This is a genomic window from Sorangium sp. So ce836 (genome assembly GCF_028553905.1).
Classification (GTDB): Bacteria; Myxococcota_A; Polyangia; order Polyangiales; family Polyangiaceae; genus Sorangium; species Sorangium cellulosum_D.
This window is the reverse complement of record NZ_CP102233.1, coordinates 9,888,215-10,003,557: the sequence shown is the minus strand read 5'-3', so window position 1 is coordinate 10,003,557 and position 115,343 is coordinate 9,888,215. Positions and strand designations below refer to the sequence as shown.

Annotated in this window: 84 protein-coding genes, 1 other RNA gene and 1 riboswitch (2 of these 86 running past the window's edge); of the genes, 41 read left to right on the top strand and 44 right to left on the bottom strand. The window is 73.7% G+C overall.

Annotation, left to right across the window (positions count from 1 at the left end; all coding sequences use genetic code 11):
* On the bottom strand, window positions 1-1,058 hold the 5' portion of the coding sequence (gene allB, locus NQZ70_RS36245; protein WP_129578311.1) for an allantoinase AllB. Its footprint begins 298 nt before the window's first position; only the first 1,058 of its 1,356 coding nucleotides appear in the window; its start codon is at window positions 1,056-1,058; its stop codon lies off the left edge, out of view.
* Window positions 1,059-1,228: 170 nt separating this feature from the next.
* Here allB and NQZ70_RS36240 point away from each other — a divergent pair, with 170 nt between their 5' ends.
* The 4 genes from NQZ70_RS36240 (at window position 1,229) to NQZ70_RS36225 (ending at window position 4,814) form a co-directional block, all read left to right on the top strand.
* On the top strand, window positions 1,229-2,050 hold the full coding sequence (locus NQZ70_RS36240; RefSeq protein WP_129578310.1) for a DUF3025 domain-containing protein: 822 nt from the start codon (window positions 1,229-1,231) through the stop codon (window positions 2,048-2,050).
* A gap of 407 nt (window positions 2,051-2,457) precedes the next feature.
* The gene (locus NQZ70_RS36235; RefSeq protein WP_129578309.1) at window positions 2,458-2,886 is read left to right on the top strand and encodes a hypothetical protein; all 429 of its coding nucleotides are present in this window, start codon (window positions 2,458-2,460) and stop codon (window positions 2,884-2,886) included.
* Between the two features lie 246 nt (window positions 2,887-3,132).
* Window positions 3,133-4,110 (top strand): LysR family transcriptional regulator, encoded by a 978-nt coding sequence (locus NQZ70_RS36230; RefSeq protein WP_129578308.1) that lies wholly within the window; start codon window positions 3,133-3,135, stop codon window positions 4,108-4,110.
* Window positions 4,107-4,814, top strand: coding sequence for a glutathione S-transferase family protein (locus tag NQZ70_RS36225; protein WP_129578307.1), 708 nt, complete (start codon window positions 4,107-4,109; stop codon window positions 4,812-4,814). The genes NQZ70_RS36230 and NQZ70_RS36225 overlap by 4 nt, the downstream gene beginning before the upstream one ends.
* 191 nt (window positions 4,815-5,005) lie before the next feature.
* Here NQZ70_RS36225 and NQZ70_RS36220 read toward each other — a convergent pair whose 3' ends face one another.
* The 13 genes from NQZ70_RS36220 to NQZ70_RS36160 form a co-directional block, all read right to left on the bottom strand.
* Window positions 5,006-5,995, bottom strand: a complete 990-nt coding sequence (locus NQZ70_RS36220; RefSeq protein ID WP_129578306.1) for an AAA family ATPase — start codon at window positions 5,993-5,995, stop codon at window positions 5,006-5,008.
* A 6-nt stretch (window positions 5,996-6,001) separates the two neighbouring features.
* Window positions 6,002-7,918 (bottom strand): type VI secretion system Vgr family protein, encoded by a 1,917-nt coding sequence (locus tag NQZ70_RS36215; protein WP_129578305.1) that lies wholly within the window; start codon window positions 7,916-7,918, stop codon window positions 6,002-6,004.
* A 47-nt stretch (window positions 7,919-7,965) separates the two neighbouring features.
* The gene (locus tag NQZ70_RS36210; protein WP_129578304.1) at window positions 7,966-8,451 is read right to left on the bottom strand and encodes a hypothetical protein; all 486 of its coding nucleotides are present in this window, start codon (window positions 8,449-8,451) and stop codon (window positions 7,966-7,968) included.
* 10 nt (window positions 8,452-8,461) lie between these two features.
* Window positions 8,462-8,956: a hypothetical protein gene (locus NQZ70_RS36205; RefSeq protein ID WP_129578303.1), complete on the bottom strand. Its 495-nt coding sequence runs from the start codon at window positions 8,954-8,956 to the stop codon at window positions 8,462-8,464.
* Window positions 8,956-9,738, bottom strand: coding sequence for a hypothetical protein (locus NQZ70_RS36200; RefSeq protein WP_129578302.1), 783 nt, complete (start codon window positions 9,736-9,738; stop codon window positions 8,956-8,958). Before NQZ70_RS36200 ends, NQZ70_RS36205 begins: the two co-directional genes overlap by 1 nt.
* A 123-nt stretch (window positions 9,739-9,861) precedes the next feature.
* Window positions 9,862-10,668 (bottom strand): class I SAM-dependent methyltransferase, encoded by an 807-nt coding sequence (locus NQZ70_RS36195; protein ID WP_129578301.1) that lies wholly within the window; start codon window positions 10,666-10,668, stop codon window positions 9,862-9,864.
* A 47-nt stretch (window positions 10,669-10,715) separates the two neighbouring features.
* Window positions 10,716-11,825, bottom strand: a complete 1,110-nt coding sequence (locus NQZ70_RS36190) for a DUF2330 domain-containing protein (RefSeq protein WP_129578300.1) — start codon at window positions 11,823-11,825, stop codon at window positions 10,716-10,718.
* A complete protein-coding gene (locus NQZ70_RS36185) occupies window positions 11,800-12,396 on the bottom strand; it encodes a hypothetical protein (protein WP_207217581.1) in 597 nt (198 codons plus the stop codon). The genes NQZ70_RS36190 and NQZ70_RS36185 overlap by 26 nt, the downstream gene beginning before the upstream one ends.
* A gap of 24 nt (window positions 12,397-12,420) precedes the next feature.
* Entirely contained in the window at window positions 12,421-12,945 is a 525-nt protein-coding gene (locus NQZ70_RS36180; RefSeq protein ID WP_129578299.1) for a hypothetical protein, read from the bottom strand.
* Window positions 12,942-13,502, bottom strand: coding sequence for a hypothetical protein (locus NQZ70_RS36175; protein WP_129578298.1), 561 nt, complete (start codon window positions 13,500-13,502; stop codon window positions 12,942-12,944). Before NQZ70_RS36175 ends, NQZ70_RS36180 begins: the two co-directional genes overlap by 4 nt.
* Window positions 13,503-13,590: 88 nt before the next feature.
* Entirely contained in the window at window positions 13,591-14,466 is an 876-nt protein-coding gene (locus NQZ70_RS36170; protein WP_165374342.1) for a PAAR domain-containing protein, read from the bottom strand.
* Between the two features lie 272 nt (window positions 14,467-14,738).
* Window positions 14,739-18,482 (bottom strand): methionine synthase, encoded by a 3,744-nt coding sequence (gene metH, locus NQZ70_RS36165; protein ID WP_129578297.1) that lies wholly within the window; start codon window positions 18,480-18,482, stop codon window positions 14,739-14,741.
* Window positions 18,479-19,546: a metalloregulator ArsR/SmtB family transcription factor gene (locus tag NQZ70_RS36160; RefSeq protein ID WP_129578296.1), complete on the bottom strand. Its 1,068-nt coding sequence runs from the start codon at window positions 19,544-19,546 to the stop codon at window positions 18,479-18,481. The genes metH and NQZ70_RS36160 overlap by 4 nt, the downstream gene beginning before the upstream one ends.
* Window positions 19,547-19,916: 370 nt before the next feature.
* Between NQZ70_RS36160 and erpA the strand changes: the two genes are divergently transcribed.
* Together erpA and NQZ70_RS36150 are read left to right on the top strand one after the other, a co-directional pair.
* A complete protein-coding gene (gene erpA / locus NQZ70_RS36155) occupies window positions 19,917-20,240 on the top strand; it encodes an iron-sulfur cluster insertion protein ErpA (RefSeq protein ID WP_012238498.1) in 324 nt (107 codons plus the stop codon).
* A gap of 478 nt (window positions 20,241-20,718) precedes the next feature.
* Complete coding sequence (locus NQZ70_RS36150) at window positions 20,719-21,570, top strand: RNA polymerase sigma factor RpoD/SigA (RefSeq protein ID WP_012238497.1); 852 nt, start codon at window positions 20,719-20,721, stop codon at window positions 21,568-21,570.
* Between the two features lie 66 nt (window positions 21,571-21,636).
* On the opposite strand, the gene rnpB is transcribed toward NQZ70_RS36150, so the two are convergent.
* Window positions 21,637-22,101, bottom strand: an RNA gene (gene rnpB, locus NQZ70_RS36145) — RNase P RNA component class A.
* A gap of 182 nt (window positions 22,102-22,283) precedes the next feature.
* A complete protein-coding gene (gene proC / locus NQZ70_RS36140) occupies window positions 22,284-23,141 on the bottom strand; it encodes a pyrroline-5-carboxylate reductase (protein WP_129578295.1) in 858 nt (285 codons plus the stop codon).
* A 257-nt stretch (window positions 23,142-23,398) separates the two neighbouring features.
* Between proC and NQZ70_RS36135 the strand changes: the two genes are divergently transcribed.
* Window positions 23,399-24,886: a Do family serine endopeptidase gene (locus NQZ70_RS36135; RefSeq protein ID WP_129578294.1), complete on the top strand. Its 1,488-nt coding sequence runs from the start codon at window positions 23,399-23,401 to the stop codon at window positions 24,884-24,886.
* Between the two features lie 48 nt (window positions 24,887-24,934).
* Here the strand turns inward: NQZ70_RS36135 and NQZ70_RS36130 are convergent, their stop codons facing one another.
* A complete protein-coding gene (locus NQZ70_RS36130; protein WP_129578293.1) occupies window positions 24,935-26,203 on the bottom strand; it encodes a lysylphosphatidylglycerol synthase transmembrane domain-containing protein in 1,269 nt (422 codons plus the stop codon).
* Between the two features lie 308 nt (window positions 26,204-26,511).
* Here NQZ70_RS36130 and NQZ70_RS36125 point away from each other — a divergent pair, with 308 nt between their 5' ends.
* Both NQZ70_RS36125 and NQZ70_RS36120 read left to right on the top strand, forming a co-directional pair.
* The gene (locus NQZ70_RS36125; RefSeq protein WP_237244351.1) at window positions 26,512-27,636 is read left to right on the top strand and encodes a 6-phosphofructokinase; all 1,125 of its coding nucleotides are present in this window, start codon (window positions 26,512-26,514) and stop codon (window positions 27,634-27,636) included.
* Between the two features lie 203 nt (window positions 27,637-27,839).
* A complete protein-coding gene (locus tag NQZ70_RS36120) occupies window positions 27,840-31,157 on the top strand; it encodes a response regulator (RefSeq protein WP_129578291.1) in 3,318 nt (1,105 codons plus the stop codon).
* Between the two features lie 39 nt (window positions 31,158-31,196).
* Here the strand turns inward: NQZ70_RS36120 and NQZ70_RS36115 are convergent, their stop codons facing one another.
* The gene (locus NQZ70_RS36115; protein ID WP_237244350.1) at window positions 31,197-31,658 is read right to left on the bottom strand and encodes a cytidine deaminase; all 462 of its coding nucleotides are present in this window, start codon (window positions 31,656-31,658) and stop codon (window positions 31,197-31,199) included.
* On the bottom strand, window positions 31,655-32,506 hold the full coding sequence (locus NQZ70_RS36110; protein WP_129578289.1) for a purine-nucleoside phosphorylase: 852 nt from the start codon (window positions 32,504-32,506) through the stop codon (window positions 31,655-31,657). The genes NQZ70_RS36115 and NQZ70_RS36110 overlap by 4 nt, the downstream gene beginning before the upstream one ends.
* A gap of 115 nt (window positions 32,507-32,621) precedes the next feature.
* Here NQZ70_RS36110 and NQZ70_RS36105 point away from each other — a divergent pair, with 115 nt between their 5' ends.
* The 3 genes from NQZ70_RS36105 to NQZ70_RS36095 all read left to right on the top strand — a co-directional run bounded on the left by NQZ70_RS36105 (window position 32,622) and on the right by NQZ70_RS36095 (window position 35,673).
* Window positions 32,622-33,008 (top strand): hypothetical protein, encoded by a 387-nt coding sequence (locus NQZ70_RS36105; protein WP_272826359.1) that lies wholly within the window; start codon window positions 32,622-32,624, stop codon window positions 33,006-33,008.
* A 347-nt stretch (window positions 33,009-33,355) separates the two neighbouring features.
* Window positions 33,356-34,294 carry an RNA polymerase sigma factor gene (locus NQZ70_RS36100; RefSeq protein ID WP_129578287.1) on the top strand — a complete coding sequence of 313 codons (939 nt, stop codon included), beginning with the start codon at window positions 33,356-33,358 and terminating at the stop codon, window positions 34,292-34,294.
* On the top strand, window positions 34,291-35,673 hold the full coding sequence (locus tag NQZ70_RS36095; protein WP_129578286.1) for a FecR domain-containing protein: 1,383 nt from the start codon (window positions 34,291-34,293) through the stop codon (window positions 35,671-35,673). The genes NQZ70_RS36100 and NQZ70_RS36095 overlap by 4 nt, the downstream gene beginning before the upstream one ends.
* A gap of 44 nt (window positions 35,674-35,717) precedes the next feature.
* On the opposite strand, the gene NQZ70_RS36090 is transcribed toward NQZ70_RS36095, so the two are convergent.
* Window positions 35,718-36,023 carry a PilZ domain-containing protein gene (locus NQZ70_RS36090; RefSeq protein WP_020738867.1) on the bottom strand — a complete coding sequence of 102 codons (306 nt, stop codon included), beginning with the start codon at window positions 36,021-36,023 and terminating at the stop codon, window positions 35,718-35,720.
* Window positions 36,024-36,249: 226 nt separating this feature from the next.
* Between NQZ70_RS36090 and NQZ70_RS36085 the strand changes: the two genes are divergently transcribed.
* Window positions 36,250-37,266: a hypothetical protein gene (locus NQZ70_RS36085; RefSeq protein WP_237244349.1), complete on the top strand. Its 1,017-nt coding sequence runs from the start codon at window positions 36,250-36,252 to the stop codon at window positions 37,264-37,266.
* Between the two features lie 64 nt (window positions 37,267-37,330).
* Here the strand turns inward: NQZ70_RS36085 and NQZ70_RS36080 are convergent, their stop codons facing one another.
* The 3 genes from NQZ70_RS36080 to NQZ70_RS36070 all read right to left on the bottom strand — a co-directional run bounded on the left by NQZ70_RS36080 (window position 37,331) and on the right by NQZ70_RS36070 (window position 40,768).
* Window positions 37,331-37,894: a hemerythrin domain-containing protein gene (locus NQZ70_RS36080; RefSeq protein WP_237244348.1), complete on the bottom strand. Its 564-nt coding sequence runs from the start codon at window positions 37,892-37,894 to the stop codon at window positions 37,331-37,333.
* A 166-nt stretch (window positions 37,895-38,060) separates the two neighbouring features.
* On the bottom strand, window positions 38,061-40,304 hold the full coding sequence (locus tag NQZ70_RS36075; RefSeq protein WP_129578283.1) for a hypothetical protein: 2,244 nt from the start codon (window positions 40,302-40,304) through the stop codon (window positions 38,061-38,063).
* 59 nt (window positions 40,305-40,363) lie between these two features.
* Window positions 40,364-40,768 carry a TIGR02266 family protein gene (locus NQZ70_RS36070; RefSeq protein WP_129578282.1) on the bottom strand — a complete coding sequence of 135 codons (405 nt, stop codon included), beginning with the start codon at window positions 40,766-40,768 and terminating at the stop codon, window positions 40,364-40,366.
* Between the two features lie 48 nt (window positions 40,769-40,816).
* On the opposite strand from NQZ70_RS36070, the gene NQZ70_RS36065 reads away from it, so the two are divergent.
* The 5 genes from NQZ70_RS36065 (at window position 40,817) to NQZ70_RS36045 (ending at window position 47,616) form a co-directional block, all read left to right on the top strand.
* Window positions 40,817-42,532 carry a class I adenylate-forming enzyme family protein gene (locus tag NQZ70_RS36065; protein WP_129578281.1) on the top strand — a complete coding sequence of 572 codons (1,716 nt, stop codon included), beginning with the start codon at window positions 40,817-40,819 and terminating at the stop codon, window positions 42,530-42,532.
* A 76-nt stretch (window positions 42,533-42,608) separates the two neighbouring features.
* Window positions 42,609-43,709 carry a molecular chaperone DnaJ gene (dnaJ, locus tag NQZ70_RS36060; protein ID WP_129578280.1) on the top strand — a complete coding sequence of 367 codons (1,101 nt, stop codon included), beginning with the start codon at window positions 42,609-42,611 and terminating at the stop codon, window positions 43,707-43,709.
* A gap of 101 nt (window positions 43,710-43,810) precedes the next feature.
* Window positions 43,811-44,656 (top strand): pyruvate, water dikinase regulatory protein, encoded by an 846-nt coding sequence (locus tag NQZ70_RS36055; RefSeq protein WP_129578279.1) that lies wholly within the window; start codon window positions 43,811-43,813, stop codon window positions 44,654-44,656.
* 417 nt (window positions 44,657-45,073) lie between these two features.
* Window positions 45,074-46,429 carry an AAA family ATPase gene (locus NQZ70_RS36050; protein WP_129578278.1) on the top strand — a complete coding sequence of 452 codons (1,356 nt, stop codon included), beginning with the start codon at window positions 45,074-45,076 and terminating at the stop codon, window positions 46,427-46,429.
* 128 nt (window positions 46,430-46,557) lie between these two features.
* Window positions 46,558-47,616 carry an HNH endonuclease gene (locus NQZ70_RS36045; RefSeq protein WP_129578277.1) on the top strand — a complete coding sequence of 353 codons (1,059 nt, stop codon included), beginning with the start codon at window positions 46,558-46,560 and terminating at the stop codon, window positions 47,614-47,616.
* Between the two features lie 166 nt (window positions 47,617-47,782).
* On the opposite strand, the gene NQZ70_RS36040 is transcribed toward NQZ70_RS36045, so the two are convergent.
* The 6 genes from NQZ70_RS36040 to larE form a co-directional block, all read right to left on the bottom strand.
* Window positions 47,783-49,021 carry a TIGR02679 family protein gene (locus tag NQZ70_RS36040; RefSeq protein WP_165374341.1) on the bottom strand — a complete coding sequence of 413 codons (1,239 nt, stop codon included), beginning with the start codon at window positions 49,019-49,021 and terminating at the stop codon, window positions 47,783-47,785.
* Window positions 49,018-53,148, bottom strand: coding sequence for a TIGR02680 family protein (locus NQZ70_RS36035; RefSeq protein ID WP_165374340.1), 4,131 nt, complete (start codon window positions 53,146-53,148; stop codon window positions 49,018-49,020). Before NQZ70_RS36035 ends, NQZ70_RS36040 begins: the two co-directional genes overlap by 4 nt.
* The gene (locus tag NQZ70_RS36030; protein WP_207217580.1) at window positions 53,145-54,416 is read right to left on the bottom strand and encodes a TIGR02678 family protein; all 1,272 of its coding nucleotides are present in this window, start codon (window positions 54,414-54,416) and stop codon (window positions 53,145-53,147) included. The genes NQZ70_RS36035 and NQZ70_RS36030 overlap by 4 nt, the downstream gene beginning before the upstream one ends.
* Window positions 54,413-55,891, bottom strand: coding sequence for a TIGR02677 family protein (locus NQZ70_RS36025; RefSeq protein WP_129578274.1), 1,479 nt, complete (start codon window positions 55,889-55,891; stop codon window positions 54,413-54,415). Before NQZ70_RS36025 ends, NQZ70_RS36030 begins: the two co-directional genes overlap by 4 nt.
* 355 nt (window positions 55,892-56,246) lie before the next feature.
* Window positions 56,247-57,167, bottom strand: coding sequence for an MBL fold metallo-hydrolase (locus NQZ70_RS36020; RefSeq protein WP_129578273.1), 921 nt, complete (start codon window positions 57,165-57,167; stop codon window positions 56,247-56,249).
* A 28-nt stretch (window positions 57,168-57,195) separates the two neighbouring features.
* Window positions 57,196-58,056, bottom strand: coding sequence for an ATP-dependent sacrificial sulfur transferase LarE (larE, locus tag NQZ70_RS36015; protein ID WP_129578272.1), 861 nt, complete (start codon window positions 58,054-58,056; stop codon window positions 57,196-57,198).
* A 125-nt stretch (window positions 58,057-58,181) separates the two neighbouring features.
* Here larE and NQZ70_RS36010 point away from each other — a divergent pair, with 125 nt between their 5' ends.
* A complete protein-coding gene (locus tag NQZ70_RS36010; RefSeq protein ID WP_129578271.1) occupies window positions 58,182-58,994 on the top strand; it encodes an OmpA family protein in 813 nt (270 codons plus the stop codon).
* Between the two features lie 112 nt (window positions 58,995-59,106).
* Here the strand turns inward: NQZ70_RS36010 and NQZ70_RS36005 are convergent, their stop codons facing one another.
* Window positions 59,107-61,512, bottom strand: coding sequence for a fused MFS/spermidine synthase (locus tag NQZ70_RS36005; protein WP_129578270.1), 2,406 nt, complete (start codon window positions 61,510-61,512; stop codon window positions 59,107-59,109).
* A 226-nt stretch (window positions 61,513-61,738) separates the two neighbouring features.
* On the opposite strand from NQZ70_RS36005, the gene NQZ70_RS36000 reads away from it, so the two are divergent.
* Genes NQZ70_RS36000 through NQZ70_RS35990 form a run of 3 tightly spaced genes read left to right on the top strand, consistent with a single transcriptional unit; the run spans window position 61,739 to window position 65,333 of the window.
* Window positions 61,739-63,355, top strand: a complete 1,617-nt coding sequence (locus NQZ70_RS36000; protein ID WP_129578269.1) for an ABC transporter ATP-binding protein — start codon at window positions 61,739-61,741, stop codon at window positions 63,353-63,355.
* Window positions 63,352-64,434, top strand: coding sequence for an ABC transporter permease (locus NQZ70_RS35995; RefSeq protein ID WP_165374339.1), 1,083 nt, complete (start codon window positions 63,352-63,354; stop codon window positions 64,432-64,434). Before NQZ70_RS36000 ends, NQZ70_RS35995 begins: the two co-directional genes overlap by 4 nt.
* Window positions 64,431-65,333 (top strand): ABC transporter permease, encoded by a 903-nt coding sequence (locus NQZ70_RS35990; protein ID WP_129578268.1) that lies wholly within the window; start codon window positions 64,431-64,433, stop codon window positions 65,331-65,333. Before NQZ70_RS35995 ends, NQZ70_RS35990 begins: the two co-directional genes overlap by 4 nt.
* A 78-nt stretch (window positions 65,334-65,411) precedes the next feature.
* Here the strand turns inward: NQZ70_RS35990 and NQZ70_RS35985 are convergent, their stop codons facing one another.
* Both NQZ70_RS35985 and NQZ70_RS35980 read right to left on the bottom strand, forming a co-directional pair.
* Window positions 65,412-66,008, bottom strand: a complete 597-nt coding sequence (locus tag NQZ70_RS35985) for a Uma2 family endonuclease (RefSeq protein ID WP_129578267.1) — start codon at window positions 66,006-66,008, stop codon at window positions 65,412-65,414.
* 73 nt (window positions 66,009-66,081) lie between these two features.
* Complete coding sequence (locus NQZ70_RS35980) at window positions 66,082-66,639, bottom strand: hypothetical protein (protein ID WP_237244346.1); 558 nt, start codon at window positions 66,637-66,639, stop codon at window positions 66,082-66,084.
* Between the two features lie 80 nt (window positions 66,640-66,719).
* On the opposite strand from NQZ70_RS35980, the gene NQZ70_RS35975 reads away from it, so the two are divergent.
* Complete coding sequence (locus NQZ70_RS35975; RefSeq protein WP_129578265.1) at window positions 66,720-67,955, top strand: M14 family metallopeptidase; 1,236 nt, start codon at window positions 66,720-66,722, stop codon at window positions 67,953-67,955.
* 43 nt (window positions 67,956-67,998) lie between these two features.
* On the opposite strand, the gene NQZ70_RS35970 is transcribed toward NQZ70_RS35975, so the two are convergent.
* From NQZ70_RS35970 to NQZ70_RS35960, 3 genes are all read right to left on the bottom strand, one after another.
* Window positions 67,999-69,201: an MFS transporter gene (locus NQZ70_RS35970; RefSeq protein ID WP_129578264.1), complete on the bottom strand. Its 1,203-nt coding sequence runs from the start codon at window positions 69,199-69,201 to the stop codon at window positions 67,999-68,001.
* Between the two features lie 189 nt (window positions 69,202-69,390).
* Window positions 69,391-69,993 carry a GNAT family N-acetyltransferase gene (locus NQZ70_RS35965; protein WP_129578263.1) on the bottom strand — a complete coding sequence of 201 codons (603 nt, stop codon included), beginning with the start codon at window positions 69,991-69,993 and terminating at the stop codon, window positions 69,391-69,393.
* Window positions 69,994-70,249: 256 nt separating this feature from the next.
* On the bottom strand, window positions 70,250-75,211 hold the full coding sequence (locus NQZ70_RS35960; RefSeq protein ID WP_129578262.1) for a hypothetical protein: 4,962 nt from the start codon (window positions 75,209-75,211) through the stop codon (window positions 70,250-70,252).
* A gap of 559 nt (window positions 75,212-75,770) precedes the next feature.
* On the opposite strand from NQZ70_RS35960, the gene NQZ70_RS35955 reads away from it, so the two are divergent.
* Entirely contained in the window at window positions 75,771-77,789 is a 2,019-nt protein-coding gene (locus tag NQZ70_RS35955; RefSeq protein ID WP_129578261.1) for a serine/threonine-protein kinase, read from the top strand.
* Window positions 77,790-77,855: 66 nt separating this feature from the next.
* On the opposite strand, the gene NQZ70_RS35950 is transcribed toward NQZ70_RS35955, so the two are convergent.
* Complete coding sequence (locus NQZ70_RS35950; RefSeq protein WP_237244345.1) at window positions 77,856-79,007, bottom strand: class I SAM-dependent RNA methyltransferase; 1,152 nt, start codon at window positions 79,005-79,007, stop codon at window positions 77,856-77,858.
* A gap of 319 nt (window positions 79,008-79,326) precedes the next feature.
* On the opposite strand from NQZ70_RS35950, the gene NQZ70_RS35945 reads away from it, so the two are divergent.
* From NQZ70_RS35945 to NQZ70_RS35910, 8 genes are all read left to right on the top strand, one after another.
* Window positions 79,327-79,668, top strand: coding sequence for an SPW repeat protein (locus NQZ70_RS35945; RefSeq protein WP_237244344.1), 342 nt, complete (start codon window positions 79,327-79,329; stop codon window positions 79,666-79,668).
* 163 nt (window positions 79,669-79,831) lie between these two features.
* Window positions 79,832-80,569 carry a pyridoxine 5'-phosphate synthase gene (locus NQZ70_RS35940; RefSeq protein WP_129578259.1) on the top strand — a complete coding sequence of 246 codons (738 nt, stop codon included), beginning with the start codon at window positions 79,832-79,834 and terminating at the stop codon, window positions 80,567-80,569.
* Between the two features lie 1,041 nt (window positions 80,570-81,610).
* On the top strand, window positions 81,611-82,621 hold the full coding sequence (locus tag NQZ70_RS35935) for a pectate lyase precursor (RefSeq protein ID WP_237244343.1): 1,011 nt from the start codon (window positions 81,611-81,613) through the stop codon (window positions 82,619-82,621).
* 149 nt (window positions 82,622-82,770) lie between these two features.
* Window positions 82,771-82,836, top strand: a riboswitch (guanidine-III (ykkC-III) riboswitch).
* A gap of 21 nt (window positions 82,837-82,857) precedes the next feature.
* Entirely contained in the window at window positions 82,858-83,175 is a 318-nt protein-coding gene (sugE, locus tag NQZ70_RS35930; RefSeq protein ID WP_129578258.1) for a quaternary ammonium compound efflux SMR transporter SugE, read from the top strand.
* A gap of 54 nt (window positions 83,176-83,229) precedes the next feature.
* Window positions 83,230-84,255, top strand: a complete 1,026-nt coding sequence (locus NQZ70_RS35925; protein ID WP_129578257.1) for a dipeptidase — start codon at window positions 83,230-83,232, stop codon at window positions 84,253-84,255.
* Window positions 84,256-84,333: 78 nt separating this feature from the next.
* Window positions 84,334-85,098 carry a class I SAM-dependent methyltransferase gene (locus NQZ70_RS35920; RefSeq protein ID WP_129578256.1) on the top strand — a complete coding sequence of 255 codons (765 nt, stop codon included), beginning with the start codon at window positions 84,334-84,336 and terminating at the stop codon, window positions 85,096-85,098.
* Between the two features lie 146 nt (window positions 85,099-85,244).
* A complete protein-coding gene (locus NQZ70_RS35915; protein WP_129578255.1) occupies window positions 85,245-86,471 on the top strand; it encodes an NAD(P)/FAD-dependent oxidoreductase in 1,227 nt (408 codons plus the stop codon).
* A 191-nt stretch (window positions 86,472-86,662) separates the two neighbouring features.
* Window positions 86,663-88,426 (top strand): serine/threonine-protein kinase, encoded by a 1,764-nt coding sequence (locus NQZ70_RS35910; protein ID WP_165374338.1) that lies wholly within the window; start codon window positions 86,663-86,665, stop codon window positions 88,424-88,426.
* Between the two features lie 18 nt (window positions 88,427-88,444).
* Here the strand turns inward: NQZ70_RS35910 and NQZ70_RS35905 are convergent, their stop codons facing one another.
* Genes NQZ70_RS35905 through NQZ70_RS35895 form a run of 3 tightly spaced genes read right to left on the bottom strand, consistent with a single transcriptional unit; the run spans window position 88,445 to window position 92,351 of the window.
* Window positions 88,445-89,308, bottom strand: coding sequence for a hypothetical protein (locus NQZ70_RS35905; protein ID WP_237244342.1), 864 nt, complete (start codon window positions 89,306-89,308; stop codon window positions 88,445-88,447).
* Entirely contained in the window at window positions 89,305-90,183 is an 879-nt protein-coding gene (locus tag NQZ70_RS35900; RefSeq protein WP_129578253.1) for a hypothetical protein, read from the bottom strand. The genes NQZ70_RS35905 and NQZ70_RS35900 overlap by 4 nt, the downstream gene beginning before the upstream one ends.
* Before the next feature lie 8 nt (window positions 90,184-90,191).
* On the bottom strand, window positions 90,192-92,351 hold the full coding sequence (locus NQZ70_RS35895; protein ID WP_129578252.1) for a TonB-dependent receptor: 2,160 nt from the start codon (window positions 92,349-92,351) through the stop codon (window positions 90,192-90,194).
* Between the two features lie 299 nt (window positions 92,352-92,650).
* Here NQZ70_RS35895 and NQZ70_RS35890 point away from each other — a divergent pair, with 299 nt between their 5' ends.
* Genes NQZ70_RS35890 through NQZ70_RS35880 form a run of 3 tightly spaced genes read left to right on the top strand, consistent with a single transcriptional unit; the run spans window position 92,651 to window position 95,576 of the window.
* A complete protein-coding gene (locus tag NQZ70_RS35890; RefSeq protein ID WP_237244341.1) occupies window positions 92,651-93,634 on the top strand; it encodes an MbnP family copper-binding protein in 984 nt (327 codons plus the stop codon).
* A gap of 5 nt (window positions 93,635-93,639) precedes the next feature.
* Window positions 93,640-94,902, top strand: a complete 1,263-nt coding sequence (locus NQZ70_RS35885) for a methanobactin export MATE transporter MbnM (protein WP_272826340.1) — start codon at window positions 93,640-93,642, stop codon at window positions 94,900-94,902.
* Window positions 94,899-95,576 (top strand): hypothetical protein, encoded by a 678-nt coding sequence (locus NQZ70_RS35880; RefSeq protein ID WP_237244340.1) that lies wholly within the window; start codon window positions 94,899-94,901, stop codon window positions 95,574-95,576. The genes NQZ70_RS35885 and NQZ70_RS35880 overlap by 4 nt, the downstream gene beginning before the upstream one ends.
* A gap of 174 nt (window positions 95,577-95,750) precedes the next feature.
* Here the strand turns inward: NQZ70_RS35880 and NQZ70_RS35875 are convergent, their stop codons facing one another.
* Window positions 95,751-98,546: a kelch repeat-containing protein gene (locus tag NQZ70_RS35875; protein WP_129578250.1), complete on the bottom strand. Its 2,796-nt coding sequence runs from the start codon at window positions 98,544-98,546 to the stop codon at window positions 95,751-95,753.
* A 194-nt stretch (window positions 98,547-98,740) separates the two neighbouring features.
* Window positions 98,741-99,709 carry a hypothetical protein gene (locus tag NQZ70_RS35870; RefSeq protein WP_237244339.1) on the bottom strand — a complete coding sequence of 323 codons (969 nt, stop codon included), beginning with the start codon at window positions 99,707-99,709 and terminating at the stop codon, window positions 98,741-98,743.
* 316 nt (window positions 99,710-100,025) lie between these two features.
* Here NQZ70_RS35870 and NQZ70_RS35865 point away from each other — a divergent pair, with 316 nt between their 5' ends.
* Genes NQZ70_RS35865 through NQZ70_RS35845 form a run of 5 tightly spaced genes read left to right on the top strand, consistent with a single transcriptional unit; the run spans window position 100,026 to window position 104,888 of the window.
* Window positions 100,026-100,616 carry a hypothetical protein gene (locus NQZ70_RS35865; protein ID WP_129578249.1) on the top strand — a complete coding sequence of 197 codons (591 nt, stop codon included), beginning with the start codon at window positions 100,026-100,028 and terminating at the stop codon, window positions 100,614-100,616.
* A gap of 54 nt (window positions 100,617-100,670) precedes the next feature.
* Window positions 100,671-102,455: an OmpA family protein gene (locus NQZ70_RS35860; protein ID WP_129578248.1), complete on the top strand. Its 1,785-nt coding sequence runs from the start codon at window positions 100,671-100,673 to the stop codon at window positions 102,453-102,455.
* A 3-nt stretch (window positions 102,456-102,458) separates the two neighbouring features.
* Window positions 102,459-102,980, top strand: coding sequence for a Rab family GTPase (locus NQZ70_RS35855; protein ID WP_129578247.1), 522 nt, complete (start codon window positions 102,459-102,461; stop codon window positions 102,978-102,980).
* On the top strand, window positions 102,968-104,116 hold the full coding sequence (locus tag NQZ70_RS35850; protein WP_129578246.1) for a sensor histidine kinase KdpD: 1,149 nt from the start codon (window positions 102,968-102,970) through the stop codon (window positions 104,114-104,116). The genes NQZ70_RS35855 and NQZ70_RS35850 overlap by 13 nt, the downstream gene beginning before the upstream one ends.
* A 13-nt stretch (window positions 104,117-104,129) precedes the next feature.
* On the top strand, window positions 104,130-104,888 hold the full coding sequence (locus NQZ70_RS35845; RefSeq protein WP_129578245.1) for a response regulator: 759 nt from the start codon (window positions 104,130-104,132) through the stop codon (window positions 104,886-104,888).
* A gap of 214 nt (window positions 104,889-105,102) precedes the next feature.
* On the opposite strand, the gene NQZ70_RS35840 is transcribed toward NQZ70_RS35845, so the two are convergent.
* The 3 genes from NQZ70_RS35840 to NQZ70_RS35830 all read right to left on the bottom strand — a co-directional run bounded on the left by NQZ70_RS35840 (window position 105,103) and on the right by NQZ70_RS35830 (window position 109,316).
* Window positions 105,103-105,837 (bottom strand): high-affinity nickel-transport family protein, encoded by a 735-nt coding sequence (locus tag NQZ70_RS35840; protein WP_129578244.1) that lies wholly within the window; start codon window positions 105,835-105,837, stop codon window positions 105,103-105,105.
* Between the two features lie 368 nt (window positions 105,838-106,205).
* Complete coding sequence (locus NQZ70_RS35835) at window positions 106,206-106,541, bottom strand: hypothetical protein (protein WP_129578243.1); 336 nt, start codon at window positions 106,539-106,541, stop codon at window positions 106,206-106,208.
* 63 nt (window positions 106,542-106,604) lie between these two features.
* The gene (locus tag NQZ70_RS35830; protein ID WP_129578242.1) at window positions 106,605-109,316 is read right to left on the bottom strand and encodes a VWA domain-containing protein; all 2,712 of its coding nucleotides are present in this window, start codon (window positions 109,314-109,316) and stop codon (window positions 106,605-106,607) included.
* An 820-nt stretch (window positions 109,317-110,136) separates the two neighbouring features.
* Between NQZ70_RS35830 and NQZ70_RS35825 the strand changes: the two genes are divergently transcribed.
* Window positions 110,137-115,343, top strand: the 5' portion of a protein-coding gene (locus NQZ70_RS35825) for an FG-GAP-like repeat-containing protein (RefSeq protein ID WP_129578241.1). Its footprint extends 1,174 nt past the window's final position; 5,207 of the gene's 6,381 nt are visible here — the first part of the coding sequence; it begins with the start codon at window positions 110,137-110,139; its stop codon lies off the right edge, out of view.

Below are 115,343 nucleotides of genomic sequence, written 5' to 3'. Positions count from 1 at the left end.
CGCGTTCGGGCGTCGGTCCACACGATCGACAGCCCGAGCTGCAGGCTCGAGATCCCGCCCCAGGCCGCGTCGAAGTCGCCGGCCTCGAGCCGCTTGAGCTCGGGCGTGCACGGGGAGTGGTCGGAGACCACGAGATCGATGAGCCCGCCCTGCAGCGCGGCCCAGAGCTCCTCGCGGTTCTCCCGCTCCCGGATCGGCGGAGCGCACTTGAAGGGCGTCGCGCCGTCCGGGATCTCCTCGGCGGCGAAGTGCAGGTAGTGCGGCGTCGTCTCGGCGGACAGCGCGGCGCCGCCGTCGCGCGCCCGCCGCAGGATGCCGAGCGCCGTCGCCGACGAGAGGTGGACCACGTGCGCCGCCGCGCCGGTCGCCTGGCAGAGCGACGCGAGCAGGGCGATCGCGTCGTCCTCGGCCTCGCGCGGTCGCGAGCGCAGGTAGGCGGCGTACGTCCGCGGATCCAGGCCGGCGATCGCCGCGCGCGCCGCGTCGATGGGGCCGGGGAGCTCGGCGTGGACGAGCAGCGGCGCCCCCGTGCCCGCGAGCACCTCGAGCGCCGCCCGCAGATCCGCCTCGGCGACGTGGCCGAACTCCGCGACGCCGGAGTCGACCATGAAGCACTTGAATCCCAGCGCGCCGGCCTCGAGCAGCGGAACCAGCTCTCCCGCGTTGCCCGGGACGGCGCCGCCCCAGAAGCCCACGTCGACGAGGCAGCGGCCCTCGGCCGCGCGCGCCTTTTCCTCGAGGTGCGCGACCGTGGTCGTCGGCGGGATGCTGTTGAGGGGCATGTCGACGAGCGAGGTCACGCCGCCGGCGGCCGCGGCGCGCGTCGCCGTCTCGAACCCTTCCCACTCGGTGCGTCCGGGCTCGTTGATGTGCACGTGCGCGTCGACCAGCCCGGGCATCACCACCGCGCCTCGCGCGTCCACGACGGGGCAGCCCTCCGGCACCTCGTCGTGCCCGGCGACGGCGGCGATCGTGCCGCCCTGGATGTGAACCGAGGCCGGCCGCACCGCGCCCCCGGTGACCACCCGCAACCCGCGAACGATGAGGTCCGGCGTCATCAGGGGCGCCAGGATATCACGGCGCCGAGCGGGCCGCCGGGGCGGCGCTCCGTCGCGGCTCGAGCGCACGCGCTCCGTCGCGGCTCGAGCGCTCGCGGTCCGTGGCGGTTCGAGCGCACGCGCTCCGTCGCGGCTTGAGCTCTCGCGGTCCTGCTCCTACGCTGCCCGGCGTGAGCGCCGACGGCCGAGCTGCGCCGCAACAGGGCGGCGCACCGGGGCGCAGCCCCGTCCCCTGGGAGCCGCTCTTCTACGAGAAGAGCCGCCTCTACTGGCCCATCCGTCCGCGGGCCGAGGTGTTCTCCGGGTGCGTCGACTGGCCGCCGGTCGAGGAGTATGGCCGCGCGCTCGGCGAGGGCTTCCCCGTCCGCTTCGTGGAGCAGCCGCCGAGGCCGCGGCGCCGCGGGCGGCGCGGCCCGGTCGACCCCTCGTCGCTCTACGACGCGCGCATCCACGTCGAGGGCTGCGTGCCCACGCGCCCGAGGAACTGGCACGACTTCCTCAACATGCTCGTGTGGGCCGCGTTCCCGCGCGCGAAGGCGGAGCTCCACGCGCGCCAGCACCGGGCGATCGCCGCGCGCCTCGACCCGTCCGCCGCGGCGCTCCCGCCGGCGCGCACGCGCGAGCTCGACGGGCTCGCGCTCCTCGACGAGGGCGGGCTCTTGCTGCTCCACGACGCGCGCCGGGCGCCCCTGCTCGAAGACGCCGCCGATCTCGGGCGCTGCGCCGGCGAGGCGCGGGGCGCCGTTCAGCGGGGCGAGGCCGCGGCGCTCGTCTTCGGCCACGCGCTTTACGAGAGCCTCCTCCGGCCCGGTCCGACGGTCCACGCGCTGGTGCACCTCGTCCCGTGCGAGGGCCCGCTGCCCGCCGCGCCGGGCGCGCTCGTCGCGCTGGCCGACGCGGGCCTCTGCGACGCGCTGCGATCGCCCGGCACATTCGCGCACCCCGAGCGCAGCGCGCGGCTCCCGGTCGACGAGCGCGTCCTGTGCGCGTGAGCGGCGCTCCGCGCCGCGACGCTCGCTGTCGCACAGGCGCTGTGCCGAGCGGGGCGCCGCGGCGCACGCGGCGTGAATGGAGCGTCGCGGCGGCGTGGCGCGCCAGGGGCTACCGCGGGGTGAGCGGCCGTGAGGCGGAATGCCTCCGTCCGCGTTCGAGGGCTCCTCGCGTGGCAGACTCATCAGCCCGCCGCGCGAACTTCGCAAGAGAGAAGCAATCTCTCAACTCAAGTGTTGCGGGACGTGGCCTGACGGAATGAATTCCCTTGACGGGAACATGTGTTCCGGGTTACCAGTTTGGTGCGTTTTCTGGGGGACGAACGCGATGCGACGATTCGTCGATGTCAGCAGCGCTCGAGCGCTGGACGGCGCGCGTTCGGTTGCCGGAACAAGGAGGAGGACGTCTCATGAAATTCAGTCACTGCAGCATCCTCGCGGTGGTGGTGAGCCTGTGCGGCTGCATTGTCGACCCTGCGGCCGATGACGGAGCTGTTGGCGAGGCGGCGCAGGCGTTGATCCCCGCCGTCGATATCTCGCACCGCGCCGGCTCCGATTTCGTGCCTGCGTCGCCTGAGGGCGGCCACTGTGAGGGCGCGCGGTCGATGGACGCCCTCGCGCGCGGCGGGAGCGATGCTGAGCTTGCCACGTCGAGCTTGGCAGCGTGCACGGATGGCTTCTCGACGTGCTCTGGCAACCGGTGTTTCGCTTGCTGTAACGGCGTCTGGCATGACATCAACGCCTGCTTGTGGGGTGTCAACTTCTACTGCAACGGGATCCACTACAACGCTTACAGCTGCTGGCCCAACTCGTTCGCGCAAGACGCCGCCGAGGAGTGATCGGCCTTCCCACGGGCTACCGATGTCTGAGGGGGAGAACGGAAAAATGACGTGAGGCCCCCAGGGAGGGAGGAGGTCGCGCGGCAGCCCTCCCGCATCACCAGAAGAGCCGCCCAAACGGGGAGCGCACTCGCGCACACCCCTACTGTGCATTTTTGCACATACGGCGCGCACATTTGCCGGCTCCCCGGTACGCTGCCGCGAGCGCATGCTCGGGCGTGACGTGGCCGGGAGAGTCGCATCGTGATGAGCTGGGACGACCTGCGGTATCTCCTCGCCCTCTCCCGGGCGGGCTCCCTCGCCGGCGCCGGCCGCGCGCTCGGCGTCGATCACACGACCGTGGGCCGCCGGGTCGAGGCGCTCGAGGCGGCGCTCGGCGTGCGGCTCTTCGTGCGATCGCCCTCCGGATACGCGCTCACGAACGACGGCCTCGGCCTGATCCCCGACGTCGCGCGCGTCGAGGAGGCGATCCTCGCCATCGAGCGCGGGAGCCTCGGCCGCGACCAGCGCCTCACGGGCACCGTGCGCGTGACGGCCGCCGAGGCGTTCGGCAGCCGCTTCATCGCCCCCCGGCTCGGCGCGCTCCACGCGGCGCACCCGGGGATCTCGGTCGAGCTCGTGACCGCGATCCGAGCGCTCGATCTCTCCCGGCGGGAAGCGGACATCGCGGTCCGGTTCTTCCGCTCGACCGAGGGCGGCCTCGTGGTCCGGAAAGCGGGGGTCGTCGGCTGGGCGGTGTACGGCGCGCGCGCCTACATCGAGCGCCGCGGCGCGCCCACCGCGGCCGATCTCCCGGCGCACGCGCGCATCGGCATCGAGGCGCCCGGCGCGATGCCGCCGGAGCACGTCTGGTTCGAGCGCATGGCCGCAGGGGGCCCGTGCGTCCTCCGGAGCAACAGCACGGCGTGCATGCTCGGCGCCGCGCGCGCCGGGATCGGCGTCGCGCTCCTGCCGTGCTTCATCGGCGACCACGAGCCGGACCTCGCGCGCATCCCCCTGCCGGACGAGCCCCGCCGCGCCGTCTGGCTCACCGTCCACCGCGACCTCCAGCACGCGCCCCGCGTCCGCGCGGTGCTGGACGCCCTCGCGGGCATGCTGACCGAGGAGCGCGCCGTCCTTTGCGGCGACCCTCCCCCTCCGCAGCCCGCGAGCGGCCCGGGCGACGACCGGAGCCCCCGCGCCGCGCCCCGCAAGGCCCGACGAAACAAGGAGACGAAACGATGAGCACCCCTGCGCTTCACCTGTACATCGGCAGCAAGAACCTCTCGTCCTGGTCGCTCAGGCCGTGGCTCGCGATGTCCCACGCGGGCGTCCCGTTCGAGGAGCACGTCATCCCGTACGAGCTCCCCGACTGGGTCGATCGGGTGGCGCAGCATTCGCCGACGCGCAAGGTGCCCGCCCTGCGCCACGGCGAGCTCGTCGTGTGGGAGTCGCTCGCCATCTGCGAGTACGTGGCCGAGGCGTTCCCCGGCGCGCGGCTGTGGCCCGAGGGGCGCGAGGCCCGCGCGATCGCGCGCGCGGTCAGCAGCGAGATGCACGCCGGCTTCGCCGACCTGCGCCGGGAGCTGCCGATGGACGTCGCGCGGCGGTACCCGCGGCGCGCGATCTCGGGCGGCGCCGCCCGCGACGTCGCGCGCGTCCTCGAGATCTTCCGCGACTGCCGCTCTCGGTTCGGCAAGGGCGGACCGTTCCTGTTCGGCGCCTTCTCGATCGCCGACGCGATGTTCGCGCCCGTGGTGACGCGCCTGCTCTCGTACGACGTCGAGATCGATGAGGTCGCGCGGGCCTATGCGGGCACCATCACGTCGCTCCCGGCGATGGCGCGCTGGTCCGCGGCGGCCGCGGAGGAGGTCGAGAGAAACCCGCACCTCACGGCGCCGGCGGGCAGCTCGTACGCCAAGGCGGCCGGCGGCGCGGCGGCGCCGTGAGCGTGCGCGAGGCTTGCGGCGGCGGGCGGCTCGCCTGGAAGACGGCGACCCATGACAGCGATCCGACTCTACGACCTCCAGGTGCGCGACGACCGCGCGCGCCGCAGGACGCGTGAGCATGCCGGAGGCTGCCTGATCCTCGACGTCGCGGCGCTCGACGCGCCTCGGCATAGGTCACCTCGCGCTGCCGTTCAGCCGTGCTTCGATCTGCAAAGGAGCGTCTGATGGCGGGGTACGCTCCCGAGCAGCTCGCTCGATCCTGTCGCGGCGATGATCTGGTGGTCCTCCCCGAGGCCCGCGAGCGCATGGAGCAGCCGGCTCTGCTCGCTCGGGTGGATATGCGCCTCCGGCGCGTCGATGAGGACGAGCGCGCGGCGCAGCCCGAGGAACACGTGGACCAGGGCGAACAGGACGGCCTGCTGCTCGCCGTGCGATAGGCTGTACAGCTCGACCCGCGCGCCGTTGTCCCGCTCGAACCATAGCGCCGCTGCGCCGCCCCGCGGCTCGACGCCGGACAGGCGCAGCCATGGGCACAGCGCCGCGACAGCGGCCTTGTAGGGCGCGAGCGAGTCGCGCTGATCGCCGCGGAGCAGGATCCCGCTCTCCTTGACGTGTGCCATGGCCTGAAGGCCGTCCTCGACGGCGTGCTGCATCAGAACCTGCTCCAGGCCGGCATACTTGTCCGGCCGACGGGTGAGCCGCAGGCGGCCGCCGTCCGCTTCGCCGGGCGGGGCGAGCCCCACCCGCGGCACGAGCCGCCGATCACATGGAAAGTATTCGGCTTTCCAGGCTGCGGGGTCGCGGCTGTACGCGCTGAACAGCGCCTCCAGCGCCGGCTCCGGGGCGCGCACCTCGCCGCCGCCGAGCTCGAGCGCCGCCGTGAAGGTGGGCTCGGACAATCCCGCCTTCGCCATCTCTTCTGGGCTCAAGAGCCACCGCCCCCGGACCTGCCCCGACCGCTTCCCGGACCGGAGCAGGCGCGACGGCTCGGGCAGGACATGATAGCTCCCGACGCTCTCCTTCAGCGCGATGATCGCTTCGAGCAGCGATGTCTTGCCCGAGGAGGGGCCGCCCCCGACGAGCACGAGCGGCAGCGGCGCGCCCGTGGTCGGGTGCGTGAACGCGTACCGGCCGTCCGGGAGCCCCAGGAAATTCTCGACCTCAAGATCCAGTAGCTTCATAGGCGCTCAGGAGTTCAGCTTGATGGGCGTGCCCTTGACGTCCACGATCGCGCCGTTGATCTCGATCGTCCCGCCGCTCGTGATCTTGATTCCGCCGCTCGAGATCTCGATCTTCGACCCGCCCGCGTCGAGCACGATGTCCCCGGAGAAGACCACGAAGCGCGGCGTCACCACCTGCATGACGGATTTGGCGTCGATCCAGAAGCCATGGGTGTCGACGAAGTGGTTGAGGCTGCCGTCGCGCCGGATGTTGACGGCGACGCTCTCGATGTCGGTCCGCGATTTCATGTCGATGGACCTCGCCGTCAGCCGGTAGGGCCCCGTGGAGATGCTGGTGCTGCCCGCGCCGATCGACTGGGCCCCGGAGACGGTCGTCGACGAGTTGCCGCTGATCCGGCTCGTCTGGTTGTTCCCGACGAGCGTGACGGCGTCCCGGCCCGTCTCCGACTTGAAATCGAGCTGCGCGTGCAGCTCGAGCCGCTCGGCCCCCGCCTTGTCGTCGAGGAGGATCTGGTTGAAGCCCCCGCCGCCCGGCGACGATTTCGAGCGCCACACCGAGATGGTCCTCTCCGCGGGGGAGCTGAACGGCCGCACGTTCACCGCGTTGTGGACGCGACCGACGATGATCGGCTGATCGGGGTCGCCGTCGAGGAAGTCGACGACCACCTCGTCGCCCACGCGCGGCAGGCAGATGAAGCCATAATCCATGCCGGCCCACGCCTGCGAGACGCGGACGTAGCGCGAGGTGTTTGCGCGGAGGCCGCGCCGGTCCCAGCGAAACTCGATCTTGACCTGGCCGAGCGCGTCGGCGTCGATCTCGTCGCCGGCGTGGGTCGGCACGACGAACGCCGTCTGCGTGCCGATGATGCGCGGCCGCGGCAGGCGCCGCGGCCGGAAGGGCACGGCGGCGTCGATGCACTCCATGTGATGGCTCGCGCCGCGCTCCTGCCCGACGACGACCGTGCGGGTCACGAGCAGCGGGACGTTCACGTCGGCGCGCGCGTGCCCCGCGAGGCGTACCCGGGTGCCCGGCGCGATGGCCACGTTGGCCGTGATCTCGAGCCTCCGCCCCGGCACGCGCGTCGCCTCGAGCAGCCGCTGAGCGCGGGCCTTCGCCTGCTCCTCGTCCTGCGCCTCGCCGACCTCGAACGTGTACGCCTCGAGCTCGTTCTCCTCGACGAAGAGCTCGGCCCCCTCGGCCGAGGAGCGCGCCTGGATGGTGAACGACGGGTTCAGGTGATCATAGTCGCGCACGGCGACAGCCGAGGTCTTGATCTTGGCCGTCACCACGACCGCGCTCACGGACGGCACGGGCGGCTCGTTGCCGAGCGCGGGCTCGACATAGGGGATCGGCGCGTCGCGCTTGGGCGTCAGGCTGTCGGTCTGATCGACGAGCACCCACTGGCTGCCGGCGGTGTGATCGAAGCAGGTCGCGATCCCCTCGTCCGCCAGGAGGCGAAAGATGAAGTCGTGATCGCTCTCCCCGTACTGGGCGCAATAGGAGCGCTTGCGGTAGCTCCCCCCGAGCCGCTTGATCAGGGCCGGTACGCGGCCGCCGTAGTCGGCGAGCACGTCGTCCACGATCTCCACCGCGGTCCGGTCCTGGAAGATCCGGTGATTGGTCCTGCGCGTGGTCAGCCAGAGCGGGGGAACGATGTAGAGGAAATAGCGGGAGACGCCGCTCGTCTCCGTGGAGACCACCTTGACCTCGCGCAGGATCCCGGTCACGCGCGGCAGCTGGATCCCCGGGCCGAGATCGAGCGCGACCCGCCGGCCGACGAGGGACGCCATCTCGAGGGCCGCGTCCGTCGACTCGACCAGGAGATCGAGGCTGAACAGCCGGCTCATGTCGTCGCGGAGCTCGTACGACAGAAGGTGAAAACCGGGGTCCGGAGCATCAAGGAACGACAGCGTGACAGCCATAAGCCTCGTTGAGGTTCGTCGCACGACCCGAGGAGCGCGCTATCAGGTCACAGCACCGGCTTGAGCTCGATGGGGGGAGTGACGGTGAGGTTGCCGCTGAAAACGCCCTTGTCCGTGGCGAGGACCGGCGCAGGGCCCAGCGAGCCCACGGCGTCGCCGGCGTTCACCTTCCCGTCACCGTTGCTATCGTACCAGCCTGTCAAGTTGACGTAAACGCTCCGCTTGCGAAACTTGAGCTCGACGTCGAAGCCCGAGGCGGCGGGCGTGACCTCCACCTCGGCGAGGAGCCGCTGCTCCGGCGGCTCGATCCCAGGCGGAGGCGCGGCGAGCGGGCCTGCGGCGGTGGATGCCGCGAAGGTGACGTGCAGCTTTTGCCGATCCGGGCTGCCGACCGATGCCGGCAGATCCAGCCGCGAGCGGACGCGGGCGAGGGGAGAGCAGGAAACGAGGAGCACGGAGAGGAACGCGAGGCCGACGGCGGCGGTCGTGGCCTCGCTCCTCCGGCTCGCTGGCTCAGGTCGCATCGCCGTCATGCACGCCTCGTCAGATGAACCAGAGCAGGCTGCGGATATCGTCCCGGATGTAGCGGTAGAGCGGATCGTCCGTGCGCTCTCCTCGCACGAACCAGTCCTCGACGATGCTGGCCTGCTGCTCGGCGTTGTAGCTCGACCAGCTCTGCCCGGGCGCGTAGCGGTAAGGGTCCGTGCCCGTCATCCAGCCGATCGCCTGGTGCGCGATCGATTCCCACATGTATTGAGACGCGATGAGCCGGTGCGCGCCTTGCCAGACGTGCGTGAGCTCGTGGACGAGCGTCGCTGGCTGCGCCGTGTCCATGCCGTGGATGAAGCCGTTCCACCCCACGTTGATCGTGTAGGCCGCCGGCACGATCCCGATGACGAGCGGCGGGATGGTCGACGTGAACGGCCGGGATTGCATGCCGATGACCGGTGTGATGAAGATCTTGTGATACGGCAGCGTGGCCTTGAAGACGCGGGTCGCGATCTCCAGCTCCGCCGGAAAGAGCGGTCTGCCGGGCATCAGCGCTTCCTCTCCTCGCCCGCGGCCGGCGCGACGTCGACCCAGACCGGGTACGGCAGCGGCTGCCCGGTCTGCGGGTCGAAGCGCATCAGCCGCTTGCGCGGGGGCGCGCCCGGCGCGGGCGCGGCGCCATCGAGGTGCTCCGGCGCGGCGGGCTGCGGCGGGATCGCGATCTCCGCCGCGGGGCGCGGCTGGAACGGCAGCCCCGCGAGCGGGGAGCGCGGGCCCGGAGGCGGCGGGCTCGCCCGCGGCGCCTCCGGGGAGATGAAGGGCAGGACCGGCGCGCTCGGCTCGGGCGAGAAGACGGGGAGCGTCGATGTCTCCCACTGCCCGCCCGCGCTGCTCGCGGCGGCGTTCGCCGGCCCGGCTTCGTCGGTCGCGGTGCTCGCGGCGACGGCTCGTTGCGCCGGCGCCGCGGGAGGCTCCGGGGGCGACGGCGCGCTGGAGGGAACGAGCGCGACCTGCGCCGCTTCGGCGCGCCACGGCTGGGCGTCGCGGCTCAAGAACCGCGCGTCCTCCGCGCGCGGCGCGCCGTCCTCGCCCCCGGCGCGCGCGCGGCGCGCCGTCTGGGCTTGCCGGTAAGCGATGGCGAAGCGTCGGCCGAGCTCGCGGCCGGCGTCGCCCTCGAGGGCGAGCCGCGCGCGCCACGCGCCGGTGAGCTCCGCGTACGACCGCTCGTCGAGCCCCGCGCCGGCGAGGCACGCCGTCGGGTCTCCGAAGGGATCATCCATCGACGCGCGCAGCGCCGCGAAGTCCTCCACCGAAGCGTGATAATCCGGCATGAGCCCCCTCCCGCAGCTGGGTCGCCTCGCCTTCGGGGGCGCGCCAAGCAGGGTGCCCTCCAGGCCCGCCCGGCGGAAAGCCTAGCATCGAGGCGATACGGCTTACAAGCCGCCCAGCTCCGCTCAGCGCCCCTGTCGCGCCGCGAGCGCGTAGACGAGCGGGAGGCGGCGCCCGAACTTCTTCATGCGGAACTGTCCGGGCGGCCCTTCCTCCATGTCCGGGAAGATATCGTAGGGCGACCAGTCGAGCTCCCGGAGCCGCTCCAGCGTGAGGCCTGCCTCGAGCAGCGCTGTCACCACCGTCCCGATCCCATGATTGAAGCCGACCTCCCGGAGCTTCACGGGCGCGTTGCGATCGGCGTACGTGCCCGTCTGTTCCGTGATGATCGGCTCTCCGTGCCCGTCGTATGCGTAATCGATGCGCTCGAACGCGTCGTCGAACATCCAGACGGCGGGGTGGAACTCGATGACGTGGAGGACGCCTCCCGGCTTGAGGCACGCGGCGGCCGCGCGCGCCCAGCGCCCTATGTCCGGGAGCCAGCCGAGGACGCCGTACGACGTGAAGACGATATCGAACGTCTCGCCCCCGAGGGCGGTGGGAGCGTCGTAGACGTTGGCCTCGACGAAGCGCGCATCCAGCGAGAGATCCTGGGCCAGCGCGCGTGCGGCCCTGACGGCCTCGTCCGAGAGATCCAGCCCGGTGGCGCGGGCGCCCCGGCGCGCCCACGAGAGCGTGTCCTGGCCGAAATGGCACTGCAGGTGGAGGAGCGTCTTGTCGCGCACGTCCCCCACCTGCTCGAGCTCGATCGGCTTCAGGGAGCTCGCGCCGGCTCGAAACGCGTCCACGTCATAGAACTTCGAGGCCAGGTGCACGCGGGTGCGCGCGTTCCAGGCGGTGCGATTGAGCGCGAACCACTCGGCTTCGGACATGCAGCGACGGTAGCACGGCCCGTGCAGCGCGGGCGAACAGGCCCTCGTCACCTGCGCTGTGCGCGCGGGGATCGCAGCGCGAGCCACAGCGCGAGGCCGGCGGCCAGCACGAACGGCTCGAGCGGCAGCCGGAGCGTGCGCCCGCGGACCAAGCGGATCGGCTCGGGGTGGAGCGGCGCCGCGTCGCCGGACGGGTTGAAATAGACATCGGAGGTGCCTGGCCGCGGGCTCGAGCGATCCTCGAACGCCGTGAGCCATGGCTGCGCGATGCCGCCGGCCAGCGCGCCGAGCAGCGCCGCCGCCTCGTCGCGGGGCCATGCGTCGGCCCACACCGCCTCGCCGGGCCACCTCTCGTGCCCCTCGCCGAGGACGCCCTGGACCTTCCCGCCGCCGACGAAGAAGATGCGCAGCAGGCGCGCGGGCGGCTGCGCGTCCGCCGCTCCGGCGGGCACCTCGCGCTGGTCGGCGGGCTCGCGGTACGGGAAGAACGGGCGTTCGGTGGCGAACGACATGCGGACGGCGGAGCTCGCGACGGCGCCGCCGCCGGGCCCCGGCGCGTACTTGAACGCGGTGATCTTCCAGCGGGCGCTCACGTACGGCGCGAGCCACGCGTCGAGCGACGGCCGGAGGGCATAGCCGTGCTCCTTCAGCCACTGCGCCAGCGCGACCGCGCTGCTCGCCTCCAGGACCGCGACGTCGTATCCCGCGAGCCGCCGCGTCTCGAGCACCTGCACCGGCGGCGCGGCGGCGATCGAGGAGCTGGCCGTGTCGCTGTCGCGCCCCAGCAAGGCGCACCCGACGCTGACGTCGTCGACGTCCTCCTGCGTGATCACCCGCGGCGCCACGCGCTCGTCCAGGGCTTGAAAGAGGGTGTCGGGGATTTCCCCGAGCTCGGGGCGGCTCGGGGTCGGCACGATGAACCCGAAATCCGCGGCCGTCGTGGTGAACGTGGCGCGGCGGATGAAGTGCTCCACCTTCGCGCGCTCGTCCCACACGATGACCGCCGACTCGTTGGCGATACGGACCCACTTGTCCGGCGGGTAAGCCGAGGCGCACGCCGCCGCGGGCCTCGCCGCGGCGGCGACCGCGGCGCACGCCGCGGCGAGGCAGAGCGCGGCGCGGCGGACGATGTCAGGGGGCGTGGCCGTAGGATTCATAGGCTGCGACCTGGATGAGCCTGTCGATGTCGTTCCCCACGATCTGCCGGAGCTCGTCCGCCTGCCAGGCTTCCTCGGACTCGAGCGTCGCGTCCCGATGGATGTCCCAGGCCACGGCGCGCGCGGCGTAGCTCGACGCCTCTCTCGCCGCGTCGAGCGCGTCGTTCCGCGCCGCGCGGGCTGTGGCCGTCATCGCGCACGCGAGCGCGGCCGTCCAGCCCGGGCGGGCTGCGGCCTGCTCGGCGGCGTCCTGCGCAGCGCGAAAGGCCCGCCGGAGCTCCTCGATTCCCACCTGCGCGTTCGCGTGCCGCTCGGCGACGTCGATGGCCTGCGCGCTGCGCGGATCGGCGAGGAGAACCAGGTTCCGCCGCGCGCAGCGCGCCGCGAAGCGGTGGAGCCGCCGGCTGCCCTGATAACCCAGCTGGGCCATCGCCCAGAGCATCCACTCCGGGCGCGGGCAGCGTAACCAGAGCTCCTCCAGGCTCGACCCTTGCCTCGACCAGAACACCGCCTCGGGGCAGGCGCCGCGGTGCTGCAGGAAATTCGACAGGCGCGTGGGTGGGCGAGTCATCTCTACCTCACGAACGCTGAGCGTTCACGTCGCGGCCGCGGCCAGCCATCGGAAGAACGACTGGCCGAGCTCCGCGTAAACTGGAAGGAGCGGCTGCTCCGCCATCTGCCGGAACAGGGGCTCGAACTCGGCGGCGACCCGCGCCGCGCCGGGGGGCAGGTGCGTCCTGCCAGCCGCGAACTCGGGCATGAGCACGTCGTAGCCGGCGAGCAGGTGCGCCCGCCGCGCGCGCGACTCGGCTGCGCCTGACGGTGCGGCCACGGCCTGTGAGGGGAGCTCGTCCGCCGTGCCTCCCGGGAGCAGCCGGACCTCCTTGACGGCGCCGGCCTCGGCGTCGACGAGCGCGATGTACCGCGGCGCCTGGATCAGCAGCCCGCCGTCGAGCTGCGGAGTCGACCTCCCGTAGACGAACGCGACCCGTAGACCGCCCGGCCCGGGTACGGGGACCGGCAGGGATTGGTAATTGCAGAGGGGCAGCGCGCCCAGGGCGGCCAGCGATGCCTTCCTTTGCAGCAGCTCGATCGGCTGAAGCCTGGGCAGCGCCTTCACGGCCGCCCAGGCGCCGCGGCCGACGTGGCCGCGCGAATCCAGGCGAAGAAGTCCGGCGACGCCTGCAGGTAGAACGGCGCCACCTCGCGCTTCGTGATCTGCGAGAACAGCGACCAGTACTCGCTCGCGAGCGGCCGCACCGCCGGATCGGTCGGGGCGGCCCCGCGCGCATAGGCGGCCCACACGTCCGGCGAGATCGCGAGAAGGCGCTCCCGCTTCTGAAAGAAATCGTCGGAGCTCATCCCCGGCGGGATCCCCACTCCCTCGACCGCGGCGCTTGGATCGTTGATCCCGAGGTCCTCGGGCACGACGGCCCAGAACTTCAGGACCCGCCCTGTCCGGCCGTCGAGGTGCATCGCGTAATGGGGCGGCGCCACGACGCGCTGACCAGGCCGGCCTCGCTCCCGGTAATACATGATGAGGATGACGACCGCCCCATCCACCTTGACCGGGATGGGCAGCGTGTCGGCGTCCTCGTCCGGGAGCACCGCGCCGGAGGTCTTTCCTGCAATCTGCCGCAGCTCGTGCGCTGACTGGAACGGTCCCGTCGAGCTCATGGGTTCCCCTCGTGGATTCCGGCAGCCGATCGAGACGGCCAGGCACAGCGCGAGCGCCAGCAGCCACGAGCGCCTCCCCGGCCTCGTCCTACCAGATCGGGTTGGTGGTGACATTGATATCTCGCCCGGGCCGCAGGGAGTTTCGGAATTGCGCGGCGGGAACTCTGTTCTGGCAGTTTCCGCTCGACCTGCCCGTGTCATTGATGACGACGTTGATGAGGTTGCCGTTCTGATCGTATTCGAGCCCGGTGACGACCACGGCGTGGCCTCCGCTGTTGCCTGGTCCCCAGAGCACGGACACGTCGTGCGACGTGATCACGCCCCGGCGTTCGGCGACGGCCTGAGTGATGTTGTCCATCGTATTGGGTTGCAGGGTAGACGGAACCCCGTTGCGCGCCAGGATCGACTGGCGCTGCGCCGGGCTCGTGCCCCCGCTGTCGAAGCGCCGCCGCTCCTGGTCCGCGTCGCCATTGCGCATGGCCTCGTCGAGCAGCGCGTCCTCGCGGACGCTCGAGCCGTTCGCTTGATTGATGAGCTGCCGCGAGGATTCGACCCCACAGTTGTTGTAAGACTGCTGCGTACGCCCCGAGCTGCGCCCGGACGCCGCCGCCTGGCACGTCGTGTTGCCGCCGGCGGGGTTGCCGAGGGTCGCCCCGACGGTCGGGCCTCCGATGAGGACGTCAGGCGAGCCGATCATGATCTGCCCCGGTGGAGCATGCATCGTCCGGTCCGTCTTGCGCGCCGCAGGGAGCCCGTCGACGAGCACGCTCCCTGCGCCGGTCACGATGAAGTCCGGCGCCGGGACGGCGCACGTGAGCCGATCGGTCGCGCGCGCCTGCGCAACGCTGTTGGTGATGACCGTCGGCGAGCCCGGCGGATTGACCGGCCCGCCCACGTGCGGCGTCCCGCTCGGATCCACCATGTTGCAGGTGTGGTTGTCACCCACGCGTGCGGCCTCGGGCATGGCGCGCCTCCACGAAAGCGGGCTGGAAGTCCATCGCTGACCAAAGCGGTTGGAGCTCCAACGCTACCAGGCGGGACTGGTCCAGAAGAGATGGCTTTAGGACGGTCTCATGGATCCGGTTTGTCGTCCACCAGAAATGCTCGACGCGCGGCTATCCTCAAGATCGCTGCCGAGAACAGCCGCTGATCTCTACGCAAAATTGTACAATGGGCGGACGAGCTTGATGTGCTCGGCTTCGGCCGCGAGGGCTCACATGCCTTATCGCGTGGATCTCACGCGCCGCCGCTCGCTCCCGGATCGTATCCGAGGTTCGGCGACAGCCACCGCTCCGCCTCTTCGAGCGTCATCCCCTTGCGCTTCGCGTAGTCCGCGACCTGATCCCTGCCGAGGCGCCCCACCATGAAATACCGCGCCTCGGGGTGCGCCAGGTAGATGCCGCTCACGCTCGCCGCCGGCGTCATCGCGCAGGTGTCGGTCAGCTCGATGCCGACCGAGGGCGCGTCGAGCAGCGCGAACAGCTTGCGCTTCTCGGTGTGATCCGGGCACGCCGGATACCCGAACGCCGGCCGGATCCCCCGGTATCGCTCGGCGACGAGCTCCTCGTTGCTCAGCGCCTCTGCCGCGCCGTATCCCCACGCCTTCCGCGCCCGCTCGTGGAGCAGCTCGGCGAACGCCTCCGCGAGCCGGTCCGCGAGCGCCTTCGCGATGATCGCGCTGTAGTCGTCCTTGTCCTTCTCGTAGGCGCGCACGATCTCATCCAGCCCGATCCCCGCCGTCACCGCGAACGCGCCGACGTGATCGGCGAGCCCGCTCTCCCTCGGCGCCACGAAGTCGGCGAGCGACAGGTACGGCTTCACCCCGCCCACGGCCTTCTCGCCGTCCTCCTCGGCGCCGCCCGCGGCCTTCACCTGCTGCTGCCGGAGCATGTTGAGCCGGAGGAGCTCGCGCGAGCGCGCCTCGTCGCCGTAGAGCACGATGTCCCGCTGCTCGCCGCTCGCTGGCCAGAACCCGTAGACGCCCCGCGCTTTGATCAACGCGCCGTCGATGATCCGCTGCAGCACCTTCTGCGCGTGCTCGAACAGCTCGCGCGCCGCCTCGCCGTACTGCGGGTGCTCCAGGATCTGCGGGAACGGGCCCCTGAGCTCCCACGCCGTGAAGAAGAACGTCCAGTCGATGTACCGCGCGATCTCGGAGAGCGGGACGTCGTCCACCACGCGCCGCCCCGTGAACGACGGCGCCGCGATGTCCTCGGGCCGCCACGCGATCTTGAGCCGCCCCTCGTCCGCCGCGGCGAGCGTCACGAGCGGCTTCGCCCGCTTCCTGGCGAAGAGCTCGCGCAGCTTGGCCTGCTCCTGCCGGTTCTGCGCGTCGAACGCCTGCCGGTTCGTCTGGTCGAGCAGGCTCGACACCACGCCCACGGCCCGCGACGCGTCGAGCACGTGCACCACGGTCCCGCCGTACTCCGGCGCGATCTTCACCGCCGTGTGCTGCCGGCTCGTCGTCGCCCCGCCGATGAGCAGCGGCAGCCGGATGCCACGCCGCTCCATCTCGCGCGCCACGCTGACCATCTCGTCGAGCGACGGCGTGATCAGCCCGCTCAGCCCGATCATGTCGGCCTTCTCGCTCAGCGCGGTCTCGAGGATCCTGTCCTGGGGCACCATCACGCCGAGGTCGATCACCTCGTAGTTGTTGCACCCGAGCACCACGCCCACGATGTTCTTGCCGATGTCGTGCACGTCGCCCTTCACGGTCGCCATCACGACCTTCCCCTGGAACGACGTCCCGCCCCCGGCGGCCTTCTCGGCCTCCATCAACGGCAGGAGGTACGCGACGGCCCGCTTCATCACGCGGGCGCTCTTCACCACCTGCGGGAGGAACATCTTCCCGGCGCCGAACAGCTCGCCGACGATCTTCATCCCGTCCATCAGCGGCCCCTCGATGATGGAGAGGGGCCTCTCGTACTTCTTCCGCGCCTCCTCCACGTCCGCCTCGATGAAGTCGACGAGCCCCTTCACGAGCGCGTGCGACAGCCGCTCCTCGACCGGGCCCTCGCGCCAGGCGAGGTCGAGCTCCTTCTTCTTCCCCTTGCCCTTCACCTGCTCGGCGAACTCGACGAGCCGCTCGGTCGCGTCCGGGCGCCGGTTGAAGATGACGTCCTCCACCCGCTCGAGCAGGTCCTTCGGGATGTCCTCGTAGACCGCGAGCTGCCCCGCGTTCACGATGCCCATGTCCATGCCCGCCCGGATGGCGTGGTACAGGAAGGCCGAGTGCATCGCCTCGCGGACGACGTTGTTCCCGCGGAACGAGAACGACAGGTTCGACACGCCGCCGCTCACGCGCGCCCCCGGGCAGGTCGCCTTGATGAGCCGCGTCGCCTCGATGAAGTTCTTGGCGAAGTCGTTGTGCTCCTCGATGCCGGTCGCGATCGCGAGGATGTTCGGGTCGAAGATGATGTCCTGCGGATCGAAGCCGGCCTCCTCGGTGAGCAGCCTGTACGCGCGCTGGCAGATCGCGACCTTCCGCTCCACCGTCTCGGCCTGGCCGATCTCGTCGAAGGCCATCACCACGACCCCCGCCCCGTAGCGGTGGATGACGCGCGCCTTCTTGAGGAAGTCCTCCGGCCCCTCCTTGAGGCTGATCGAGTTGACGATCCCCTTGCCCTGGATGCACTTGAGCCCCGCCTCGATGACCGACCACTTCGAGCTGTCGATCATGACCGGGATGCGGGCGATCTCGGGCTCGGTGGCGATGAGGTTCAAGAACGTCGTCATCGCCTGCTCGGAGTCGAGCATGCCCTCGTCCATGTTGACGTCGAGGATGTTCGCCCCGCCGCGCACCTGGTCGAGCGCCACCTCCAGCGCGGTCGTGAAGTCGCCCTTCTTGATGAGCTCCATGAACCGGGCCGAGCCGGTCACGTTGGTCCGCTCGCCGATCATCAGGAAGTTCGTGTCGGGCCGGATGACGAGCGTCTCCAGGCCGCTGAAGCGCCCGAAGCCGTCGCGCGCCGTGGGCAGCGGCCGCGGCCTCCGCTCCGCCACCGCCCGGACGATCGCGCGGATGTGGTCCGGCGTCGTCCCGCAGCAGCCGCCGACGACGTTCACGAGGCCGCTCTCCGCGAACTCCGCGAGCAGCCGCGACGTCGTCTCCGGCTGCTCGTCGTACTCGCCGAACGCGTTGGGCAGGCCCGCGTTCGGGTAGCAGCTCACCCGCGCCCGGGCGAGCTTCGCGAGATCCACGAGGTACGGCCGCATGTCGCTGGCGCCGAGGGCGCAGTTGAGGCCGACGCTGAGCGGGCGCGCGTGCTCGATGCTCGTCCAGAACGCGTCGATCGTCTGGCCGGCGAGCGTCCTGCCGCTCCGGTCGGTGATCGTCACGCTGAGCATGATCGGCAGGCGCCGCCCCTTCTCGGCGAAGATCTCCTCCATCGCGACGAGGCACGCCTTCATGTTCAGCGTGTCGAGGAACGTCTCCGCGAGCAGCGCGTCGGCCCCCCCGTCGACGAGCCCGCGCACCTGCTCGGCGAACGCGCGCCGCAGCTCGTCGAAGGTGACGGCGCGGAACGACGGGTCGTTCACGCTCGGCGAGATCGACAGCGTCTTCGGCGTCGGCCCCATCGAGCCCGCGACGAAGCGCGGCTTGTCGGGCGTGCGCGCCGTCCACGCGTCGGCCGCCTTCCGGGCGATCTGGGCCGCGGTGAGGTTGATCTCGTAGGCGAGCGACTCGAGCCGGTAGTCCGCCTGGGCGATCGAGGTGCCCGTGAAGGTGTTCGTCTCGATGATGTCGGCCCCGGCGTCGAGGTACGCGCCGTGGATCTCCGCGATGACGTCCGGCCGCGTCAGCACGAGGAGATCGCTGTTGCCCTTGAGGTCGATCTCGTGGTCGCGGAAGCGCTCGCCGCGGTAGTCGGCCTCGCCCAGGCGGTAGCGCTGGATCATCGTGCCCATCGCGCCGTCGAGGCACAGGATCCGGCTGTCGAGGATCTCTTCGAGGCGCGCGGGGCGTTCGCTTCCGTTCATGGCTCTGCTCTTCTCCTGGGCTTCTTTACCGTGGGTGCTGCGGCCGCGGGGCAGCCGTCCTGCTGGGAGGGCCGCGCGGCCCGGGGCCCTGTCTCCTCGCCCTCGCGGGCCGGCGGGGCGGCCTCGGCCGCGCCCTCCTTGCGGGCGTGGATCGAGATCACCTCGAAGTGCGGCGGGCGCTTCTCGCGCGAGGTCACGTCGCAGGCGTCCACGACGAGGCCCGCGGCCTCGAGCATCGCCCGGAGCTCGCGCGGCTCGAAGCCGAAACGCACGTGGCTGTACGTGACGGCCGCGATCTCGTGCCGGTGCGCCTTCAGCGTCACCCCCGCGAGCGCGCCGCCCGGCCGGAGCACGCGCGCCGCCTCGGCGACGGCGCGGGCGGGCGACCGGGCGAACGTCAGGCAGTTCATCAGCATCACCTGATCGAACGACGCCGCCTCGAACGGCAGCTCGTGCATGTCGCCGCGCGCGAAGCGGACGTTGCCGAGGCGCGCGAGGCGCAGCCGGGCGGCCTCGATCACGGTCTCGCTCGCGTCGAGGCAGGTCATCGCGCGGCACCGCGGCGCGACGAGCTCGGCCAGCGCGCCGTCGCCGGAGGCGATGTCGAGCACGTCGCCGAGGGACATCAGGCCGAGCAGCCCGCGCAGCGACGCCTCCCAGGTCCGCCCCGGCGAGTAGTGCCGCTCCATGCGCCCGGCCACCGAGTCGGCCCAGCTCGCCCCGCCTGCGCGCGCCCGCACGACCTCGCGGACGCGCTCGCGATCCTGCTCGATCAGCGGATCTTCCGTGGTCGCCTCGAGCAGCGCCCAGACCCGCCGCGCCTCCTCGGGCATGGCGCCGTGGCTCATCGCGTAGAAGGACGACGCCCCGTCGCGCCGGTCCTTGACCAGGCCGGCCTCCCGCAGCTTGCCGAGGTGCGTGGAGACCCGGGACTGCGCGAGCTGCGTGACGTCGGTGATCTCGGCGACGCTCAGCTCCTCGCGGCCGAGCAGCGCGAGCAGGCGGACGCGGGTCGGGTCGCTGAGGAGCCGGAGGAGCTCGGTGGTGGCCGTGAGGTCGGGCAACTCGTATCTCTCAATCCGGATGAACGGATGACATCCTGGCGGGCCGGCGGGCGGGCGTCAAGCCTCGCCTGCGGCGGTCGAGGACAGCGGCCCTCAGCTGCGGCCTCACCGGCGCGAAGGGCGGGATCCCCTGGGCGAACGGAGGCCCTGCCTGGACGAGCGGGCGGTCAGGTCGAAGGCGTACCCCGTTCCGGTTGAGGCACTGGCGGACATCGCTCAAGGTGCGTATCTTTGGCTAGCCCTGAGCACCCCACCCCAGGGCACGGCCGGCCGAGCGCACGCGCGGTTCGCCCTCCAGCGGGGCGAGCGTCCCCTCGGGCAGGACCAGCCGTCCCCCGCCGGTCTAAAGAGCACGCAGAGGAGATTCAGGATGATCACGATCACGCAGAAGGCAGCCGAGAAGGTGATGGAGATCGCGACCGCGGAGGAACTGCTGGGGCAGGGGCTGCGCCTGCGCGTCGTGGGCGGCGGATGCGCCGGCTTCTCCTATGACCTGTACTTCGAGGACAAGCCGACCGAGTTCGACGAGGAGTTCGAGGACCGCGGCATCAAGCTCTACATCGACCCGCTCAGCTTCCAGTACCTGGACGGGACCGAGATCGACTACGTGGAAGGCCTCCACGGCTCGGGCTTCAAGTTCAGCAACCCGTCGGTCAAGAGCACCTGCGGTTGCGGCTCCTCGTTCTCCGTCTGATCCCGTCGCTCTCGTCGGTTCCCGTCCGATTCCCGTCCGATTCCCTCGGACCGAGCGCGCTCGCGCCTCTCCTGAGCCTCGCGTCCGTCCTGGCTCGCTCCGCCCGTCGGCGGAGCGGCCGACGTGAGATGCACACGGGCCCCACGCGCGCGTACGCCCGGAGCATCGAGACCTTCCCGGCTCTCTAGCGGCTCCTTTTTGCCCCAGCGCTCGCGCGGGCGAGCCTGAGCCGCGTGCGCCATGGCTTCGCAGCCACGGTGTACAAGCTGCCCGCCCGGGGCGGCATGCCAGCTGCATCGCAGCCTGGGTGGGCTGCTCTCTTCGGAATCTCGAACCAACCACTTCGGCGGCAAGTGCCGGCGAAGCGATCAACGCGATCGAGGTCCGGCTTCGGCCGGCCTCGGCCGCAGGAGCCGAGGTCCGGCGTCGGCCGGCCTCAACAACCGAACCGGGGTCTTCGGACCTCGAAGGAAACCCTGTGCAAACGTCCCGAGATCAGGCCAGCGCGGTTTCGCGCTACATCACGCATGTTCGGCAGATCCCGGAGCTGTCGCGCGAGGAAGAAGTCGAGCTCGCTCGACGGTGGAGGGACCACGGCGACGAGCAGGCCGCAGCCGCGCTCGCGCTCGCGAACCTGAGGCATGTCGTCTCGATCGCGATCAGCTACCGGCGGTACGGGATCCCGCTCGCCGACCTCATCGCCGAGGGGAACTTCGGGATCGTCCACGCGATCCGCAAGTACGACCCTGACCGTGGAAATCGCTTCGTGACCTACGCGGCCTACTGGATCCGGGCGTACATCCTGAACCACGTCATCCACTCCTGGAGCCTGGTCGGCGTGGGCTCGGGCCCGCTGCGCTCGAAGATGTTCTTCCGGCTGCGGCGGGAGCGGGCGCGCATCGCGGGCCTGGTGGGCGAGGGGGAGGAGGGCGATCGGCTCCTGGCCGAGAAGTTCGGCGCGCCCGCGGAGAAGGTGCTGGAGATGGCGCACCGGCTGGAGGCCCGGGACGTCTCGCTCGACACGAAGGTGTTCGAGGACGGCGCCCGGTCGCTGGTCGACACCCTGCCGGCGGACGACCAGGACCAGGAGGAGCGCTTCTCCCGCGCCGAGGAGGGGGCGCTGCTCCGCGAGCGGCTGACGCAGGCCGTGGAGAACCTCGACCCGCGCGAGCGGTACATCGTCGAGACCCGGATGATGGCCGACCCGGAGGAGGAGCTGTCGCTCGCCGAGATCGGCCGCCGCCTCGGGGTGTCGCGCGAGCGGGCTCGGCAGCTGGAGGCGCGCGCGAAGAAGAAGCTGCGCGACCGCCTGCAGCCCCTGGCGGCGTAGCGCCTTGCCACAGGTGAGCGGCGGGCGAGCACAAAAGCACGGAGCCCCGCCGGGGCGGGGCTCCGTGGTCGCAGGGGACGTAAGCCGAGTTCTGTTGCGCGGGGGGTCGCCCCCCTCGCGCTGGCGATCATTCCTCTAGGACGCGCGTCGCCGCGCGCCTCAAGCAGCCAACCCGGAGGCCTGGGGCGGGCAGCCCTTGCCGTGACGGCGGTCGCCGCCGCGGACGCCTCCCTACGCGGCCTTGCTCCAGGTGGGGTTTGCCGTGCCGCCCTTGTTGCCAAGGGCGCGGTGGGCTCTTACCCCGCCGTTTCACCCTTGCCGCGCGGCGCGCCGGCGGAGGCTCGGAGCGCAGCCCGTCCGGGCAGGAGGCTCCTCGCCCTCGCGAGGCGCGCGGCGCGGCGGTCTGTTCTCTGTGGCACTTTCCTCGAGATCGCTCTCACCGGGCGTTACCCGGCACCCTGCCCTGCGGAGCTCGGACTTTCCTCCCGCGACCGGGTTCCCCCGGCCGCCGGCGATCGCCTGTCCCGCTGCGACGCGGCGAACATAGTCAAGGGACGTCCAGACGCCAATACCTCCGCGCCGGTCACGTCCCGGGCAGCGCGGAGCGGGCCTCTGTCGCGGCCCGCTGTGGCAGCTGTGGCAATTTGCTATCGGCTCATCGAGTCATCGAGGCGCCGCAGGCCTCGCCTCGACGGCATCGCGACGCGGGGCGATCAGGTGCGGCGGAGCTTCTGCGCCATCTGCGCACCCAGCTCGGCCGAGCGGTTCGACGCGGCCTCGACCGCGTCGATCAAGGTGCGCCGGAGCCCGCCGGCCTCCAGCGTGTGGAGCCCTGCGATCGCCGTGCCGCCGGGGCTCGTCACCATGTCCTTCAGGCGCCCGGGGTGCTCGCCGGTCTCGAGCTGCAGCTTGGCGGCGCCGTACACGGTCTGCGCCGCGAGCAGCAGCGCCGCGTCGCGGCCGAGGCCGACCTTCACGCCGCCGTCGGCCAGCGCCTCGATCATCAGCATGACGTACGCGGGGCCGCTGCCCGACAGGCCGGTCACCGCGTCGAGCAGCGACTCGTCGAGCACGACCACGCGGCCGACCGCCTGGAACAGGGCCCGCGCGATCTCGACGTCGTCGCCCGTGGCGTGGCTCCCGGCGGCGATCGCCGTGGCGCCGGCCAGCGCGATCGCGGCGGTGTTCGGCATGCTGCGGATGACGCGCGCGCCCTCCGGCAGGCGCGCCTCGATCGCGTCGATCGGCACGCCGGCCGCCACCGAGATGACGACGTCCGCGCGGCCGAGCCCCGACGAGATGGGCGCGAGGATCCGATCGACGATCTGCGGCTTGACGGCGATGACGAGCACGTCGGCCCACTGGCAGAGCGCCTCGTTGTCGTCGGTGGTGTCGATGCCGTACCGCGCGTGGAGGAACGAGAGCCGATCGCTCTTGAGATCGCTCGCCCTGATCTGCTCGGCGCCCACGGCGCCGCCCTGGATCAGGCCTCGGATGAGCGCCTCCGCCATGTTCCCGCCGCCAAGAAACCCGATCTTGCGCCCTCGCAGCCGGCCGTCGTCGCTCCCCATCGCCCTCGCTCGCCTCCAGGAGCGCGCACCCTAGCAGCCTTGCCGAGCCCGCGGCTCAAATCTCGACGGACACCGTCGCCGGCGCGGCGTGCCGCCGGGGACGGGCGTGCTGGCGCGCGGCGCCCGCCCGGCCCGGCGCGCGGCGAGCGCCCTTGTCAGCGGACCTCGTGGGGCTATTTGTGCGGCGGAATGAACGCAGTCGGTCCCCTGTTCGCCGAACGCAGGACGGGACCTTTCGACTGCCCGACGGAGATTCCATGATTCAAGCGGTTTCCTATCGCTCTCGCGCCTCGGCCCTGGCGCTGCTCTCGATGGCGGCGCTGGCGTTCGGCGGGTGCGGCCAGCAGGCTCACGCCACGCCCCCTTCCACCCAGGCCGCCGCCGCCGCGCCGCCCTCTGCGGCGCCGCCGCCCGTCTCGACCGTGACGCTCCCGCCGGCGCCGGTGCCGGCCACCTTCGACGTCGCGGCGCTGTCCGAGCGGGTCAAGCCGATGGTCGTCAACATCACGACGACGCACGAGTCCCGCGGTCCCGAGGGGCTCGACCCCTTCGAGTTCTTCTTCGGCCCGCCCGGCGGCGGCCGGCTCAACCCGCGGGGCGGCCCGCGGCCGACGCAGACGGCGCTCGGGACCGGCTTCATCATCGATCCGAGCGGCTACGTCGTGACGAACGAGCACGTCATCCACGAGGCCTCCGGCGTGCGCGTCCGGCTCGCCGACGAGCGGGAGTTCGAGGCCGAGGTCGTCGGCCGCGATCCCAAGCTCGATCTGGCGCTCCTTCGCCTGAAGGGCGCGACCGGCTTGCCCGTGGCGCCGCTCGGCGACAGCGAGCAGCTGCGGGTCGGCGAGCACGTGCTCGCGGTCGGCAACCCGTTCGGGCTCGGCCACACGGTCACGCTCGGCATCGTCAGCGCGAAGGCGCGCGCGATCGGCGCGGGGCCGTACGACGACTTCATCCAGACCGACGCCTCGATCAACCCGGGCAACAGCGGCGGGCCGCTGTTCAACTGGCGGGGCGAGGTCGTGGGCATCAACACGGCGATCCGGGCGGGCGCGAACGGCATCGGCTTCGCGATCCCGATCGACGCGCTGAAGGACGTGCTCCCGCAGCTCCGCGAGAAGGGCTTCGTCGAGCGCGGCAAGCTCGGCCTGCTGTTCCAGCCCGTCACGCGCGAGCTCGCCGCGGCGCTCCAGCTGGACGCGCCGAAGGGCGCGCTCGTCGCCGATGTCGAGCCGGGCGGGGCGGCCGCGCGCGCCGGCATCAAGCCGGGCGACGTGATCGTCGACGTGAACGGCACCCCGATCCTCCACGCCGAGGAGCTGCGGCGCAACGTCGCGCGCAACGCGCCCGGCTCGGAGATCGAGGTGACCGTGGTGCGCGGCCAGAAGCGGCAGGAGCTCCGGGCCAAGCTGGACGCGCTCCAGGACGAGGAGGGCGACGCGCAGGGCCGCGCGCGGCCGGGCCAGGGCGCGCGCCCCGAGCGGCAGCAGAGCGCCGAGCAGCTCGGCATCCACGTCTCGGACGTGGCCGGCGGCGGCGTGCGGGTCGACGGGTTCGCGCAGGGCGTCGACGCCCAGGAGCTCCAGGTGGGCGACGTGATCCTCGAGGTGAACGGCGCCCCGATCAAGAACGTCGCCGGCCTCCGCGCCACCATCGGCAAGGCCAAGGCGGGGTCGACGGCGCTCCTCAAGGTGCGGCGCGGGAAGGTCGTCCAGTTCGCGGCCGTGCGCATCCCCGCGCGCTGATCCCGCGGCGCGGCCGGCGCGCGCCGCTCCGCGCCGGCCCTCCCCGCATCACCCCGCGCCTCGCCGCCGGCCGGCGGCCTCCTCTCCTCCCTCCGACACGCTCGCAGGCGGGGCGCCCCCGGGCGCGCTGGCGGGCGAGGCGCCGGCGGCGCGCGCCGCCTCGAGCGCTCGCTTCTCCGCCTCCGTCTCCTCCACGCGCGCCTCGAGCACGTCGGTGCCGAGGTAGCGGAAGACATAGATGCCCCCCACGAACATGCAGAGGAACAGGGTGAGCACCCGCCACAGGACGACGTACGGCACCACGAACGCGCCCTCGACCCAGGGCGACATGAGCGCGTTCGAGCCGAGCTCGGCGACGCCGCTCGCGCCGGGCGTGGGGCTCATGTAGAGCGCGAAGTTGAGCACCGTCTGCGTCAGGATGATCTGCATGATCGGCGGGCCCACCGAGACGAAGGTCGCGGGCGTCGTCGGGATGCCGAGCCCGAGCAGGATGAAGTAGGCGACGGCGAACCGCGAGCAGAAGAAGCCGAACGTGAGCAGCAGCGCGGCGGCGTACGCGCGCTTGCCGCGGCGCATGTAGATGCGGAAGCCCTTGTGGAACTCGTCCACGCTGTGCAAGACGCGCGCGGTCGTGGCGTGGGGCGCGGCGAGCGCGGCGTCGGCGCGGGCCCGCAGCCGGGGCACGCGCCGGGCGACCCGCAGCGCGGCGCGCAGGAGCCCCCCGAGCGGCACCGACAGCGCGCGGACGATCGCCTTGAGCAGCGGCGGGTACGCCGCCGCGAAGATCAGCGCGACGAGCGCCGAGCCGAACATGGTGATGGTGAAGAAGAGCAGCCACTCGATCTGCGGGCCCCCGTGCAAGACAAGCATCCCGTTCTGCCGCAGCGCGAAGATGGCGACGGCCGAGAGGAGGAAGAACGAGACCGTGCACGAGGCGGTGAGCAGCTCCGCCGTGGCCACGTCGACGAGCCGCATGCCCCCGTGGACGAGCACGGCGGCCTGCGACGGCGCGGCGCCGGCCTGCCCCGGGGTCACGCCGGCGCAGAACATCAGCACGAACTCCGAGGTCACAGCGGTGCGCACGCGGAGCCCGGGCCAGAGCACGCGCCCGAGGACCCAGATCCTGAGGCCTCCGAACACGCCCTCTTGCAGGGCCAGCACGGCGCCGACGAGCAGCCAGCCCGGCCGCACGTGCGCGAGCCCGGCGGCGAGGCTCTCCTGCTTGTCGTGGATCTCGCTGTAGAGCACGTACGCGAACGACGCGAGCGTGAGCGTGACGATGACCTGGATGCCTCGGATCAGGGTGGCGCGGTTCATACGGGGGCGCGCAGCCGGGGTGATCGCATGCGCATGCCCCTATACCCTGTCGCCGGCGCCCGCGACCGTCATGCGGCGCTGCTCCCGGCGCGAGGCGCGCCGCGGAGCGGGCCCGGCCACACGACGCGCGCGCCGGTGCGAACCACGCTTCGCGGACGCGTCTTCGCTCCTCCAGCGCGCCGCGCGCCGTCGTTCGTCGTCGGCGCGAAGCGTGGCTGTCGCGCGCGCCCCGCGCCTCTCCAGTCGAGGCTCGGGCGGGGAAGATGTCTATTGCGTCGCCGAGGATGGCTCGCAATGCTGGCCGCCTCATGGCGGCACGTAAGATCGCTATCTGCACCGGCGGCGGCGACGCGCCCGGGCTCAACGCTGTGATCCGCGCGGCCACGCTCGGCGCGATCGAGCGCGGCTGGGAGGTCTGGGGGATCCGGCAGGGCTACCGCGGGTTGCTCGACGACTCGCCGGACGGGCTCATCCGGCTGGACCGCGAGCGTGTGCGGGGCATCGCGCACCTCGGGGGCACCATCCTGGGCACCGCGAACCGCGGCGACCCGTTCCACTACCCGACGCCGGGCGAGCACGGGCTCGTGCCGCGGGATCGGTCCGAGGATCTCGTGCGGCGGTTCCGCGCGCTGGGGTTCGACGCGCTCATCTCCGTGGGCGGCGACGGCTCGATGCGGATCGCGCACGAGCTCCTCCAGCGCGGTCTGCCCCTCGTCATCGGCGTGCCGAAGACGATCGACAACGACGTGTGCTGCACGGACATCACGTTCGGCTTCGACACGGCCGTGTCCATCGCGACCGAGGCGCTCGATCGGCTCCACACCACCACCGAGGCGCACGAGCGGATCATGGTCGTCGAGGTGATGGGGCGGCACGCGGGCTGGATCGCGCTCAACGCCGGGATGGCCGGGGGCGCCGACGTCATCCTGATGCCGGAGATCCCGTTCCGGTACGAGCCGATCGCCGAGAAGATCCGCCTCCGGGAGTCGCGCGGGCGGCGCTTCTCCATCGTGGTGGCGGCGGAGGGGGCGTACTCGCAGGGGGGAGAGCTGATCATCAAGGACGCGGGCGACGCGTTCCGTCGCACCGCCGTCCTCGGGGGCGTGGCCGAGCGCGTCGCCAAGGAGCTCGCCGCCCGGACGGGCAAGGAGGCGCGCTCGATGGTGCTCGGCCACCTGCAGCGCGGCGGGGGGCCCACGACGGCGGACCGCTTGCTCGCGCTCCGCTTCGGCGCGGCCGCGGCGCGCTGCCTCGTCGAGGACTGCGGGAGCGGGATGGTCGCGCTGCGGGCGAACCGGATCGAGCTGGTCCCCCTCGACGAGGTCGCGGGAAAGACGAAGACGGTGCCCCTCGACTCGGACACGGTCGTCACGGCCCGCGAGATGGGCCTGTGCTTCGGCGACGAGCCGGCCGGCCACTTCGCCCCGCCCTGACCCGCGGGGGCGCGGGTGGGCTGCTGTCGGCCGTCGGCCCGGCAGCAGCCATGGCGGGGCTGTCCAGGTTCGCCCTCGTCCGGCGCTTCGCGCAGCGCGTCGTCGGCCGGACGGCCTGAGCGAGGCAACCAGCCTCGTGTTTGACACTCGTCGAAGGGGGCCGATATCTTGGGTTCCCCTCCGAACCCGCGCACACCCGGAACATGACGAAAGTCCTCGTATTTGAGAGCGATCCGGCGTTCGCCGGGGAGCTCCGCACGGAACTCGGCCGCCTCGGCTGCACCGTTCAGGTCGTCGACGACGGCAACGTCGGCCTGCAGGCCGCCGCGGCGGATCGCCCCGACCTCATCCTCCTGTCGATCGAGCTGCCGCGCATGAACGGCTTCTCGGTCTGCAACAAGCTCAAGAAGGACGTGCAGCTCAAGGACGTCCCGCTCGTCATCATGTCGAGCGAGTCGAGCGAGGAGACGTTCGAGCAGCACCGCAAGCTCAGGACGCGCGCGGAGGACTACATCCACAAGCCGATCGCGTTCGGCGAGCTCCTCGAGCACATCCGCAACTACGTCCCGCTCGACGGCGACGAGGCCGAGGCCGATCCGATCATGATCGACGAGGCCGAGGTGCTCGAGGCCGACATCGACGAGGACTCGGGGGATCCCACGATCATCACGGCGGCGGTGTCCTCGAACGGCACGCCCGCGAGCGCCGCGCCGCCGCCGCCCGCCGCGCCGAGGCCGCCGTCCGCCGCGCCGCCGCCGCCGCCGCCGCCGAGGCCGCCGTCCGCCGCGCCGCCGCCGCCGCCGGCCCCGCCGAGGCCGCCGTCCGTCGCGCCGCGGCCGCCGTCCGCCGCGCCGCCGCCGCCCGCCGCCGTCGCGCAGGATCGCGCGCGGGCGACAGGGCCGACGAAGCCGCCGCAGGCGCCCGCGGTGAGGTCGGATTCCGGCAAGTCGGACGAGGACATCGAGGAGTTCATCGGCGGCGCGTTCACCCGGTTGATCCGCGACGAGGAGGAGGAGCGGACCGACGTCAGGCCCTCGGTCGCGCCGTCGACGCGCACGCCCTCGGTCGCGCCGTCGACGCGCACGCCCTCGGCCGCGCCGTCCGCGCGGACGCCGACGTCCACCAGCACGCCCTTGCCGGCCTCGGCGCCGCCGCCGGTGAGCTCGTCGCCCGTGGCCGCCTACCGCGCGCCCGTCTCCGATCGCGGCGGCGCCTACCGCGCGCCTGTCTCCGAGCGCGGCGGCGCCTACCGCGCCCCCGTCTCCGAGCGCGGCAGGATGACCCCCGCGCCGCCGGCGCCGCGATCCGACGCCGACGCGGGCGAGATCGAGCGCCTGCGCGCCGAGCTGGACAGGTCCAAGGACGAGATCGTCCGCCTCACGAAGGAGGTGGCCGCCGCGCGCGCCACGTCGCTCCGCCTCGAGGGCGAGCTCTCCTCGACGAGCGACAGCAGCCAGGAGGCGGCCCGCCTGCGGCGCGAGCTCGAGGAGCTCAGGGCGAAGGCCGCGACCGGCGGCAGCGGCATCAGGCCCGGCGGCGTGTCGAGCCGCGAGTTCCTCGATCTTCGCGAGGCGCTGAACAAGAAGGACAAGGAGATCCTCGCGCTCCGCGACCAGATGTCGCGCAAGGACAAGGAGCTCCTGGAGCTCCGGGATCAGGCGCTGTCGCTCGAGCGGGAGAAGGCCGACCAGGTCGACAGGATCCTGGAGCTCGAGCGCGCGAGCGAGGACCTCGACGCGCAGGTGGCGTCGCTGCGCGCCGACAAGGAGCTCGCCGCGAAGCGCGCCGACGACTTCAGGGCGCGCGCCGAGAAGCTGCAGGCGCAGATCGCCGGCCGCGACGCGGATCTGTCGGCGGCCCGGCAAGCGCTGATGGACGCGGAGGCCGCGCACACGGAGGCGCTGCGCTCCGCGGCGGACGAGAGGGCGCAGGCGATCGCCGCCGTGGAGGCGTCGGCGCGGCGCGAGCTCGAGGAGAGCGCGCAGGCGGAGCGGGAGCGCTTCGAGCAGGCGGCCGCGGCGCACCGGGCGGAGGTCGAGCGGCTGAGCGCCGAGCACGCCGCCCGCGCGGAGCAGCAGGCCGCCGAGCACCGCGCGGCCGCCGACAGGATGGCCGGCGAGCACGCCGCGGCCATCGACAAGCTGGCCGGCGAGCACGCGGCGGCGCTCGAGCGAGCGAGGGCCGAGCACGCGGCGGCGGCGGACGGCCTGAGGGCGGAGCACGCGGCAGCCATGGACGGCCTGAGGGCGGAGCACGCCGCCGCCGTCGATCGGCTCAGGGCCGATCATGCCGCGGCGATGGATGGCCTGAGAGCGGAGCACGCCGCGGCGCTGGATCGGCAGCGGGCGGAGCACGACGCGGCGGTCGCGACGTCGCAGCGCGAGCACGAGGCCGCCGTCGAGGCGCTCCGGCGCGAGCACGCGGGCGAGGCGGAGCGGCGCGACCGGGAGCACGCCGCGGCGCTGGACGCGGCGCGCGCCGAGCACGCCGCCGCCGTCGAGCGGATGGGCGCGGAGCACGCGGCAGCGCTGCAGGCGGCGCGGGCCGAGCAGGTCGCCGCCCTCGAGCGGCAGCAGGGCGAGCACGCGACCGCCATCGAGGCGCTGCGGGGCGAGCACGCGGCCGCCGTCGAGGCGCTGCGGGGCGAGCACGCGACCGCGCTGGAGGCGCTGCGGGGCGAGCACGCGGCGACCGTCGAGGCGCTGCGGCGCGAGCACGCGGACGACAGGGAGCGGCGCGATCGCGAGCACGCGGGCGCGCTGGAGGCGCTGCGGGGCGAGCACGCGCGCGCCGTCGAGGGGCAGGCGAACGAGCACGCGCGGGCGCTCGAGGCGGCGCGAGACGACTTCGCGGCGCGGCTCGCGGCGCGAGAGCGCGAGCTCGTCGAGGAGCGCGAGCAGGCCGTGCGCGCCGCCGAGCAGGCGCATGCGGCGCGGGTGGCCGACCTCGAGGCGCGCGCCGCCGAGCGGCAGGCGCAGATCGAGGCGGCGCACGCGCAGGCGCTCGCCGATCTCCACGAGGCGCAAAGGACCGAGATCGCCGTGCGCGAGGCCGCGTGGGCGGCGCAGAAGCACGAGCTGGACGAGAACGCCCGCGGGCTCTCCACCGAGCTCGGGCAGGCGCGCAACCAGGTGGCGCACCTCGAGTCCCGGGCGCACGATCTGGAGCAGCAGCTGGAGCAGCGCGCGGGCGAGCTCTCCGCCCGCACCGGGGAGCGCGATCGCCTGCAGGGCGAGCTCGCCGAGCGGGCGCGCGACGTCGAGGCGCTCCAGGGCCGGCTCTCCGAGGCCGAGCAGCGGGAGAGCGAGCTCGGCGCGCAGCTCTCGCATCGGACCGAGGAGCGCGACACCCTGAGGGTGCAGGGCGAGCAGCTCGCCGAGCAGCTCGCCGTCGAGCGGGCCCGCCTGCAGAAGGCGCGCTCGAAATGGGGCGAGGACCGCGCCTCGCTGGAGCGCGCGCGGGAGGCGCTCGCCGTCGCGCTGTCGCAGATCGAGGAGAACGACGCGCTGTCGGTCGAGTGAGCCGGCGGCGCTCGCTGGCGGGGGCGGCGCGCGGGGCGATCAGCGCGAGAGTGCGGCCGCCCCGAACGCCTCGGGCAGGAGCGCTGCCAGCGAGGTGAGCCGGGGCGGCGCGCCGCCGCCGGCGGCGATGAGGCGGATCGGGAGATCGGCGGCGAACTCGGCGAGGGTCTGCCGGCACATGCCGCACGGGCTGCCGAGGACGGGCCCGCTGGTGGCGACGGTGAGCGCGATCGGATCGCGCTCGCCGGCCGCGACCATCTGCACGATGGCCGAGCGCTCGGCGCAGATGGCGAGCCCGTACGAGGCGTTCTCGACGTTGCAGCCGGCGAACACGCGGCCCGATCGCACGAGGATCGCCGCGCCCACCCAGTAGCCCGAGTACGGCGCGTGCGCGCGCTCCCGGACGGCGAGCGCCGCCCGGTCGAGCGCGTCCCAGTCGATCGCCGGCGCCGCCTCGGCCGCGGCGGCCGGTTCGCCGGGGTCCTGCGGGGCGCGGCTCACGACGCCGCGCTCCCGGCCGCAGCCTCGGCGCCGACGCGGCGGACCCACGCCGAGAGCAGCGCCGTGAACCGGGCGCGCGTCCTCCGGGCGGTCTCCTCGACCTCCTTGTGATCGAGCTCGCGCTGGGTCAGGCCCGCCGCGAGGTTCGTGATGCACGAGATCGCCGCGGCCGGCACGCCCATGTGCCGGAGCGCGATGATCTCCGGGACGGTGCTCATCCCGACCGCGTCTGCCCCGAGCGTGCGCAGCATCCGGATCTCGGCCGGCGTCTCGTACGTCGGGCCGAGCAGCCCGGCGTAGACGCCCTCGCGCAGCTGGACGCCGGCGTCGCCCGCGGCCGCCCGCGCGAGCTCGAGCAGCCGGGGATCGTGCGCGTACGTCATGTCGGGGAAGCGCTTGCCGAGCGCGTCGTCGTTCGGCCCGACGAGCGGGTTCGTCCCCATCAGGTTCAGGTGATCGATGAGCAGCATGAGATCGCCGGCGGCGAAGCCGGGGTGGATGCCGCCGGCCGCGTTCGTCAGGAGCACGGCGCGGCAGCCGAGCCGCGCGAGCACGCGCACGCCGAACACGGCCTTCGCCGGCGGGTGCCCCTCGTAGAGGTGCGCGCGGCCCTGCAGGCAGGCGACCGGCACGTCCCCGACGCGCCCGGCGCAGAGAAAGCCGGCGTGCCCCTCGACGGCTGGCCGGGGCATGCCGGGGATCTCGGCGTAGGGGACCTTCACGAGCCCGGAGAGCTCGTCGCCCCAGCCCCCGAGCCCTGAGCCCAGCACCACACCGACGGTCGGAAGTGCAGGAATTCGTTGGTGAATGACGCGTGCGGCTTCGTCGAGCTCGGCCAGGAGGGTCATCGCGACAAGCTACCCCAGGGCGACGCAAAGGTTAAACGTCGCAGGGTAAACGTCGCAGATGCACGACGACATCGCCCGTGATAGGGTCGCCGCCCTTTCGGGGCAAGTGACGACGATGGGCACCAAGATCGAAGATTTCTTGAAGGAAAAGAAGATCGACCCCCGCCGCATCATCGCGGCGTCGGTCAAGATCGAGCGGCTGCAGCCGGAGGATCGGGCGATCCGCCTGACCAAGCGGCTGGCGCGCGGCAGCGAGGACGCCGCGAAGAAGAAGGAGGCCGCCGGCGCCAAGAAGCCGCGCAGCGGCCGCCCGGTGACCGACCGCACGCTGAGCGCCGCGTTGCAGGGCAAGCCGATCAGCGGCCCCGCGAAGACGCGCGTGCTGCGCGCGGTCAACCGCATCCTGGAGCAGAAGAAGCAGGAGAAGGTCGAGCTGTCGGCGCTCTTCGACCTGCCGAAGAAGGGTGGCGCCGCGGCGGAAGGCGCCGAGGCCGCGGGCTGATCCCACCGGACGGCCCGGACCCCTACGGCTCTTTCCGCCGCCCGGCTTGAGCGCACGTCGGCCCTAGGCCGAAGCGGGCTCAAGCCGGGCACCTTTTTGTCGGTCGGGGCCTGACGCCGGCCGCTATGCGCGCTCGCGACGGCGGGAGCCCAGCTCGAACAGGTCGGCGGCCACGAGGGCCACGGTCAGCGACACGGCGATGATGATCATGCGCTGGAAGGTCGCGCCAATGTGCCCGGAGGAACAACTTTTGTGCGTTTCCGGGCGCCATTGCGGGCCTGGGGAGGCGCCGCGCGAGGCCACGCCGCGGCCTGAATGATCCGGCTGCCGGGCGCATCAGAGGCCTTGTGCATACCGTGGCGGTCGAGACGGGGGCGTTCTGGGCGCACCTCTCGCGGTCGTTCTTGTTCCCGCTCACCTGGGGTGCGCCGAGCGGCCGCGCCGACGAGCTGCCCGCGCGGGAGGCCGAGGGCGCGCGCGTGGCGCTCGATGTGACGTCCGCTGGCGACGACCTCTCTCGCCGTCCGGAGCCGGTCGCCTCGCCATCGAGCTCCATGAGCGCCGAAGGGGCGGATAGGCTTCCGCCCGTGACCGAGCCCGACGACGTGGGCGAGTGGATCCGCCGCTTCCAGAGCGGAGACCCCACGGCTTTCGCCGAGATCTTCCGCCGCTATCGCCGCGACGTCGCGCGGCTCGTCTTCCGGATGCTCGGGCCGTCCGCCGACGCCGAGGACGTCATCCAGGAGGTGTTCATCCAGGTGCACCGGAGCCTGGGGGACTTCCGGGGGCAGTCGAAGTTCACGACGTGGCTCCACCGGGTGACGGTCAACGCCGTGCTGATGGCCCGGCGCGCGGCGCGCTCCCGGCCGGTGTTCTCGGGCGAGCCCAGCGTCGAGCTCGAGGTCGACCGCGGCATGCTCCCGGACGAGGACGCCGCCCGCGCCCGCAGGATTGACGCATTCCGTCGCGTGCTGGAGCGCCTCCCCGAGAAGAAGCGGGTCGTCTACGTCCTCCACGAGCTCGAGGGGATCGCGCCGACCGAGATCGCGGAGATCGTCGGCGCGCCGGTCCTGACCGTCCGGACGCGCCTGTTCTATGCGCGCCGCGAGATCGAGGCGATGATGCGCGCCGAGCCCGCGCTCGCCCAGCTCGCCTCCGAGCTGGCCGAGGGCGGCGCGGACAAGGCGGACGGCGCAGGTCCGGAGGCGGCGCGCGCTCGGGTTTCGGTGGGAGGCGGCGGGTATCCCGCGGCGGATGGATCGGCTGTCGACGCGGAGGACATGTGAGCGGCGCAAAGCAGTACGAGCGGGCACGGGAGCACATGGAGCGGCTGCTCCGCGCCGAGGAGCCTCCGGAGCCCCGCTGGGACGCGATCGAGCGCGAGCTGTTCGCGCGCATCGAGCGGCCCGCTCCGCCGCGCCGCGCCGCTCCGCCGCGGCGGTCGCCGCTCGGGCGCGCGCTCGCGTTCGCGGCGGCCGCGGCGGCCATCGCGTTCGCGGTGCTCGCGGCCGGGCGCTCCGCCCCGCCCGTCGTGGCGACGTCGACGCCGCCGCGCGCCCGCGACCTCGCGGACGTGCCGAGGGCCGCCGGGGCGGCCGACGATCTCGATTTTCGCGCCCTCCGGCCGGGCGACGCCGTCGAGTCCGCCGCCCACGCGATCTCCTTCGCCGACGTCGGCTCGGTGCGCTGGACGCTGCTGCCGAACAGCCGCGCCGTGGTGCGCGCCGTCGGCGCGGCGGGGGTCGGCCACGTGATCGCGCTCGAGCGTGGCTCGGTGCGGGCCGACGTCGTCACGCGCGCGCCCGAGGAGGGCCTCGTCGAGGCGTTCGCCGTCGAGGTGGACGGCACCCGCGTCGCGGTGCACGGCACGCTCTTCACGGTGACCCGCCTCGCGGATCGCGTGGAGGTCGACGTGGAGCACGGCACCGTCGCGGTCGGTCCCGCGGCGTACCGCGGCGCGACCACCGCGCACCTGCTCGTCGGTCCGTCGCGCGGCACCTTCTCGCTCGACGGCGGCCGCGAGGCGCGCCTCCTCCAGCGCCCGGCGCCGGAGGGCAACGCCGCGCCGGAGGGCAGCGCCGCGCCGGAGGGCAGCGCCGCGCCGGAGGACGGCGCGCCCGCCGCCTCGCCGACGGAGCCGGCGCGTCCACCCGCGCCGCCCCGGCCCACCGCCGGCGCGACCGCCGGCGTGCGCCCGCCGAGCGGCGCCGCCGCGGCCCGTGGGGTGGTCGCTCCTGTGGAGGAGCCCGCCGCAGCATCCGCCGCCCGTGCGATGGTCGCTCCTGTGGAGGAGCCCGCCGCAGCGTCCGCCGCGCCCGCCTCGGCGGTCGCCGAGCCGCCTCCCGCGCCGGCGATCGAGCCGGCGGCCGCGGCGCCGGTCGCCGAGGCTCAGGCGACGCCTCCCCCGCCGGCGTTGACGCCGGCGTCCGTGCAGTCGCAGCTGTCGAGCTGTTTCGCGCGCGAGACGGCGAGCGGCCCGTCCCTGGTCCGCAAGTCGATCGTCTCGACGCTGCGCATCTCCGTGCGCCCGGACGGCAGCGTCGCCGCCATGCGCTTCGACCCGCCGCTCCGGCCCGCGCTGCAGGCGTGCGCCGAGGGCCTCTACCAGGGGCGCTTCGCGGGGGGCCCGATGCAGCTCGCCATCCCCTTCATCCTCGAGGACTGAGCGCAGCCGCGGCGGGGAGCGCGGCGCGGCCGCCGCGCGGAGGCTCAGAGCGAGCCGAGGAGCTGCGTGAGCGCGTAGGTCTCCCGCGCACCCATCACCCCGAACTGCACCCCCATCCCCTCGGGGGTGGTCCAGCGCACGACCGACGGGATCGCGGCGGCCTGCTTCAGGCCCTCCAGCGACAGCAGCACCTCGATGCTCGCTCCGAAGGGAGCCGGCGAGGTGGTCTCGATGAACATCCCGCCGAGGCTGATGTCGCGGCATATCGCATCGATGCGCGGGCCGTCGCCGATCCGGAACGCGATCGAGAGCTCGATGGGCTTGCGCGGGTGCTTGCGGTGATCTCGCACGTTCCTCGCTGGTTCGGTGCGCGGCGCTGGAGGTCGCCGCGTGGGGTATTCTGAGGCGCAGAGGAGACGATCAATGTCGCGAGCCGAGAGCGCCTCTGTCAAGCGCCGGGAGCCGCGCTCGGCCCCGTCGACCCGTGGCCCGGCCGGTGGGCTTCTTCGTCGTCTTCGTCGTCTTCGATTTCTTCCCGCGCGCGGGACCGAGGAGCGCGCGGCGGAGCGCCGCGGCTTGCGGCGGCACCTCGAAGGCTGGGAGCCGGGGCTCGTGGCCGTCTTCATCGCGGGCTGCGCGGCGATCCTCGCGGTGCCGCGCGCGGTCGAGCCCGCCGAGCTGCCGCTGCCGCTCGCCGACGCGCGGGCCCTCGCGCGGGTGCGGGACGCGGACATCGCCCGCGCCCGCGAGGCCGAGCAGCTCGGGCTCGACGCCGAGGTGCGCGCGCTCGGCTCCGCCATCCGCGCGTTCGGGATCGTCGACGCCGACGCGGATCACACCGAGGCGGAGCTCCTCGCCGCCCGCAAGCGCGTGCTCGAGGCCGTCGGCCCCGCGCTCGCCCAGGGGGACGAGGCGGTGCTCCGGCTGCGCGCCTACCAGATGAGCTCGTTCGTCCGCGAGGTGCGCCGCTTCGAGGCGACCGGCGAGGCGTCCGACGAGCTCCGCGAGCTCGGCGGCAACTTCCCCGGGCTGCTCCGCCGCAACGCGTGGCTGAGGGCAGGGGCCGCGGGGTCGCGCGGCGGCGACGAGGCGCGCCGCGTCGCCCTGGATCGCGCCGCGCTCGGGGCGCTGTTCAAGAAGCGCTGGGACGCGATCGTGGGCCTGCGGCGCGCGCCGTTCGGGGTGGCGCTCGACGAGGAGCGCGCGCTGTACAAGTTCCTGCTGTCGCACCCGCTCAGCGGGAGGAGCGCGCAGGAGCTCGCGGCGCCTCCCGCCGCGGACGCGGCGGCGCTCCTCGATTCGCAGGCGAGCGATCCGGGGCCGCGCTCGCCCGCGGCGGCGCTCCGGGCAGCGGACGCGCAGCGCGCCGAGGAGCACTACCGCCTGAAGAAGATCGACGAGCTCGCCGCGCTCGATCCGGCGTATCCCAGGCACCTCGCCCGCGGCATCACCCTGTACCGGCTGGGGAAGTTCATGCAGTCGGCGGACGCGTTCCGCAGCCACCTGGACCAGCACCCCGACGGGGCGTACACGCTGCGGGCGCAGAACTACCTGCGCGCGGCGCTGGAGCGCGCGAACGAAGATCGGTTTTAGTCAGCGCGGCGCTCTTTCCGCTCGGCGAGCGCGCGCTGGGCAGCGCGTCGAGCTCGCCGCGCCGTCACGGGCCCCTGCGCATCCCGCCGGGCCGGTACGGGCGCCCGCTGATCCCCTTGGCGGGGTTGCCCTGCCCGCCGCGCCCCCGGCGCGTCTCCATCTCGTTCATGATCCCTTGCATGGCCGAGGCCTGCAGGAACCGGCGAGCGGCCGGAAACACCTCCTGCTCCTCGCAGGTCACGTGGCGATGGTACGCGGCGCGCAGGTCCTCGATGAGCTGGGGGAGCTTCTCCAGCGCCTCGGCGCCGCCGTCTCGCTCGATCGCGGCGCGCAGCTCGTTGATCGCGCGCTGATGCGCCTTGTGCTCCTGCCGGAGGCGCTCGAGCGTCGGCGCGATGGCCTCCAGCACCGCGAGCCGCGGGAACAGCGAGCGCTCCTCGTCCTCGTGGTGCCGGCTCATCGATCGCTCGAAGTAGGCCACCACGCCGGAGAGGCCCTCGAGCGCGCCGGCCCGCCCGCGGGCATCGCCGAGCGCCCGCGCGGCGCGCGCGAGGTCGTTCAGGTTCTCTTCCAGGCTCCGGTGAGCGGAGGCGAGCTTCTCGAGCGGATCGTTCCGGTCATCGGACATCAATCGATGATCGAACAAGAGCGCGCACGCGTGGAAGTCATTTTCTCTCCGCGCATGCGGTTTCGCGCGCCGCGCGCCGACCATCCGACCCCCTCGCCACCTGCCCGGCGCGGGGACGACATCCCACCTTGAAGGAAGGATCTCGCCGCGGACGCAGCCCGCGCCGCTACGGGAGGCTCGCGTTGCGGGGCAGCTCGATCCGCAGCTCGGGGGCCAGCATCTCGCGCGCGAGGTGCACCTCGAGCAGGTCGATGACGGGGCTCTTCGACACCGCCCGGAGCCGCTCGTCCGCGCCCGCGTCGCCGGCCGCCTTCTTGGCCATGGCCGTGTAAAATTGCGCCTCGACGCGCTGCGCTGCGTTCTGGGCGAGCTTGCCGAGATCCGCGTCGCTGATCCTGCCGTTCGCCCACGCCGCGAGCTTTCCTGTCCAGGACGCGCGGCTCACCGCGCTGTCCAGCGCGCGGCCCGCGGTGCCGTCCGTCGCGACGCCGAGGGAGCGCTCCAGCAGGAGGACCCAGAGCCCGCCGTAGACGAGATCCTCCTCGTCCAGGTTCGCCTCGAGGCCGCGCTTCAGCGCCCGCCGCGCGGCGGGGAGATCGCGCTCGACGAGCGCGCGCCCCACGGCGTCGAGCATCGTGGCGCCGAGCTGCGGCGGCTCGGCGGCCACCAGGGCGAACGCCCGCTCGTAGGCCCGGGTCGCGCCCTTCTCGTCGCCGTAGCCGTCGAGGATGCGCGCGAGCAGCCGCTCCGTCCGCGCCTTGGCGCCGGGATCCCGCGCGCGCTGCCGGGCGTCGAGCGCGGCGGTGAGCGCCGCGTCGAGCGACTCCTTGGCGCGGTCCTGCGTGCCGGCCTCGCGGTGGAGCTCGAAGGCGAGCAGGTGCGCCTGGATGACCTCGAGCGGCGCGGTGCGCGCGTCCGGCGCGCCCAGCGCCCGCCGCACGTCCTCCAGCGCGGCCTGGAGCTCGCCGGACTGCCGCTCGGCCATCGCGAGCAGCGTGAGCCCGTTGACCGTCGGCTCGGCCGCCGTCGCCGCGCGGAGCAGCGGCAGCGCGCCGGCGAGGTTGCCGGCGCGCAGCTCGAGCGACGCCATGAGGGACCGGACGCGCGCGCCCGACGGATCCAGCGCGGCGCCGCCGCGCGCCGCCCGGTCGGCGAGCACGAGCAGCGGCCCCGCGGCGTTGTAGGTGCGCCGCGCGGCCTCGAAGTCGTCGTTCGACGCCTCCTCCGAGAGCGCGCTCAGCACGAGCCCCAGCGCGGACCCGAGCGCGCCGGCGCTCGGCCGGTCGCCGAGCGCGCCGGCCAGGAGGAGCGGCGTCACTTCCGACATGCCGAGGCGGATCATCACCTGCGAGAGCAGCGTGGCGCTGTCGTAGCTCTGCGGGTCGCGCCGGTAGGCCTCCAGGGCCGTGCCCCAGATCGCCCCGTCGAGCAGGTCCTGCAGCATCCCGGTCTCGGCGTCGCGCTCCTGCGTGTCGTGGTTGGCGAAGGCCGCCGCGAGCGCCTGCCACGAGACCGCGTCGCCGTCGGACGCCGCCGCCTGGATCCGCTCGTACAGGCCGGGCGGGATCACCCGGCGCGCGCTCGTGCGGTCGATCTGCTCGAGCGCGCCCTTCGCGTCCCCGTAGCGCAGGAACAGCGCGGCCATGCTCGCGCCGCCCGACTCCAGCGCGCGCGCCGCCTCGACCGCCTCCTCGCGCTCCGGCCGCTTCCCCCCTTGCCGGTACTCGATGTTGAACTCGATCGCGCGGTCGATCCACGCCGCGGTGGCGGCGGCCGCGCGCTGGATCGCCTCCGGGCGGCTGTCGAGGAGCGCGCGCGTCACGGACGCGCGCTGCTCCATGCCGAGCTGCTCGAGCGGCCCGCCGGTGCGCGTGTCCTTCATCCAGCGATCGAGCGCGGTGAGGTGCTCGTCGACCTCGGCGCGGGCCCGGCTGCCGGCCGGCAGCGCGGCGGCGCGGAGCTCCATGAGCGCCCGCACCCGCCCCTCGTCGCCGCGGGGGCTCAGCCGCTCGATCGCGCCGGCGAGGGCGCGCTCGCCCACGGCGTCGATCATCTCGGCGTGGCCCTCGCCGGGACGGACCAGGTAGAGCGCGCCGCGGACGCTGTCGACGCCCCGGTCGGCCCGCCCGGCGTGGAAGCGCGCCGCGGCGTGCGCGAGCTGCCGGCGGACCACGCCGATGAGCAGGCCCGTGCGCTGCGGGCTCTGCTTGCCGTCGCGCACGATCGTGTAGAGGCTGGCGGAGAAATCGGCGTCGCGGACCTCGACGGGGGCGGCGCGGCCTTCGGCGCCGGGCGGCCCCTTCGCCCCCGGCGTGCCGGAGGCTGCGCAGGCGAGGGGAGAGAGCGCGAGGGCGAGCGCGGCGAGGCCCCGGGCGAGACGGCGCCGGGGGGGCAGGGTCGGCAGCGACATTGCGGGGCAGTGTACACGGGCACAGCGTGCGCGCACCCCCGGGGCGCTCTGTCCCGGCGCTACCGCGAGCCGTCGCCGAGCCTGCGGCCGAGCAGCTTGGAGGCGAGCGTCTCGCCGAGCTCGTTCATCATCAGCTGCTCGACCACGGCCTCGGTCGCGCCGCGCTCCGCGTCGCTCGCGTACTGGAACTCGATGCCCATCCCCGCCGGGGCCGTCTCCGTCGCCTCGGCGGGCATCACGATCCACTTCACCCGGCCGCGGAGGCGGAGCGGCTCGGCCAGGTTGCGGATGGAGAGGGCGAAGACGAACTCGGTGCCCACCGCGAGCGGGCGCTCCGTGCGGATGAAGGTCCCACCCTTCGAGATGTTGCGCGTGTAGTCGGCGAAGAACGTGTTGAGTCGCTTGTACTCCACGCTCAGCTCGATCGCGGCGCGATGGGCTGTGCGGCGGTCTGGCTCCGTCACGGCCCCACCCTACCACGGCGCGCCAGGGCCAGAGTAAAGTCGCCGGTCATGGAACTCGGTCATGTCAGGGCGGCGCTCGCGAGCGGGCGGCGCAGGGCGTCCGCGCTCAAGGACGGGGCGCTCGTCGCGGGGCGGGCGGTGACGCAGACGGGGCTCCTCGCCGCGCTGCGTTGGCCGGGGCTCAAGGTCCTCGCGCGCGAGCTCGCGAAGGGCAGGGCGAACCCGTCGCTCCTCTTCCGGTTCTACGCCGAGAACAGCCCGCACCGCATCGCGGTGATCGACCCGCGGGGCCTCGGGCGCCGCGCGGCCGGGGGGGAGGCGACGGCCCCGGCCGAGGATCGGGTCTACTCGTTCTTCGCGCTGAACGAGGCGATCGAGCGGCTCGGCCACGGGCTCGACCGCCGCGGCGTGGGCCCGGGCGCGACCGTGCTGCTCGCGCTCAAGAACCGCCCCGAGTTCGTGATGTGCCAGATCGCGCTCGCCCGCGTCGGCGCGTCCGTGGTGACGGCCTCCTGGCGATCGACCCCGGCCGAGCTCTCGTACCTCGCCGGCCACTCCGGGGCGCGGCTGCTCGTGTTCGACGCCGACATCGCCGACGTGATCCACGAGGCCGCGCCGCGGCTCGAGGGGATCCCGCCCGAGGCCATGATCGCGGTCGGCGAGGGCGCGCCGGGCTTCTCGCGCTTCGACGAGCTGCTCGCCGAGCCCGGCGCCGCGCCGGACCGGAGCGAGCGCGCCGCGGTGGTGATGTACACCTCCGGCACGACCGGCAAGCCGAAGGGCGCGGTGCGCGGCTTCGGCGGCGGGGTCGTCGTGTCGGCGCTCGGGGCGATCGGCGCGACCCCGATGCGCGCGGGCGACGTGCACCTCGCCGTGTGCCCGCTCTACCACCTCACCGCGTTCGGCTTCGTGAACCTGTCGCTCGTCCTCGGCGCGACGATCGTGATCTTGCCGGAGTTCCATCCGGAGCTCTTCCTCGAGGCGATCCAGCGCTACCGCGTGACCACCACGGCGGTCGTCCCGACGATGCTCCACCGCGTGCTCGAGCTCGGCGAGGCGCGCCTCCGCGCCTACGACACGTCGTCGCTCACCGCGATCTTCACGGGCGGCGCGCCGCTGCCGCCGGCGCTCGCGGCCGAGGTCATGGGGGTGTTCGGCGACAAGCTCTTCAACTTCTACGGCGCGACCGAGACGGGCATCGTGACGATCGCGGGCCCCGAGGATCTGCGCGCGTCGCCGGGCACCATCGGGCGCCCGGTCGCCGGCAGCGCGCTCCTGCTCGTGGGCGAGGACGGCGAGCCGTGCCGGGACGGCGAGGTGGGCGAGCTCTACGTGAGGAGCCCCCTGCTCGTGTCCGGCTACCACAGAGATCCCGGCGCCACGCGCGCGTCGACGCTGGACGGCTACTTCTCGGTCGGCGACCTCGCGCGCCGCGACGCGCGCGGCTGCTACCACATCGAAGGCCGCAAGCGGGACCTCATCATCTCGGGCGGCGAGAACGTGTACCCCGCCGAGGTCGAGGCGGTGCTCCACGATCACCCGGCGGTCGCCGAGGCCGCCGTGGTGGGCGCGCCGGATCGCGCCTGGGGGGAGCGGGTGCGCGCGTTCGTCGCCCTGCGCCCCGGCGCGTCCGCGAGCGAGGACGACATCAGGGCGCACTGCCGCGCCGCGCTCGCGGGCCCCAAGGTCCCGCGCGAGATCGTCTTCGTCGACGCGCTGCCGCGCAACCCGACGGGCAAGGTGATGAAGCGCGAGCTCGCCTGAGCCGAGCGGAAATCGGCCTGATAGCCCCGCCGGTAGCCGCTGTCCCGGGGGGGCGATCGATGCTATTTCGCACCTCGTGCGGGATCCGTACGAAGTATTGGGCGTCGAGCGTTCCTCGACGCAGGATGAAATCAAGAGCGCTTTCCGGCGGCTCGCCGCGCAGCACCATCCCGACAAGAACCCGGGGGACCAGGGCGCGCACGTCCGCTTCAAGGAGCTGAACGCGGCCTACCAGATCCTGAGCGACCCGCAGAAGCGCGCGGCGTTCGATCGGTTCGGCCCCGCCGCCGTCGGCGCCGCCGCCGGCTCGGGCTTCCAGGGCGTCCCCTTCGACATGCAGGACCTCAACCTGGACGCCATCTTCGGCGACCTGCTCGGCGCCCTCGGCATCAAGGTGGGCGACCGCGGGACGCTCCAGAAAGAGGTGCGGATCAGCTTCGAGGAGGCGGCGTTCGGCTGCACGAAGCAGATCACCTACGATCGCGTCGAGCCGTGCGGCGACTGCGCCGGCTCGGGCTCGGCGCCCGGCTCGTCGACCGAGCGGTGCGCGGCGTGCGCGGGCCGCGGCCGCGTCCGGATGCAGCAGGGGATGTTCCCCATCGCGATCGAGCGACCGTGCGGGAAGTGCCGCGGCACGGGGCGGATCGTGATCGACCCGTGCAAGACGTGCCGCGGCGCCGGCCTCGCGGCGAAGCAGAAGACGATCGAGGTGACCATCCCCCCGGGCGTGGAGAACGGCGCGACCCGGCTCGTGGAGCGCGGCGGCAACGCCGTCCGCCCCGATCGCGGGCCGGGCGACCTCGAGCTCACCATCCGCGTCGCGCCGCACGAGCTCTTCCGCCGCGTCGGCGACGACGTGGTGTGCGCCGTGCCGATCTCGTTCGCGCGCGCGGCGCTCGGCGGCGAGCTGGAGATCCCGACGCTCGACGGCAAGGGCCGGCTGCGGATCCCCCCGGGCACGCAGCCGGGCTCGGTGCTCCGCATCAAGGGCAAGGGCATACCGCGCCGCGTCGTCGGCGGGCGTGGCGATCAGCTCGTCGAGGTGAGCGTCGAGGTGCCGACGCAGCTCACCGCCTCGCAGAAGGAGCTCATCTCCCAGCTGGCGAAGGAGCTCGGCGAGAGCGTGCAGCCGCAGCAGGTCACCTTCATGGACAAGCTCAAGGGGCTGTTTGGTTGACCCGCCCCGCGCCCGCGGGCGATCCTCTGCGTCCCGCTGAACGCCGAGGCACGAGCGCTGCCTCGAGCGCCTGCGCCGACACGGCGACGGAGGCATCGGACATGGACAAGCCGAAGTTCATCGACGTCCTGAGCGACTCGACGGGAGAGACGGCCGAGAAGGCCGTGCGCGCCGCGCTGCTCCAGTACCCGGACGCGGGGGTGCAGATCCGCCTCCACACCCGGGTGCGCACGCCCGAGGTGGCGCGGCCGGTGCTCGAGCGCGCGGCCCGGGAGGGCGCGCTCGTGGTGTTCACGGTGGTGAGCCCCGAGCTACGCGAGTTCGTGCACGCCTCGACGGCCCAGCTGAACATCGAGGCGATCGATCTGATCGGCTCGCTCATCGTCCGGCTCGGCACGTTCCTCGACCGGGAGCCGATCAACCTGCCGAGCGCGATGCTGCCGCTGAGCGAGGAGTACTTCCGGCGCATCGAGGCGGTGGAGTTCGCGGTGAAGAGCGACGACGGCAAGGAGCCGCGGAACTTCAAGCGGGCGGACATCGTCCTCGTCGGCGTCTCCCGCACGTCGAAGACGCCGCTGTCGACGCTGCTCGCGCAGCGCGGCCTCAAGGTCGCGAACTTTCCCCTCGTGCTCGGCGTGGCGCCGCCGCCCGAGCTCATGGATGCCCCCCAGGACCGGGTCGTCGGCCTGACCATCGGGATCGACCAGCTCTGCGAGATCCGGCAGGCGCGCCTGCGCCAGCTGGGGATGCCGGCCGAGACCAACTACGCGATGCGCGAGCACGTCCGGCAGGAGCTCGACTACGCGAGCCGGCTCTTCGCAGCGCACCCGGAGTGGCCGGTGGTCGACGTCACCGGGCGCGCCATCGAGGAGACGGCGGTGATCATCCTGGAGCACCTGAAGGAGCGCGACGAGCGGGCGAAGGCCGCGCGGTCATCGCTGATGTGAGGCGGCGCCAGCGGGCGAGCCGGACGCGCGGCGCTGCCGCACGGCGCGCAGGCAGGGGAGCGGCGTGTCCGGGCGGGCGTGCGGCGTGTCCGGGCGGGCGTGCGGCGTGTCCGGGCGGGCGTGCGGCGTGTCCGGGCGGGCGTGCGGCGTGTCCGGGTGGGCGTGCGGCGTGTCCGGGTGGGCGTGCGGCGTGTCCGGGTGGGCGTGCGGCGTGTCCGGGTGGGCGTGCGGCGTGTCCGGGTGGGCGTGCGGCGTGTCCAGATGGGCGTGCGGCGTGTCCAGATGGGCATGCGGCGTGTCCAGATGGGCATGCGGCGTGTCCAGATGGGCATGCGAGGGGCTGTCGCTCTCGACCCGCCCCGCTTGAGATCGGCCGGCGTGAACCCCGGCTCAGGGTGCGTGGTATAACCCGAGCGCATGCTGATCCGGGAGATCACGATCCACAACCTCCGGCTGCTCCGGGACGTGAAGATCCCGTTCGAGCGCGACGGGCAGCCCCGGACGTGGACCGTACTCATCGGGCGCAACGGCACCGGGAAGACGTCCATCTTGCAGGCCATCGCGCTCGCGGCGGCGGGAAATGCCGGCGCCATCAGCCTCGCCGACGCGGTCCGCGATCAGCTCCCCGACATGCGCCGCGCGGGCGACGTGGCGATCGACGCGACGTTCGGCTTCGGGCCGATCGGGCAGCAGCGCGGCGAGCGCCCGCTGGCGCCGGACGGGAAGCGCCCTGAGGGGCTCGGCGTCGAGCTGCGTGTCCCGCCCGGGCGCGATCCGCTGCGCGCGGTCTCCTGGTACACGCCGCTGCGGGGCGACAAGCCCGAAGGCTCCGGGACCGAGGCGACCGATCCGCTCGTCGCCGCCCGCGCTCGCGACTTGAACCACTGGTTCGTCATCGGCTACGGCATGTTCCGTCGCGCGGACGATGCCCAGCCCGGGCAGAAGCCGCCGGACTGGCCCTCCATCAACCGGCTCCGCCCGCTATTCCAGCCCGTACCGCTCATCGGGCCCGGGTTCCTCGACATCCTCCCCGAGGAGCTCAAGGGCCCGTACACCGCCATCCTGCAGCAGATCATCAAGGGCTCCCAGGGGGACGATCCGGTGCTGCCGGGGATCGTCGACCTCGAGCGGAGAGGCCGGGGCGGAGTCCAGAGCACGTACGATCTCAACGAGCGCAATCGGTGGGTCGAGCAGATCGGCACGAGGCGGGTCAAGCTCCCTGCCAGCTGGTTCGCCCACGGGCATCAATCGACCATCGCTTGGATCTCGGATCTCGTCGGGCACGTGCTGCTCGAGGCAGGCTCGTACGTCGAGCCACGGGAGATGGAGGGCATCGTCTTGATCGACGAGATCGACCTCTACCTCCACCCCGCTTGGCAGGTGCGCTTCATCCGCGCGCTCCAGCGTACGTTCCCCGGGCTCCAGTTCGTGGCGACCACGCACTCGCCGATCCTGCTCACCGGCCTCCGCCGCGACGAGGTCGTCATCCTGGAGCGAGATCCGGAGGACGGGGACGTCATGTGGCGGCACCCCGACCGCGATCCGCGCCTCCTCACCGGCAGCGAGCTGTACGAGGAGTTCTTCGAGATCCGGGACCTCTACCCGACCGATCTCGCGCGCACGCTCGACGCCTGGCGCACCCTGGCCATGAACCCGCACCGCCCGGCCGAGGCCGAGGCCGAGATCGACCGGTTGGAGGGGATCATGAAGCGCGAGGGGATCGCCGTTCGTCCGCGAGTGCCACGCGCGGGCGGCGCCGAGGCCGCGGAGTGATCGGGGTCGATCGGGGAGACGAGCCTGAAGCGCTGGCGGAGGAGCGAGCCTGGCGGCTCGCGTGCGCCGAGCCTCACGAGGGCTTCAGGCGCCGGCCGAGAGCGCCCGGCGACTTCAAAGGGTACGATGTGGGAGACGTCCGCGAGCTCCTGGCGAAGAGGCAGCGCTATCGCTGCGCGTACTGCGAGCTCCCGCTCGACGTCGAAGGGTATCCGATCGAGCACATCCGGCCGAAGACGCACGCAGACGACGTCCGCTGGGCCGTCGTCGGGCAGCCGCCAGGCGCTGCCGAATTCTTCGCGTGGTTCGACGATTGGCTCTCCGGCGGCGAACACTGGGAGAAGGACACGGAACGGTACTGGTGGCTCGCGTGGACGTGGGAGAACCTCGTTCTTCTCTGCCCGAGCTGCAACACCGGCTACAAGCGCAATCGCTTTCCTCTGGAGTCTGGTTCGGCGCGACTCGACGGCGCCTCGCTGGAGCAGCTGCCGGGCCCGGAGCGTCCGCTGCTGCTCGACCCGTCGAGGATCGATCTTCTGGATCACATTCGCTTCGCTCCCGATCTAGCCCCAGACGGGTGGGGCCCCGTCGGCCTGACCGATCTCGGGCGCTGGACGATCGCGCTGCTCGGGCTCAACAAGCGGCAAGGGCTCCGCGATAAGTGGAGGTGCCACGCCAGAGACATCGAAGAGGACGGCGAGTTCAAGGCGATCCAGGCGGCGATCCGCGCTGGCACCGCTCAGCTGATCGTGACCGCGTGGGACGCGACGATGCGGCGCTTGCTTGCGCCCGACAAGGACTTCCTCGGGCTGCGCTTCAGCGTCGTCGATCACCACGTCCCCGAGCGGTCTCGCGCCGAGTTGGGGCTCTTCCTCCCTCGCCCTGGGGGCATCTCGCAAGGGCCACCGCGGCCACTATGGACGCCTCGGCCTGAGATCACGGGCCTGCCGCTTCCTCTCCAGTATCGGGTGCGGGCGCTGGGGGCGAAGGCATCGGAGGCCGCGGCTGTGAAGGAGCTCATCGTCGAGATCTGCGAGCACACACCGATGACCGCAGAGACCCTCGCGGCGGTGCTGCAACGTGAGCCCTCGACGCTCCGGCAGAGCTACCTCGCCAAGCTGTGCGAAGGCCCGACGGCACGACTCGAGCTCGACGCCCGCTCCGGCGTGTACCGGCGGCGTTCCTGAAGCGATGCGAGGGCCTCGCCTTCGGCCTTGCGAGATGCTTGAGGATCTTTCGCGCTGTACTCGGCGCGGTGATCACCCCGAGAGGACGCATGCGCCCGGCGCATCCACCGCAATGAAGAGGGTCGATGGCCGCAGACTGGCTCCTGGCAACGGCAGTGATGGCTGATCAGTGCGCGCCCGCGGCCCGCAGGTCCGCGAGCAGCGCCACCACCACCCCCTCCTCGTGCACCGCGCGCCCGTCCTCGCGCATGGCGGCGCCGAGCGCCTCGTCCCAGGTCGCCGCCACCGGCGCCCCGGCGAGCTCCGCCCCCTTCGGCGCTTCGCGGTAGTCCGCAGCGCCGTACCGCCATGGCAGGGCGCCGTGGCACCCGATCACCACGTTCCCGATGCGGAGACCGCCCCAGTCGAAATCGCCGTGGTACCGCAGCGTGGCCCCGGCGCCGCGGAGGCGCTCCAGGAGGAGCCGCGCCGCGGTCCGGACCTGCCCCTCCACGCAGACGAGCGGCGCCCCGCGCGGGCCGAGATGATCGGCGGCCGCCGCGAGGATCGCAGGGTTCTCGCAGACGAACACCTCGCGGCCTGATAGATCGAAGCGCGGCGGCGCGCGCCGGAGCTGCCGGACCGCGAGCCGGCACGGCTCCCCGACCTCCGCGTGCATCGCCAGCACCCGGCCGGCCAGGCTGTCCGGCGCCGCACCCAGGTTGAGCACCAGCACCGGCGCGCTCAGCTCGTCCAGCAGCACGCCCGACTGATCCCACACGTCCCGCCGCTCCGCCGCGCGCGCCCACCGCGGCACCCCGGAGACGGCCGCCGCGAACCGGATCACCAGCGCGCCGAGCGGCGCGCCTGCGTCGAGCGCGTGGCTGTCGCCGGTCGCCGACGCCGCGAGCTCGGCGAGCGGGATGCCCTCGGCCGGCAAGCGGCGGACGACCTCCACCCCCTGCCGCAGGAGACGCCGCGCCACCTCGACATCGCCGCAAGACAGCCGCCGTACGAGACCGGTCGCACGCAGATCGTCGAGCCACGCGACCACCTCCGGCCGGCCATCACACGCCGCCGCGGCCTCCTCGAAGATCGCCCGGAAGGCCGCCTCGATTCGGGCCGCCTCCGCGCGGCGGTCCCACGCCGGCCCCGCGAGCGCCGCCACCGCCGCCTCGAGGCCGGCGCAGATCTCCGCGTCCCGCAGGAGCTGGTCGAGCTCGTCCAGCGACACCGACAGGACCGTCCCGCGCATCACCCGGCCTAGCAGGCGCTCCACCGCGGCGCGCTCCGCCGCCGCCGGCGCGCTCCGCCGCACGACGGCGCCCCGCAGCGGCTGGCCGCGCTCCAGCCGCCGCCGCGCCTGCTCGATAATCCACCCGAGCTCCGGCGCGCCGAGGACCTTCCGCAGCCGGTCGCCGCTCACGAGGAGCCGTCGCGGAACATCGGCCCCGGCGTGGCGCGCGGCGGCTCCGCCGGCGCTGCCGCGCCGCTCGCGCGCACCCGCTCCCGCCCGTTCCACACCCACCGGGTCACCCCGACGGCGTCGATGTCGGGCTTCACCGTGAGCTGGTGGATCGACAGTCCGGGCAGCGTCGCGTAACACCCCCACTCGCGCTCGCTCGTCATCACGAAGTCCAGGTCGAACGCCGCGAGCAGCCCCATGCACTTCGCGCGCATGTCGGGGTCGATGCCGACGAACGCCTCGTCGAGCAGGATCAGCCGGGGCGCGTGGGGATCCGCGCTGCGGTAATGCGCGGCCGCCGCCGCGAACTGCGGGATCGTCAGCGCCAGCGCCTTCTCACCGCCGGAGCCCGTGCCGTACGTGCGGCGCGTCAGCCGCTTCCAGATGCCGTCCTGGTGGCGCTCCACCGCGAACGCGTGCCACGCGCGGTAGTCGAGCGCGCTCGCGAGCTGCTCCTGCCAGCTCGCCGCCTCGTCCCGGGCGCGCACCTCCTCGATGCGCGCCTTCAAGAACCCCGCGAGCAGCTCGCGGTCGGCGAGCGACCAGGTGCCGCCCGCGCGCATCAGCCGCTGTCTCGCCTCCGGGAGCCCCGGCGGCCCCTCCGCGAGCGGCGCCCACGAGAAGCGCAGCCTCATCCCCGTGCTCGTCGGCCGCGCCTCGAGCTCCTGGTTCATGTCGCGCACCATCGTCTCGCACCGGTGCAAGAGGTCGTGCAGGTGGCTCGCGACCTCGCCGATGAGGTGGTTCTCCAGCACCTCCCGCTCCCGGGCGTCCAGCATCATGCGGCGGTGCGCCACCTCGTCCGCCAGCATCCGCTGGAGGTCGTGCACGGCCCACGTCCGATCCTGGAACGGCACCGTCACCGCGATGAGCCCGTCCTCGCTCGTCGTCTGCGGCCCATAGCCGTGCGGCAAGAGCGCGTCCCGCAGCGCCTCCACGTGCCGGAAAATGCCCCTCTGCAGCCGGTCCCACACCCTGTCGTCGTGCTCGACATCGCCGCTCGACGCCTCGATCCTCCGCGCCACCTCGACCGCCCGCGTCGGCGACCACCCCGCGGCCACGTCCGCCGCGAGCTCCACGTCCGCGAGATCGAGCACCGAGAGGAAGCGCTCCCGCGCCATCACCGCGAGCGACTCGATCTGCTTTGCCCGCTCGACGGTCGCCCGTTCGACGGCGTCGCGGAGCGGCTTGAGCCTCTCGTGCGCGCGCCCCTCCTCCACGCGCGCGTCGCCGTGGGCCTTCTGCGCGACCTCGAGCGCCGCGCTCAGCGCCTCGTGCCGCGCTCGCGCCGCCGCGAGCTGGCGCAGGATCTCCTCGACCCGCGCGCCCGTCGTCCGCTGCAGCGTGTCTCGGCGCACCTCCGCGTCGTGGCGACGGGCCACGGCGCGCCGCCGCGCGTCACCGCGGTCGGCGGCGCGCTCGGCGGCGAGCCGCGCTTCCTCCTCGGCCTGACGCGCGCGGCGCGCCGCGAGCGCCGCGGCGCGCGCGGTCGGCCAGAGCGCCGCCGCGGCCCGCTCCAGCGCGGCGAGCGCGGCGTCGTGCCGATCGAGCGCGTCGACCCACGCCGTGAGCCGCAGGTCCCGGGCGGCCCGATCGCGCTCCGCGAGCGCCTCTGCCTCGCGCCGCTGTCGCGCGAGCGCGCGCTCCTCCTCCGCGGTCACCGCCGCGCGCGCGTCGGCGACGCCTGCCGCCGCCACCTGCTCCGCCGCGAGCGCGCCCCGCAAAAGGGCGTCCGACGGCGCCCGGGCCGCCTCATCCCGGGCGGCGCGCTCCCGGCGATCGAGCTCCGCGAGCGCCGCCCGCGCGGCGGCGCGAGCCGCCGCCGCCGCGCGGAGCTCGGCCTCGTTCGCCGCGAGCCGCCGCCTCCGGGCCGCCTCCCGCGAGGCCTGACCGATGTGCTCCGCCTCTGCCTTGGCCCCCGCGCCGTGCAGCGGCCCCAGCGCGAAGCTGCCCGACACGTCGACCCAGACCCGCCCCGATCCGCGCCCGGCGCCGACCAGCGCGAGCACTAGGTCCACCACCTCCGGCGGCACCGGCGGGGCGCCCGCGGTGACTTCCGCGCCGCCGGCTTCGCCCGGCGCCGCGCGCAGCCAGCGGCCGAGCTGCCGCTCGCGCGGGAGCGCAGGAACCCCGGCGCCCGACAGCGCCGTGTCGAGCACGCCCTCCGCGAGCAGCTGCCCGTCGGGCGTCACCCATGCGTCGAGCAGGCCGGCCGCCTCGAGGGCCGCCTCCAGGCCCGCGCGCGCGGCCGTGCCGAGCTCGGGCGCGAACTCGCAGAGCTGCCACAGCGGCGCCCCAGGGCGCCCCTCGCGAGCGTCCGGGGCGCGCGAAGGCGGCGGCGGCGGGGGGCGGTGCGCGCCGCGCTCGAGCGCGGACCGCTCTTCCTCGAGCGCGCGCCGCGCCGCCTCCGCCGCGGCGATGGCGCCGTCGGCCAGGGCCCGCTCCGCCGCGAGCCGCCCCTGCACGTCGGCGAGCGCGCGGTGCGCCACCCGCGCCGCAGGGCCCTCGCCGTCGCCGCGCTCGCACCACGCCGCGAGGGCGTCGCAGAGCTCCTCGACCTCCGCGCCGGAGACGCGCAGCTCCGCGAGCCCCGCCGCCCATGTGCGCCAGGCGAGGATGAGCGCGTCCGCCTCTTTCTCCCGCTGCTCCTCTGCGCCGCGCGCCCGCTCCCGCGCGCGCTCGAGCCGCGCGGCGGCCGCCGAGAGCTCCGCCCTCGCGCGCTCCAGCGCGGCGCGCGCCGCCGCGAGCTCGACGTCGAGCCCGCGCACGAGCGAGACGCCCCGGCGGCGGTCGGTCACGTCGGCGTCGAGGCGAGCGCGCGCGAAAGGCAGCGCGCGCTCCAGGTCGGCTTCCCAGCCGTCAGGCAGCGCCGGCGGCGCCAACGCGACGGCCGAGGCCGCGCCTTCGACGACGGCGAGCGCCTCGGCCAGCGCGCCGCGCTCGGCGCGCGCGTCGGCCTCGGCGCCCTCGAGATCGCGCGCGCGCTGCTCGGCGTGCGCCGTGGCGAGGCGGAGGTCGCGCTCCGCTACCTCCGCCTCGCGGGCCGCGGCGTCCGCCGCCCGGCGCGCCTCGTCGAGCGCGCGGGCGTGATCCATCTCGGGGCGCTGGCTCAGGGTCTCGACCTCGCGCGCCGCGCCGCGCTCCGCGAGCGACGCCTCCTGCTCGCGCGTCGCCGCCTCCTCCACGCCGGCCTTCGCCCGCTCGAGCCCTGCCTCCGCGGCCCGCAGCTCCCGCATGGCGGCCTCGTAGGCGGCGTGCGTGCCCCGCACGCCGGCGGCGCGGCGCCGCGCCGCGACCCGGATGTAGCGGCGGTACTCGTCGAGGAACGCCGCCGACGCCGCGTTCGCCGCGAGGAAGCCGTCGAGCCCCGCGCGATCCGCCTCCAGGCTCCGGAACGAGTCGGCGAGGTCTGCCACGACCGCGGGCGGGACGGGGGGCAGCGCGCTCGACAGCGCCCTGGAGAGCTGCGCCTCGTCGAGCTTGCGCGAGAGCTGCGGCTGCCGGAGCTGGATCAGGAGGTCGAGCAGCGCGCCGTACCGCTCGCCCAGCCGGAAGAGCCGGCGATCGACGGCGGCGCGGTAGGCCGCGGCGCTCGTGAACACGTCGCCGCTGTCGCCGATCTCCGCCTCGAGCCGCTCCTTGCCGATGGCGGCCCCCGCGCTCTGCAGGAACAGGTCGCGCCCGACGCGCTTCTGGGTGACGAACAGCCATTTGCCGGCGAGCCCGCGCCCCTCGACGGCGTGCAGGCCGCAGCCGAGCGTCAGGTAATGCTCGGTCCCGTCGTCGTCGCGCCGGCCGAGCTCGATCCAGGTGTAGCCGCGCCGCTCTTCGTAGCGGCCGAGCAGCAGGTTCCACTCGATCCGCTTCGCCGGATCCGCGTCCGGCTCCAGGCGATGCGGGCTCACCTCGCCGTCGAGCAGGAAGGGGAGCTGCAGCGCGAGCACGCGCGACTTGCCGCTGCCGTTGTTGCCTCGCAGGAGCAGCCGGCCCCCTTCGAAGTGGAACTCCTCGTTGTCGTAGCGGTAGAGGTTGAGCAGCCCGCTGCGGAGCGGCTGCCAGCGTCGGGTCGAGGGCGAGGGCAGGATCACGGCGCGCTTTCGGTCGTTGTGGGCATCGGCTCCCGCGCCCGCTCGGCGGGCGGCGTCGCCGCGCGTGTGCTCGTCGTCTGCGCCCGCGGTCCGGCCGGCGCCGCGACCGCGTACCGGGCGAGCGCCGGGAGCGGCTCGATGCCCGCCGGGGTCCAGCGCAGGAGTCGGAGCGCCGTGAGCCGGGTGAGCGCCAGGTCGGTGAGCTCGATCTCCGCGCCTGGCGCGGTCGCCGCCTTCTTCCAGCGCCCTCGGTGCACGGCGATGAGGCTCGCCACGTGCTGCTCGACCGCGGCCCGGCCGACGCGCTCGTCGTTCCGCGCGCGGCCGGCGAGCCACTCCGCGACGAGCAGCGTCAGGTGGCCCTCGGTGCCCTCCTCCGGCATGGCGAGGTCGGTGAGCTCCTCGTGCGGATCGACCATGGCGAGCCCCTCGCGCCGCGCCTCGGCCACGAGCCCGGTCGCCGCCTCGATCTCGCCGACGATGAACGGCCGCTGGCTCGTGAGGTAGGCGCGCTCGTCCGGGCCGAGGTCGTCGTAATAGACGACCGGATCGTCGAGCAGCCTGCGGAAGAGGCGGGCGCGCAGCGCCTGGTTCCTTCCGTCCTCGGTCTCCGGGGCGAGCTCCTCGACGAGGCACGCGAGCCGCGCGGTGAGGTCGTCGGTCTCGACGGTCGACGGGCCGCGGCGCACGCTCAGGATCGCGGCCAGCGCGGGCCGGTTCACGTTGTAGAGCACGTCGCGGCGCTGATCCGCGATGAACCCCTGCTCCTCTCCCGTGACGCGCGCGAGCACGCGCAGGTCCAGGAGGAGGCGCACGACATGGACGAGGTCGCGCCGCTGGTCCTGCACGTCGAGCGCGAAGGTGCCGGCCTGGGCGAGCGCCGGATCTCCGGCGAAGTAGCCCATCACGCGCCCGGCGAGCCGCCCGAGCGTGGTCTGGCGATCTTCGCCGTCCAGCGCGAGGAGCGCGAGGCAGAGCAGCACGTAGCGGCGCCGCGTGAAGGGCGTGCCATGGATGGGGTCGAACGCGGGGCGGGTGCCGTCGGCGAGGTCGGCCGGGGTCTTGCGGAGGCGCGCCTGCTCGACCTCGACGTGCAGCGACCAGCGGGGGAAGCGCGCGAACCAGGCGCGCAGCGCCGCGGCGTGGCGCCGCACGAGCAGGAACGACGCGGCGTGCGCGCCGGCCGCGGGCAGGAGCGGGCTCTTCAGGAGCGCTCGCATCGCCTGCTGTTGCTCGTGCCGCGCCTGGGCTTCGAGGGCGCGCGTCACGGGCCCTCCGGCGGCGCCGGCGCGGGCGGAGGCGCGCGGCGCGGCGCGGGGGCGGCCTCGTCCGGCGCGACGGCGCGCAGCGTGATGACGTGATCCGGACCGCTGAACGTGCCCGCGGGCGTCGTGATGGTCGCGGTCCGGCCGTCGCGCGTGGGCGAGAGCGAGATGGCGATCGCGCCGTCCGCGGAGAGGATCTCGCCGTCGCCGGCGGCGAGCGCCTCGCCGAGCCAGTCGAGGAGCATCTCGAAGGCCAAGGGCGAGAGCTCGCCGAGCTGGGACAGGCGCGTGGGCCGGCCGGTCGCGAGCTGGGCGCGCGCGGCGCGGAGCGCGTGCGCTTCCTCGTCCTGCTGGGCGAGGAGGAGCGCCTTCTCGCGGGAGCGGTCGATGACATCGCTCGGGCGCCCGGGCCGCGCGTGCCGCCCGGTGGCGCGGAGGCGCGGCGAGATGCGGAGCGGCGGCGCGTCGAACCACGACCGCGCGGCCGGGACCGGCGCGCCTTCGCGTTCGGCGATCGCCTCCTCGTTGACGAAGAGATGCCGGGTCGAGGCGAGGGCGAACGCGGCGCGCCAGAGCCGGTGGGCGTCGGCGTCGCTCGGGGACGCGGCGAACCATCGGGCGAGGGCGCGGAGGTCGGCCGCCCGGTCGCTGCGGGTGAAGCGGCGGTCGTGGAGGCTCGCGATCGCGGCGAGCAGGGCCGGGATCGCGGCGCGGGCGCGGGCCCGGAGCTCCTCCGCCTGGGACGGCGTGCCCGGGCGGCCGATGAACCAGCCGCGCAGGCCCTCGATCCGCGCGGCCCACCGCGCGGCTGCCGCGTCGACGCGGCCGAGCAGCTCCGCGATGTCCGCCGTCGCGACGACGAGCTGGCCGACGAAGCGCTCGAGGTAGTCGATGAGGCGCTGCTTGTAGGCGAGGAAGCTCGCCACGTCGGCCCCGTGCAGATCGATGCTGCGCTGGAGGCTGCCCATGAACGCCTGCGCCTGCGTGGTGAGCTCGTCGAAGCGCGCGCGCAGCGTCGAGAGCGCGAGGTGGACCGCGCTGTCGTCGAGCTCCGGCCCGGCGAGCATCCGCGCGACGCTCTCGAGCAGCGTGCGGATGTCGTCGAGCGCCGCGGCCTTCAGCTCGCCGCGCTGCGCGAGCGCCTCGACGTAGGCGCCCACCGCGCGCTCCACGGCCTCTCCTTGCGGCGTGAGCTGGTAAAGAAAGCGCGGCCGGTAGAACTCCTCGACGGTCGCGACGTCCGCCGTGTCCAGGTGGGATTGCAGGTTCCCCCACTCGCAGAGCTTCTGGAGCGCCGCTTCGACCGAGGCCGAGTCGAGGCCGCCATCGCGGACGGCGCGGCCGACGTCGGCCGGCCTGAGGTGCAGCACGAAGCGCTCCCGCGCCTCGACGAACGATCGCATGATGGCGCGGTAAAGCGCCGCGTTCTCGACCGTCAGGTAGGTGAAAGCCGGAAGCTTCGCGGACGACGTGTCCATGACCCCTGAGCAGCTCCTGCACGCTCGTGCGCTGGTGCCTTTGCCCGGCAGCGCGTCGTCGCTACCTGTGGCCGGTTTCGCATCGCTGTCAATCGAGGGTTGCGGCCGAATCTCGCAATGTCACCGGCGCGGAGCATTGCGATTATTCAGGGCAAATTCTCATGGTTTTTCGCTTTCCTTCCTCATTCTGGATCGTGCCTAGTTGTTGTGGCTCGTGCTCGAGGTCTCCTGCCGGAGAGGCTTCGTGCGGTCTGCGCGACGGACCGACGCGCCCTCCGGCGGACGGCCGAGGCGCACCGCGGCCGGCGCGCGCGGCGCTCCCCAAACGGCGCGCGCCGGTCGCCATCGCGCCCGCTCAGCGGGCGAGCGCCCGCGTCTCACCCACGTCGAGGATCCAGAGCGCGTCTTCCGGGAGCCCGCGCGCCTGCCAGCCGGCGCGCGTCCGCTCCGGCGGCTCGCCGGGGGGCTCGTCCGTGAGCCGGTACGTGCCCCAGTGCATCGCCACGAGGCGGCGCGCCCCGAGCAGGACGCTCGCCTCGATCGCCTCCTCCGGGCACATGTGCTGGGGCTCCATGAACCACCGCGGCTCGTAAGCCCCGATCGGCAGCATCGCCCAGTCGATCGCGCCGGCGCGCCGGCCGATCTCCGCGAAGCCGTCGAAGAACGCGGTGTCGCCCGAGTGATACGCCGTCCCCTCGGCGGCGCGCATCAGGTACCCGCCCCAGAGCGCCTCGTTCCGGTCCCAGGGGAAGCGCATCGACCAGTGGCGCGCAGGGACGAGCGTGATCTCCACCCCGCCGACCACGGCCCTGCCCCACCACTCGAGCTCGACGATCCGCTCGGCGCCCGCCTCGCGGAGGATCGCCTCGTGGCCGACCGGCGCGATGTAGACCGGCGCGCCGCCCAGCTGGGACAGCGTCCACGTGTCGAGGTGATCGCGGTGGTTGTGGGTGATCAGCACCGCGTCGATGGGCGGCAGCTCGCCGAGCGGGATGCCCGGCGGCGCGAGGCGGCGGAGCGGGCCGGGGCCGTCGCGGTAGATCGGGTCGATGAGCAGCCGCGCGCCGCCCAGCGTGACGAGGAAGGACGCGTGGCCGATCCAGGTGAGCGACGGCGCGGCGCCCGCGACGAGCGCGCGATCGTAGGACCGCGCGGGCGTCGAGAACCCCCCGGGATCTTTGCGGTTCCTGCCGGCGATGGCGTCGATGACCTTCCAGCGGAAGATGTCGGCCGGGCCGCGGATCGGCCGGGTCGCGAGGTGATCGAAGCGTCCCATGACCAGGATCCTCCGGCGGAGGCCGCCGTCAGCTCACGATCTTGAGGGCGCGGCCGACGAGGACCTCGTTGTGGCTGCCGGTCCGGTACCCGCCGAGATCGAGCGTCACGTACCGGAAGCCGTGCCGCTTGCCGGCGGCCACGACCTCGGCGCGCACGGCCGGCTCGGCGGCGCGCGCGAGCTCGCCGGCGTCGAGCTCGATGCGCGCGAGGTCGTCGTGGTAGCGGACGCGGACCTGGCGGAACCCGAGGCCGCGCAGCGCGGCCTCGAAGCCGCCGATCTGCGCGAGCCGCTCGCGCGTGACGCTCGTCCCGTAGGGGATGCGGCTGGAGAGGCAGGCGGCGGCCGGCTTGTCCCAGATGGGCAGGCCGACGCGCGCCGCGCCGGCCCGCACGTCGGCCTTGCTGAAGCCGAGCTCGACGAGGGGGCTCACCACGCCGGCCTCGCGCGCCGCCTCCAGCCCGGGGCGGTAGTCGCCGAGGTCGTCCGTGTTGGTGCCGTTCAGGATCGCCGCGAGCCCCCACTCGGCGCGCTTGCGCGCGGCGATCCGGTAGAGCTCGCTCTTGCAGTGGAAGCAGCGGTCGGGGTTGTTCGCCACGTAGCGCGGGTCGTCGATCTCGGACGACTCGACGAGCCGGTGGTCGGCGCCGATGAGGCGGGCGATCGCCGCGGCCTCTTCCTTCTCGGCGGGCGCGAGGCTCGGCGAGACCGCGGTCATGCCGACGGCCTCCGGGCCGAGCTCCTGGTGGGCGACCGCGAGGATGAAGGCGCTGTCGACCCCGCCGGAGTAGCAGACGAGGACGGAGCCGAGCTCCCGGAGCCGGGCGCGCAGCCCGGCGAGCTTCGTGTCGATGGGGGAGCCCTCGGGCGTGAGCGACGGCGCGGACATGGCGATCCTCCCTTTACCACACGCCGTCTCGGGCGCCGGTCCGCCCGGCGCCCGCGGGGGTGACCCGAGGCCGCCGCCAGGTTACTTGCGGTTCGAGCGCCGGTTCTGACACGCTACAGGGCGAGATGGACTCGAAGAGGAAGCAGGCAGGCCGCACCGCCCTGCCGTTCGCGGTCGCGGTGGCGCTCGCGGCCGCCGCGCACGCCGGGCAGGGGTGCGGAGACAACCGGCTGCCGCCGCGGGACCTGCCGCGCGCCGACGAGCAGCGCCCGCTCCCGCGCTGGTACCCGGAGAAGCCCTGGTCGGAGCAGGGCGGGGAGAGCCAGGTCTACATCCAGGGGAAGATCGTCTTCGAGACGAGCAAGGCGGCCATCCGGCCGGGCAGCGAGAAGACGCTGGAGACGCTGCTCCAGTTCCTCAAGGAGCACCCCGAGGTGACGCGGCTGCGGATCGAGGGGCACACCGACGCGCAGTCGAGCGAGGAGCACAACCAGGAGCTCAGCGCGAAGCGCGCGCTCGCGGTCGCCGACTGGCTGGTCGACCACGGGGTCGAGAACATCCGGCTGATCGCGGTCGGCTTCGGCGAGTCGCGCCCGCTCGGGCCGAACGAGATCGCGGCGGGGCGCAGCGAGAACCGCCGGGTCGAGTTCCACGTGGCCGAGGTGGACGGGCGCCCGTTCCAGGGGCAGGACCCGTACGCGGGCGGGCTCGCGCTGGAGGTGCTGAGCCTCGAGGAGCGCAAGCTGCGCGCGGAGCAGGCCGCGCATCCCAAGGCGCCCCCGCCCCGCAAGGCCTTCGTGGCGACCGGCGACGAGATCAAGCCGGTGCCGGTCAAGCCGCCGGTCGAGGCGTCGGGGCCGGAGGGCGAGCCGCTCAAGCCGAGCGCGCCGGCCAAGGAGGCGCCCGCGAAGGGCGGTGCGCCGGCGGGCGGGGGCTGAGCGCCCGCGGGCCCGCGGTGGCGCGCGCGGGCGGGCCCGACGGCGGCGCCTGAGCGCCCGCGGGCCCGCGGTGGCGCGCGCGGGCGGGCCCGACGACGGCGCCTGAGCGCCCTCAGGGCCCGAGGTGGCGCGCGCGCGGCGCCGGCGTGCGGTACCGCGAGAGGAACGCGAGCGCCGCCTCCAGCGACGCGCCGTAGGGGAGCACGTTGCCCTTCGGCGTGGCGTACTCGAGGTAGAGGTTGTCGTCGGTGGACAGGATCGGCCCGCCGTCCTCGGCCGCGTCGGCGACGAGGCGGTCGAGGTCGTCGCCGGAGGTCACGAGATCGTCGAGGAGGTCCGCGAGCCGCGCGCCGGCGAGCGTCGCCTGGAGCGCCGGGCGCGCGTCGAGGGCCGCGAGGCGCGCCGCCGAGGCGACGAGCGGCGCGGCGCTCGCGACCAGGATGCCCTGCGCGCCGCCCACGAACAGCGCCACGTGGGGGAAGGCGCTGCGCATGGTCCGGATCACGACGGCGAGCTCGCGCCGCCGGATGTGGTGGAGCTGCACCCACTGCTGGAGGACGCCGCCCTCGGCGAGCCGGGACCTGGCGAGCTCGTAGAACTCGCGGCTGTAGAGGCTCGCGGCGCCCGCGAACCAGACGCTGGTGAGCTCGATCGCGATGAGGTCGTAGCGGCCCTCGGCGGCGACGAGCAGCTCGTTCCGGCCGTCGTTGAGCGAGAGGCGGACGCGGGGGTCGTCGAGGGCGTTTAGGCTCGGGCCCGCGAAGAAGCGGCGGGAGGCCTCGACGATCGCGGGCGAGATCTCGGCGACGTCGATGCGCTCGAAGGGGTAGGCCGCGATGGTGCCGGTCGTCGTGCCGGTGCCGAGGCCGATGACGAGCGCCGCGCGCGGGTGGCGGACGAAGAGCGAGGGGAAGTGCGCGAACCGCCGCTGCGCCGTCATCTCGGGGCCGTCGTCGCCCTGGAACTTGCCGTTCGTGTACATGGTCGTGACGCCGCCGAGGTGCGCGACGGTGGTGACGCCGCCGTGCACGTCCTCGCGCACGAAGTCGATGCGCTCGGGCCGCGGCCCCATGGCGAAGTAGACGTTCGCGCCGCTCGTGAGGCGGGCCATGTCCCAGCGGGGCGCGAGCGCGGCGAGGGCGGCCGCGGCGGCGGCCGCCGCGAGGGCGCGGGGGAGCTCGGCGCGGGCGCGCGCGGCGGCGAGGACCGCCGTGAGGGCGAAGGCGAGCGCGATCGCGAAGAGGGCGCGCTCCGAGCCGAGCGCGGGGAGGATCAGGTAGCCGGTGATGATGGAGCCGGCGATCGTGCCCAGGGTGTTCGCGGAGGTCAGCCTGCCGACGCGCGCGGCGACGTCGGCGTGCGCGGCGGCGCGCGCGAGGAGGAGGGGGAAGGTGGTGCCCATGCACAGCGTGGGCAGCGCGAGGATCGCGAGCGCGGCGAGCGCGCGGCACGCCTCGCGGCCGGCCCAGCCGTCGACGTGCTTGCCCGCGAAGGCGAAGAGCCGCGGGAGCTGGTCCCAGAGCGGGGTGGTGGCGGCCAGCGCGAGGGCCGTGGCGACGAGCCCGCGCCAGAGCGCGCCCTCGCCGTGGCGCCGCGCGAGGGCCGGCGAGCGCGCGGCGCCCACCGCGAGGCAGACGAGGAAGACGGCGAGCATCAGCCCGAAGGCGTAGGCGCTGTTGCCGATGAGCAGCGCGAGCAGGTGCGTCTCGACCACCTCGGCGGCGAAGACCAGGAAGCCCGAGGCGAACGCGAGCGGCAGCAGGAACGACGCCTCGCCGCGGCCGCCGGCGGGCGGGAGGGGGGCGCGCGACGCGCGCGCCGTGGACGACGCGCGGGCGTCGGGCGCGGCGGCGGCGGGCGGGGCGAGCGCCGGGCCGCGGAGCCCGGCGGAGATCGCGACGGCGCCGAGGGTGAGGTTGGCGATCGCCGCGGACCAGAGCGCCCCGCGGATGCCGAGGTGCGGGAGGACCACGTAGGCGCCGGAGAGGGCGCCGGCCGCGCCGCCGGCCGTGTTGATGGCGTAGAGCGAGGCGAGGCGGCGCGCGGCGTCGTGCTCGGCCGGGGGCGCGCCGTCCGGCGCGGCGCCGGCGCGGAGGATGCGCGAGAGCACCGGGAGCGTGGCGCCCATCGCGACCGTGGGGACGACGACCACGAGGGCGGTCAGCGCGGCGCGGGCCGCGGTGAGCAGCGCGAGCGAGTCCGGCGCGGCGCGGGCGACGGCGACGTAGGCCGAGGTCAGCGCCTCGAACAGGAACGGCGAGACGGCGCAGATGGCGCCGACGATCGCCTCGAGCGCGCCGTAGACGACGAGCGGGCGGCGGGCGGCCGCGGCGTGGCGGCCGCCGAGGTGCGCGCCGAGGGCCAGGCCGCCCATGAAGGCGGCGAGGACCGTGCTCACGGCGTAGGCGGTGGCGCCGAAGACGTAGGCGAGCAGCTTGGAGAAGGCGACCTCGTAGAGGAGGCCGGTCGCGCCGGAGACGAAGAACAGGGCGGCCACGAGCGGGAAGCGGGAGCGCACGGGCGCGCACGCTAGTACAGGCGCGCGAGGAGCAGGCACCTTCGCGGCGGGCGAGGGGCGGGCGACGCGCCGTCCCCGGCGCCGCTCTTCGGGCGAATCCGGACCTCCAAGCAGCGCCGGCGCGACTGGTGCCACGCCGGCGCGGGCCCTTGATCGCCGGCGTGGCCGCCCAGCGTCGCCCACCCCTCACCTCCGCCCCGCCGCCCTCGCCCCGGAGCCCCGCGCCGTGACGGAGCCGCCGGCCTCGGGCGTGCCCGCGCCGCCTTTCCCTGGCGGCGCGGTGATCGAGCTCGACGGCGTGATCCTCCGCTACGGCGCGCACGTCGCCGTGCGCGGCGCCTCGCTCCGGCTCGCCCCCGGCGCGATCCACGCCATCGTCGGCGAGAACGGCGCCGGCAAGTCCACGCTCCTCAAGCTCGCGGCCGGCGTGCTCGCGCCCGACGCCGGCGCCGTCCGCGTCGACGGCGCCCCGCTCCAACCGGCGACGCCGGCCGAGGCCGCCCGCCGCGGCGTGGGGATGGTCCACCAGCACTTCATGCTCGTCGGGAGCTTCCTTGCGCTCGAGAACGTCGTGCTCGGCTGCGAGCCCACGCGCGGCGGCGGGCGGCTCGACCTCGCCGCCGCCCGCGCCCGCGCCGGCGCCCTCATGCGCGCCGCCGGGCTCTCGATCCCGCTCGACGCGGCGACCTCCGCGCTCACCGTGGGCGAGCGGCAGAAGCTCGAGATCCTGCGGGTCCTCTACCGCGGCGCCCGGGCGATCCTGCTCGACGAGCCGACGGCCGTGCTCTCCCCGATCGAGGCCGACGGGCTGTACGCGACCCTCCGGCGCCTCGCGCGCGAGGGCCGCACGGTCGCGGTCGTGACCCACCGGCTCGACGAGGTGATCCGGTTCGCGGACCACGTCACCGTGATGCGCCGCGGGCAGGTCGCGCTGTCGCGGCCCGCGGCGGGCCGGTCCGCCGAGGCCGGGGGCGACGGCGCCGAAGGAGAGCTCACCCGCGCGATCATGGGCGGCGAGCCGCCGCCGCGGGTCGAGCGGCCGCCGCTCGGCGAGGGCGCGCCGGCGGCGCTCGAGGTCGCCGGGCTGACCCTGACCGGCGCCGGCGGGCGGCGCCTGCTCGACGGCGTGACCCTCACGGTGCGCGCGGGGGAGATCGCCGGCGTCGCGGGCGTCGAGGGCAACGGCCAGCGCGAGCTCGTGCGCGCCCTCGCCGGGCTGGAGCCGCGCGCGGCCGGCCGCGTCGCCGTCGGCGGCGTCGACCTCTCCTCGTGGGACATCCGCGCGCGCCGGGCGCGGCTCGGCGTGGTGCACGAGGACCGCCACGCCGAGGGCGTGCTCCTCGGCGCCTCGGTCGGCGACAACCTCGTCCTCGGCGACCTCGGCGAGCTCCCGCGCGGCGCGCGCGGCCGCGACGCCGAGGCGGCCCTCGTCGCGCGCCGCATCGCCCGCTTCGGCGTCGAGCCGCCCGATCCGTCGCGCCTCGCGGGCGAGCTCTCCGGCGGCAACCAGCAGAAGATCGTCGTCGCGCGCGCGCTCGATCGCGTCGCCCCGGCGGCGCCCGGCCCGGGCGCGGCGACCCGGGCGCCGCGCCGCGCGGCCGCGGTCCTCGCCCAGCCGACCCGGGGGGTCGACGTCGGCGCCGCCGCGGTGATCCACGCGGCCATCGCCGAGGCCGCCGCGGCGGGGCTCGCGGTCCTCGTGATCAGCGCGGACCTCGGCGAGCTCCGGCGGCTCTGTCACCGGCTCTTCGTGATGCGGAAGGGCAGGATCGTCGCGACCCTCCCGCCCTCGTGCTCCGACGAGGAGATCGGGCGCGCGATGCTCGGCCTGGAGGCGGCGTGAGCCCCGCCCGCGGGGCCGCGCGCCTCCGGAGCGGGCTGCGCGAGCTCCGCGGGGCCGCCCTCCCGGCGGCGCTCGTGCTCGGCGGCATCCTCCTCGCCCTGAACCTCATCTCGTTCGGCTTCGGCGAGGCGCCCGCGCCGATCCTGCGCCGCGCCTTCGAGGGCACGTGGGGCACCCCGTACGGCGTCGGTCAGGTGCTCTTCAAGGCGACGCCGCTCCTCTTCACCGGGCTCGCCTTTTCCATCGCGCTCCGCGCGGGCCTCTTCAACATCGGCGCCGAGGGGCAGCTCGCGATGGCGAGCCTCGCCGGCGCCGTCGTCGCGGCCCGGCTCCCTCCGGGCACGCCGTGGGCCGTCGCCGTCCCGGCGTCGATCGCGTGCGCCATGGCCGCGGGCGCCGCCGTCGCGCTCGTCCCCGCGCTCCTGCGCGCGCGCCTCGGCGCCCACGAGATCATCAGCGGGATCATGATGAACCGCGTCGCCGACGCGCTCGCGCCGTGGCTGCTCGCGTCGGTCCTCGGCAGGGCCGCGATGCGCACCGCCGACGCCATCCCCGCGGCCACGCTGCCGCGGCTCGACCGGCTCGTCCCCGCGCTGCGCGGCAGCGCCGCGAGCGTCGCCTTCCCCCTCGCCGTGGCGCTCGCGTTCGCGGCGCACCGCGCGCTGTCGCGGACCCGCGCGGGCCGCGAGATGCGCTTCGTCGGGCAGTCGGCCGAGGCGGCGCGCGCGGAGGGCATCGACGTGCCGCGCCGGCGCCTCGCGGCGCTGCTCGCCTCCGGCGCCGTGGCCGGGGCCGCCATGACCGCGACCACGCTCGGGTACAAGGGGTACTACGAGCTCGGCCTCGGCGCGGGCGCGGGCTTCTCCGGGATCCCGGTCGCGCTGCTCGGCCGCGGGACGCCGGTCGGGCTCGTGCTCGCGGCCGTGCTGTTCGGCACCCTCGAGCAGGCCGGCCTCGCCATCAACGCGCGCGTGCCGAAGGAGGCGATGGACGTGCTCGAGGCGCTCGCCATCGTCCTCGTCGCCGCCGCGGCCAGGAGCGGCGAGCGCGCGGGCCGCCCCGAGGGGGCGCCGGCGTGAGCTCGCCCGCGCTCGTCCTGCTCGCCGAGGCGCTGCGGATCTCCGCGCCGTACGCGTGCGCGGCGCTCGGCGGCATCTGGGCCGAGCGCGCGGGCGTCGTCCAGATCGGCCTCGAGGGGGTGCTGCTCGCCGGCGCGTTCGCCGCGGTGGCGGTCGCCCACGCGAGCGGCAGCGCGGCGGCCGGCCTCGCCGCCGCGCTCGCCGCGGGCGCCGCCCTCTCGCTCGGCCACGCCCTGATCGTCGAGCGCGCCCGCGTGCACGCCGTCGTCAGCGGCATCGCGCTCAACCTGCTCGCCTACGCGGGGACGCGCCTCCTCCTGCGCGGGCTCTACGGCAGCGCCACGAGCTCGCCCCCGATCGAGGGCTTCCGCGCAGGCCCGACCGGGCGGAGCGGCGCGGCGCTGCTCGCGCGCGTGCTCCTCGATCCGGTCGTCCTCGCGGCGGCGCTCGCGATCGCGGCGACGCCGCTCCTCCTCGCGCGCACCCGCTTCGGGCTCCGGGTGCGCGCCGCCGGCGAGGATCCGGCCGCCGCGGCGGCCGCGGGCGTCCCCGTGACCCGCGTCCGCTGCGCCGCGCTCGCGCTGTCCGGCGCCCTCTGCGCGCTCGGCGGCGCGCACCTCGCCTACGACCAGCACCGCTTCGACGCCGGCATGTCGAACGGCCGCGGCTTCATCGCGCTCGCGGCGGTCGTCGTGAGCGGCCTGCGCGCCGGCCGCGCGGCGCTCGCGTGCCTCCTGTTCGGCGCGCTGGAGGCCCTGCAGATCGCGCTCCAGTCCGCGGCGCGCGGGGCGTCGCGCGCGGCCGATCTCGCGCAGCTCCTGCCGTACGTCGCGACGCTCGTGGCGCTGGGGCTCGCGGCGCGCCGCGGCGCCGCGCCGGGCGAGCGCGCCGCGCCGTGACCTCGTCGACCTCCGTCGCGGCGCCGCGCCGGGCGAGCGCGCCGCGCCGTGACCTCGTCGACCTCCGTCGCGGCGCCGCTACGGATCCGCGACCTTCTCCGGCTCGATGCCCTCCCACCAGGCGGAGAGCTCGATCTCGACCGCGTCGAACGGCGCGGCGCGCACCGTCTCGTCCGCGCCGTGGAGGCCGAGCTCCATCCACTTGCCGTCGACGTGCTGGGCCACGAGGAGCGTCCGGTCGCGCGGGTCGACGTACCAGATGTGCGGGACGCCGATCTTCATGTAGAAGCGGCGCTTGACGATCTGATCGTAGCTCGCCGTGCTCGGCGAGAGGATCTCGCAGACCCAGTCCGGCACGAGGGTGATCGGCCCCTTGACGGGGAGCGTCGGGAGGCGCTCGCGGCGGAAGCCCGCGACGTCGGGCGAGATCTCCGGCGCGCGGGGCAGCTGGATGCTCGGCTCGGGGAGGATCCACCAGCCGCCGGGGCCGCCGCGCCCCCGCTGGAACGGGTTCGTCAGGTCGGTCGTGATCAGCCCCTCGACGCTCGCGTGCGGCGCGCGCGGGCGAGGGAACGCGTAGAGCGTGTCGTCGAGGATCTCGCCCCGCCACGTCGGCGGCAGCGCCTCCAGGTCGGCGAGCGTCGCCGGGCGGACGAGCCTGGGTGCGAGTTCCATGGGCAGCCTCGAGGAAAATTTACCCCAGCGGAGCGGCGCGCGCTCCACAGAACGACCGCCCGGCGCCGCCTCGTCACCAGCCGAGCCGCTGCAGCCGCTCCCGCGCCCCCTTCACCCCGAAGATCGTCGCCTCGCCGGGCGGCACCACGGGCGCGAGCAGCACGGCCGCGAGGATCGCCGTCACGACCAGCGGCGCCCGCGCGTCGCCGCCGGCGACCGGCGGCTCGCGCACCTGCCAGGCCCGCCGCGCCCGCGCGATCAGCGCGTCGAACCCGCGCCCGCCGATCGCCCGCACCCCCGCGGCGGCCGCCGCCCGCAGGAGAGGCGCGCGATCCAGCGGCACCGTCAGCACGAGCACCCGGCTCGGCGCGCCGCCGGACCGGGCGACGTCGACCTCCACGGCGTCGGCCATCGGCGTGGCCCCCGACGGATACGCCTTCTTCTGCGCGAGCGTGAGCTCCGCGCCGAAGAAGACGCGCGCCTGGTGCGCCCAGCGGTGCTCGTCGATCCGCGCCTCGGGCTCCGGCGACAGCAGCGACCAGCCCTGGCCAGGCGGCGCGAGCTCGATACGTCCCTCCGCCCACCCGTTGACATCGAATTCCATCGGCGCGCCCGCTGCCACGATAATCACGGCTCAGCCTGGTCCGGATCGCGCGAAGGCGCGACCCGTGCTCTATAGTGCATGTCATCTAGGCTAAAGGTGAGCCCTGCATGCCGAAGTCCGATCCGGCGTCGGAAGAGCAAGGCCGGGCCGCCCTGAGGGCGGCCCTCTTTGTACATCGCCGCGCGCCCCTCTCGCGCCAGCTCGCTCGCCGCGGCCTCGGCCCCTACCGCGGCTACGGCGAGCTCCTCGAGGCGATCGAGCGGCTCGCCGATCGGGGGGCGCAGCTCTCCCTGATCGGCCGCTCGATCCGCGGCGAGCCGCTGCTCGCCGTCCACATCGGCGCCGCCCGCCCGCCCGGTGACGGCGGCGACCGGCCGGGTGTAGGTCGCCCAGCGCTGCTCTCCCACGGCGGGCGGCGCTTCGCGAACGGCGCGCCGCCCCGGGGCGCCCACGTCGGCGGCGACGACGCGCCGGGGGGCGCGGACGAGCCGCCGGCGAACGACGCCGCCGCGGCGGAGCTGGCCGGGCGCGCCGGGCCGCTCGACCCGCGCGGCGCCGCGGGCGCCGGCCCGCACGATCCGCGCCGCGCCGCGGGCGCCGGGCCGCGCGGGCGGACCACGGTGATCCTGTCCGGCATCCACCCCCTCGAGTGGATCGGCATCGAGGCGAACCTCGCGCTGCTCGAGCGCCTCGCGACCGAGGACCTCGGCGGCCGATCGATCTTCGCCGTCCCGATCGTGAACCCCGACGGGCTCCTGCGCGTCGAGATGAACCTCCGCGCCGGGCGCCACCGCTACGTGCGCGGCAACGCCCGGGGCGTCGACCTCAACCGGAACTTCGACGCCGGGTGGTACGAGCGCGGCCTCGTGCAGCGCCTCATCGGGCTCGCCGTCTCGCCCGGCAGCCGCCCCGCCAGCGAGCCGGAGGTCGAGGCGATCGCGCACGCGCTGTCCTCGCGCCGGATCGACCGCGCCCTGTCGCTGCACAGCGCCGGCGGCGCCGTGCTGTACCCGCCGGCGCACAGCCTCTGGCCCGTGGCCGACGCCGCCGAGCACCGCGCCTTCGCCCGGAGTGTCGCGCGCGCCGCGGGCCGCAGGCCGTACCGCGCCATGTCCTACGTCCGCTTCGCCTGGGGCATCCGCAGGGCGGGCCTGGAGATCGACTGGCTCCACGACCGCCACGGGGCGCTGTCGCTCCTCGTCGAGTGCTCGCGCGGCAGGCTCGGCCTGCGCCCGTCGCGGCTCGTCGAGCCGTTCGCCTGGTACAACCCCCTGAAGCTCGACGACGCCACGCCGCCGCTCGTCGAGGCCGTGCTGCCCTTCGTGAAGGGGGCGCGCGCCTGAGCGCGCCGCGCGGGGCGGCTCGCTCAGGCGCAGGCGCGCGCCCTCAGGACTCGACCGGCTCGCCGACGGGGAGCTTCTGCAGGCCGAGGAGGACGCCGACGGCGGCGAAGCCCGCCGCCATGAGGCCGTAGGCCGAGAGCGCCCGGTGCTCGATCAGCCACCCGGCGCCGATGGGGCCCACGATCTGCGAGATGCTCGCCAGCGACTGGCTCACGCCGAGCGCCGCGCCCTGCTCGTCGCGGCCGACGCTCTTCGTGAGCAGCGTGGTGACGGCCGGCCGCACCACCGCCGAGCCGAACGCCCCGATCCCCACGAGCACGAGCAGCGTGGGCAGCGCGTACGCCACGCCGAGCAGGCCGTAGCCGATCACCATCGTGCCGAAGCCGATCAGCGCGAGCCGCTCCTCGCCGTACCGCTTGGCCAGCCGGCCGATCGCGCCGCCCTGGATGCTCCCGCCGATGAGGCCGGAGAACGCGTAGAGGTAGCCCGTCTCCTTGACGCCGAACGCGAAGCGCCGCTCGAGGAACAGCGCGAAGCCGCCGATGAGCGTCGAGAACGAGAGCGTGAAGGCGAAGAACTCGAGCAGCCGGCGGCGCGGGAGCGGCCGGTCGAACAGGCGGCGGAAGGCGTCGCCGCGGCCGATCGCCGACGCGCGGGCGGGCTCGGCCGCGGCCGCCTCGGGCGAGGCCGCCGGCACGATCGGCTTCGCCGGCAGCAGCGTGGCCGTCAGGAGGATCGACGTCAGCGACAGCGCCGCCGCGCCGTAGGCCGGGGCGCCGTAGCCGAACCGGCTCGCGAGCTCGCCGGTGATCGCCGGGCCGAGCAGGAACCCCGAGCCGAAGGCGATGCCGATCAGGCCGAACGCCCTGGTGCGCTCCTCCGGCCGGGTCACGTCGCTGATGTACGCCTGCGCGATCGTCAGGTTCCCGGCCGTGAGGCCGTCGATGATCCTCCCGACGAAGAGCATCCACAGCGAGCTCGCCGAGCCGATCACGAGGAACCCGAAGAACGTGCCGGTCTGGCTCGCGAGCAGCGTTGGCTTGCGGCCCACCCGGTCGGAGATCCGCCCGAGGATCGGCCCGGACACGAGCTGGCAGACCGCGTAGCTCGCCGCGAGCACGCCGACCACGAGCTCGCTGGCGCCGAAGTGCTCGGCGTAGAACGGGAGCAGCGGCAGCACGAGCGTGAGGCCGAGGACATCGACGAAGACGGTCAGGAAGATCGGCAGGAGCGGCGAACGGCGCATGGTGGCTTTCGGTGGCGATGGACGGCGGCGAGGACCGCGGGCGATCCGCGCCGAGGTGGCCGGGCCGGCCGACGGGCGCCCGGGCGGCGGTCTCCTCATGACCCATCTGCGCCGCGGTGGGTACCCTCCAGCGCGCCCCGGCGGCACAGCCCGGCCGGCGCGCCGTCGCCGGCGCCGCCCGCGCCGGGATCAGCGCCCGGCGGGCCTGGCCGCGCGCGCGTCCGGACGCGCGTCGGGGGCGCGGAGCGCGAGCGTCATCTGGATGTCGTCCAGGATGGCGTCGCCCACCCGGAACGCGTCGTGGCGGGTGCCGATCGGGACGAAGCCCATCCGCGTGTAGAGCCGCATGGCGCGCTCGTTGTTGGAGAAGACGCCGAGATCCAGGTACGAGAGGCCCGCCTTGTCGCGCGCCCAGGCGATCGCCGTCTCGAGCAGGCGCCGGCCGTGGCCCTGCCCGGTGTAGGGGCCGAGGATGCCCATCGCGACGACGGCGCGGTGGCTCTCGGACCAGACCCGGCCGCCGCGCAGCTCGATGTGCCCGATGACGCGCGCCCGCGGCTCGGTCGACCGGAGCAGCCAGGCCCGCCCCCAGAGCGGCTCGTCGAGCGCCTTGCTCCAGCGGTCGCGCGCGCCCTTCTCGACCTCGTCGGGCGCGAGCGATGTCACGACGGCGAAATGGGGCGCGCCGCGGCGGCCGGACTCGGCCATGTGCTCGACGAGGTAGGTCATGAAGGCCCGCGCGTCCGAGAGCTGCGCCGGGGCGATGGCGGGGAGGGCGGGGGGGGCGTCCATGCCGTGGCGCGCGCTGCGCTTCGGGGAGCGTAATGCCGCCGCGGCGCCGGCGCGACCTCGAAGCCGCCGCGCGCGGGGCGGGGCCGAGCGACCGCGGGCTCGCCCGGCCCGACGGCCGGCGACGGCCGCGCGGGTCACGGCGCCCGCGGGGATCGCGGAGCGCCCGCGCGCTCGGGTCGCTGGTGCTGGAGGGGGAGAGAGGAGGAGGGGAGCGCGGGGGCCCCGGCGCGGGGCCCCCGGCGCGGCGAGGCGCGGATCAGTCGGGGTACACGCCCAGCTGATCAGGAACGGCGACGCCGAGCTGGACCATCATCTGGAGCATGTAGTCTGGCACCGACTTGTAGCTCTTCAGCTCGTACGCGTAGTGGTTCTTGTAGATGGTGAGCTGCGCGCAGTTCGGGTTGATGTTCTGGTCGCACGGCTTCACGGCCTCCAGCTGACCGCTGTTCGCGTTCAAGTCCTTGACCGCGGGATCCTGGACGATGATCGCGGCGCCGTCCGGGTGGTGCATGACCATCGCGCGACCGTACTTGTTGAAGCCCGGGCCGTAGTCGGCGGCGTACGCGGGATCCCCGGGCGCGGCGCCTTCATACGACGGATCGAGCTGGTACCCCTTCGACGTGAGGTCGTTGGCGTATTCGAGCACGCGCGCCGCGATGCCCTTCTGCACCCACTTGCCGCCGGAGTCCTTGCAGGTCGCCCTGTCCTTGCCGGTCCCGAAGAGGCATTCCATGCCGTACGTGCGGGCGTAGTAGATCTGCCCGGACGTCGGGTCCTGCCACTCGATGCGCTGCTCGATCCCGGGCTCGGCGTCGGTGCCGAGCCGGTAGATGCGCATCATGTCCGTCCAGTTCGTCTTGCCGTTCGCGGGGATGTACGCGAGCGTCCAGGCGATCAGGAACTTCTGCACCTCCCAGCCGACCTGCGGATCGACCGCGATGGTGCGGGTGACGGTCTCCGGGTTGAAGTCGCCGCCGATGTAGTTCGAGCAGAGGTTCTTCCCGTCGCTCGGGAAGCAGACCTTCGGCCCCTCGTTCGGCCACCAGCTGATCCAGCCCATCGGCCGCGCCGGGTACTGCGTCGCCAGCGGGTCGGGATCCTTGCTGTCCGCGCTGACCACCGGGAAGCCGTTCGCGTCGGCCTCGATGCGAGGCGCGAGGAGCGCGCGGTCGCCGGTGAGGGCGTTGGCGAGCAGGCGGCGGTAGCCCTCGGGCAGCACGTCGGCCATGCCGACCGCGCGGAAGCGGGCGTCGTAGAAGTCGCGGCGCGAGCTGCTCACGAACCGGTCCTCCGACTCGGAGAGCAGGATCGCCGTGTTGATCTTGTCGTAGTAGCTACCCGCGTTGATCGTGAAGTCGGTGTCGAAGTCGCCGTTGTCCTCCGAGTTCTTGTTCGCGAGCGGGTGACCGCCGAACCCGATGTCCTTGAAGTAGCCGGTCGAGCCGTTCGGGATCTGCACCAGCACGTCGGTGTTGGCCTGGCCGCCGAAGCCGCTGAAGTCCTCGCCCGCGCCGTAGTCGTCGCTGTCGTCGTTCGACCGCAGGATGCCCCACTCGGACCACGGGTTGCCCGGATCGAAGCCGTTCCTGTTGCGCAGGTAGTGCGGCCCCACCTCCGGGCGGGACAGCTGCCGGGCGAAGTGGTCGAAGGCCACCGTCGCGGCGATGACGTTCTCCTCCAGGTTGCCCTCGATGAGGAGCGGCCACAGCGAGTCGAACGACAGGCCCTGGTTCGTCGCGAGATCCTGGTAGATCGTCCCGAAGAACCCGATGCCGCCGGCGATGCCGAGGAGCTTCTCGTTGTAGCGGCTGTAGGACCGGTCCGCCGCGGCGCGGACGTTGAACGTCGTGCGGCCGCGCCGGAAGTTGTCGAAGATGTGCCTGTTCTCCTGGGAGGTGATCAGGAACATCAGCTGCTCGTACGGGTCGGCGCCGTTGTCGTGGCGGAAGACCGAGACGTTGCCGGTGTCGGCCCAGTTGTCGCTCGCGAACGCGTACGGCACGCGGACCCGTCCCCGATCGTCGACCGCCGGGCCGCCGCGGAAGGAGATCATGTTGGTCTCCTTGTCCTGCGGCTTGCGCAGGTTCCTCCAGCTCACGTAGTCGACCGGCTGCTGGCGGCAGCGCTTCGTCTCGTTGCCGACGGTGACGATGCCGCCGTCGATGACCTGGTGCCACTTGCCGTCGAGCGCCTCGTTCCAGCTCGCGGGCGCCTTCGTCTCCACCTCGTAACAGTCGCGGATGACGTTGTACTGCGACTGCAGCTGGGAGTAGTGGAAGTCCGAGACGTTCCCGCTGCCCTTCGCGTACGTGCCGTACTTGATGCCGGCGAGCCCGCCGAAGGTGTCGGTCGCGGCGAGGAGCGCGCCGCCGACCTTGCCGCCGGCCAGGTATTTGCTGTCGCCGTTGTCGTAGACGCTCACCGTGTCGCCGTAGAAGAAGCGCGCGGCGGCGAAGTCGTAGACGCCGAGGCCGACCAGGTCCTGCGAGACGTCGCCCGGGTAGTCCATGACCGTGGAGTGCTGGAACATCCAGATCATGTTCTTCTGCTCTTCGTCCGTGATCGCGTCGAAGTAGCGGGGGCCGACGCACTGCTCCGGGTTCTCCCCCGGCTCGCCGGTGCACTGCGCCTTGATCGTGCCGTTCTTCGTCCTGAGCTGCCAGTACTGGGGCCGGAAGAAGAGCGAGGCGTAGGTGCTCACGAAGTTGTGCCGGAGGCCGATGGAGTGCCCCATCTCGTGCGCGATGACCGCGTACTGGTAGCGGCGCTGGATGTACTTGAACATCCGCTCGTAGCGCTGCCGCCGCTCCGCGGACGTCTTGTTGTCGCCCGCGGGGAACTTCTCGCGCAGCGCCTCCGCGAGGCCCGTCATCGCCGAGGCCTCGGGCGCCTCGTGCAGGATGCAGGCGCCGCGCGCGGCGAGCGCGCTGTCGTGCATGCGGCGGAGCTGCGACTGCACCTGCGGGTTGTTCATCGCGAACGGCGACGCCGCGTCGGCGAACGGCCCCTCGACCGGCACGCTGGCGGGGACGCCGGCGCGCTGGAGCATCGCCGGGTTCATGAGCTCCGCCTCGGCGAGGCTGCCCCGGGCGGCCCTCATGCGCGCGCTCACGACCGCCTGGTGCGGGGAGGGGACGTCGCTCCGCACCGCGATGTCGGCGACCTTGGCCTTCATCGGCTCGATCACCGCACGGAGCTGCGGGGAGACGCCCTGCGCGACGAGGTTCTTGTACGCCTCGGGGTCGAGCTTCGTGACGCTCGCGAGCCGCGAGGTGACCTCGTCCTTCGTCATCGTGGGCCCGGTCCCGCCGCCCGAGGCGCGGCTCGCCTGCGCCCAGTCGCGGATGTACTTGCCCTCGGTGATCTCGGAGGTCGAGATCTCGCCGTTGATGTAGCGGACGAGGTCGATCAGCCCCTGCGCCGCCGAGTCGGTGATGTGGCTCCAGATGTTGATGCTGGCGGCCACCTTCTCGCCCGTGATCGGGTCGTCGCCGTCGACCATGATGCCCCACGGCGACGGGGTCTGCGGCTTGTCGACGATGAGGACGCTGTTGTAGCGGAGGTCGCCGAGGCGCGGGGAGAGCCCCTCTGCGCCGCAGGCCGGGTGATCGCCCGCGACGACGGGGTTGTGGCAGAGCACGATCACGGGCGGCTGCGTCACGACGTTGCCGATCGCGAGCGTCGCCTGGTCGTTGCCGCGCAGCTCCGAGAGCTTCGTCACGGCCGCCCAGGCCGCCTGGTCGCACTGCGGCGCGTCCCAGCCGTTCGCGCGGCGGCACGCGTTGAGGTCGCGCGAGATCGCGACGGCCTCGTCGATGTCGTCCTGCTGGCCCTTCCACATCGGGAACCGCGCGTCGCAGTCGGCGCCGCCGGTCTTCCTGCACTCGACCAGGCGCGAGGTCTGGATCGAGGTCTTCATCGCGAGATCCCACTCCTCGGCGGCCCAGTTGGTCGCCTCGAAGAGGTCCTCCGACGTGTTGCCGCCGATGTACCAGGGGATGACGACCGCCTCGCGCTGCGCGTAGGGCAGCGTGCACTTCTGCTTGAACACGTCGCACTGCGAGCCCGGGCCGGCCGCGGCGCACTCGTCGGCGGTGCCGTCGTTGTCCTCGTCGCGGTTCGGATCGGCGTTCAGCTCGCCCGACGGGAGGGCCGTCTCCCGGGTCGCGCAGGCGATCGCCCCCTCCATCGCCTCCGGGTCCGCGTAGAAGTGGCTGCGCTTCCAGAGGTTGTAGCGGGCCGCGAAGCGCCGCCACTGGTTGTCGAGGATCCCGTAGTTGCGCTCGTAGCCGTAGCGGTAGTCGAAGTTGAAGATGCCGAACGCCTGGAACCGCACGCCGTCGAAGTCGACCGGCTCGTAGTCGGTGTCGACCACCTTCTTGAACGACTGCCGGATCGTGATCTCGACCGGGTTGCAGTTGCCGTACGGGTCGGTGCCGCCGGCGAAGTCGCCCGGGAGCATGCAGGCCGGGAACTTGTCGATACCCCAGCCGAGGCTCGAGAGGTCGAGCATGGCGGGCGTGGCGAACGCCTTCGTCGTGACGTCGAAGTAGCCGTTCGCGGCGTCGAACTTCGGGGCGTCGGCGGCGTTGGGATCGTTGACGGTGTAGGCGAGCGGCTCGTACTCGACGCCTCCGTAGAGGCCGAGCTGCGAGAGGGTGTCGAAGTTGTAGGCGTCGGTCGCGAGGTTGCGCGACCAGTCGACGCGCATGTACTCGCGATCGTGCCAGAGCCTGTCCGTCGTGTTCTCGACGATGACGTTCGACTCCTCGCCCGTCGCCGGGTTGTAGTCGCGGCGGATGTCGAAGTGCGACTCGATGGCGTAGCTCGCGACGATCTGGCCGTCGTTCGTCGTCTTCTTGGTGAGCCCGTTATAGGTGTTGCCCTTGGCGTCGGTGCCCTCGATCCGCTCGTAAGCGAGCCGAGCATTGAGCTGGCGCTCGGTGATCTCCCACTTGATGCGGGCGACGGGCTGGGCGTACGTGGACGTGAAGAGGCCGTCTTGGGCAGCGCCGTACCCGACGTCGATGACCGTGCCCCGCATGTAGAACTCGGGGTCGTCGGCGATGTCGTCCAAGCTCCCTCCGACGAAGAAGGACTTGGCGAGCGCATCGCTCTGGACCTTTCTGATGGACTGCCGCTCCTCCGCGCAGCCCGCCCCCACGACGGTCAGCGCGACGGTGCCGAGGAGCACCGCGCGCCTAAAAATTCGATTCATCAACGATCCTCCGGAAGCTGCCTGTCGAGATCGACGCACAAGCCGGCCCTTCGCGACGCACCCGGCGCGGCGCGAGGCATTTCCCCCCAGGCAAGAACGCTGCCAACGGTCGAAGGCGAGCTCTTTCGATAAGTTAAGCATCTGTCGCACATTTGCACCGGGGGTGGCGTTAAAGAGTTAACTGCCGTCGGTCGGGCCCGCGGCCGGCGCCGTCTCCGGGGTGACGGTGGCCGCGAGCGGTGGTCGGGAACGGTGGTCGGGAACGGTGCTCCGGAGCGCGGGTCGGGAACGGTGGTCGGGACGGCCGATCGTGCGCTGGCCGGCGGCTGCGTCCGCTGGCGGGCTGCCGCCGGGGCCGACAAGTCGTCCCCTGACACGTTCTTTGGTATGGTCGCCGCGTGCACTCCCCCTCGCATCGAGCGCGCGGGTCGCGCTGGCGCGCGGACAGCCCTGCTGGCGGTGCGCTGCTGCGCGGGTGGCGGGGCGGCCCGCCGGCGGGCGAGCGGTGCGGCCGGGCGGTGGCGAGCGAGCGCCAGAGGCGCGGGCGGGTGCCGGGCGCATGAGGCATGAGGCTCTCCTCGGCCGCAGGGTGGCCGGGCGGTTCACGATCACCCGCTTCCTCGGCGAGGGCGGGATGGCCAGCGTCTACATCGCCGAGCGCGACGCCGAGCCCCGCCGGGTGGCGATCAAGATCATGAACCCGGAGCTCACCGCGGACCGCGCGTTCGTCCGGCGCTTCCAGCGCGAGGCGAAGGCGGCGGCGCGGGTGAAGCACCCGAACTCCGTCAAGATCTTCGAGTACGGGGTGGAGGGGTCGCTCAGCTACATCGTGATGGAGCTGCTCTCGGGCGACGACCTCTACGTCCTCCTCGAGCGCCACGGCGCCGCCATCGGCCAGGCGAGGGCGGTCCGCATCCTCTCGGAGGTGTGCGAGGCGCTCGCCGTCGCCCACGAGATGGGCGTCGTGCACCGCGACCTCAAGCCCGAGAACATCATGGTGGTCCCGGACCCGGCGCACCCGCACGGCGAGCGCGTCAAGGTGCTGGATTTCGGGATCGCCAAGATCCTCGACACCGCCTCGTCGGCCGACGAGCCCTCGATCCAGGCCGATCCGCTCTCCGTCGTGACGCGCGCGGGCACGTTCGTCGGTACGCCGGCTTACATGTCGCCGGAGCAGTGCGGGCTGCTGCCGATCGATCAGCGGGCGGATCTGTACACGTGCGGGGTGCTGCTGTTCCAGCTCGTCACGGGGCGGCTTCCGTTCGAGGGGGAGACGCCGCTCCACACGGCGACGCTCCACATCCACGCGCCGGTGCCGGCGCCGCGCACCTGCGCGCCGGGGATCGACCCCCGGCTCGAGGCCCTGATCGTGAAGGCGCTCGCCAAGCAGCCGGCGGACAGGCACCAGACGGCGCGCGAGCTCGGGTACGCGCTGCACACCTTGCTCGCCGATCTGCCCGACACGGCCGTGGGGCTGGGGCCGATCTCGCGCCGGCAGCCGAGCTCGCTCTTCTCGCGGGACCTGCCGCCGGGGCCGCTGTCGTCGCTCCCGCCGCTCACGTCGCTGCCGAGCTCGACGTCGGCGCCGATCTCCGGCCCGGAGCCGCGGCCGGAGGTGTCGATCGAGTCGGCCAGGACGCTCGTCTCGGGCACGGCCGGGCCCGAGGCGGGGCCGCCGCCGCCGGCGCTGCTCCACGCGCCGGCGCTGGAGCTCCCGCCCACGCTCGATCCGCCGGGGGTGTACCCGTCGCTGGGCGCCGAGCCGCAGCGCTGGGCCGGGGAGTCGGTGCCGGAGATCTCGCTGCAGCTCCCGTCCTGGTCCCACAGCGAGAGCGAGGCGCTGCTCTCGGGGAACGGCCTGGCCGCGTCGCCCGACGACGGGGGCGAGGACAGCACGCTGACGATGGTCCGCCGCGACGAGCTGCTCGGTCCGCCGAAGGTCCGCGTGAACGCGGCGTCATCCCATGACGAGGGCGACGAGCTCGACAACACGCCCCCGGGGCGCGAGGTGAAGGCGACGCTCCGTTCGGCCGAGGACTTCGGGCTGGGCACGCCGGCGAAGCGGGCGGAGGTCGGCCTGGTGCGCGTCGACTCCGCGCCGACGCCGCCGGTGCCGCCGACGCCGCAGAGCCCGCAGTTCGATCCGGGCGCGGCGGCGTGGGATCGGCGGCCGAAGCGCGTCGCCAACACGCTCCGGCTGGTCTCGTCGCCGCCGCCGGCCGACAGCCAGCTGCCCACGTTCCAGCCCGGCGAGCTGCAGGCGGTGATCCCGCCGGCGCCCGCCGCGCCGAGCGCCGCCGGCGCCGGGAGCGCCGCCGTGGTGGTGCGGGCGGCCGGGGGCGCCGCGCCGGCGGCCCCGGCGGAGGCGCTGCCGTTCGAGCTCGCCTCGACGCTCGCCGCGGAGCGCTCGTCCCTGGAGCGCAGCGCGACCGTGCCGGATTTCGGGGCGCCGCCCGCGCCGTCGCCGGCGCGCGAGCCGAGCTGGCTCGCCGGCAAGCGCGGGCTCATCATCGGCTTCGTCGCGGGGATGATCCTCACGGCGGCGGCCATGGCGCTCGTGATGCGCCTGCTCTCCTGAGGCGCTCGCCCGGACGCGCGCCGCGCGGGGCAGCGCGGGCGTGATCCGCGCGGAGGAAGCCGCGCTTCAGGGGATGTCGTACGTGAGCAGCCGGCACTCGATCGGGCCGTTGAACACGGTGAGCGACCGCTCCGGCCGGCGGCGCATCGCGCGCTCGATGTCCTCGGTGCCGGCGAGGAGGGCGACGCGGTGGCCCGCGAGCCGCGAGAGCGCGGCCGCCATGTCGCGGTAGAGGGCGAGCGTGCCCGGGAGGCGCTCGCCGTACGGCGGGTTTGTCAGCACGTGGCCCGGCGGCTCGGTCGGCGCGATCGCCGTGATGGGCTGGCAGCGCACCTCGATCTGCACGCCGGCCATGCGGGCGTTGCCGCGGGTGATCTCGGCGGCGCGGGGGTCGATGTCGGCGGCGAGGATCGGCGGGCCCTCGGGCCGGATCCGGGCGCGGGCGGCGTCGCGGAGGGCGGTCGTGCGCTGCGCGGCGGCCTGATCGTGGCAGGCCCACCGCTCGAAGCCGAAGCGCTGCGCGCGCAGGCCGGGGGCGATGTCGCGCGCCCAGAGCGCCGCCTCGAGGGCGATGGTGCCGGCGCCGCACATCGGGTCGACGAACGGGCGGGCGCGGTCCCAGCCGGAGAGGCGGAGCAGCGCGGCGGCGAGGGTCTCCTTGAGCGGCGCCCCGCCGATGTGCGTGCGGTAGCCGCGGCGGTGGAGCGCGGCGCCGCCGAGGTCCGCGTAGAGCGTCGCGCGGTCGCGGACGAGGTGGACGAAGAGGGCGAGGTCCGGGTCGTCGAGGTCGACCGACGGGCGCGCGCCGACGCGGCGGCGGATCTGGTCGACGATGGCGTCCTTGGTCCGCTGGGCGATGAACTGGGTGTGGGTGAGCGCGCTCGAGCGGCAGGAGGCGCGGACGGCGAGCGTGTGGACCGGGCTCAGGTACGGGGCCCAGTCGACGCGGGAGACTCCCTCGTAGAGCGCGTCCCCGCTGGGCGCGTCGAAGGAGGCGAGCTCCGTGAGCACGCGCACGGCGGTGCGGAGCTCGATGCAGGCGCGGAAGCCCTCGTCCGCCGCGCCGGAGAAGTGGACCCCGCCGCGATCGGCGCGGACGCCGCGGAATCGGAGCTCGCGGAGCTCGTCGCGGAGCGCGGGCTCGGTGCCTTTGGCGGCGGTCGCGAAGAAGTCCATGGCGACCGGCTTGTAGCCGAACCGCCGGCTTCTGGCCCTCACGAACGGTCGCCGCGGCGGCCGTTCACGAACGGCGGCCGCGGCCCCGCGGCCGCTGCCGCCGGGCGAGCCGCGCCGGTCGGGGGGCGGCGCGGGCCGCGGCGGTGGCATCGGATTCGCACGGAGCTCGGCGAGCTCGGTGATGTGTGGACCGGGCGCAGGCGCGCGCCGGCGCTCGGCAGAGGGGGGGTGAGCGGACTCGGCCTTCCCGGGGCCGCTCCGGGGCGTGACGCTCGCGCGCGTCATGGGGCGAGCGGGCGGGGAGCGAGAGCGCCGCGCGGCGGAGGGCGCCGGCGCGGCGGTAGGAGAGGAGGGGGAAGCCATGCAGCGTCGGACGGCGACCGTGCGCGGCGTCAACATCGCGCTCGGGATCTGGTTGTTCATCTCCGCGTTCCTCTGGCGGCACAGCCAGGGGCAGTTCACCAACGCCTGGGTGGTGGGCGCGCTGTGCGTGCTCTTCGCCCTGCTCGCGCTCTGGGCGCCCCGGGCGCGCTACCTCAACTCGATCCTGGCGATCTGGCTCTTCGTCAGCGCCTGGTCGATACCGGCGCTGTCGGTGTGGACGGTGTGGAACAGCGCGGTCGTCGCCATCGCCATCCTCATCGTGTCGCTCGTCCCGACCGAGGTGGAGGTGCGGGGGGCGCGGACCGTGCCGCGCATCTAGGGGCAGTCGGCCGGCGGGAGCGGGAGGGCGGGGCGCCGCGCCCGGTCCGGCGCCGCCCCGCCGGCCGGCCGCGTTTCCACGGCTGGCGCGCGGCGTGTTCGCCTCGCGGCGTCGATCGTGTATAGCGGCGTCGCGCGCGGCGTGCCCGCGAGAGGATGCCCCCATGAAGCTCAGCGTCAACGTGAACAAGATCGCGCTCTTGCGGAACTCGCGGGGACACGACGCCCCGAACGTCCTCGCCTTCTCGCAGCGGATCGTGTCTTACGGGGCTCACGGCATCACGATCCATCCGCGGGCCGATCGTCGGCACATCACGCCGGACGACGCGCGGGCGGTGACTCGGCACATCACCGCCGTGGAGACGAACTTCGAGGGCGATCTCCGCGAGGAGTTCCTGGACCTCACGCTCGAGCTCCGGCCGACGCAGTGCACGCTGGTCCCGGTCACGCCGGGGGAGCTCACGTCGCACCGCGGCTGGGACGTCGTGAAGTGGCGCTTCGTCCTGCAGCCGGTGGTGAAGCGGCTCAAGGAGGAGGGGATCCGGACGAGCCTGTTCGTCGAGGCGGACCCTGCGGTCGTGCCGGTGGTCGCGGAGATGGGGGCCGATCGCATCGAGATCTACACCGGGCCTTACGCGCAGGCGTTCGAGCGCGGCGATCACCGCGCGGAGCTCGACAAGATCGTCGCGACCGTGAGGGCCGCCGCGGCGGCCGGGGTCGGCATCAACGCGGGGCACGACCTCACCGTGGAGAACCTCGCGCCGCTCGTGAGCGAGGCGCCGCAGATCCAGGAGGTGTCGATCGGCCACCACCTCGTGGTGCGCGCGCTCGAGGTCGGCATGAAGCAGTCGGTGCTCGACTACCTCGCGGCGGTCGAGGGGCGCGGCGCGCAGGCGCGGTAAGCGGGGCCGGCGAACGGGCTGGCGCTGGACACGTCGTCTCCGTCTTCCGTCTTCGTGCGCGTCATTCGTGCGCGTGCGCGTGCGCGTGCGCGATTCCCCGAAATCAGCGCGCCAGCGCCCGCGCCCGCGCACGGAAGAGCGAAGACGAAAGACGGAGACGGAAGACGGGGACGAGAGACGGAAGACGGGAGACGGGGCCGAGAACCGCTCTAGACGTCTCGTCTTGGCGTCTCGTTGGTCTGATTTCTTATTGGTTCAGAGCCGCTATGGATTGATGCGCCACGCCGGCGTGTCGATCTCTGGCGAGCTGGTGTGTCGCCGTGTCTCCCAGCGTGCTTTGCGAGACGTGCGTAGTTGCAAGGCCGGGCAATCTCCGCTCAGGCGCTCGAGCCCCGGTGTGCCCGGTGTCGTCGCGGGTGGGAGCGCGCCGGTGTTCCATGAGCCCGCTCGTGCGCTTCGCGCTCAGGATAACCAGGCTCGCTTCATCTGGCGATATGAAATTGCCAAATCGATTCCGATGTGCCCTGTCGCACAGATTGGCAATTGACGATTGCTATCCATGAAGTCGGTCCTGTAGGGTCATCACACTACGGCTTGCGGTTAAGACGTACGAAAGGGGAGCGAGACGTCATGACATATCTTCCTACTTGTTCTTCCATTGGAGCACAGGGGCTTCGCCGTCTCGGCTGCGTGATCGCAGCGGCCTCTGCGCTCACCGCGATGTCGGCTCGGGCGAGCGCGCTCCCGGCGTTCCCCGGCGCAGAGGGCTTTGGCGCCGTCGCGACCGGCGGGCGCGGCGGGCGCGTCATCAAGGTCACCAACCTGCGATCGAGCGGGGCGGGGAGCCTCCAGGCGGCGCTCGACGCGAGCGGGCCGCGCATCATCGTCTTCGACGTGAGCGGCGTCATCGAAGGGGATGTCGTCATCCGGAATGGAGACGTGACGATCGCCGGACAGACCGCGCCGGGCGCGGGCATCACCGTGCGCGGGCGCCTGCTCTCCAGGTACTCCAACGCGGTCAACAATATCATTGTAAGATTCTTGCGAGTCCGCCCCGTGTTCGACGGCTCGGCCGGGGAGCAGTTCGACGGGGCGCAGTTCTCGCTGAACTCGAAGGTGATCCTCGATCACGTCTCGATCGCCTGGGGCGTCGACGAGACCCTGGATCTCTATGAGGCGGACGACGTCACGGTCCAGTGGTCCACCATCGAGTCGTCATCGACCACCGGGCATCCAGAGGGGGCGCATAATTACGGTCTCATCAACGGCCCTGACGGCCATCGGATCACGTTGCATCACAACCTGTTCGCCCATCACAAGGCGAGGTGCCCCGCGGTCGCGAACGGACCCGCGGACATCCGCAACAACGTGGCCTACAACGTCAGACACGGGTTCGTGCACCACAACCGGGCGAGCGGCCAGTTCAACATCGTGGGCAACGCGTACATCAAGGGGCCGAGCGATCAGCTGATCCCCTTCTATTTCGACGGCAGCGCCGGCGCGGGGCTCAAGTACTTCCTCGCCGACAACTACATCGACGATCCCGGCAAGTTCACCGGGGTGGTCAACAACCCCTGGCAGAAGCCGTACCTCCACCCGAGCTTCAGCCGGCTCAACAGGCCCGAGTCGTACCGCGCCTCGTCGCAGTTCAACTTCTCGCGCGACGTCCCGGGGTACATCCCCGTGACGACGCACGGCGCGGAGGACGCCTATCGGCTCGTCCTCGCGCAGGCCGGCGCGCTGCCGCGCGACGCCGTGACGAAGGGCGTCCTCCGGAACATCGAGCGACGCGACGGCGCGTGGGGCGCTCGCTACGTGAGCAACCTGATGGAAGGGCTCACCCCAGGCGCTGCGCCCGCCGACGCCGACCGCGACGGGATGGCGGACGCGTGGGAGCGCGCGCACGGCCTCAGCTCCTCCGACGCGAACGATCACAGCCGGGTGATGCCGTCCGGATACACCGCGATCGAGGAGTACATCAACGAGCTCGCCGCGGCGCTGATCAGCACGGCGGAGGCCAGCGTGGCGTTCCAGGGCGAGGAGACCGACTAGCGAGCTCGGCCCCGGCGCGCGCCGCGACGTTCATCGATCGCGAACCGGGTCGCGCCGCCACGATCGCGAACCGGGTCGCGCCGCCACAGCCGCGCCGCACCGCGTCGGCAGCACCCCTTTGCACGGCCCGTCGCGCCTGCTAGGTTCCCGCCGGCGCTCCACAGGAGCGTCCCGGACGAGACGCGCCGTACCCGGTTAGGATAAGACGACGCAGCCACATTACGAGGAGAGTCGTCATGTCCTGGCTGTCGTTGTTCCTGGCAGGTCTGCTCGAAGTCTGCTGGGCCGTCGGACTCAAGTACACAGAGGGCTTCACGCGCCCCCTACCCACGGTGCTCACGATCTCGGCGATCGTCGCGAGCCTCGGCCTCCTCGAGGCCGCCTCGCGCACCCTGCCCATCGGCACGGCCTACGCCGTCTGGGTCGGCATCGGCGCGTTCGGGGCGGCGATCGCCGGCATCGTCCTGTTCGGAGAGCCCGCCACGCCCGCGAGGCTCGGGTTCCTCGCGCTCCTCGTCGTGGCCATCCTCGGCCTCAAGCTGTCGAGCCCCTGAGCCGCCGCGCGCGGCGCGCACGACCGAGCGCCCCGCCTCGACTAACCTCTCCCCATGCACGGAAGCCCCGAAGCCCGCGCCCTGCACGCGCAGTTCCCCGCCATCGACCTCCACGCCGACAGCCTCATGTGGGCGCGCTGGGTCGGCTACGATCTGCACGAGCGCCACGAGCCGATGCTGCCGTTCGCGGCCCTGGGCGGGCACGTCGACGTCCCGCGGCTCGTCGAGGGCGGCGTCGGCGCGCAGTTCTTCGGCCTGGTCTCGCTGCCGATCGGCCAGCGGCGCGGGCTCGCCGCCGTCGTCGACGAGCAGATCGACCTGCTGGAGCAGGCCGCCCTCGCGCAGCCGGATCGCCTCGTCAAGGCGCGCACCGCCGAGGACGTCGAGGCGGCGAGGGCCCGCGGCGCCGTCGCGGCGCTGCTCGGGATCGAGGGCGCGCACGCGCTCGAGGGCGAGCTCGACACGCTCGAGCGCTTCGCGCGGCGCGGCGTGCGCTACCTCGGGCTCTGCCACTTCAGCGCCAACGACGTGTGTTATCCCGCCTACGGCCGCGGTCGCAGGGACGGTGAAGGCCTCACCCCCTTCGGCCGCGACGTCGTGCGCCGCGCCGAGGATCTCGGCGTCATCGTCGACCTCGCGCACATCAACCGCGCTGGCTTCCTCGAGGCGTGCGCGCTCGCGCGCCGGCCGCCCATCGTCAGCCACACCGGCGTCGCCGGCGCGTTCGACCACTGGCGCAACATCGATGACGATCAGCTCCGCGCCCTCGCCGACCGCGGCGGGTGCGCCGGGATCATCTTTTGCCCGCTCTACCTCGGCGGCAACGGGCTCGCTCCCGTGGTCAAGCACCTCCTGCACATCATCAACGTTGCCGGCGAGGACACCCCCGCGCTCGGATCCGATTGGGACGGGTTCATCGTTCCCACACGCCAGCTCCGCGACGCCGCGCACCTTCCGCTCTTGACGGATGCCCTGCTCCAAGCCGGGTTGAGCGAGCGTGTCATCGGCAAGTTGCTGCGCGGCAACGCAATGCGCGTCTTGCGCGACAATCCACTTCCAACGCAGCTCTCGGTTGCGTAGCCTCTCGACAGGGCCGTCGGGGTGGGTGGTCCCTCCGGCGCTGGTCGAACTCATCCTCACGCGGAGCGGACGCAGGCCATGACTCTCCATCGCCTCGCTGCACAGGGCTATGCGACTGCAGCGGATGCTTACGAGAAAGGGCGCCCCGACTACCCGCGCGGCGCGATCGAGCTCCTGCTCGACACGCTGCGCATCGACGCCGCCAGCACGCTGCTCGATCTCGGCGCGGGGACCGGCAAGCTCACGCGCCTCCTCGTGCCGACGGGCGCCCGGCTCCTCGCGCTCGAGCCGGTCGAGGGGATGCGCCGCAAGCTGGGCCAGATGGTCCCGTCCGCCGTCCTGCTGGACGGCGTGGCCGAGGCCATCCCCCTGCCCGAGGCGTCGGTCGACGCCGCGGTCGCCGCGCAGTCGTTCCACTGGTTCCACGGCGATCTCGCGCTCGCCGAGATCCACCGGGTGCTCCGGCCGAGGGGGCGCCTCTCGCTGCTCTTCAACCTGCGGGACGAGCGGGTCGACTGGGTCGCTCGCATCTCCCACATCCTCAACCGCTACGGCCGCGACGCCCCGGTCCACCGGATCGGCGCGTGGCGCCGGTCGTTCTCCGACTCCCGCCTCTTCGCGCCGATCGGAGAGCACGAGTTCACCCACACGCAGGAGCTCGATCTCGACGGGCTGCTCGAGCGCGTCGCCTCGATCAGCTACATCGCCGCGCTCCCCCTGAAGGAGCGGTACTCGGTCCTGAACGAGGTCCGCGATCTGGCCGGGAGCCACCCGGAGCTCGCCGGCAAGGGCGCGTACCTCTTCCCGTACCGCACGCAGGTGGCCTCCTACGAGCGGCGCTGATCCCCCGCGCGCCCGCGCGCCGCAGGCGGCAGAGCCCGCCTGCGCGCGAGCATCCCGCCCGCCAATCCTCCCGGCCTGCCCGCGCGCGTCCCGCCCGCCGAGCATCCCGCGCCCGCAGCGCGAGGCGCCGTGCTAGAGGGCGCCCCATGTCGGCGCATGAAGTCGTGATCGTCGGCGGCGGGCCCGCGGGCCTGAGCACGGCGCTCTTCCTCGCCCACCATCGCCCGGCCCTCACCGACAGGATCGTGGTGCTCGAAAAGGAGCGCTACCCGCGGGACAAGTGCTGCGCAGGCGGGCTCGGTCAGCGCGCCGACAGGGCGCTCGCGGCGATCGGGGTGACGATCGACGTGCCGTCGGTCGTGGTGCACGGCGTCAGCGCGGCCTTCCAGACGGGCGAGATCGCGCTCCGCGAGGGGAACATCGGCCGCGTCGTTCGGCGCGTCGAGTTCGATCGCGCGCTCGCGCTCGCCGCGCGCGCCCGCGGCGTCCGGATCGTCGAGGGGGCGCGGGTCACCGCCGCCTCGCTGGGCCCGGGCGGCGCCCGGATCGAGAGCTCGGCCGGGGATTTCGACGGCAGCGTCGTCGTGGGCGCGGACGGCGTCGGCAGCGTCGTCCGCCGCGCGATGGGGCTGCCGTTCGGCCGGCTGCGCGCGCAGGCCGTCGAGGTCGACACCGAGCCCGTCGCGGGGGACCGGGCGCGCGACCTCCTGCACTTCGAGATGCGGGATCGCTCGTTCGCCGGCTACCTGTGGGATTTCCCCACGATCGTGGGCGGGCGCGAGCTCGTCTGCCGGGGGGCGTACGTGCTGCACGAGGGCGCCCTCGGCGCGGCGCGCCCCGCCCCCGACGCCGAGCGCGTCCTCCGGAGCCGGCTCGCGGCGCTCGGCCTCGACCCGGACCGCTACCGGCGCAAGCGCTTCGCCGAGCGCGGCCTCGACCCGATGGCCCCGATCGCGCGGCCCGCGGCCCTGCTCGTCGGCGAGGCCGCGGGCATCGATCCGATGCTGGGCGAGGGCATCGCGCAGGCGATCGCCTACGGCGCCCTCGCGGGCGCGTACCTCGCCGAGAAGCTCGAGGCCCGCGACCTCGGGTTCGACGACTGGGGCCGGCGGGTCGAGCGATCGCTGCTCGGCCTGGACCTCCGGTTCCGGCGCCGGGCGATGCGCGCCTTCTACGGCGCGCCGCGGGAGCGCGTCGAGCGCTACCTCCTCCGCGAGCCGTCGTTCCTGCGCTTCGGCATGCGCCACTTCGCCGGCAGCCCCCAGCCGGCGCCCGACGCGCTCCGCGCCGCGGCGACGGGCGCGCTCGTCGCCGGTCGGATCGGGCTCGATCGCCTGGTCGCGTCGCTCCCCCCGCGCGACGCCGCTCTGTAACGCATGTACCAGAGACGGGCGAAAACCGCTCTAGCGAGGCGCGCCGCGCGCGCCGTCAGGACGCACGCGGCGCCGACGCGCGCCGCGCCCGGGCGCGCCCGCCCGACGGCGCGTCCGTGTGCGCTGCAACACGGACGCGCGCCCGTGAGCGGTGACACCCCCAAGGCACCCCCATGCTAGCATCGCGGGCCATGATCGCGCCGCTTCAGCCAGCGGTCGGGATGCTCTTCGGGGAGTTCCGGATCGTTCGGCCTCTCAGCGCCGGGGGCATGGGCGCCGTGTACATCGCCGAGCAGGCGAGCACCGGCAAGCTGCGCGCCCTCAAGCTCATGCACCCGCAGCTCTGCGCGGACACCCGGCTGCGCGAGCGCTTCGAGCAGGAGGCGCGCGTGGGCGCGCTGGTCGAGAGCGATCACATCGTGCAGGTGATCGCCGCCGGCGTGGACGCGGCGAGCGGCGTGCCGTGGCTGGCGATGGAGCTGCTCGAAGGGGAGGACCTCGCGCAGCGCATGAAGCGCTCCGGGCTGCTCGCGCCCAAGGACGTGCACGAGATCTTCCAGCAGCTCTGCCACGCGCTCGGCGCCGCCCACCGGGCGGGCGTGGTCCACCGGGACATGAAGCCGCAGAACGTCTTCCTCGCGAAGGCGAACAGCGCGACGGCGCCGTGGTCGGTCAAGGTCCTCGACTTCGGCATCGCGAAGATCGCAGCGGAGGCGAGCACGATGGCGACCGCGTCGCTCGGCACGCCGCTCTGGATGGCGCCCGAGCAGACCGACGCGCGCGGGCAGATCACGCCGGCGACCGACGTGTGGGCGCTCGGGCTCATCGCCTTCGCGGCGCTCACCGGCCGCATGTACTGGCGCGCGGCGAACGACCCGATGGGCACCGCGATGCCCGTGCTGCTCCGCGAGATCCTCTTCGAGCCGATCGATCCGGCCTCGACGCGCGCGACGGCGCTCGGGCGCGCCGGCTGCGTCGTGCACCCGTTCGACGCCTGGTTCGCGCGCTGCGTCGCGCGCGAGCCGTCGCAGCGCTTCCAGACGGCGCAGGAGGCGTTCGACGCGCTCGGGCCGGCGCTCTTCGCCGATCCGCGGAGCGTGCGCCCCCCCGGCGCCGCGATCTCGGTGACGCCGCCCGGCATCGCGGCGGCGGCCACCCCCGCGGGGACGGCCTCGCCCGTGTCGCTGAGCGGGCCGACCGAGATGGCCACGGACGCGCAGCGCTCGGCGGACGCGCGCGCGGGCGGCCGCGGGGGCGCGTCGGCCGCGCCCCCGCCGGCGGAGCGGCCGCGGCCGGGCGCGTCCTCTCCGCCGGCGAGCGCGCCGGCCGTGGCGAGCAGCGCGCCGACAGGAGCCCCGACGAGGCCGTCCCGGTGGAGGCCGATGCTGCTCCTCGCCTTCGGCCTGCTCGGCGGCGCCGCGGCGGCGCTCGCGGTCTCCACCGGCCGCGCGGGGCGCGAGGTCCAGGTGGCGCAGCGGCTGCCCGAGCCGGCGCGCCCCACGGTGATCAGCGCCGGCCGCGGCGACGAGGCGCGCCCGCCGGCGTCGGCGGACGGCGCGGACGCGCAGCAGCCGCCGCCAGGCCCGCTCCACGGGCCGGTGCCGGTGCTCCTGCCGAAGGCCCCGCGCCCCTCGCGCGACGGCGGCGCGCCCGAGACGGCGACCGCGGCGCAGCCGGGCGCGGCGAGGCCGTTCGATCACGCCGCGGCCCACGCCGCGCTGCAGCGCAAGGGGGCGACCGCGCCGATCCACTGCAGGGGCAAGGAGGGGCCGAAGGCGGTGACGGCGCGGGTGTACTTCAACCCCGCGGGCGCCGTGCAGCGCATCAGCATCGAGCCGCGGGTCGCGATGACCCAGGCCGGGACCTGCGTGCAGATGGTGCTCAGCTCCGCGCGGGTGCCGGCGTTCGACGGGAACGAGCTCCAGGAGGTCTCGACGACGGTCGCGCTCGAGTGAGCCCCGCCCGCGGCCCGATCACGGGTCGACGGAGACGCACTCGCCCTCGCCGCGGAAGTGCCCGAGCGTGCGCGAGAGCGCCGCGACGAAGGCGCCGAGATCGTCGATGTCTCCGGCGCTGCCCGTGCCATAGGGGCCCTCCTCGATCGCGACGAGGCGCACCGCGGCGAGCTCCTCCAGGGTGACGGCGCCGTCGGCGTCGGCGTCCGCGGCGGCGATCGGCGCGAAGCGGCGCGCCGCGGACGCGGACTGGAGGTCGTCGTAGAAGAAGTGGTCGCCGTGGATCGTGAGCTCCACGGTGTCGGTGCCGCCGTTCGTGACGAGGACGCCCTCGGTCTCCTTGCCGGCCTTGTCGCCCTTGCAATCGGCGTAGCGCGTCGCGAGCGAGAAGGTCCAGTCGAGGCGCTTCTCGTCGCCGCCGTCGCCCTTCCGCGCGGTCGCCTCGATGTGCACCGACGCGCCCGCGGCCAGCATGAGCGCCTTGTCCTCCTCCGTCGCCCCGTCGAGCGCGGTGTCCGCGTCCGCCGGGCCGATCTCGTAGGAGACGCGCTCCCAGGGCTTTGCCTCGAGACCCTCGAACCTCACGACCGGCTTCACGCCGGGCTTCGTGTGGTCGAACAGGATCGAGCCCTCCATCCGCGCCCCGACGTTCCCGTCGCGATCGGCGACGGCCACGTTCCGGAGGACGAGGAGGAACTTCTCGTACCGGATGCTCCAGCCGTCCTCGAGATCGGCGGCCGGGATCTCCTGCTCGATGTACTCCTCGCCCCACGTCGAGAACGCCACGCTCCCGACCCCCGACGCGCCGTCGTCGCCGCAGCCGGCGAGCGCCGCCGCGGCGAGCGACAGCGCCGCCGCGCACAAGCTTCCCGTGGTCCTCATCGCTCCTTCTCTTTCTCCTCGTGTGACGCGCCGGGCGCGAAGGAGAGCGCGTAGGCCGTCCCCTTCTTGAGGCCCCGCACGAAGCCGCGCTGGGCCTGGCTCTCCGGCTCGAGATCGGCCGGCGCGCCGTCCTCGCCCTCGGCCACCTCGTCGAACTCGACCTGGTCGAGCCAGACCGACGGCTTGACCACGAGCGTGACGACGCCGGGCCCGTCGAGGTACGTCTCCTCGAAGACGCACCCCTCCACCGCCGGCTCGCCGGTCACGTCGCTCGCGACGTCCGCGGCCAGGGCGCGCGCGCGGAACACGCGGGCGGCGTCGCCCTTCTCGGCGCGCCCCTCGAGGGCGACGACGTGCCCGTCGAGCTCCGCGGCGAAGGGGCCCGCGGGCGGCGCGCCGAACGTGAAGCGCGCGGATCGCACGACGCCGCTCACCGCGTCGGCGTCCGCGAGCGCGGTCGCCCCCGCCAGCAGGTCGACCGAGGTGGGCTGCGCCATCTGCCCCCGCGCCTCGCCGGCCTGGTAGTGGCCCGGGTGGGCGTGCGCCTCCGGGACGGCCCACCGGGCGAGCCGGTCGAGCAGCGAGGGCGCGCCGCCGCGGCCCGGGGCCGCGCGCCGCGCCGTGAACGGGGCGCCCTCGAAGTAGTAGAGCGGCCCGATCGACAGGTGCGCCTTCGACAGCGTGACGGTCCAGCCGAGCGCGTTCGTGAACGGCGCGACCGACGCGGCGTCGGCGGCGACCTCGGTCGCGAGCGTGAGGCGCTTGCCCGCGGTCGCGCCGTCGCCCCCGGCGCCGCACCCTGCGGCGAGGAGCGCCGCCGCGGCGAGCGCGGCGCGCCGGCGGGGCTCTGGTTTCCGTGCTGTGGTGGACATCATCGAGGACCTCATCCGAGAAAGAGGGAGAGCGAGACGAGGAAGCTGCGGGGGGCGCCGACGGTCACGTGCCGCGCGGGCAAGAGGTCGGGCGCCGCGCCCCGGGTGAAGCTCGACGGGTAGACGAACTCGCCGTCGAACCAGGCCGCGTCGAGGAGGTTGTAGACGTCGAGCCCGAGCTCGACGCGGTGGTAGCGGACGTGCGCCGTCACGTCGGTGAGGAGCGCGTCGCGCCCGAGCTCCCCGTACGGCAGGGGGCGGCCGTGGAGCAGCGTGACGCCGGCGCCGGCGCGGGCCTCGAGGCGCCGGCCGAAGAGCGCGCCGAGGCGCGGCGTCGCCGCGAGATCGGCGCGCGCGACGACCTGCGGCACGAACGGGAGGAGATCGCCCGCCGCGTAGCGCCCGCCGGGAGCGGTGAAGGCGGCCCGGGTGTACGTCAGGCCGACGCTCGACACGAGCCACGGCGCGGGGCGCGCCACCGCGTCGAAGGCCACCCCGGTGCGGGCCGTGGCGGGGACGGGCTCGTTGCGGCCGGTCGCCTCGTCGAAGACGAGATCGTCGGTGAGGCGGGTGTGGAACAGCGCGACCGACGCCCGCACGAGCTCGTCCGCGTAGCGGAGCCCGGCCTCGGCCGAGAGGGCGCGCGTGAAGGGGGTCCGCTCGCCGTCGCCGAGGCTGCGCGCCTGGGGCGAGCGGAACCCCTGACCCACGCTGGCGAGCGCGCGCAGCCCGGGCAGCAGCGCCACGTCGACCGTGCCCTTGCCGCCCACGTGGATCCCCTGCGCGCTGCGCGCCTGCGCGCCCTCGCCGGCGTGGTCGACGACCTGGTACGCGAGCCCGTCGGCGCGCACCCCGCCGCGCACCGTGACCCGCCGCGCGGGCCGGATCGACGCGTCGAGGTAGCCGGCGAGGTCGGTCGCGCGGACCTTCGCGTCGACGAGCGTGGCGGTCGGCCGGCCGTCGACCGCGGCGAGGCGCCGCTGCGACTGCTCGATCCAGTCGGTGCGCGCGACGACGCCCGCCTCGAGCGTGTCGCGATCCGAGAGCAGCGGGAACCTGAGCCGGTACGAGGCGGTCGCGCCCGCGGTGATCGCCTCGTTGAGCTGCTGGGTGGCGTCGCCGGAGGTCGGGTCCTCGAGGTAGCCGGTGAAGTTCGAGCGCAGCCGGAGCGAGCGCAGCACGACGAACGGCGCGAGCGAGAGGCCCTCGCCGCGGGCGGCGTCGGCGCCCGCGCCGCGCAGGTCCACGACGAGCTGCGCGCGCGACGAGTCGCCGCCCTGATCCGGGTCGTACGAGGCGAAGCGGTCGACCTTGCCCGCCTCGAGGTCGTCGAGGCGCAGGACGCCGGCGGAGGCGAAGCGCGAGGCGAACGCCGAGGCCATCACGCGCGCGCGGACGCCCGCGACGGGCTCGTAGACGCCCTGCGCGACGGCCGAGGTCCGGCTGGCGGCGCGGGCGGGGCCGAAGCCGTCGGTGGCGTACGCCTCGAACGCGGCGAACGTGGTCTCCTCGGCGCGCTCGGGGTGGTAGGCGAGGAAGAGCCGGCGGGCGCCGAACGAGCCGGCGGAGGCGGTCGCGGTGATCCCCGGCTCGTCGTAGCCGAGCTCGAGGCGCACGCTGCCGGCGACGGCGAAGTCGCCCTGGCGCGGGTCGTACGACCCGGGTTGCGCGCGGAGCTCGCGGATCACCTCGGGCATGACGAAGTGGAGGTCGGCGTAGCCCTGCCCGTGGACGTTGGACACCTCGTTGACCGGCGCGCCCGCGACCCAGATCTCGAGGTCCTGGCCGTGGACCGCGTCGAAGCCGCGGAAGAAGATCTGGTGCGCCTTGCCCTCGCCGCCGTGCTGGGCGGCGAACACGCCCGGCACGAGCTGCAGCACGTCGCTCGCCGTGCGGTGAGGCGCCGCCCTCACCTCGGCCCGCTCCCGCACCGCCTCCGAGGCGCTGCGCGGCGGCGCCGCGCCCTGGACCACGACCGAGACCGGCGCGGCGCCGCCGGCCGCGCCCGGGCCAGCGCCGCCGTCCGGCGCCGCGGCCGGGATCTCCGCCGCCGGCGAGGCCTCGGCCGCCGCGACGGGCGGCGGAGGGGCCGCGCCGTCGCCGGCGCGCGCCGGCACGGCGGCCGTGGTGATAAGAAGCGGCGCGAGCGCCGTGCGCAGGGAGAGGGTCACAGCGGGACCGTCCGTAGCACGATCTGGAGGATACGTGCTACGATCTGGATGCGCTCGCTCGCCTGGGACGGCGTCGGCATGTCTGCGCGGTCTCGGGCGGCGGGCGCGGGGAGCCCGCGGCGTTCATGATCGCTGGCCGCCGGGCCCCGCACCGGGGCGCTCGGAGGCTATTTTTTTCGACGCCGGCTCGATTCGTGCGCTCCAGCGGCTCGCGACGGCGACGCGACAAGATGTCGCATTCAGGTTGGTGGCGACGCGGCCTATCGTTGCGCGCGTCTTTGTTCCTCAGGAGGCTTCTCATGAACCGCGGTCTTCGTGCATTACGGCTCTTGTTCCCGCTGGCCGGGGCGGCGCTCTCGCTGACGGCGTGCGGCGGCGGTGAAGGTGGGGTGAACCCGGTCGATGGCACATCGACCTCGACGGGCGTCGGCGGCGCCGGCGGCGGCGGCGGGAGCGGCGGGGCGGGCGGCGAGGGAGGGACCGGCGAGGCAGGCGGCGGGGCCGGGGGCACCGACGCGGCGATCGCCGTCGAGCTGGCGTTCGAGGGCCGCGTCAAAGACGAGGTGTTCTCCTGCAGCGAGACGTACGCTGTCGGCGCCGCGGCGACGGACGTGAAGCTCAACGATTTCCGCCTGTACATCCACGATGTACGCCTGCACCGCGCGGACGGCGAGAAGGTGCCGCTCACGCTCGAACAGGACGGGAAGTGGCAGCTCGAGAACCTCGTGCTCCTCGATTTCGAGGACAAATCCGGGAGCTGCGCCAACGGGACGCAGGAGACGAACGGGCGCGTGCTCGGGACGGTCCCGGCCGGGGAGTACGATGGGCTGTCGTTCAAGCTGGGCGTCCCGTTCGAGCGGAACCACGGCGACGCCTCGGTCGCGCCGTCGCCGCTCAACCTGACCGGGCTGTTCTGGAGCTGGACTCACGGGTACAAGTTCCTGCGCATCGACAGCGTCCCGGAGCAGGGCGGGGACCCCTTCATCATCCACGTCGGGAGCACCGGCTGCGTCGCCGGCGACGGCGGCGAGGTGACCGCGTGCGATCGCCCCAACGTGGCCGAGATCGTTTTCGAGGGCATCGACCCGCTCGCGACGAAGGTGCTCGTCGACTATGGGGCGCTCGTCCTGGACACCGACGTGTCGGCGAACGCGGGCGGCACGCCCGGCTGCATGTCCGACGCGACGGATCCCGACTGTGCGCCGCTGTTCACCCACCTCGGCATCGACGTCACCGACGGCTCGCCGCGCCCGGAGCAGCAGTCGTTCTTCAGGATAGAATAGGAGCCATGACGATGTCCGCAATGGTGACCGCGCTCCGCCGCTCCGCGCTCTCCTCCGTCCTGGCCGCGCTGGCGGCCCTCGCCTGTGCCTGCGGCGACAGCGAGGGCACGCCGGGCGCGGGCGGAACCTCGGGGGAGGGCGCCGGCGGCCAGGGCGGGGGCGACGGGGGAAGCGGCGGGGGCGGCGGGGGCGGCGACGCGGGCGCGTTCGCGTGGGGGCTGCCGCCGGGCTTCCCGGTGCCGAAGGTCCCCGAGGACAACCCGATGTCGTCGGCCAAGGTCGAGCTCGGCAGGCGGCTGTTTTACGACAGGCGCCTGTCCGGCAACGGCACGTACTCCTGCGGCTCGTGCCATATGCAGGAGCTCGCGTTCACCGACGGCCTCCCGACCGGCAAGGGCTCGACCGGGCAATTCCACGTGCGCGGCTCGATGAGCCTGGCCAACGTCGCTTACCTGACGACGCTGACTTGGGGGAATCCGCTGCTCGACTCGCTCGAGGAGCAGGCGCTCCTCCCCATGTTCGGCGAGACGCCGGTCGAGCTCGGGCTCGCGGGCATGGAAGCGGAGCTGTTCCAGCGGCTCCGGGACGAGCCGCTGTACCAGGAGCTCTTCCCCGCGGCCTTCCCCGGCGACGAGGGCCCCATCCGCCTCGGCAACATCACGAAGGCGATCGCGGCGTTCGAGCGGTCGCTGCTCTCGTACCGCTCTCCCTACGATCGGTACCGCTACGACGGCGACCCTTCGGGGATGTCGGAGGCGGCGCTGCGCGGCATGGATCTCTTCTTCTCCGAGAAGCTCGAGTGCTTCCACTGCCACGGTGGCTTCAACCTGTCGGACTCGGTGCAGCACGACGGGACCACCTTCACGGAGGTGATGTTCCACAACACGGGTCTCTACAACATCGGCGGGAGCGGCGCTTACCCGGAGGGCAACGCCGGGGTCTACGAGATCTCGGGCAACGAGGCGGACATGGGCCGGTTCCGCGCGCCCACGCTGCGCAACATCGCCCTCACGGCGCCGTACATGCACGACGGCAGCATCTTGACGCTGGAGGAGGTGCTCGACCATTACGCCGCCGGGGGGCGCACGATCGAGGACGGCCCCAACGCCGGTGTGGGGAGCAAGAACAAGTTCAAGAGCGAGCTCATCACCGGGTTCGATCTCACCGAAGAGGAGAAAGCAGACGTGATTGCCTTCCTGGAGAGCTTGACGGACGATGAGTTTCTGACGGACCCGCGCCACGCGGATCCGTGGGCGGAGGCGCCGTGAGCCGGACACCCATCCTTCACCGGGCGGTCCTCGTCCCCGCGCTGGCGGCGCTCGCGTCGGCCGCGATGTACGTCGGGGCGTGCGGCCAGGGCCACGACCACGAGGACACGGCGGTCGGGGCGGAGCTGGCCGACGTCATCTACGAGGGGGGCGCGACCGACGAGGCGCTGGAGGCGCTGCTCGCGGTGGATCCGAAGGACGAGCCGTCGCAGGGGACGGTGTTCGACGCGCCCGAGGACGGCGCGTCGGTCCCCGGCGACGCCGCGCCGGAGCTGACCTTCCACGTCGCGGGCGCGGCGCGGTGGACGGCCCCGGGGGCCGCGCCGGCGTTCGGCTTCGCGGGCGCTCGGCCGGGGGCGCCGGCGGCGGGGGCGTCGCCGTGGGCGGAGCTCGGCGCGCTCCTCGGGCCGGTGCGGGCGGCGCAGGCGCACGGGATGCCGATCAACGGGCGCGCCTACTTCCTGGTCTTCTCGACCGCAGCGCGCGAGGGGCTGCTCCGGGTGTTCACGACGAAGCTGAGCTACACGCCGGACGCGGCGGCCTGGGACAAGCTCCGCGCCGCCGGCGGGCCGATCACCGTCAGCGTGCTCAACGCGGTGTTCGAGAACAACCGCATCGTGCAGGGCGGCGGGCCGTTCACGGGCGAGCCGGTCACGTTCTCCGTCGAGCCCTGACGCCACGGGGGGCGCCGAAGCGCGGCGCCCCGCGGCGATCTGCGGCGGCGGGGCCATGCAGCAGGGCGCGGGGCGCAGCGCGGAGCGCTGGTAGAGGCCGAGAGAGGGCGAGAGAGCCTGTGCGCTCTCTCCGGCCCCGAGAGCCGGTTTCCGGCTCCCGCGGGTGGATTGCTTTCAAGACAACGTGGTGGATGGAGCGTCGGACGGGAGCGCGCCGCGTGCGACGGCGGGATGCGCGCCGCGGCGCCGGGACCAGGCGAGCAGCCCGAGGGCGGCGAGCCATGCGGCGCCGAGGGATGTGCCCGCCCTCGAGGAGCCTACGCTGGCGCTGGCGCTGCACGCTGTAGAGCCGTCGGCAGATTCGCCGGCGGAGCCCGAGGAAGCGGCGGAGGTGGAGGCGGTCGCGCCGGCCGAGCCGCCGTCGCCGGTGGAGCCGGCGTGGCCGCCCTCGCCGGTATCGCCGCCGGAGCCCGAGGAAGCCGCGGAGGTGGAGGTAGCGCCGGTCGAGCCGCCGTCGCCGGTGGAGCCGGCGTGGCCGCCCTCGCCGGTATCGCCGCCGGAGCCCGAGGAAGCGGCGGAGGTGGAGGTCGCGCCGGCCGCGCCGCCGTCGCCGGTGGAGCCGGCGTGGCCGCCCTCGCCGGTATCGCCGCCGGAGCCCGAGGAAGCCGCGGAGGTGGAGGTAGCGCCGGTCGAGCCGCCGTCGCCGGTGGAGCCGGCGTGGCCGCCCTCGCCGGTATCGCCGCCGGAGCCCGAGGAAGCCGCGGAGGTGGAGGTCGCGCCGGCCGCGCCGCCGTCGCCGGTGGAGCCGGCGTGGCCGCCCTCGCCGGTGTCGCCGCCGGAGCCCGAGGAAGCCGCGGAGGTTGAGGAGGTCGCGCCGCCGGAGCCGCCATCGCCGGACCCGCCGCTGCACGGCCCGGCATCGAGGGGCACGCCGCGGCAGACACCCGCCACGCAGGTGTCGGCTTCGGTACAAGCATCGCCATCATCGCAGCTCGCGCCGCTCGCCGGGCTGCAGGTGCCGTCCTGAGCGGCGCCGGCCGCGACCGAGCACGCCTCGCACGCTCCTTCGCAAGCCCGGTCGCAGCAGACGCCATCCACGCAGGGAGCGCCCGCGCACTCGGCGCTGCTGGCGCAGAGAGCGCCCCGCGTGCCCATCGGCGAGGAGACCTCCGTCGTCGCCGTGACGATGGTCTCGGAGGGGAGCCACACGTTCGGCAGGTGCCCAGGCGGCAGCGGCGGCGCGCTGCTGCCGCCGGCGATGAGGACTCGCCCGTCCGGCAGCACGGTCGACGAGTGCGAGATCCGTACGAGCTGCATCGGAGAGAGGTGAGACGACACGGTCGTCGCAGGATCGTAGACCTGTACGATGTCGTGGAGCACCCAGTAGATGGTCTCGTCGCAGCTGTCGATCGTGCCGCAGGCGCCTGTGTCCATCGTCAGGCCGCCGGTCGCGAGCACCCGGCCGTCGCCCAGCGACGAGAGCGCGTAGTCCGAGGGACCGCCGTAAAGTCCAGCATGAAGGCCGGTGAGCCCAGGCCCGCCGGTCCAGGTGCCGGCCGCCGGATCGTACGTCTCCGCTTGCGTGTTCAAGCCGGAGCCCATGTCGAGGAGGAACACCCTGCCATCCGGCAGGCGCATCGCGGTGTGCCAGCTGTGGGAGCTGTTCATGTCCGTGGCGGAAGCCCAGGCATCGGTCGCGGGGTCGTAGATCTCCGCGCTGGGGCGGGACGGCTCGGGCCAGACCGCGAGGTGCCCGCCCGCGACGAGCACCCTGCCATCCAAGAGGAGCGTGGCGCTGTGATACCTGCGCGGGTGAAGCATGGAAGCCGCCGGCGCCCACGTGTCGGCCACAGGATCGTACACCTCGGCGCTCCGGGCGTCTGAGCGGGCTGCGCCCGCGACGAGGACCCTGCCGTCCGCGAGCAGCACGGCGGGGAAGCTCGCCCGCGCATCGATCATCGGGGCGGCCTGCGCCCACCGGTCGGCCGCCGGATCGTAGATCTCGACGCTGCGGCGCTCCTCGGAGCCGCCTCCGCCCACGAGGACGCGGCCGTCCTCCAGCAGGATCGCCTGGTGCCAGCAGCGCGTCTCGCCCATCGACGCGGCGGGCGTCCACGCGTCGCTCGCCGGATCATAGAGTTCCGCCGATGTCATGCAGCTCCCGCCGCCATCCCTCCCGCCCGCGACGAGAACGCGGCCGTCGTGCAGCAAGGTGGCCGAGTGGCCCTCCCGGGGAGAGAGCATCGAGGCCGCGAGCGTCCACACGGGGTCGATCAGCAAGGGCTCACCGCGCGCCCCCTCGACGCCGAGCGTGATCCTATCGCCGTCCACGTCGAGCCGCGCCTCCAACGGGCGTCCTCCTGCCCCGTACGCCGCCGGCGCGGTGACGCGCACCCGCGGGCGGCCCGCGGTGTCCAGCAGCTCGACGAGGTCGCCGCGCTGCCGCAGCGCCGCGCCCTCGACGCGCCAGGAGGCCAGCGGCGCGCCGGCGGAGCGGGCCGCGGGCGGCAGGTACAGCCATTCCTCGTAGCCGCCGTCGCCGGTCGTCGTCCAGAAGGCGGCCTCTCCGTCGCCTCGCGCGTACGCGACCGCGGTCCCCAGGATCGACGCCTCGCCGCTGGCACCCAGCTCGGTCACGCGCGCCTCGAACCCGCCCGGTAGCTGGAAGCGCAGCGCGCCGCCGCCGTCGCCTGGCAGAACGACGCGGAGCTCCTGGCGCACCGCGCGCGCGCCGTCGTCCGTCCGGCGCGGCTTGAGCCCGTCCGCGGCGCGTGCGAAGCCGTCGCCGGCCCCGATGACGAGCTGCTGCTGCTCGGGGAAGTGCGCGCGCAGCCCCTCGACGGCGTCGATGCCGCCCTGATCCGCGCATCCGGCAGCGGTCCACGGCAGCGAGAGCAGCGCGATCGCTCCGGGGGTGAGCCCTCGGCAGCGCAGCGATCCGATGGAGGCAGTGAAGGAAAATCCCGTCATGATGCTCCTCTCGGCCGAGAAGCGACGCCGCGGAACAGCGCCGGGGGGGCCGAGCTCCTGCTGCTCCCTTCGTTGCCCTCGCCGGGCGGAGCATTCACCGTCTCAGGACAGCGGCAGCGACGCCCCGCGGGGCGTTTCCCGGGCCGACGCGCGCGACGGCCGCTGCGGCCTTTCGCGGGAGCGCTCGTGGAGGCTCAGGACGAGCGAGGGAAGATGAGCACGTACGCGCCCGGCGACGGGTTGAAGAGCACTGTTTTGTCCGGGTGCGCCTCCCGATCGAAATGGGGATACCACGGCAGCGCCCGCCAGGACTCCGAGTCCTTGATGAACTCGCGCACGATGAGATCGAGCTCCACGTACTTCCCGCCGGTCGCCGCGGAGAGCTCCGGTCCGAAGCTCCAGCGCTCGCGCCCGGGGCGCGGGGCGACGTCGTTGTGGAGCGCCCCGCCGTAGGCGATCACCATCTTGCCGGCGGCGTCCTCGCGGCCGAGCAGCGCCTTCGCCTCGGCGGCGGTGAGGCGCGCGATCATCTCCAGCATGGCCGTCACCGCGTCCGGCCCCGCGCGCACGATGGCGTCGTACTCCTGGCAGGAGGGCGCGAGCAGGTGGGGGCGGATGCCGAGCCGATTCGCCTCGCTGCCGAGCGCGAGGAACTCTCCCTGATTGCCCGCCGACTGGGCCTGGGTGACCGCCCTCTGCTCTTCCTCGACCCGCGCCACCTGCTCCCTCTTGCAGCGCGGATCCACCGCCCAGAGCTCGACGATGAGGTCGGAGGCGCGGCCGGCGAGCGCCGGCAGAAAGAGCTCGGTGAAGCGCCGGGTCGCCGAGGGGACGCCCTCCGCGCCTTGCTGGGCGTGCGCCTCGCCCACCGCGAGCACGCGCGGGCCGCTCTGCAGCGCGTGGGCGAAGGCCTGGGCCGGCGCATCGAAGGCGAGGCAGCCGAGCGCGCCGCAGGGCGCCGGAGCAGGGGAGGCGGGGGCCGCGGCCGCCGCGGCCGCGGTGGCCGAGGCGGCAGGGCCGGGGGCCTGCGGGGCGGGCGACGGCGAGCTCGGGCCGCCGGCGACGGCGCGCGCGGCGCCCGCGGAGGGAGCGCCGCCGCCGGCCGGCGCGCCGCAGGCCGCGAGCAAGGCCGCGGCCACCAGGGAGGTTCGCGGGGTTCGCATGCGGGCATCTTAGCCGGGCTCCGGGATCCCCTGCGCGCTGGGCCGCGCCGGAGCAGCCGAGCGGCTCCTCGGCCCGGGCCGTGGCCACCCGGCGGCCTCGCGAGGGCTACCAAGAGCCAGGGCGATGACCCATGGAGCGCGGTGCGTGACGTGATGAGCGAGGGGGCCTCGTGTCCAGACGAAGAGAACACCCGGAGCGAGCGGGCTCGGTGGGGCGTCGCGAGCGCGACCGCGCGGCGCGGAGGCTCCCTCGCGAGCGCGCTCGGCGCTCGGCAGGGGACGCGCGCGGCGCGCACGGAGAGGGGGGATCTCCATCATGACCATGAAGACGAGCGGGCGGGCGGAGCACGAAGCGAGCGCAGGACACGCGGAGTCCGCGATCGCCAACAGCCTGGAGCAGGTGCGCGACATCCTGTGCGGCGCCCAGCTCCGCGAGCTCGCTCGCCGGCTCGCGCACACCGACGCTCAGGTCGCCGCCCAGGCGGAGGAGCTCCGGATCGAGGCGCGGCGGCGCCTCGACGTGCTGGAGGCGCACGTGCGCAGGGAGCTCGAGGCGCTCGCCGCGTCGCTCGAGGCCCACCGCGCGGCCGGCGCCGGCGCGCTCGGCAGCGCGGCGCGCGACGCGCGGGAGGGGATCGAGCTGCTCGAGCAGCGGGTGCAGCGGCTGGAAGATCTCGTGGCGCGCACGCAGCGGGAGCTCCGGCAACAGCTGCTCGACCAGTCCAAATCGTTCCTCGACGAGGCGCGGCGCACGCGGAGCGAGCTCTGCGCGATGGTCGAGCGCGAGCTCGCCGTCCTGTGGACCGACGGCGCCGACGCGGCCCAGCCGGACGCGCCGGCGCGGGAGGGGCCCGCGGAGTCGGAGCGCTACCAGAAGGCGGAGCGCCGCTCGGACGAAGCCGCGTGAGGCGCCCGCGCCGCTCGCCAGAGCGGCGCGGGCGCGGAGGGCCGGAGACGAACGATGGGACAGCCGAGAGCGCGTCGCGGGCCGCCCCCGCCGGTCAACAAGACGCTCGAAGACCTCCGCCCCCTGCTCGTGGGCCCCGAGCAGCGCCGGATCCGGCGGCTCGAGGAGCGGCTCGACCAGTCGATGGCCGAGATGGTCGCCGGGGCGCTGCCCGAGGCCGTGATCGAGAGCCGAAAGAAGGGCGAGGCGCTCTCGTGGGCGCTGGAGCCGCTCATCGCCAGCGCGATCCACGAGCGCGTGCGCCGGGACCCGGGGTCGTTCGCGGACGCGATCTCCCCCGCCATGGGGCCGGCCATCCGCAAGGCCGTGGCCAACGCCCTCCGAGGGATGGTCCAGCGCCTCAACGAGGCGCTCGCCCTCGGCCTGTCCTGGGAGAGCGTGCGCTGGCGCCTGGAGGCGCGGCGCACCGGGCGCCCCTTCGCGGAGGTGGTGCTGCTCCGCGCGATGATCTACCGGACCGAGCAGCTCTTCCTGGTCCACCGCGGGACGGGGATCGTCCTCGAGCACGTGAGCGCCGAGGACATCCCCTACCGGGATCCCGATCAGGTCTCCGCGATGCTCACCGCCATCGACGCGTTCGCCCACGACGCGTTCCGGACCGACGCGCGGCTCCAGCGCTTCTGCGTGGGCGATCTCACCGGGTGGGTCGAGCACGGCCCGTCGGCCCTCCTCGTGGCCATCGTGCGCGGCGTGGCGCCGCAGGCGTACGGGACCGTCCTCTGCGAGACGCTCGAGCGTGTGCACCTGGCGTACGCGGACGAGCTCGCCGGTTTCCGCGGCGATCGGTCGCCGTTCTCCGGCGCCCGCGAGCTGCTCTCGAGCTGCCTCCAGCAGCGGCGCAAGCCGGTCCCGCGCCGGAGCGGGCGCGCGCTCGCGGCGGCCGCCGTGCTTGTCGCGATCGCCGCGACCGCCCTCGCCGTCCGGATGCGCGCCTCGTGGGAGGACCAGCGCCGCTTCGCCGGATGGGCCGAGGCGTTGCGGCGCGAGCCCGGCCTGGTGGTGACCGCGGCGGAGCGGCGCGCGGGCGGGGTCGCGTTCACGGGCCTGCGCGATCCGCTCGCCGTGGACCCGCGGGCGGTGATCGAGCGCGCCGGGCCCGCGCGCACGCCGGTGATGTTGCGGTTCGAGCCGTTCTATTCGCTCGACCCGCAGATCGTCGAGCGCCGGGCGGCGCGGGCGCTGGAGCCGCCGCCGGGCGTCGCCCTCTCGCTGCGCGGCGGCGTCGTCGTGGCCAGCGGGGTCGCGCCCGAGCGCTGGATCGAGCGCGCGCGCTGGACGGCGGCGGTGCTCCCGGGCGTCTCGGGCTTCGACGGCGCGCGCCTCACGGCCCAGGAGGCCATCGAGCGGGCGCGCGCCGCGGCGCGGTCGCTCGAGGGGATCGAGCTCCTCTTCCGCCGCGGCGCCGCCCGGCTCTCCCCCGAGCAGCGCGCGCGCGCCGCCGAAGCCGCGGCCGCGGCCGCGCAGGAGATCGCGCTCGCGCGCGAGGCCGGCATGACCGCCGAGATCCGCGTGATCGGCTACGCGGATCCGGTCGGATCGGAGGCGTCGAACCGGGCGCTCAGCCTGGCCCGCGCGGAGCGCGTCGCGGCCGAGCTCATCGCGCGCGGCGTCCCGGCCGAGCGGCTGCGGGCGAGCGGCGGCGGCCTGCGCGGCGACCTCGCGCCCGCGCCGTGCCCCGGGGGAGCGGCGCGCGCCGGGTGCGCCGTCGGCGGCGCGGACGAGCGGCGCGCGCGCAGCGTGATCTTCCTTGTGGACCTGCGCCCGTCGAGCAAGGAATGAGTCATGGGGGAGAAACGCAAGGTCTGCGTGCTGGGCGCCACGGGGGTCGGCAAGACAAGCCTCGTCGCCCGCTTCGTGCGCAGCATCTTCTCCGAGGCTTACCGGACGACCATCGGCGTGACGATCGAGACGCGCCGCGTGAGGTGCGATGATCGCGAGCTCGATCTCATCCTCTGGGACCTGAGCGGAGAGGACGAGTTCCAGGACGTCCAGATATCGTATGTGCGCGGCTCCGCGGGCTTGCTCCTCGTCATCGACGGCACGCGGCGCCTCACCGTGGAGACGGGGCTCCGCCTCCACGCCGACGCGCGGGCGATCGCCGGGGAGCTCCCGTCGGTCGCCGTCCTGAACAAGGCCGATCTCACGGCGGCGTGGGAGATCGACGAGGCCGCCGAGGCCAGGCTGAGGAGGGCGGGCCTCTGGGTCGCGAGGACGAGCGCCAAGACCGGCGCCGGGGTCGAGGGCGCGTTCGGCGCGCTCGCGCGCGCGATGCTGGCGAAGGAGGCGCCCGTGTGGCGGGGCTGATGGACGTGGACACCCGGCTCCTCTCGGCGCTGGACAAGCTCGTGCTCGAGCGCCTGCACGACGGCGCCTTCGTCGTCCGCGGCGAGCCGCCGCCGTGGTTCCTGCGGCTCGGGATCGCGCCGCCGTGGCGCGATACGCCGCTCCGGATCGACCGCGCGCTGCCGTTTTTGGAGGTGTTCCTCCCCGAGGCGGAGCGGGCGTGGTCCGCGGACGGAGCGCCGAGCGTGCAATCCGACGGCTGGACGCAGATGACCGAGGACGACGAGGCGCTGCACCTCGAGGCCACGGCGCTCCGCGTGGGCCCGTCGCGGCTGCTCGTGATCACCCGGAACGACGCGCTGTTCCACGAACGCCGCCGCGTCCTCCAGCGGGCGCGGGAGCTGCGCCTCGTGCACGAGGCGCTGTCGCGCGAGATCGAGCGGAAGGACGTCCTCGTCCACTGCATCGTTCACGACCTCTCCGGCCCGCTGAACAGCCTCCTCGGCGTCCTGTCGCTGCTGCGGGAGCAGCCGCTCCCGGAGAGGTGCGGCGCGCTCGCCGAGGTCGCGCTGAAGGCCGCCCTGCGGCAGCGCGAGCTCATCCGGGAGATCCTCGACACCTTCGCGGCCGAGGGGGCCGCGCTCGACGCTCCGGGCGGCGATCCCGCCGAGGTGGCGGATCTGCGCGGGGCCGTCGCGCAGGTCGTCGAGGCGCTGCTGCCCATGGCGCGCAGCCGCGGCGTTCGCCTGGAAGGGCCTCCGGAGACCGGCGGGGGACCGCCGTGCCGCGTCGTCGGCGAGGAGCGCCGGCTTTCGCGCGTGGTCTCCAACCTCGTCGAGAACGCGCTCCGCTTCACGCCCGCGCGCGGGGCGGTGCGGGTCCTCGTGGGCGACGAGCCCGGGTGGGCGCGCGTGACGGTCGAGGACGAGGGGCCGGGCGTCTCGCCCGCCATCGCGCCGCACCTGTTCCAGAAGTTCGCGCACGGCCGCGATCCGGAGGCGGGCAGCGGCCTCGGGCTCTACGGCGCGCGGATCGCGGCGGAGCGGTGGGGCGGGGCGATCGGGTACGAGGCGCGGCCGGAAGGAGGGGCGAGGTTCTGGCTCCGGCTGCGGCGCGTCGGCGCGGCGGGGGGCAGAGGGGCCCCGGGAGAGACGTAAAGGGAGTGATGCCATGGCCAAGCTCTTGCTGGTCGACGACGATTCGGGGACGCTCGCGTGGATGGCCGAGGCGCTGGAGGGCGCGGCCTACGACGTCCAGACGGTGCGCGGCGGGAGCGCGGCGCTGGAGCTCCTCCGCACCTGGACGCCGGACCTCATCCTCGCCGACTTCCTGATGCCCGAGATGGACGGCTTCGCCTTCAACCGGCTGGTGCAGTCGCGCGAGCGGGTGCCCGTGATGCTCGTCTCGATCGTGAACAAGCCGGCGGAGGCGATCCTGCGGGGGGTCGCCGGCTATGTGCGGAAGCCCGTCACCGCGGCGGAGCTCCGCGCCGCGGTCGAGCGCGTGCTCGGCGCCGTCGAGGGGGTCACCCTCCTCGTCGTGGACGACGACGCGGACATCCGGGAGTGTTACCGGCTGATCCTCGCTCCGCGCTTCACCGTGATCGAGGCCGAGAACGGGCGCGCCGCGCTCGAGCTGCTCTCGCGCGAGCCCGTGGCGCTGGCCATCGTCGACGTGCACATGCCCGTCATGAACGGGGTGGAGCTCATCCGCGCGATGCGCGAGGACGCGAGGTTCTGCACGATCCCTGTGGTGGTGCAGACGAGCGACCGGGCGGCGGCGCGCGCGCCCGTCTGGACCGATCTGCACGTGGCGCAGACGATCCTGAAGGACGAGTTCCTGGACTGGCTCATGACCCAGATCGACGCGCACCTCGCGCCGGCGCCGCCGCGCGAGCCCGAGCGCGCGTGGCCGGCCGTGAGCCGCTGATGGTCTGATTTACAGATCCGCCATCGGATGGTCCGGCGCGCAATTCACCGCCTGGAGGGCGAGACAGGCGGTCAGTCCGCTCGTCACCTGCGCGATGGACTCCGCGTGTCGCGGGTCGGGGTTGCCGCCCAAGCATTCATTTTGGATGCGGTTCCGCGCCGCGAGACAGGCGGTCAGCGCGGCGATGGTGCGTGTCGGCCGGCGCCGGGCGCCGTCAGCCGGGCGTCCACTGCGGGTTCGCCGTGAACAGCCCGGACCCGACGCTGATGTCGTAGGCGAGGAACAGGCCGAAGCCCACGCTGAGCAGGCCCGCGGCCGCGCCGAGCGCGCGGTGCATCCCGCCGAAGCGCGCGCTCGTGTACGCGAACGGCACCGCCAGCATCCCGGTGATCAGCATCATCCCGGCGATCGTGCCCGCGCCGAACAGCGCGATGTACCCGAGCCCCCACCGCGGATCGTGCACCGTGGTCAGCACGAGGAGCGCGACCGCCGCGGAGCCGGCCACCCCGTGCACCACGCCGATGAGCAGCGGCCGGAGGCTCACGTAGAGGCGCGACCCGCCGAACACGCGGTCCGCCCAGCCGACGCCGTGGCGGTGGCCGTCGTGGTGCTCCGCCGCCTGCGCCTGCGGCTCGCCCCGCCGGACCGCCCGGTAGATCCGCACGAGGTGGTACGCGCCGAGGCCGATCAGCATCAGCGCGACCGTGAGCTCCATGGCCAGGCCGACGTGCGGCGGCACCACCAGCCCGAACAGGAGGATGCCGCCGCCGATGAGCATCAGCGTGACGGTGTGGCCCAGCCCCCACATCGCGCCGATCAGCAGCGCCACCCCGAGGCTCCGGACGCGGCTCACGATCGTCGCCACCGCGATCACGTGGTCCGCGTCGGTCGCATGGCGCACGCCGAGGGAGAAGCCGAGGAGCAGCAGCGGAAACGCCGAGGCGATCATGCCCGCTTCGTAGCACGGACCGCGCTCCCCGTGCCACGGCGGCGTGCGACGGGCTCCCTGCGGTGCCCCGGCCCCGCGCGCCGCGACCGATGGCTCGGCTCGGCCCTGTCCGGCCGGCAGCGCTTCGCGGGCAAACCTGGTGAAGAATGTCCTCTCGACTCGACTCGAGAAAGCAGGCTCGTCGATCGTGTCGCGACGCTGCGGTGACACCCGATCAGCGCAGCCTCGAGGCGTGCTCGACGATTCGCAGTCCTCACAACCCTCGTCCCACAGAGCGTCGCTTTCAGCGGGGTTCGAGGAATCCAGATCCCTTGTACGAACGCCCGGGCCACGGGACCACCGACGTCGTCTCCTCCTGTCTTCTCATGTCAGTTGGCGTGCTCTCGGCTCAGCGCGTCGATGGCCTGTTGCATCCAGACCGCGTCCTCTTCGGCTTGCTTGAGGCCGTGCCTCATCTGCTCGCGCAGCACCCCCGTGGTCTCCCGGATGCCCCGCCGAAAGACCTCGGCTGCACGCTCGTGGACGACCTTGAGCCAGGGGGCCAGGGCGCGCTTGTCGAGCGGACCGGGAGCGTCCAGGACGGTGATGCAGGCGTCGATGGCCTCGCGCATGGCACGGGATTCGAGCGCGTCGGCGAAGGCGGAGAACTGGAGCAGCGACTCTCGCAGCGCAGCGCGACCGGTCGATGAGACTCTCTCTGTCATGGCCGCGCTCAGCCTACCACCTGGGCGACGCCTCCGCCCGTGCGCGCGCTGCGATCGCACGCCTCAGCGCAGGTGGGATCGGCCCGCCGTCTCCAGCAACATCGCGAGCACGAGCGGATCGCCGAGGCCGTGCTCTGCGCCCATGTGCGCGCGGAGGCGCGCGAGGCGCGCAGCGTCCTCCAGAAACAGCGGCTCGTCGAGCCGGGCCGCCGCCTCGCGCAGGATGCCCTCGCGCTCGGCGAGCAGCGCGGCCGCGCCGCTCGGGTCGCCTCGCCCGACGCGGGCGGCGGCCTCGGCCAGCGACTCGCCCGCGGCGAAGCCCTGAAGAGTCCGCGTCATCGACGCGTCGACGGACGCCGCGCTCGCCGCGTCGCTGTCGGCATAGCGCACCTCGATCGGGATCTCCTCGATCACGTTCTTCCTGGAGAGCCGGTCCTTGTACTTGAGCTCGACCGTCGCCAGGGTGCGCTTGCCCGTGCCGGGCTCGGCGCTCAGCTTGAGCAGGAGGGCGTGGCGGTCATCGCGGGCGAACATCGGCATGAAGAAGCGCAGGCCGCCCTCGGCGTCTTCGCGCCGGTCGACCGCGATCCGGTCGCGCGACAGGGCGGCGATGTCGGCCGCGATCTCCTGGGCGCGGACGCGGGAGGCCTCGGCGTCGTTCAGCCGGCGCGAGCCGTAGACGCGGAGCAGGTCGACGCCGCGCTTCAGGCGCACGCGCACCTCGACCGCGGTCGCCACCGGGTCGAGGCGCTTGTCGAGCTCGGTCGAGAGCGCGGGCGCGATCTGCTCGGGGTGCCGCAGGTAGTAGTAGCCGCCGGCCCCGTCGCTCGCGATCGCGCTCATGAGCTGGCCGTCGTAGTCGTCGCCGAGCCCGAGCGCGCTCGTCTGGACGCCGAGCTGGAACGCGTCGAGGGCGAGCCGCGCGAGCCGCTCGCTGTGCGTGAGGCCGCTGGTCGCGCGGCCGTCGGAGACGAGCAGCACCACGCGCACGGCGTCCTCGGGGATGCCGGGCCGGTTCGCCTGCGCGTAGCCCAGCGCGAGCCCCGCGCCGATGTTCGTGCCGCCGCCCTCGCGGATCCCCTCGATGGCCCGGCGGATCGCCTCGCGGCGCGGGCCGACCGGGCCGTCCTCGATCTCCACCGAGGCGTCGGTCGAGAAGGTGGTGAGCGAGAAGTCGTCGGTGGGCGCGAGGCGGTCGACGAGCGCCTGCGCCGCGCGGCGGGCGCTCTCGATCGGCGCGCCGGCCATCGAGCCGCTCGTGTCGAGCACGAGGTGCACCGAGAGGTGCGGCCGCGCCGCCGCGGCGGCGGCGGAGGAGCGGAGCGCGAGGCGCAGGTGGACGGCGCCGCCGCCCGGCGCGAGCGCGGCGCGCTCCAGGTCGGCGCGCAGGCCGAGCGCCTTGCCGGGGCCGAGCGGGACCTCCGGGGCGTAGCGGGCGCCGACGTCGCTGACGAGCTCGCGCTCCGCCTCGGGCACGACGCCGCGCGCGAGGGCGGCCTCGAAGGCGGCGAGGTGGCCGCCCCCGGGCCGGTACGTGGTGGCGAAGCGGCCGTTCGGATCGAGGGGGACCTCGGCCTCCGGGGCGTACGCGGCCGCGCCCTGCGGCGACGCCGGCGGCGCGGCGCCGGCGCGCCCGTGGCCGCTGCCGAACCCCTGGCCCGACCCGGCGCCCGCGCCGTGCCCGATCGTCCCGATGGAGCCGAGCCCCAGCCCCTCTCCGGCGCCATCGTACCCCAGGCCGGCGAGCGGGAGGCCGGCGCCGCCCGCGCCCGCGGGCGCGATGGGATCGCCCCAGAGCTGGCCCCGCGCCGACGGCGGCGCGCTCGGCTGGCCGCCGGCCCCGGCGTTGAGCAGGCCGATCATCCCGAACTCGGCGGCGTCGCGCAGCGCCTCCTGCGGCGTCGCGTGCGGCGCGGGGCGATCGCTCGGGCCGGCCACCCCCCACCGGTTCCCGGTCGCCATGGCGCGCGCGGGCGCGCCGCCCATGGATCCCTCCTCGCCCTTCGCCCTCGTTCCCGTCCCGCCCTCCTTCGCGTCCGCGTTCGGCGCGGCCTCCTGCTCGAGCGACGCGCGCAGCTCGCGCTCGTCCGCGGACGCGAGGTACTGCCGCATGAGCGCGATCCGGCCTTCGCTCATGTCGGAGGACGGGCCTTCGGGGGGCGGAGCCCACCGCGCGAGCGCGCCGAGCAGGCCGAGGTGCAGCGCCGCGGAGGCGGCGTGGAGGGCGAGGCTCTTCCGGCTCACGAGCGACCGGCGCGCGCGCTCGCCCGCGGCGGCGTCGGCGGCGACCTGGATCCGCACGCCCGCGATCTCGACGTCCACGCGGGCGAGCGCGGGGAGGGGCACGAGCACCGCGCCGGGGAGGTCCGGCCGCGTCGCGTCGGCGTGCCGCGCCCGCGCGTCGGCGGCGGACAGGGGCGCGCCGCCCAGGGCGAGCGTCCCGGTCGCGGCGCCGAGCAGGACGAAGCGGACGCGCCCCGCGGGGTCGACGTCGAGGAGGGGCGCGCGCCGCGCGCCGAGCACGCGCTCGGGGAGGAAGAGATCGCACGGGCGCCCGTCGTCGCGCCGCTCGCCGACGTCGAAGGCGCGGGGCGGCGCGAGGTGCTGGACGAAGAGGACGGTCGTGCCCCACGAGACGAGGATCTCCACGGAGCGCACCGCGGCTCCCGCGGCCTCGCCGGGGCTCGCCGCGTCGGGCGGGCACGCGGCCGTGGGGGTTGCGTCGGTGATGGCGGCGGCGCCGCCCGCGGCGTCCGATGCGTTCGCGCTGGGCATGGATCTCCCCTGTGCGCCGCGCGGAGCGGCGCGCTCATGTCGTCAGGAATCCGGCGGCAGGCGCGTGGATCCGCGCCCTCCGGGCGACGCGCTCGGCGCTCCGGCCGGCGGTCCGTCGTGCCAGCGACAGACAGCGGCGCCGCGGGGAGGTTCCGGAGGCGAGGGGGCGGGCGTTGCTCGGCGGGAGCGCGCCGCGGGCGTTGCTCGGCGGGAGCGCGGCGCGGGCGGCGTGGCGGGAGCGCTCCGAGGCGCGGGCGAGCGATCCCAGCGGTTGTCTCCGGACGGGTACGGAGTGCAGTGGGAACGCCCCCGGGCTGTGATCCGGGTCGTTCCGGGCTGTGGCCCGAATGCCTCTGGCATGCAGCTCGGATCCCTCCGGAGTGCAGTTGGGACCGCTGGGGAGTGCAGTCTGGACCCCTCTGGAGTGCAGTCTGGACCCCTCCGGAGTTGCAGTCTGGACCCCTCCGGAGTGCAGTCTGGACCCCTCCGGAGTTGCAGTTTGGACCCCTGGAGAGTGCAGTCTGGACCCCTCAGGAGTGCAGGCGGGGCGACCCTCACCTGTACGAGCCGAGCCCCATATCGCCAGGTTGCGCGCAACGTGCAATCTCTTGCGTCCTGCCGCAACAGGTTGCGGTCATGGTCCAGCGAGGAGCAGCGTGCCCGGGCCATCATCGCCTCGCTCGCCGCGATGAACGCTGGGAGCTCCGCTTTCCAGGGGCTTGAGCCCTCCTTGCGCCCGCGCTGGCCCCGCGCGTGCAGAGCGCGGCCGCGCGACCGGGTGTGAGGTCGCCAACCCAGGACAGAGGGCACGGAGATCCTGATGAAGCCTTTCTGTGCGTGGGCGCAGCTCGCCCTGCTCGCGTTGCTGGCGATGCTGTCGTGCGCCGGCGACCGCGTGCCCCAGCTCGACGCGGTCCGGCAGGCCTTCAACCAGGAGGCACCTCCCGAGCAGCCGGCGGCGTTCAAGCTGCCCGAGACACCGATCGTCGCCGGCGCGGACGCAGGCTACCTGCCCGGGTCGGGGGAGGTGACGCCGGACGGCGCGTATACCTACCGGCTGCCGATCGACGTGCCGCCCGGGCGTGGCATCGAGCCGCGCCTCGCCATCACGTACTCGAGCCGCGCCGGCGACGGCTTGCTGGGCGTCGGGTTCTCGCTGAGCGGCCTCTCGTCGATCCTGCGCTGCCACAAGACGATCGCCGTCGACGGGGTGGTCGACGGGATCGACAATGACGCGACCGACGTCTTCTGCCTGGACGGCCAGCGGCTCGTGGGCGTGAACGGCGCGTACGGGGCGGATGGCACCGAGTACCGTACCGAGGAAGAGAGCTTCACCCGGGTGATCTCTTACGGCACCCCGCAGCCGGAGCGCTTCCGGGCGTGGCTGAAGGACGGGCGCATCCGCGACTACGAGCGGGTCGGGCCGCTCGACTTCCGGATGACGAAGGAGCAAGACCGCTACGGCAACACGGTCTCCTATATCTATGCGGATTTCGCGGGAGATGAAGCGAAGGAGGACGAGGCCGAGCACCTGATCGACAGGATCGAGTACCTGGGCCATCGGATCGATTTCGGCTACGGCATGGGCCGGTACGGCACGGGGACGCTCTACACGGCCGGCGTGCCTCGAAGGCGAAGCCGGGTCCTGCGATGGATCGAGGTCCATGGGCCGAACCCGAGCGCTCAAGGGCTGCTATGGCGTTACGATCTCGCCTACGAGGACGGCCCCGAGGAGAGCGCGGACACGGCGCGCCCGCGGCTCGTGGAGGTGAAGCGTTGCGGTGGGCTCGGCGGCTGCTTTGTCGCGCGGCAGTTCAAGTGGTCGTCCCGCTACGGCGACTGGTTCAAGGAGGTCCCGCTCGACGAGCACCCGTGGTTCACCGGCGCAGAGCACCCGCTCGTGCTGGACGTGGACGGCGACGGCAAGGACGAGGTGCTGCTCGAGACCGCCGACCCCGCGGCGCCGTACCTGCTCTTGCGCAGCCTGCCCTCGGGCGAGCCGCTGGGCGCGAAGGTGGCGCTCGCCGGAGAGACCGGGAGCTCGCCGGCCTTCGAAGGCGCGACGCTGAAGCACGCGAAGGCGGTGGATGCGGGCGGGGACGGCCGGAGCGAGCTCTTCACCTGGAACCGCCGCGCGGAGCAGTTCGAGATGTACGCCTGGACGGGCAGCGGGTTCGCGCCGACCGGGACCGCGGTGCCGATGTCGCCCGATCTCGGCTCGACCGCTGCCGGCGTGGAGCCCTTCCACTTCGCCGACGTGGACGGCGACGGGCTCGCCGACCTGGTGAAGCTGCTCGATAACGTGGTGGATGGGTTCTACGAGCCGAGGTTCCTGGTGCGGCGCAACCTGCCGAGCGGCGACTTCGACTCCGTGGACGAGACGGGGATCCCCGTCACGGTCGATGCGCTCGAGTTCGCGTCCGTCGCGCTCGACGTGCAGGGCGACGGTCGCGCGGGTCTGTGGCTGAAGGGCGCTTCGGAGGCATATTATCGGGATGACGCTGGCGGCTTCAGCGCCGTCGAGATTCCCATGGCGGGCAACTACACGGTCTTCGACTCGCACATGGGGGACATGAACGGGGATGGTCTTCGTGACCGTGTGTTGCTCGAGCACATCGCGGGGGGAACCACCGCTGTCGACCTGGCGTGGAACTCGGGAAAGGGATTCGTCGAGCGCGAGGAGCCCTTCGGGTACGGGGCGGCCAGGTATCCCGGCACGCTCCAGGTGGCTGATGTCGATGCGGATGGTCGTGACGACTTCATCGTCGTTGCCGACGATCCGCCGCGAGTCGAGATTCAGCGGCTGCTCGCGGCCTATTCGCAAACTTGGGACCAGGGGTGGAGGACCACGACGGTCGCGGCCCCGTCGGCGCGGATCACCGCCCTGCGGCGCGGCGATTTCGACGGCGACGGGCTGCTCGACTTGATGTACCTCGCCGAGCGCTGCTCGAGCGCCACCGAGGGGCCGACGTCCGCGTGCTCCTCGGGCACGAAGGTCGGGAGCCTGCGCGTGCTCGTGCAGCAGAGCACGGTCATCGACGTGGTCGATGAGATCCTGGACGAGGGCGGCACGCGCCGGGAGGAGATCGAGTACGCGCGGCAATGGACGGACACGCCGGAGTCTGCGGCGTGCGCGTATCCGCAGGTGTGCCACCGGCGCGGCATCCCGGTGGTACGGAAGCACCTCGTGCACCCGGGGATGGGCGCGCTGAGGTCGCGATATTTCTCGTACGAGGATCCGCGCTCGGACCTCTTGGGGCGGGGCTTCCTCGGCTTCGGGAAGGTCCGCGTGTGGGAGCCGAAGATCCCGCGCGAGACGGTGACGACGTTCGACCATGGGACGCGCATCGGCACGCGGTATCCGTTCGCCGGCCGTCCGGCGACGGTGACGGTGGCGACACCGTTGCTCGAGAACGACTCCGATGGACCGACGGACCAGCCGAGCAAGGCGGTGGCGCGGATCGAGCGCAGGACGATGCAGTACGAGGCGCGCGCGCTGAACGGCGGCGCGACCCATGCGGTGTTTCCCCGGGACTGGATGAGCGAGGCGTGGGAAGAGGAGGTGGCGATCGACTGGGGGCCGGACGGCGGCGCCCACATCGCGGAGATCGACGGGCCGGTGCAGGCGGCGCTGCGGACGCGGTTCGGCTCGACCCGTTTCGACGACTGGGGTAGCTTGGAGCGCGAGGCGACCGAGACGGTGGGCGGGACGCGGACGGTGGTGGAGAGGGGGTACGAGCACCGGCTGGAGCCGTGGCTGCTGTCGCTGCCGGCGTGGGAGAAGGTGACGTCGACGACGGCCGGGGGGACGGCCTCGACGGAGCGGCGCGCCAGGTTCGAGTTCACCGGCGAGGGGAGGATCGAGCGCGCGGTGGTCGAGCCGCTGGATCTGCCGGGTTCCGAGCCGAGCGTGGCGGCGGCGGTGCACTATGAGTATGACGCCGAGGGGCTGTTGCGGCGCGTGACGCAGACGGCGCCGGGGGTGCCGGCGCGGCGCATCCACGTCGGGTACGGCGGGACGCCGGGGCACACGGCGCCGAGCGTGATCTGGAACGACCTCGGGCACGCGCAGTGGTTCGCGGTGCACGCCGGGTATGGCGTGGTGATGGCGGAGATGGACGCGAACGGCGTGCAGACGAGCCGTGTTCACGACGATCTCGGCCGGCTGGTGAGCCGGCGGTCGGGCGGCGCCGGCGAGCAGGCGTTGAGCTACGAGCAGCGGTGGGACGGGGTGACGGTGCGCGCGTCGGACGGCGGCGGGGCGAGCGGGTTCGTCGAGCTCGACGTGTCCGGCAGGCCGTGGCGCGCCGGCCACGTCGGCCACGACGGCAGCACGGTGACGAGCGAGACGACGTACGATGCGTTCGGCCGCGTGATCGCGCAGAGCCGTCCGGCGCGCCAGCTGGACGAGGCGCCGCGGACCAAGCAGGTCTACGACAGCCTCGGGCGGCTGCTGAGGGTGGTGGGCCCCGACGGCGCGACGACGCGCTACACGCACTCGTTCTTCGAGACGGTGGCGTCGGACCCGCGGGGCAGCCTGACGAAGCTGGTGCGGGACCTCGACGGCCGCGTCGTGCAGAGCACCTCGTACCTGGGCTATAAGAAGCTGTCGACGGAGCCCGACCGGTTCGACCCTCACCTGTCGCGGCCGCTGACGACGCGCTACGGGTACGGCCCGTTCGATCAGATCGAGCGCGTCGTCGATCCGGAGGGCAACGCGACGGTGATCGAGTACGACGTGCGGGGGCGGCGCACGCGGATCGAGGACCCGGACAGGGGCACGACGCGGTTCTCGTACAACGGCCTCGGCGACCTCTACCAGAAGGTGGACGGCGGTGAGGTCACGAATTACGAGCACGACGTGATCGGCCGGATCGAGCGGTTCGTGGACGGCGATGGGGAGACGGACTACGCGTGGGACACGGCGGCGCACGGGGTGGGGCGACTCGCGGCCACGGCGAGCCCGGATGGGACCACGACGAGCTACGACTATGACAAGCAAGGGCGGCTGGAGTCGTTGACGTGGAGGGTCGACGGCGAGCCGTTCGAGGTGCGCACGACCTATGATGCGCAGGGCCGGGTGGAGACCGTGGCGTACCCCGAGGTGCCGAAGGCGCCGCGGTTCACGGTGAAGCACACGTACGACAGCCGGGGCTATCTCGAGCGGATCGCGGACGTGACGTCGGATCCTGCGTCGGCGGGGGCGCCGCTGTGGACGGTGAACGCGCGCAACGAGGACGGTGCGCTGCTCGAGGCCGAGTACGGCAGCGGCGTGATGCTGACGCGGTGGCATGATCCTGTCACGGGCCGGCTGGTGTCGGTGGAGCAGCGGATCGACGGGCTCGTGCTGTCATCGCTCAAGTATGCGTACTACTCCGATGGCCGGGTGAAGCACCGTTTCGAGCCGGGGGGAGATCGGAGCGAGAGCTATGCGTATGACACGCTGCACCGGCTGCGCGCGTGGAGCTTGAAGGCCGGCGGCGTGGAGCAGGAGACGGAGTACCTGTACGACCGTCTGGGGAACCTGACGCGGGTGCTGGTCGACGGGAAGGAGCGAGAGAAGAACGAGTATCTGGATGCGCGCCCGCACGTGGTGTCGTACAACCTCGACGGCAGCTTCCATTACGATGCGCGCGGGCGTCTGGAGCGGGACCCGGAGCGGGAGATCCGGTACACGAGCTTCGACCTGCCGCGTGAGATCACCACGGCAGCGGGGGTGACGCGGTTCGACTACGACGCGGCGGGGGCGCGGGTGCGGAAGGTGGGCCCGGCGGGGACGACGGTGACGGTGGGCGGCCTGTACGAGCGGCGGCAGGGGGAGGAGGGGACGAAGCACGTGTTCCTCGTGCCGGGGAGCGACGGGCTGATGGTGGCGCAGGTGGTGGTGGAGGCGGGGAGCGCGGCGCGGCGTGTGCAGTACCTGCATCAGGACGCGCAGGGGAGCGTGACGCTGGTGACGGAGGCGGACGGGAGCGCGTCGAAGTCGGCGTATGCGTATTACGAGCCGTTCGGGAGGCGGATCGAGCG

What these genes read in the sequence shown, in the direction of transcription:
- NQZ70_RS35955 (WP_129578261.1), top strand. Translation starts at nt 75,771, where the DNA reads ATGAGGCATGAGGCTCTCCTCGGCCGCAGGGTGGCCGGGCGGTTCACG.
- NQZ70_RS36120 (WP_129578291.1), top strand. Translation starts at nt 27,840, where the DNA reads ATGACGAAAGTCCTCGTATTTGAGAGCGATCCGGCGTTCGCCGGGGAG.
- NQZ70_RS36220 (WP_129578306.1), bottom strand. Translation starts at nt 5,995, where the DNA reads ATGAAGCTACTGGATCTTGAGGTCGAGAATTTCCTGGGGCTCCCGGAC.
- NQZ70_RS36230 (WP_129578308.1), top strand. Translation starts at nt 3,133, where the DNA reads ATGAGCTGGGACGACCTGCGGTATCTCCTCGCCCTCTCCCGGGCGGGC.
- metH (WP_129578297.1), bottom strand. Translation starts at nt 18,482, where the DNA reads ATGAACGGAAGCGAACGCCCCGCGCGCCTCGAAGAGATCCTCGACAGC.
- NQZ70_RS35855 (WP_129578247.1), top strand. Translation starts at nt 102,459, where the DNA reads ATGGGGGAGAAACGCAAGGTCTGCGTGCTGGGCGCCACGGGGGTCGGC.
- NQZ70_RS36195 (WP_129578301.1), bottom strand. Translation starts at nt 10,668, where the DNA reads ATGTCCGAAGCCGAGTGGTTCGCGCTCAATCGCACCGCCTGGAACGCG.
- NQZ70_RS36210 (WP_129578304.1), bottom strand. Translation starts at nt 8,451, where the DNA reads ATGACGGCGATGCGACCTGAGCCAGCGAGCCGGAGGAGCGAGGCCACG.
- NQZ70_RS35910 (WP_165374338.1), top strand. Translation starts at nt 86,663, where the DNA reads ATGATCGCGCCGCTTCAGCCAGCGGTCGGGATGCTCTTCGGGGAGTTC.
- NQZ70_RS35940 (WP_129578259.1), top strand. Translation starts at nt 79,832, where the DNA reads ATGAAGCTCAGCGTCAACGTGAACAAGATCGCGCTCTTGCGGAACTCG.
- NQZ70_RS36200 (WP_129578302.1), bottom strand. Translation starts at nt 9,738, where the DNA reads ATGCCGGATTATCACGCTTCGGTGGAGGACTTCGCGGCGCTGCGCGCG.
- NQZ70_RS36135 (WP_129578294.1), top strand. Translation starts at nt 23,399, where the DNA reads ATGATTCAAGCGGTTTCCTATCGCTCTCGCGCCTCGGCCCTGGCGCTG.
- NQZ70_RS36170 (WP_165374342.1), bottom strand. Translation starts at nt 14,466, where the DNA reads ATGCCCGAGGCCGCACGCGTGGGTGACAACCACACCTGCAACATGGTG.
- NQZ70_RS35905 (WP_237244342.1), bottom strand. Translation starts at nt 89,308, where the DNA reads ATGAGGACCACGGGAAGCTTGTGCGCGGCGGCGCTGTCGCTCGCCGCG.
- NQZ70_RS35845 (WP_129578245.1), top strand. Translation starts at nt 104,130, where the DNA reads ATGGCCAAGCTCTTGCTGGTCGACGACGATTCGGGGACGCTCGCGTGG.
- NQZ70_RS36175 (WP_129578298.1), bottom strand. Translation starts at nt 13,502, where the DNA reads ATGAGCTCGACGGGACCGTTCCAGTCAGCGCACGAGCTGCGGCAGATT.
- NQZ70_RS36080 (WP_237244348.1), bottom strand. Translation starts at nt 37,894, where the DNA reads ATGTCCGATGACCGGAACGATCCGCTCGAGAAGCTCGCCTCCGCTCAC.
- NQZ70_RS35960 (WP_129578262.1), bottom strand. Translation starts at nt 75,211, where the DNA reads ATGAATCGAATTTTTAGGCGCGCGGTGCTCCTCGGCACCGTCGCGCTG.
- NQZ70_RS35870 (WP_237244339.1), bottom strand. Translation starts at nt 99,709, where the DNA reads ATGCGAACCCCGCGAACCTCCCTGGTGGCCGCGGCCTTGCTCGCGGCC.
- NQZ70_RS36065 (WP_129578281.1), top strand. Translation starts at nt 40,817, where the DNA reads ATGGAACTCGGTCATGTCAGGGCGGCGCTCGCGAGCGGGCGGCGCAGG.
- NQZ70_RS36205 (WP_129578303.1), bottom strand. Translation starts at nt 8,956, where the DNA reads ATGCCCGGCAGACCGCTCTTTCCGGCGGAGCTGGAGATCGCGACCCGC.
- NQZ70_RS35885 (WP_272826340.1), top strand. Translation starts at nt 93,640, where the DNA reads ATGACGATGTCCGCAATGGTGACCGCGCTCCGCCGCTCCGCGCTCTCC.
- NQZ70_RS36020 (WP_129578273.1), bottom strand. Translation starts at nt 57,167, where the DNA reads ATGGGACGCTTCGATCACCTCGCGACCCGGCCGATCCGCGGCCCGGCC.
- NQZ70_RS36185 (WP_207217581.1), bottom strand. Translation starts at nt 12,396, where the DNA reads ATGACTCGCCCACCCACGCGCCTGTCGAATTTCCTGCAGCACCGCGGC.
- NQZ70_RS35945 (WP_237244344.1), top strand. Translation starts at nt 79,327, where the DNA reads ATGCAGCGTCGGACGGCGACCGTGCGCGGCGTCAACATCGCGCTCGGG.
- NQZ70_RS36105 (WP_272826359.1), top strand. Translation starts at nt 32,622, where the DNA reads ATGGGCACCAAGATCGAAGATTTCTTGAAGGAAAAGAAGATCGACCCC.
- NQZ70_RS36010 (WP_129578271.1), top strand. Translation starts at nt 58,182, where the DNA reads ATGGACTCGAAGAGGAAGCAGGCAGGCCGCACCGCCCTGCCGTTCGCG.
- sugE (WP_129578258.1), top strand. Translation starts at nt 82,858, where the DNA reads ATGTCCTGGCTGTCGTTGTTCCTGGCAGGTCTGCTCGAAGTCTGCTGG.
- NQZ70_RS35840 (WP_129578244.1), bottom strand. Translation starts at nt 105,837, where the DNA reads ATGATCGCCTCGGCGTTTCCGCTGCTGCTCCTCGGCTTCTCCCTCGGC.
- NQZ70_RS35875 (WP_129578250.1), bottom strand. Translation starts at nt 98,546, where the DNA reads ATGACGGGATTTTCCTTCACTGCCTCCATCGGATCGCTGCGCTGCCGA.
- NQZ70_RS35865 (WP_129578249.1), top strand. Translation starts at nt 100,026, where the DNA reads ATGACCATGAAGACGAGCGGGCGGGCGGAGCACGAAGCGAGCGCAGGA.
- NQZ70_RS35915 (WP_129578255.1), top strand. Translation starts at nt 85,245, where the DNA reads ATGTCGGCGCATGAAGTCGTGATCGTCGGCGGCGGGCCCGCGGGCCTG.
- erpA (WP_012238498.1), top strand. Translation starts at nt 19,917, where the DNA reads ATGATCACGATCACGCAGAAGGCAGCCGAGAAGGTGATGGAGATCGCG.
- NQZ70_RS36075 (WP_129578283.1), bottom strand. Translation starts at nt 40,304, where the DNA reads ATGTCGCTGCCGACCCTGCCCCCCCGGCGCCGTCTCGCCCGGGGCCTC.
- NQZ70_RS35925 (WP_129578257.1), top strand. Translation starts at nt 83,230, where the DNA reads ATGCACGGAAGCCCCGAAGCCCGCGCCCTGCACGCGCAGTTCCCCGCC.
- NQZ70_RS35965 (WP_129578263.1), bottom strand. Translation starts at nt 69,993, where the DNA reads ATGGACGCCCCCCCCGCCCTCCCCGCCATCGCCCCGGCGCAGCTCTCG.
- NQZ70_RS36225 (WP_129578307.1), top strand. Translation starts at nt 4,107, where the DNA reads ATGAGCACCCCTGCGCTTCACCTGTACATCGGCAGCAAGAACCTCTCG.
- NQZ70_RS36125 (WP_237244351.1), top strand. Translation starts at nt 26,512, where the DNA reads ATGGCGGCACGTAAGATCGCTATCTGCACCGGCGGCGGCGACGCGCCC.
- NQZ70_RS36190 (WP_129578300.1), bottom strand. Translation starts at nt 11,825, where the DNA reads ATGAATCCTACGGCCACGCCCCCTGACATCGTCCGCCGCGCCGCGCTC.
- NQZ70_RS35830 (WP_129578242.1), bottom strand. Translation starts at nt 109,316, where the DNA reads ATGCCCAGCGCGAACGCATCGGACGCCGCGGGCGGCGCCGCCGCCATC.
- NQZ70_RS36235 (WP_129578309.1), top strand. Translation starts at nt 2,458, where the DNA reads ATGAAATTCAGTCACTGCAGCATCCTCGCGGTGGTGGTGAGCCTGTGC.
- NQZ70_RS35920 (WP_129578256.1), top strand. Translation starts at nt 84,334, where the DNA reads ATGACTCTCCATCGCCTCGCTGCACAGGGCTATGCGACTGCAGCGGAT.
- NQZ70_RS36215 (WP_129578305.1), bottom strand. Translation starts at nt 7,918, where the DNA reads ATGGCTGTCACGCTGTCGTTCCTTGATGCTCCGGACCCCGGTTTTCAC.
- NQZ70_RS36055 (WP_129578279.1), top strand. Translation starts at nt 43,811, where the DNA reads ATGGACAAGCCGAAGTTCATCGACGTCCTGAGCGACTCGACGGGAGAG.
- NQZ70_RS35900 (WP_129578253.1), bottom strand. Translation starts at nt 90,183, where the DNA reads ATGATGTCCACCACAGCACGGAAACCAGAGCCCCGCCGGCGCGCCGCG.
- NQZ70_RS35835 (WP_129578243.1), bottom strand. Translation starts at nt 106,541, where the DNA reads ATGACAGAGAGAGTCTCATCGACCGGTCGCGCTGCGCTGCGAGAGTCG.
- NQZ70_RS35970 (WP_129578264.1), bottom strand. Translation starts at nt 69,201, where the DNA reads ATGCGCCGTTCGCCGCTCCTGCCGATCTTCCTGACCGTCTTCGTCGAT.
- NQZ70_RS35975 (WP_129578265.1), top strand. Translation starts at nt 66,720, where the DNA reads ATGCCGAAGTCCGATCCGGCGTCGGAAGAGCAAGGCCGGGCCGCCCTG.
- NQZ70_RS36050 (WP_129578278.1), top strand. Translation starts at nt 45,074, where the DNA reads ATGCTGATCCGGGAGATCACGATCCACAACCTCCGGCTGCTCCGGGAC.
- NQZ70_RS35860 (WP_129578248.1), top strand. Translation starts at nt 100,671, where the DNA reads ATGGGACAGCCGAGAGCGCGTCGCGGGCCGCCCCCGCCGGTCAACAAG.
- larE (WP_129578272.1), bottom strand. Translation starts at nt 58,056, where the DNA reads ATGTCCGCGCCGTCGCTCACGCCCGAGGGCTCCCCCATCGACACGAAG.
- NQZ70_RS35890 (WP_237244341.1), top strand. Translation starts at nt 92,651, where the DNA reads ATGAACCGCGGTCTTCGTGCATTACGGCTCTTGTTCCCGCTGGCCGGG.
- NQZ70_RS36025 (WP_129578274.1), bottom strand. Translation starts at nt 55,891, where the DNA reads ATGGACACGTCGTCCGCGAAGCTTCCGGCTTTCACCTACCTGACGGTC.
- NQZ70_RS36110 (WP_129578289.1), bottom strand. Translation starts at nt 32,506, where the DNA reads ATGACCCTCCTGGCCGAGCTCGACGAAGCCGCACGCGTCATTCACCAA.
- proC (WP_129578295.1), bottom strand. Translation starts at nt 23,141, where the DNA reads ATGGGGAGCGACGACGGCCGGCTGCGAGGGCGCAAGATCGGGTTTCTT.
- NQZ70_RS35985 (WP_129578267.1), bottom strand. Translation starts at nt 66,008, where the DNA reads ATGGAACTCGCACCCAGGCTCGTCCGCCCGGCGACGCTCGCCGACCTG.
- NQZ70_RS36130 (WP_129578293.1), bottom strand. Translation starts at nt 26,203, where the DNA reads ATGAACCGCGCCACCCTGATCCGAGGCATCCAGGTCATCGTCACGCTC.